Genomic DNA, 97257 nt, shown 5'->3' on the forward strand with positions numbered 1-97257 from the left:
ACCGCTCTGGCCCTGGTTGTAGCCACCCTGCTGGCCGTACGCGCCCTGCTGGTTGTACGCGTTCTGCTGGTCGCCCGTGGCCGACTTCTTGCGCATCAGCGAGATCGCCGCGAGAGCGAGACCGGCCAGCAGCAGGATCGGGCCGAGGATCAGACCGAGCAGACGCAGTGCGCCACCGCCGGCCTTGCCCTCCTTGGCGCCCGCGAAGGTCTGCACGCCGTCCTTGCCGCTGCACGTGACGGTGTACGTACCCGACTTCATCCCGTCGGTGCTGCGCGCGATCTCCCAGTACTTCGTGCCGTCGGCGCTGATCGAGAAGTCGTTGGACGGGCGGTCCAGCGTCGACTTCTGGCCACCCTGGTCGGCCTGGCAGGTCACCGCCGACCGTGCCGACTGGTCGGGGCTGAACACCGAGAAACCCGCGTCCTTGGCGTTGATCTGCTGACCGTTGTTGAAGCCCTGGAGCTTGACCGAACCGCCGGAGAGCAGGCCGACGATCAGCAGGATCAGGCCGAGGAGAACCAGCGCTCCGGCGATACCGAGCCTGGTCTTGCTGGAAGTACTGGACATGGGCGAAACCTAACGCATGGAAGAGGGCCGAGACGTCACACGGTCACCCTGTCACGGATCTGTCGTTTGATCCTGGCGAGCATGGCCACCATGCCCCGCATTCTGAGGGGCGAGACCGCCTCCGCGAGGCCGAATCGGAAGACCACGTCGTCGGGGACCGCCAGCACGGTCTCGGCGGACTGACCGTCGAGACCGGCGTGCAGGATCCCGGCGAAGCCGCGGGTCGTCGGCGCCTCCCGCGGCGCCTTGAAGAACAGCGAGACGGGAGCGTCCGGCCCGTCACCCACCTCGACGGTGAGGAAGAGCGGCGACTGGCACTCGTGGACCTGCTCCAGGTCGGCGTCGGCGTACCGGTCGGGGAGCTCGGGCAGCTCGTCGCTGAGCTCGAGCAGCAGCTGCAGCCGGTCCTTGGGGCCGACGGCCTCGAAGTCGTCGATCAGCTCCAGGAGGGGGGCGGGGAGGTCGGTCACGCGGTCGGAGCCCCCTGCTCGACGGGGACGCGCACCGAGTTGCCCCACTCGGTCCAGGAGCCGTCGTAGTTGCGGACGTGCTCGAACCCGAGCAGGTGGGTGAGGACGAACCAGGTGTGGGAGGACCTCTCGCCGATGCGGCAGTACGCGACGACCTCGTCGCCCGTGGACAGGCCCTGCTCCTGCTCGTAGATGGCGGCGAGCTCCGCGCGGGGCCGGAACCGGCCGTCCTCGCGGGCCGCGCGCGCCCACGGCACCGACTTCGCGCCGGGGATGTGCCCGCCGCGGACCGACCCCTCCTGCGGGTAGTCGGGCATGTGCAGCAGCTCACCGGAGTACTCGCCGGGGGACCGGACGTCGACCAGGGGCTTGCCGAGGTGGTCCAGGACGTCGTCCCGGAAGGCGCGGATACCGGAGTCCTCGCGCTGGACGACGGGGTAGTCGGCCGGGGTGACGGTGGGGACGTCCCGGGTGAGCTCGCGGCCCTCCGCCTCCCAAGCGGCCCGGCCGCCGTCCAGCAGCCGGACGTCGGGGTGGCCGAAGAGCTCGAGCACCCACAGCGCGTACGCGGCCCACCAGTTGCTCTTGTCGCCGTAGACGACGACGGTGGTGTCCCGGCCGATGCCGCGCTCGGACATCACCGTGGCGAACCGCTCGCCGTCGACGTAGTCCCGAGTCACCGGGTCGTTGAGGTCGGTGTGCCAGTCGAGCTTGAGCGCACCGGGGATGTGGCCGGTGTCGTACAGCAGGACGTCCTCGTCCGACTCCAGCACGACCAGGTCGCCCGTACCGTCCTCGAGCCGGTCGGCGAGCCACTGGGTGCTGACCAGACGCTCGGGGTGGGCGTACTCGGCGAAGGCAGGGTTCTCGTCGCGAGGAGCAGGCATGGCGCCACCGTACGCCGCCGCAGCAGGAGGGCCGTGGGGCGCCCGTGGTCCGAACCGGCACGGTTGCGGCGCGCGCGCCTGGCAGGATGACCGCCATGTTCGGACTAGGTAAGAAGAAGCCCGTCCAGACCGCGCCGGCCAAGGTCGACGACGGCCCACTCGCGACGACCGCGACCAACCTGGCCGAGCGTCTGCTCGACGTCGGGTTCGACGGGAGAGCGGGATTCAAGTCCGCGCGCGCTGTCGCCGACGCGGCTCGCGCCAAGCACCAGGGCAATGTGGAACAGGCGATCGACGAGGTCGTCGGGGACCACCGCCGACTGGTCGCGGGCGGTGGGTTCATCACCGGGCTCGGCGGCTTCGTCACCATGCCGGTCGCCCTTCCTGCCAACGTGTTCGAGTTCTACGTCCTCGCGACCCGCACGACCGCCGCGATCGCACACCTGCGTGGGCACGACATCGACCAGCACGAGATCCGCTCCGCCGTCCTGCTCACGCTGATCGGCGCGGAGGCGGACGACCTGCTGAAGAAGGCGGGCGTGGTGAGCACCGGACGGCTGGCGAACCTCGCCGCGCAGCGGCTGCCCGGCCCCGCGCTCATGGTCGTCAACAAGGCCGTCGGCTTCCGCCTCATCAGCCAGGTCGGTCGCAAGGCCTTCTCGAAGATGGGTAAGGGGATCCCGCTGGCGGGCGGGGTCGTCGGTGCCGGGCTGGACGTCTACCTGTTCAACAAGATCGCGGCGGGCGCACGACGGGAGTTCCCGCCGAAGGCCTGACCGGCCGGAATCGCCGGCGCTCCCGGATCGTTCCACCAGTCACCGCCGGTCACCCGACCGAGCGTGAAGGAGGGTCACATGCCCACACCTCGTCCCGTCCGATGGACCGGTCTACGTCAGCTGTCGGCCGCGGTGCGCACGGCCAGCGCACCCGGCGCACCGAGCCTGGCGACCCGGATGAGCGCGGTACCGCGCCTGGTGCGTGCCTCGCTGTCCGGGCAGTACGACGGGTGCACGCCCGCGCACCTCGCCGCGCTGGCGGCCGCGGCCGCGTACGTGGTGTCGCCGGTCGACCTGCTGCCGGAGGCCGTGCTGTCGGTCGTCGGTCTCGCGGACGACGCCGTCGTCCTGGCGTGGTTCGCAGCCGCGCTCGTCCGCGACACCGACGACTTCCTGGCCTGGGAGAAGGCCCGCGAGCGCACCGTGCGCGGCGAGACCGTGCGCTGAGCCCTCCACATCCCCACCGACAGCTCCGGGCTGTCCACCGCGAGCGGCACGGCGTGGCGCTGAGCACGCTGCCAGCCGGACGCTCGGGGCATGACGCACAAGCTGCGCGGCCTCGGAGAGCTGGTCGCCTATATCCCGTACCTGCTGGGCTTCGTCCCCCGGGCGTCCGTCGTGGTCATCGGCAGCGGCCCGGACGGGATCGGGCCGGTCTCCCGGGTCGACATCCCGCCTGATCCGAAGGACGACGAGGAGGTCGCGAGACAGGTCGTGACCCAGCTGCGCCGTGCGTCGCTGGAACGGTTCGACCTGATCGGGTACGCCGGTGGCCGACCTGCCCACCCGCTGCTGGACCGGATCTCGGTCCGGCTGTCCGAGACCACCGGCGCCGAGCCGGGCCACCACCTCCTCGTGGACGACGGGGGCTGGCGGGCGACGCGGTGCGTGTGCGGCGGATGCCGCCTCGGCGTGCGGTCCGCGGTGCCCTCACCGGACCGGGTTCCGGCGGTGGCGGAGCAGGTGCTGCGAGAGGTGCACCCGTACCTCGATCGTGCCGAGCTCGTCGCCAGCCTGCAGACGAGCAGACCGTTGGTCGTGCAGGCCGTACGCAGCATGAGCCGCGGTCGGCCGGACACCCTCGGCGAGGTGGATGTCGCTGCTGCGTGGGCGGCCGTGCTGGACGTCGGTGACGACGCCCCGGCGGTGCACGACCTGCCGGCCGCCGTTCTGCTCACGGCGATGGACGCGTTGCGCGATCCCGTCCGGCGTGACGACATCCTCGGCTGGCTGGTTCCCGGGACCCTCAGCTTTCCGGCGCAGGTGCCCCGGCTGGTCACCGCACTCGACGACCGCCTCGGTCTGCCGCGCTGGCGGACCTCCCTCGGGCCGCAGGACCACGAGCACGACACGCAGGTCATCAGGGTGACCCGGCGGCTGCAGCAGCTTGTCGCCTGCACACCGCGGGAGTGGGCCGACGGCACGGCCACGCTGCTCGGCTACTGGTGCTGGGTCCACGGCCAGGGGGCGCTGGCCACCACCGCGCTGGAGATCGCCGTGCAGGTCCGACCGGGCCGGGCGCGGATGGCTGCGCTGCTGCTCCAGGTGATCAGCCACGGGCTGCGCCCCGAGGACATGCGTCCCACACCCCGAGAGACCGCCTCATGAGATTGGGCGTGACCTGGCCCGCCTTGCTACCGTCAGCGCGGTCAAGAGTCTCAGCGTCAAGCCCCGGCTTGCTGAGCGGCAACCCTCCAACCGCGGTGGGGTGCCCCGGGTGAGGACAGGGTCGGACGAGGTGTCCGACAAGCGCGGGGTCAGCTCACCGGATGGCCCCTGACCCGGGAGATGCCGTTGACCGTCCTGAGCCAGCCGCACGGCGCCACGCTGCCGCGCCACCCGCGCCAGGTCGACCTGTCGCCCTCGTTCAACCCGCAGGCGTTCGGAGTACGCCTGCCCGGCATCGACCTGGACAGCGGGACATCGCTGCCAGCGGTGACCGTCGCTGTCCAGACCTGGGGGACGTCGGCGCCGGACGGGTCCAACGCCGTGCTCGTCGAGCACGCCCTGACCGGTGACGCCCACGTCACCGGTCCCGCCGGTCCCGGACAGCCGACCGCCGGGTGGTGGGACGGCGTCGTGGGCCCCGGGTGCGCCATCGACACCGATCGCTACTTCGTCGTCGCGACCAACGTGCTCGGCGGCTGCCGAGGGACCACCGGTCCCGGCTCGACGGCACCCGACGGCCGGCCCTGGGGCTCGCGCTTCCCGCAGGTGAGCATCCGGGACCAGGTCCGCGTCGAGGCGCAGGTCGCTGACCTCCTCGGCGTCGACCGGTGGCGCCTGGTGGTCGGCGGATCGATGGGCGGCATGCGCGCGGTCGAGTGGGCCGCCACCTTCCCCGACCGGGTGCGGGCCGCTGCGGTCGTGGCGAGCACCGCGGCCGCGTCGGCAGACCAGATCGCCTGGGGCCAGGCGCAGGTCCTCGCCGTCACGGGGGACCCGGACTACCGCGGCGGCGACTACTACGACCAGGGGGTGACGCCGTCGCACGGCCTCGGGCTCGCCCGCCGGATCGCGCACACCACCTACCGCAGCGCACCCGAGCTGGACAGCCGGTTCGGCACCGCCGGCCAGGACGGTGAGGACCCGTTGCGCGGTGGCCGCTTCTCGGTCGAGGGCTACCTCGACCACCATGCGGCCAAGCTGGTCGGTCGGTTCGACGCCGGCACGTACGTCGTGCTGACCAGGGCGATGGCCACGCACGACATCGGCCGCGGCCGCGGTGGTGCGGCGGCGGCCCTCGAGAGGTTCGACGGCGACCTGCACGTCGTCGCGGTCGACTCCGACCGGCTCTTCCCCGTCGAGCTGTCCGAGGCGCTGGTCCGCGCGCACGGCCGTGGGTCGGTCCAGGTCGTTGCCTCACCGCACGGACACGACGGCTTCCTCATCGAGACCGAGCGGGTGAGCGCGGTCCTGCGCGACGCCCTGTCCGACGAGACGCCCGCGACGGGCGTCGTCCGGTAGCGTCGGCATCCCGGCGACCGGGAAGGTCGCTGCAGGACGAGGAGGTCCCCGGTGACAGTGGTGGTCGGATACGTCGCGACGCGTGAGGGCCAGGCCGCGCTCGACCGAGGGGTCAAGGAGGCGGCCGCTCGCCGGACCCGGCTTCTCGTCGTGGACTCTCGCGGCGGCTCCTCGGACGAGCCCGTGCTCACCCAGGTCCTCGAGCAGGCGCGGGCCGACGGGGTCGAGGTCGAGCTGCGCTCACTGACCCACGACGCCGACCCCGCCGAGGACATCATCACGGCGGCCGAGGAGGTCGACGCCGAGCTCATCGTGATCGGGCTGCGCCGCCGGACCCCGGTCGGCAAGCTCATCCTCGGCTCGAACGCGCAGCGGATCCTGCTCGACGCCGGCTGTCCCGTCCTGGCCGTGAAAGCGCCCTGATCTGCAGGAATGCGGCGCGCCCGAGCCGAGTTGGTCATAACAGACCCGCGGTGGGTTTTATAATGGTGGTGGAATGCTCGCCGGAGCCGCCACTCCGGCGCCTCAGAGCGCCACTCCGCCCCGCCCCCCAGGTCGCCGTCGCTCGTCGACGGCCCTTGTCGTGATGCCTGCAGATCCCAGGCGGACATCACCGTACGTATCCCGGAAGGTAGCCCGTTGACACCAGTGTCGAAGACCTCAGCTGAGACCGCGGCCCCAGCTCTGCCGGCCGAGTTCGCACATCCTGCGCTGCAGGACCTGATGCGAGTGGGTCAGGCCAGTGGTTCTGTCGACAGCATCGCGCTCAAGCACGCACTCGAGACGGCCGAGATCGAGCCGAAGCGGATGAAGGTCGTGCTGCGCGCGCTGGAGCAGCACGGCGTGAGCGTGACCCTCGACCCCGACACGGCTCAGCGTGCCGTCGCGGCGACCGCGACCCGCAAGAAGGCCGCGCGGACGACCAAGAAGGCCGCCCCGAAGGCGACCGCCGCCGAGGCCAAGCCCGCCAAGAAGGCAGCCGCGAAGTCCGCCGCCGCACCCGCCAAGAAGACCGCGGCCAAGGCGACGACCACGCGCACCGCCGCGAAGAAGGCGGCGACCGGCGCCACCGCGTCGACGACCGGCCCCGCGACGGCCAAGCGCGCCGCGGCCAAGAAGGCGGCCGCCACCACGACCGAGACGGAGACCACCGTCGAGGGCGAGGAGGCCGAGGACGAGGCCACCGACACCGCCTCGGCGCCGGGCGCCACCGAGGCGGTCACCGAGTCCGGCGGCTTCGTGCTGCGCCAGGACGACGACGCCGACGCCCCCGCGCAGCAGGTCGTCACGGCCGGCGCCACCGCGGACCCGGTCAAGGACTACCTCAAGCAGATCGGCAAGGTCGCCCTGCTCAACGCCGAGCAGGAGGTCGAGCTCGCCAAGCGGATCGAGGCCGGCCTGTTCGCCGAGGAGAAGCTGAACTCCGGCGACAAGATCGAGATGAAGCTCAAGCGCGAGCTGTGGTGGATCGCGCAGGACGGCAAGAAGGCCAAGAACCACCTGCTCGAGGCCAACCTGCGGCTGGTCGTCTCGCTCGCCAAGCGCTACACCGGCCGCGGCATGCTCTTCCTGGACCTCATCCAGGAGGGCAACCTCGGTCTGATCCGCGCGGTCGAGAAGTTCGACTACACCAAGGGCTACAAGTTCTCGACGTACGCCACCTGGTGGATCCGTCAGGCGATCACCCGCGCCATGGCCGACCAGGCCCGCACCATCCGTATCCCGGTGCACATGGTCGAGGTCATCAACAAGCTGGCGCGCGTGCAGCGGCAGATGCTGCAGGACCTCGGTCGCGAACCCACGCCGGAGGAGCTGGCCAAGGAGCTCGACATGACGCCTGAGAAGGTCGTCGAGGTCCAGAAGTACGGCCGCGAGCCGATCTCGCTGCACACCCCGCTCGGCGAGGACGGCGACAGCGAGTTCGGTGACCTCATCGAGGACTCCGAGGCGGTCGTCCCGGCCGACGCGGTCAGCTTCACCCTCCTGCAGGAGCAGCTGCACTCGGTCCTGGACACGCTGTCCGAGCGCGAGGCGGGTGTCGTCTCGATGCGCTTCGGGCTCACCGACGGTCAGCCGAAGACGCTGGACGAGATCGGCAAGGTCTACGGCGTCACGCGCGAGCGGATCCGCCAGATCGAGTCCAAGACGATGAGCAAGCTGCGCCACCCGAGCCGCTCACAGGTCCTGCGCGACTACCTGGACTGAGCCGAGAACGACGAAGCCGGGCGACCCCATCGGGGGTCCGCCCGGCTTCGTCGTTCTCGGCTGCGAGCTCAGCCGCCCGACCGGCCCCGCCGGTCGAACCATCGACCCGGAGCGGACAGGACCGCGCGCAGGCCGGACCGCACGGCCAGTCGTCCCGTCCGCGGCGCGAGCAGCGCGGCCGTCCGCACCGACCACGACGCGTTCCCTCGGACGTCGCGCAGGATGCGGTCGGCGTCCTGCTCCAGCGTCTCGGGCGAGGTGGTCGGTGCGGCGTACCGCGATGCCTCGAGGGTGCGGACGGCCCGGTGCAGGGCGGCCCTGCCCTCGCCGCCGAGGGTGGCGTGCTGGCGGTAGTGCTGCTCGGCCTGGCGCGGCGTCCGCCCCGCGGGCGGTGCGACGCCCAGGTCCTCGAGCCGGGACTGAAGGGCGTGCCACTCGCCCTCGACGTGCTCGCGACCGTCCTGGGCGCGCCGCAGCGGCTGCTCCCGGCGCCAGCGCGCGGCCACCGGAACCACGAGGGCCCCCAGGGCGCCGACGACCAGGACCAGCAGCGTCCACCACGTCGTCGAGCTGCTGAGCCAGGACTGCTCGGACGCGCCGCCACCGGTCTGCCGGGTGTCCGCCGACGGGGCCGTGGGCGTCGGGGGCGCGGTCGAGGTGCGGGTGTCGGTCGCCTCCTGGGACTCGCGCCCGGCGCCGGGGCCGGACGTGCTGCTGCTGCCGCCGGCGTACTCGGGCACCGTGCCGGCCCGGACCCCCGGGGTCGGCTCGAACCGCGTCCAGCCCAGGCCGGGGAAGTACAGCTCGGGCCAGGCGTGCGCGTCCGACTGACGCACCTGGTAGCTCTGCCCGTCGGCCGTTCCCGGGAGGAACCCGACGGCGAGCCGCGCTGGGATGTCCTGGCTGCGCGCGAGCATCACCATCGCGGTGGCGAACTGCGTGCAGTACCCCTGACGGGTGACCAGGAAGTTGCTGATCGGGTCCAGCGGTGCCCCGTTGACGACCTGAGTGGGTTTCAGCGTCAGCGAGTAGGTGAAGCGCGATGGGTCGCGCAGCCAGTCCTGGATCTTGATCGCCTTGGTGAAGTCACTGTCGTTGCTGCGCACGATGCCGTCCGCGGTCTGCTGCACCCGGTCGGCCGACAGCGGATCCACGCGCAGGGTGTTGGACGGCACTGCGGGCGCGGAGGCATGGGAGCCGTTGGGCCGCGCGCTCGGCCCCAGCTTGCTGTAGGTGATCTGGTAGCTGTCGGGCCGGTCCGAGACGCGGGGCATCGCCGCGCTCGGCTCGTACGTCCAGCTGGTGTCACCCATGTCGGCCGAGCTGACCGGCCACGGCACGGCGACGATCGGTGAGTCGACACCGTTGGCCGACACCTTCGTCCGGAACAGCGTGATCGGCTGAGATCCGAGGCCGTCCGGGGAGGGCAGCCGCTCGTTGTTGGTCCCTCGCCGCTCACGCGGCGGGTCGTCGTGCACCCAGTTGCCGCCGGCGTACATCGACATGGACATGGCCCGCAGCGGTGGCGGGTCGGGGTCGCTGGTGGTGTACCGCAGCACGGGCTCCTGGCTGCGGCTGCGCAGGTTCTGCTCGAGGTCCAGCCGGTCGGAGAACCCGACCACCCCGACGTTGCCACCCCCGGAGCCGGACCGGGCCAGCCCGTCGGAGAGGTATCGCGGCGGCAGGTGGGGGAGGAAGGCCGGCACCAGGATCGCGAGCAGGACGGTGCCGGCGCCCACCCAACGCGCGGTCGAGGAGTAACCCGCGATGCCGAACCGGTCCTCGAGCCGTTCGGGCGTCCGGGAGTAGGCCTCGGTCGAGGACCACCGCCGCAGCAGCTGCATACCGCCCTGGGCCAGCATCAGCAGCCAGGCGGCCGCCAGGGCGACGAAGTAGACGGGGTTCAGCGGCTCGCCCGTGTTGGAGGTCGACATCAGGAAGAGCGCGAGGAGGGGCATGCCGGCGAGCGCGGGCATCCGCATCCCCACGGACATCAGGTCCACCAGGACGGCGACCAGCGGCACGATCAGGGTCAGCGCGAAGACGATCCCGGGCGTGGCGGGCGCGGGTGCGGCGTACCGGGAGAGGGTGTTGGTCGCGTCGACGAACAGGTCACCGATGGCGCCCGGCAGCTGCGACGGCGCCAGGTGGTCGTGCAGGTGCAGCAGCGCGGTGCCACCCAGGACACCCACCAGCTGGGCCGCGGCGGTCAGCGACCTGGGCGCCCCCACCGCCCGGCCGACCATGCCGATGACCGCGACGAGAGCGAGGAGGAGAAGGACCGGGCGGATCCAGGTGTCGCCGATGAGCAGCGTCCGCACGGGCCAGGAGGCCACCAGGACGGCGACCGCCGCGAGGAGGGTCTCCAGCGGCCGGGCCCGGCTCATGACGACGTCACCGTGAACGACCCGAGCCGGGTGAGGCTCTGCCAGGCCGCGCGCGCCGTCACTCCCGCCGGCACCGACACGACGCGCCAGCCGGCGGAGCCGAGCAGGTCACAGTGCCCGGCGGCCTGAGCGCTGGTGGTGCGACGGCCCTCTGCGATCCCGGCGGCGTCCAGCACCATGGCCAGCGACGACGTACCGGGCTGCCGGAGGCCGGCGAGGTCGGTGACGCTGCGGTCGTCCAGGTCGGTCACCACCGCGACCAGGCTGCCGCCACGTTCGGTGAGTCCGTGCGCCGTCGTCACCAGCCGGCTGTGCTCGACGTCGTCACCGGTCTCGGCGACGGCGAGCAGCTCCACCACCTCGGTCGCGGACAACGGCTGCTCGACCGTGCCGTCCAGCAAGGTCTCGCGGGATGCCAGGTGGAGGGTGTAGCCGGCCTCGCCGAGCTGGACCGCCACCGACGCCACGGCGCTGACCGCCCACTCGAAGGAGCTGTGCCCACCACTGCCGGCGTGACCCTGCTGGCGGGAGTCCAGCAGCAGCACGGCGGACCGGCGGGCGGGGCGGTCCTCCTGCCGGACCATGATCTCGCCGCGGTGCGCGGTCGCCGGCCAGTGGACCTTCCGCAGGTCGTCGCCGTCGTGGTAGGCGCGGATGCTGACGTCCTCCTCGCCGTGCAGCGCGACCATCTGCGGCGTCTCGCCCTCGTTGCCGAGCCCCGAGCCCGGCGGGCGGCCGTGGCCCAGGGCCTCGATCCGCGGGAGCACGACGACCTCGCCGACCGACCGGATCATCAGGTCGACGTGGGTCAGACCGAACGGGTCCTGCTGCTGCAGGGCGATCGGCCCGAGCTCGTGGCGACCGCGGACGTGGCTGCGGATGCGGTAGGTCAGCCGACGCCGGGCGCCCGGCTCCATCCGCGGCAGCAGGAAGCGCGGGCGGTCGCCGAGGACGTAGTCGATGCGCTCCTCGGCGAGGTAGAGCGGCGTCGCCCGGTCACCGATGTTGGCGAAGTCGACGACGACCTCGGCGCGCTCGTCCGGCTGCAGCCGTGCCGGCGTGACGGACCGCTCGATGCTGAGCCGAGGTGGACGCCGCCGTGCGACCAGGCGCGCGAGCAGAGGGAGCACGGCCAGCAGGACGCCGATCCGGGTGATGTCCGGGAAGCCGAGCAGGATGCCGCCGAGGACGAGAGTGACGCCGCAGGTGAGCAGCGCGCGCCCCCGCCCGGTCAGGGTGCGGGGTCGTGACTCGTTCATCGTCAGCGCGCAGCGGTGGGGACCGGAACCCGCCGGAGCAGGTCCTGCAGCACGTCGGCGGTCGAGCGGTGGGCCATCTGCGTCTCGGCGCTCGGGAGCACCCGGTGGGCGAGCACCGGAGCGACCAGGGCCATGACGTCCTCGGGGATCACGTGGTCGCGACCCTCCAGCGCGGCGTGCGCCCGCGAGGCCCGGAGCAGCTGCAGGGCCGCTCGCGGCGAGGCGCCGAGCCGCAGCGCGGAGGAGGACCGCGTCGTGCCCACCAGGTCCACGATGTACTGGCGCAGGCTCGGGCTCGCGTGCAGCGTGGTGACGTGCTCGGCCAGCCGCTGGACCGTCGGGGCGTCGGTGACCGGGCGCAGCGTCTCCAGGGGCGACCGGCCGCCGTGGGTGTCGAGCATGTCCAGCTCGGCCGTTCCGGTCGGGTACCCCATCGAGATGCGGGCCATGAACCGGTCGCGCTGGGCCTCCGGCAGCGGGAACGTCCCCTCCATCTCGATGGGGTTCTGGGTGGCCATCACCATGAACGGGCGGCGCAGCTCGTACGTCGTGCCGTCGACGGTGACCTGGCCCTCCTCCATGCACTCCAGCAGGGCGGACTGGGTCTTGGGGGAGGCCCGGTTGATCTCGTCGCCGACGACGATGTTCGCGAAGATCGCCCCCGGGCGGAACTCGAAGGTGCGACTGTCCTGGTTGAACACGCTGACACCGGTGATGTCGCTCGGCAGCAGGTCAGGGGTGAACTGGATACGCCGCATCGGGCAGTCGATCGAGCGCGCCAGCGCCTTGGCGAGCATCGTCTTCCCGACGCCCGGCACGTCCTCGATCAGCAGGTGCCCCTCGGCCAGCAGGACGGTGACCGCGGTGCGGACGACCTCGCTCTTGCCCTCGATGACCGAGGAGACCGCGCGATGGATGTCGCCGGCAACCGTCCTCAGCTCGTCCAGGCTCGTCCCCCCGTGCCGCGGTTGCGTGTCCGTCTCAAGCCCTGAATGCATGCCGTGATCCTGCCTGATGAGCACGAGGTAGGTAGGTCGATCAACCGGTGAGGGCGTGATCGTTACCTGACTGGTCCCACCATTGTCACCCAGGGCCGTGGCGGCGTCACCCTGCTGCGCGTACGCCCCGCTCGGGGACCGGTGACCTCCGCCCTCCACCGGCCGCTCCACTTCGCACCACCGGCATCGGTCCGCGCCCCCGGACAGGCGCTCCCGCGGGTGGACGGACCGGCGTCGGCCGTCACGGACCGGCCGGTGCCGCCGAACCCGCCCCACCTCCCACCACCACGCACCCCACCGGCGCTGACCTGCGGTGATGCCCAGGGCGCCGCTCGGTACGACCGCGCGTACGGGCGTGTGGCAGATGGCAAGTGGAGCAAAGTGGAGTACGGTGGAGCGCACGGGAAGAGCGGTGGTGCTGTCGCCGGTGGCGGAGGAGGTGGGAGCCGATGTTTCTCGGTACCCACACGCCGCGGCTGGACGACAAGGGCCGGCTCTTCCTGCCGGCGAAGTTCCGCAAGGAGCTCGCCGGTGGCCTGGTCGTCACGCGAGGACAGGAGCGCTGCCTGTACGTGTTCGCGATGGCCGAGTTCGAGCGCATCATCGCCACGATGAGCTCCACGCCCGTCACCAGCCGGGCCGTCCGTGACTTCCAGCGCGTGTTCCTGTCCGCCGCCTCCGACGAGATCCCGGACAAGCAGGGCCGGGTCACCATTCCGGCCGTGCTGCGCGAGTACGCCGGCCTGTCCCGTGACTGCACCGTCATCGGTGCCGGGGCGCGCGTCGAGCTGTGGGACACCGCGGCCTGGAACGAGTACCTGTCCGCCACCGAGGAGTCCTTCTCCGAGCAGTCGGAGGAGGTGATCCCCGGACTCCTGTGACGCCGCGCCGGCCCGGGCGCCGGCTGCGAGGTCTCCACCCGCTCACGTCCATCCGTCCCGACGTCCCTTCCCCGGCGCCGGAGCGAGTGGACGGGGACGCGGTGGGGGACCTGGCAGCCGGACCGGGCCACCACCCAGCAGACCAGAGAGGAGGACCGCCATGACCGACTTCCCAGGACGCGCCGCCGACCGGCACGTACCCGTCCTGCGCGACCGCATCGTCGCGCTGCTCGCCCCTGCCCTGCAGGCACCCGGCTCCGTGGCCGTGGACGCGACGCTCGGCATGGGCGGTCACACCGAGGCGCTGCTGCGCGAGTGCCCGCAGGCCACGGTGATCGGCATCGACCGGGACACCGAGGCGCTGCGGCTGGCGGGGGAGCGGCTGGCCGGGTTCGGTGAGCGGTTCGTCCCGGCCCGCGCGGTCTACGACGAGATCCTGCAGGTGCTGCAGGCCCAGGGCCGCCGGCAGGTCGACGCCGTGCTGTTCGACCTGGGCGTCTCCTCCCTCCAGCTGGACGAGGAGGAGCGCGGGTTCGCCTACCGGCACGACGCCCCCCTGGACATGCGGATGGACCAGACCGGTGGGCCGACGGCCGCCGACGTGCTCAACACCTACGACGCGCGCGAGCTCGAGCGCATCCTGCGTGAGTACGGCGAGGAGCGGTTCGCCCGGCGGATCGCGAACGCCGTCGTCCGCGAGCGCGAGCGGGAGCCGTTCGACCGGTCCGAGCGGCTGGTCGACCTGCTGCGGTCCGCCATCCCCGCGGCCTCGCAGCGCACCGGCGGGCATCCGGCCAAGCGGACGTTCCAGGCCCTGCGGATCGAGGTCAACCGCGAGCTCGAGGCGTGGCGGTCGGCGCTGCCGGACGCGATCCGCGCGCTGGCCGTGGGCGGTCGCGTCGCGGTCCTCTCCTACCACTCGCTCGAGGACCGCATCACCAAGCAGACCCTCGCCGCCGGCGCCCGCAGCACCGCGCCGCCCGGTCTGCCGGTCGAGCTGCCCGAGCACGCGCCGTACCTGCGACTGCTGACCCGTGGCGGCGAGGAGCCGACCGCCGAGGAGATCGAGACCAACCCCCGCGCCGCATCCGCCCGCCTGCGCGCCGCAGAACGCACCCGATCGACGGAGGCAACCTCATGAGCCAGATGACCGCTCCGGTGACCACCCAGCGGGCCGCGCGACTCCCGGCACGCCGACCGGCGGCCCGAGCGGCGGCGCCCGTCCGGGCTCGCCTGCGGGTGGTCACGGGCGAGGAGGTGCGGCACAGCCACACGGGCTTCGGGGTGGTGTGCGCGCTGCTGATGGCGGTCGGTCTGCTGGCCGTGCTCCTGCTCAACACCGCACGCGCGGAGCAGTCGTTCGCCCTGGGCAACCTGCAGCAGACCTCCGACCGGCTCTCCGACAACGAGGAGCAGCTGCGCACCGACCTGGCCAACGTCCAGGCCCCCCAGCAGCTGGCCCTGAAGGCCCAGGAGATGGGCATGGTGCCGGCCACGGAGGTGGCGTACGTGCGGACGTCGGACAAGAAGGTGCTCGGCGTGGCGACGCGGGCGCCCGGCGCAGGCGCGTTTACCGTGGGCACACTGCCGAACACGCCCGCCAGCACCGTCGCCGGACGGGCGGTGACAGCGGCCGAGCAGGACATCGTGATCGTCAAGCCGACTCCGCCCCAGCCTCCGACAACGGCACCGACCCAGCAGTCGGGACAGCCCACGGTCAAGCAGTCCCCGGCCGCGGGCGGTGCGGCGTCACCCACGGCGCCGACGACCCGCACCTCGCCTGCGCGTCCCGCCGTCAAGCAGCAGGACGCCGGTCGCTCGACCGGCGGCCGACCGGCGACGTCGACCCCGACCACAGGCACGCGAACGACCACGACGAGGTGAGCACGTGAGCCAGCAGCGCCGACCCGGTCCAGCGCAGACGCGTCCGGCGCGGCGGGGTCGGCCCGCGGCCACTCGGCACGAGCCCGACAGGCGCCGGCGACGGACCACACCGCGGCCCGCCTCCGCCGATGCCGGCTCGACCCCGCGGGCCCGCGCCCACCGCGCGGCTCCGCGTCGGCCGGTTCCGCGTACGAGACCGCCGGCACCGCCGCGTCGGCCGGTCTCGCTCGGGGTCGGCCACCCGCGCCGACGCGCCCGGATCATGGTCGTGGCGATGCTGTTCGTGTTCAGCATGTTCGGCGTCCAACTGGTCCGCATCCAGGGGCTGGAGGCCGCGAGCGTGTCCGAGGAGGCGTTCGGCAGCCGCATCAAGCGCGTTGCCGTACCCGCCCAGCGCGGCACGATCACCGACACGCACGGTGTGGTCCTCGCCGACAGCGTCGACCGCCGCAACATCTACGGCGACTCGACGGCCATCGCGCAGTACGCCACCAGGCCGGCCGGCAAGGGGAAGGTGAAGCTGGGCCTGCCCGGGGCGGCCAAGCGCATCGCCCCGCTGCTCGGGCTGAAGGAGAGTGACCTGCTGGCCCTCCTGCAGAGGCAGTATGCGAAGAAGTCCCAGTTCGCCTACCTGGCCAAGGACGTCTCCCCGACGCAGTGGCGCGCTGTGCAGGAGCTCGGTGTCCCCGGTGTCTTCAGCGAGCGGACCGTCCGCCGTGAGTACCCGCAGGGCACGAGCCTGGCTCCGCTGGTCGGCTGGGTCGGGTCCAACGGCGCCCCCGGCGGTGGCGTCGAGGCACTGGAGCAGAAGAGGCTGGTCGGCAAGCCGGGGACGCACGTGTACGAGCGTGACCCCAACGGCCAGGTCATCGCGACCGGCGACAACTCCGACATCCCGGCCGTCCCCGGCAAGGACCTGCGGCTGACCATCGACAACGATCTGCAGTGGTACGCCCAGAACGCTCTGATCCAACGGGTCACCGAGACCAAGGCGCTCTCGGGCGACGTGGTCGTGATGGAGGTGAAGACCGGGAAGATCCGGGCCGCCGCGTCGTACCCGAGCTTCGACCCCAACGACATGGCGAGCGCGCCGCCGTACCTGCAGCTGCGCCCGTTCGACGAGGTCTACGAGCCGGGCTCGACCAGCAAGGTGATCACGATGGCGGCGCTCATCGACCAGGGGTACGCGACGCCCACGACTCCGGTGACCGTGCCGCCGACCCTGGTCCGCGCCGGGCGGCCGTTCAAGGACTCCGAGTCCCACGGCACCGAGCACATGACCCTGGCCGGCGTCCTCGCCCACTCCTCGAACATGGGCACCATCCTCGCCGGCGAGAAGATGCCGGCGAGGACGCTGCACGACTACATGACCGCGTTCGGGCTGGGCCGGCGCACCGGCGTGGGCTTCCCCGGTGAGTCGCCCGGCATCCTGGCCGCGCCCGAGGCCTGGAAGGGCGACCAGCGGTACACCGTGATGTTCGGTCAGGGCCTCGCGGGGACCGCCGTGCAGCAGGCGGCGGTGTTCCAGACGATCGCCAACGGGGGCGTCCGTCAGCCCGTCTCGCTCGTCGAGGGCGTCGGCGACGGCCGGGGCGGGTTCGGCGCGCCGGAGGACGACCGGAAGCCGCAGCGGGTGGTGAGCGCCACCACCGCCTCGCAGCTGACCAGGATGATGCAGTCGGTCGTCAGCGAGGAGGGCACCGCCAACGCGGCCGCCGTGCCCGGCTACACGGTGGCCGGCAAGACCAGCACGGCGGAGCGGTACGACGCCACGCTGAAGAAGTACAGCGGGACCACGGCGTCCTTCATCGGCTTCGCCCCCGCGCAGAACCCCGAGCTGGTCGTCGCCGTGACCATCCAGCGACCGCAGGCGGGCATCTACGGCGGGCCGGTCTCCGGTCCGGTGTTCAGCAAGATCATGTCCTTCGCGCTCCAGCAGCGTAAGGTCCCGCCGTCGGGTAACGCGCCGCAGCCTTACCCGTTGACCACGACCCCACCCGCGACGGAGCAGAAGTGATCCCGCTGACCCTGACGGAGATCGCCGCCATCACCGGCGGAGCACAGCACGGAGAGGAGGTCCTGGTCGACGCGGCCGTCGTCACCGACTCCCGCGAGGCCGTTCCCGGGTCGCTGTACGTGGCCCGCGTCGGGGAGCACGCCGACGGCCATGCGTACGTCCCGCAGGCCCGCGCCGCGGGTGCGGTGGCCGTGCTCGGGACCCGGGTCGTCGACGACGGCCCCACCGTCCTCGTCCCGGACGTGCAGGCGGCGTTCGCAGCACTCGCGCGTGCCGTGGTCGACCGTGCCGCCGGGCTCACGGTGATCGGCATCACCGGCAGCTCGGGCAAGACCTCGACCAAGGACCTGCTCGCCGCCGTGCTCCGCCCGGTCGGCGAGACCGTCGCGCCGGTCGGTTCGTACAACTCCGAGGTCGGCGTGCCCCTGACGGTGTGCCGCGTCACGCCGAGCACCCGCTTCCTGGTCGCCGAGATGGGCGCCGACGGCGAGGGGCACATCGCCTACCTCACCCGGATCGCCCCGCCGCAGATCGGCATCGTCCTGAACGTCGGCCGCGCCCACCTGGGGGAGTTCGGCTCGGTCGAGGCGATCGCCCGGACCAAGTCGGAGATGGTGCAGGCGCTCTCACCGGAGGGGCTCGCGGTGCTCAACGCCGACGACCCGAACGTCCTGGCGATGCGCGAGAAGACCTCGGCCCGGGTCATCACCGTCGGCCGGGGCGCGGACGCCGACGTCCGGGCGACCGACGTGGAGCTCGACGACCTCGGCCGGGCCCGGTTCACGGCGCGGACGCCGCAGGGCAGCGCCACGGTCTCGCTGCGCCTGCTGGGGGAGCACCACGTCCACAACGCCCTCGCGGTCCTCGCGGCCGCCCTCGAGCTCGGCGTGCCGCTCGCGCAGGTCGCGGACTGCCTGTCCCGCGCCGAGGCCGCCAGCCGGTGGCGGATGGAGCTGCACGACCTGCCGGACGGCGTGACGCTGGTCAACGACGCCTACAACGCCAACCCCGAGTCGATGGCCGCGGCGCTGCGCGCTCTCGCCCGGATGGGTGCGGGCGGTCGCCGGACGCTGGCCGTCCTGGGTGCGATGCGCGAGCTCGGCGCGGACTCCGACGCCGAGCACGTGGCCGTCGGCCGGCTGGCGATGGAGACCGGCGCCGACCTGGTGATCGCCGTCGGTCCGGGCGCCGAAGGCATAGTCGAGGGCGCCCGCGAGGCGGGGGCCGACGTCACGAGCGCGGTCTGGGTGCAGGACCGGGACGCCGCGCGTGCGCTGCTGTTCCGCGAACGTCGTGAGGGAGATGTCATCCTGCTGAAGTCCAGCCGGGACTCGGGCCTAAGGTTCCTCGGAGACATGATCGTCGAGGAGACCACGGAGGGCGCACGGTGAGGGCTGTCCTGATTGCTGCCATCATCTCGTTGGGGGCAGCACTGCTGGGCACGCCAGCATTCATCCGGTTCCTGGTGCGCAAGAGCTACGGGCAGTTCATCCGGGACGACGGACCCACCAGCCACCGCACCAAGCGCGGTACGCCGACCATGGGCGGCGCCGTCATCATCGGCGCCTCGGTGCTCGCCTACGCCGGTGCCCACCTGCTGACGTGGACCCCGTTCACCGCCAGCGGGTTGTTGGTGATGCTGCTCATGACGGGTCTGGGCGCCGTCGGGTTCGCCGACGACTACATCAAGATCTCCAAGCAGCGGTCGCTGGGGCTGCGCTCGCACGAGAAACTCATCGGCCAGACGATCGTCGCGGTCGTCTTCGCGGTGCTCGCGCTGCAGTTCGAGCGCAAGAACGTCGCGCCGGCGAGCACCCACCTGTCCTTCGTGCGGGACACCTGGGTCGACCTCGCGTTCGGCGGCACGGCGGTCGGGCTGATCCTCTTCGTCATCTGGGCGAACCTGATGATCGCCGGCACGAGCAACGGCGTGAACCTCACCGATGGCCTCGACGGTCTCGCGACCGGTGCGAGCGTGATGGTGTTCGGCGCGTACGTCCTCATCTCGATCTGGCAGTACAACCAGAACTGCTTCTCCGTCCCGAGCAGCAAGTGCTACGAGGTTCGCGACCCGCACGACCTCGCGGTCGTGGCCGCCTGCGTGATGGGCGCCTGCTTCGGCTTCCTGTGGTGGAACGCCTCACCGGCCAAGATCTTCATGGGCGACACCGGGTCGCTCGCGCTGGGTGGTGCGCTGGCCGGCATGGCCATCACCACCCGGACCGAGCTGCTCGTCGTCGTGCTCGGCGGCCTGTTCGTCATCATCACCCTCTCGGTCATCATCCAGGTCGGCTCGTTCAAGCTGCGCGGCGGCAAGCGGGTGTTCCGGATGGCCCCGCTGCAGCACCACTTCGAGCTGATGGGCTGGGCGGAGGTCACGATCGTCATCCGCTTCTGGATCATCTGCGGTCTGTGCGTCGCTCTCGGCCTCGGCGTGTTCTACGCCGAGTGGGTGGTCGGGGCGTGAGCGGGGCCGACCAGCTCTGGCCGGTCGACCCCTCGTACGAGCCGCTGGGCGGGGCGCGCGACCTCACCCACCGGGACGCGGACTGGTCCGGCCTGGGCGTCCTCGTCGTCGGCCTCGGGGTGAGCGGGTTCGCCGCGGCCGACGCCCTGCTGGAGCGTGGCGCGCGGGTGACCGTCGTCAGCCCCGACACCAACCCGGCGATCGCCGAGCGGGCGCAGGTGCTGGAGGTCCTGGGTGCGCGCGTCGTCGCCGGCGAGCCGCTGGGGGACCGGGCACCCGAGGACACCGACCTGGTCGTCACCTCGCCGGGCGTCCCACCGACCAACCCGCTGCTCGTCGCGTGCGCGCAGGCGGGCATCCCGGTGTGGGGCGAGGTCGAGCTCGCCTGGCGGATGCGCCCGAAGGAGGGCGCGGCGCCGTGGCTCACGGTGACGGGTACCAACGGCAAGACCACCTGCGTGACCATGCTCGAGTCGATCCTGCTCGCGGCCGGGCTGCGGGCCACCGCCGCCGGCAACGTCGGGCTGCCGATCCTGGAGGCCGTGCTCCACCCCGAGCCGTACGAGGTGCTCGCGGTCGAGCTGTCGACCTTCCAGCTGCACTGGTCGCGCAGCATCTCCCCGTACGCCGCCGTCTGCCTCAACGTCGCCCCCGACCACGTCGACTGGCACGGCTCCTACGAGGAGTACCGCCGGATGAAGGGCCGCATCTACGAGCGCGCCCAGGTCGCCTGCCTGTTCAACGTGCAGGACCCGCAGACCGAGCAGCTCGTCCGGGACGCGGACGTCGTCGAGGGCTGCCGTGCCGTCGGGTTCACCCTCGGCATCCCGGCCCGCTCGATGCTCGGGCTGGTCGAGGACGTCCTCGCCGACCGCGCGTTCGTCCAGCAGCGGCAGACGTCGGCCGCCGAGCTGTGCTCCCTGGACGACCTGGCGACCGCCGACGGCGCGCCCGCCCCGCCGCACTACGTCGCCGATGCGCTGGCGGCCGCCGGCCTGGCCCGGGCGTACGACGTCGCACCCGCCGCGGTGCGCGAGGGTCTGCGCGCGTACGCGCCACAGCCGCACCGCGTCCAGCCGGTCGGCGTCGTCGGTGACGTGCGCTTCGTCGACGACTCCAAGGCGACGAACCCGCCCGCCGCCCGCGCCTCCCTCACCGCCTACGAGCACGTGGTCTGGGTCGCCGGTGGTCAGCTCAAGGGCGCCGACGTGGACGACCTCGTCCGCGAGGTCGCCGCGCGGCTGAGGGGCGCGGTGCTCATCGGGGTGGACCGCCAGCAGATCGCGGACGCGCTCGCTCGACACGCACCCGATGTCCCCGTCCGCCAGCTGTCCAGCACGGACACTGGGGTCATGGACGAGGTGCTGCGGGAGGCGAGTGCGCTCGCGCGCCCCGGGGACGTCGTGCTGCTCGCGCCCGCCGCGGCCTCCAAGGACATGTTCCCCGGGTACGACATGCGCGGCGACGCGTTCGCCGCCGCGGTGCGCCGCCTCGCCGAGTCCGCGGGAGAGCCGGGGTCGTGAGCGCGTCGAGCACCACCGGCGGCCGGGAGTCCTTGAGTCCCTGGTCGCTGGAGGGCCTGCGGCTGCGGCTGGACTCCCCGGTGGCTGCGTACTACATCCTGCTGGGCGCGAGCACCCTGCTCGTGACGTTCGGCCTGGTGATGGTGCTGTCCGCGTCCAGCGTCACCTCCTACCAGGAGAGCGGCTCCTCCTACACCGTCTTCAGGACCCAGGCGATGTACGCCGCCATCGGCCTCGTGGTCGCCGTCATCGCCAGCCGCGTCTCGGTGCCGTGGTGGAAGCGACTGGCCCTCCCGGCGTTCTTCGCCGCGCTGGTCCTGCAGCTGTTGGTGTTCAGCCCGCTCGGCAACTCCGTGAAGGGCAACCGGAACTGGCTGGCCGTCGGCGGCTTCTCGATGCAGCCGTCCGAGCTCGGCAAGGTCGCGCTCGTGCTGGTCGGCGCGCTGGTCCTCACCCGCAAGCGCAAGCTGCTGGCCCACATGGGGCACGCCCTGGTGCCCTTCGTCCCGATGGCCGCCGGCCTGATGGCCCTGGTGCTCCTGGGCCACGACCTCGGCACCGTGCTGGTCCTGCTGACGATCGCGGCCGGCATCCTGTTCGTCGCCGGTCTGCGGGTGCGCGTCTTCGTGGTCCCGGCCGTGATCGCCGCCATCGGCGTCCTGATCCTGGTCAAGACCAGCGACAACCGGATGGGCCGCGTCGACGCCTGGCTGGGCACCTGCGCCGACCAGGGCCGCCCGGAGTGCTACCAGAAGGTGCACGGGCTGTACGCGCTCGCCGACGGCGGCTGGTGGGGCCTCGGCATCGGTGAGAGCCGGGAGAAGTGGGACTGGCTGCCGGAGGCCCACAACGACTTCATCTTCGCGATCATCGGCGAGGAGCTCGGCCTACCGGGCACCCTGATCGTCGTGGGTCTGTACGCCGCGCTCGCCTTCGCCGCCTACCGCATCATCACGCGCAGCAGCGACTTCTTCGTCCGGTTGGCCACCGCCGGCATCATGGTGTGGATCGTCACCCAGGCCATGATCAACATCGGCTCGGTCACCGGTCTGCTCCCCATCATCGGCGTCCCGCTGCCGCTGGTGTCCGCAGGTGGGTCGGCGATGGTGACCACCATGCTGGCGCTCGGCATGCTGGTGTCGTTCGCCCGGCACGACCCGGCCTGCCGCGCCGCGCTCGAGGCGCGGCCCAGCCTGATCCGCCGTTCGCTCGCCGTCCTGCCCCTTCGCAAGGAGAATTCGTGACCGATCTGTCCTCCGTCGTGCTCGCTGGTGGAGGGACGGCCGGTCATGTGTCGCCGTTGCTCGCCACCGCCGACGCCCTCCGCGACCGCCATCCGGGCGTCCGGATCACCGTGCTCGGCAGCCGCGGTGGTCTGGAGGAGCGGCTCGTGCCGGAGCGCGGGTACGACCTGCGCGTCATCCCCAAGGTCGCCTTCCCGCGTCGCCCCGACCTGGACGCGCTGCGGTTCCCGGTCGCGCTGCCGCGTGCGGTCCGTCAGACCCGGCGCATCCTGGACGAGGTCGAGCCGCAGGCCGTGGTCGGCTTCGGCGGGTTCGTCTGCCCGCCCGCCTACCTCGCCGCCCGCAAGCGCATCCCGATCGTCGTCCACGAGGGCAACGCGATCGTCGGCATGGCCACGAAGCTCGGCATCCGGTACACCACCCACGTCGCCAAGACCTTCGAGATCACCCGCCTTCCGGGTGCGGAGCTGATCGGCATGCCGCTGCGACGCCAGATCACCCGGCTGGACCGGGCAGCGGCTCGGCCCGAGGCCCTGCGCACCCTCGGTCTGCAGGACGGACTCCCCACCGTGCTGGTGACGGGCGGCTCGCTCGGCGCGCAGCGGATCAACGAGGCGTTCCGCGCTCAGGTCGGCCTGCTGCGTGGATCCGGCGTGCAGGTGCTGCACGTGACGGGTCAGGGCAAGGGCTTCGATCCCGGACCGGGAGAGCCGGGGCAGGCGCCGTACGTCGTCCAGGAGTACGCCGACCGGATGGATCTGGCCTACGCGGCCGCCGACCTGGTCGTGACGCGCTCGGGCGGCAACATGGTGTGCGAGACCACGACCGTCGGGCTGCCGGCGGTGTTCGTCCCGCTGCCGATCGGCAACGGTGAGCAGCGGTTGAACGCCCAGGCCGTCGTCGACGACGGCGGTGCGGTCCTGGTCGACGACGACGACTTCACCCCGGAGTGGGTGGCCGAGCACGTGCCCGCGCTGGCGCAGGACGCCGCCCGGTTGCAGCAGCTCGCGGCCGTCGCCTCGCGGCACGGGCACCGGGACGCAGACGAACGCCTGGTCGATCTCATCGAGACCGCGGTCGCCGCCGGGACGGGCGGCGCCTGATGCCCGACGGCGTCAACGACCGGTTCGACTTCGCCGCGCCGCTCCCGGCCGTCTCCGACCTCGCGGCGGTCCACATGATCGCCGTCGGCGGCTCCGGCATGTCCGGTGTCGCGCGCCTGCTCCTGGCCAGGGGCGTGCCGCTGAGCGGGTCGGACAACAACGACGTGCCGGTGCTGGCGTCCCTGCGCAGCGCCGGCGCCCGGGTCGCCGTGGGCTACGCCGCCGCGAACCTCGACGCCGTCCCGGACGACGCGGTCGTCGTCGTGTCCTCGGCGATCCGCGAGGACAATCCCGAGCTCGCCGAGGTCCGGCGCCGCGGAATGGCGGTCCTGCACCGGTCCCAGGCGCTCGCCGTGCTGATGGGCGACCGCGAGGGTCTTGCCGTCGCGGGCGCGAACGGCAAGACGACCACGAGTGGCATGGCGGTCGCGGCGCTGCGGCACGCCGGTGCCGACCCCTCCTTCGCTATCGGCGCCGACATCGCGGGCGTGGGGGTCAACGCGGCGCCGGGCGGCGGTCCGGCCTTCGTGGTCGAGGCCGACGAGAGCGACGGCTCCTTCGTGGTCTACCGCCCCGAGGTCGCGATCGTCACGAACATCCGCGACGACCACCTGGACTTCTACGGGACGAGCGACCGGCTGCACGCGGCGTACGCCGAGTTCGCCGGGACGATCCGCCCGGGCGGCCTGCTCGTCGCCTGCGCCGACGACAAGGGGAGCGCCGCCCTGGCCGCGGCGCGCCGGGCGGCGGGGGAGCGGGTCCTCACCTACGGGCGCAGCGCGGCCGCCGACCTGCGGGTGGACCAGGAGTCGGGCAGCGGCTTCGACTGGGGAGCGGTGCTGACCTTCCCCGGCGGCGTGACCCTCCCGTTGACCTTGAAGGTTCCCGGTGCCCATAACGTGCTGAACGCCGCGGGCGTGGCACTCGCTCTCACCGCCGGGCTCGGCCTCAGCCCCGAGCGTGCGGTGGCCGGCCTCGCGTCGTTCCGGGGCACGGCCCGGCGGTTCGAGCCGCGTGGTGAGACGGCCGGCGTCCGCGTGGTGGACGACTACGCCCACAACCCGGGAAAGCTCGAGGCCGTCGTCCGCACCGGTCTGGCCCTGCGCGAAGGCGGCCGGCTCGTGGTGCTGTTCCAGCCTCATCTGTACTCGCGGACCCAGCACGCCGCCGACGGTCTCGCGCACGCACTGCGACTGGCCGACCATGCCGTCGTGATGGACGTGTACGGCGCGCGCGAGGCGCCCGTGCCGGGCGTGTCGGGTCGCCTCGTCTCCGACCAGGTGCCCGGTGCGACGTTCGCGGCCGATCACGACGACGCGGTCGACGCGGTCGTCGAGGCCGTCCGTCCGGGCGACCTCGTCCTGACCGTCGGCGCCGGCGACGTGACCGGCCTCGGACCGCGCATCCTGGAACGGCTCGCAGCCGGATCCGCGACGGGCCCGTGAGCGCCCGGCGGGTCGACCGCGCCGACGTCCGGTCCGTGCGACGCCGGCGCCTCCTGCTGGCGACGGTCGTCCTCCTCACGGTCGGTGCCGCCGGCTGGGCGGTGTGGTTCAGCTCGTACGTGAGCGTGCACCGGATCCGGGTCGACGGCGGCACCCCCGCGCTGGCCACCCAGGTGCAGCGCGCCGGCGCGGGTGCTCTCGGCCGTCCCCTCGTCAGGGTGGACACCGGCGCGGTCCGGCGGTCGGTGGCCGCCCTGGGCGAGGTCGAGCAGGTCGAGGTCTCGCGGTCCTTCCCCTCCACGCTCGTCGTCCACGTCACGCCGCGTACGCCCGTCCTCCTCGCCCGGACGCCGGACGGCGCGCTCCACCTCATCGACTCCCACGGGACGCCGTACGGGACGGTGGCTCGTCCGGACGGCTCGCGGCTGCCGATCGTCCCGGTCCCCGACGTCCGCAACCCGGCGAGCAAGCCCGGCCTGAACGCGCTGGTCGCCGTGATGGACGCGCTGGGTGCCGATCTGCGGCCGCAGGTCTCCGGTGTCGCGGCGGATCGCAGCGGGTGGGTCACCTTCACGCTCAGCGGTCTGCAGGTGCGGTGGGGCGACGCCGACGACGGCGCGCTGAAGGCCCGCGCCCTGCGCACGATGCTGCCGACGGCCGCGACCGAGAAGGCGCGAGTGCTGGACATCAGCAGCCCGGAGCGTCCCGTGCTGTCCTGACCGGGCGCCGTCGGCGTGTCGCGGCCGGCCCCGGTGCGCCGTCAGGTTCGAGGTGAGGTTGAGACTCGTGTCACCTCGGGAACCTCGCGTAGCATGCCGAAATCCGCTACCGGCCCGTGCGTGCGTGTCGCACCCACAGGAGCACAACGAGACGCGACATGATCGGCGCACGAGTCACGTGGACAGCTTGTGGCTCGACCAGAGGTCGAACCTCGTGACACCACCGCATTGCGAAAGGCCCTCACTCGTGGCAACTCCCCAGAACTACCTGGCCGTCATCAAGGTCGTCGGCATCGGCGGCGGAGGCGTCAACGCCATCAACCGGATGATCGAGGTGGGCCTGAAGGGTGTCGAGTTCATCGCGATCAACACCGACGCCCAGGCGCTGCTGATGAGCGACGCCGACGTCAAGCTCGACGTCGGCCGTGAGCTCACCCGAGGCCTCGGCGCCGGCGCGGACCCGGAGGTCGGCAAGAAGGCCGCCGAGGATCACGCCGAGGAGATCGAAGAGGTCCTCAAGGGCGCAGACATGGTGTTCGTCACCGCCGGAGAGGGGGGCGGCACCGGCACCGGCGGCGCTCCCGTGGTCGCGAAGATCGCCAAGGGCATCGGCGCGCTCACCATCGGTGTCGTCACGCGGCCCTTCACCTTCGAGGGTCGCCGCCGCGCCAACCAGGCCGAGCTCGGCATCGGCGCGCTGCGCGAGGAGGTCGACACCCTCATCGTCATCCCGAACGACCGGCTGCTGTCGATCAGCGACAAGAACGTCAGCATGATGGACGCCTTCCGCAGCGCCGACCAGGTGCTGCTCTCCGGTGTGCAGGGCATCACCGACCTGATCACGACGCCCGGCCTGATCAACCTCGACTTCGCCGACGTGAAGTCGGTGATGCAGGGCGCCGGCTCGGCGCTCATGGGCATCGGGTCCGCCCGCGGCGAGGACCGCGCGGTGCAGGCCGCCGAGCTCGCGATCTCCTCGCCCCTGCTCGAGGCCAGCATCGACGGCGCTCACGGCGTGCTGCTGTCGGTGCAGGGTGGCTCCGACCTCGGCCTGTTCGAGATCAACGAGGCGGCCCGGCTGGTCCAGGAGGCCGCCCACCCCGAGGCGAACATCATCTTCGGCGCCGTGATCGACGACGCCCTCGGCGACGAGGTGCGCGTGACCGTGATCGCCGCCGGCTTCGACGGCGGTTCGCCGCAGAAGCGCTCGGACGACCGCGCCCTGGGGCAGATCCAGGGCAGCACCGCACGCCAGGGGACCGCGGCGCCGGCTCCGGCTCAGTACCAGCAGCCCCAGCAGGTGCAGCCGCAGGTGCCGGCCCCCGCGCAGATGCCCACGCCGCCGGCGCAGCAGCCGCAGCCCGGTCAGGTGCACGCGCCGCAGCGCCCGGTCCAGGCGGTGCCGACCCAGGCGCCGACCGAGACGGAGGACGACGAGCGCCCCGCCCCGGCGGCGGTCCCGGGCCACGTGCAGCAGGGCCAGGTGGCCCGTCCTCCGCACGAGGTCACCTTCGACGACAAGGACGACCTGGACGTCCCGGACTTCTTGAAGTGACCTGAGTGTGATCGCGTGGCAGGACCGCGTCCACGAGGCTGACTCGCCGGTCGACCGGTTCTTCACCGATGCGGTCGGTGGCGTCAGCGGCGCTCCGTACACCGGGCTGAACCTCGGCGCCCACGTCGGCGACCGTCCCGAGGACGTCGAGCGCAACCGACGGCTCCTCGCCGAGGCGGTCGGCGTCCCCCGCGACCGGCTCGTCTTCATGAACCAGGTGCACGGCGCCGACGTCGAGGTCGTCGACGGCCCACGGGCCGGGGAGGCCGAGCCGCACGACGCAGTCATCACTGCGGCCACCGACCTCGCTCTGGTCGTCCTGGTCGCGGACTGCACGCCAGTGCTGCTCTCGGCGCCGGACGCCGGTCTGGTCGCCGCCGTCCACGCCGGACGTCCCGGGATGACGGCCGGTGTCGTCGCGGCGACCGTCGACCGGATGCGTCAGCTGGGCGCCCGGCAGGTGAGTGCTGCGGTCGGCCCGTCGGTGTGCGGCCGCTGCTACGAGGTGCCCGAGGCGATGCGCGAGGCAGCCGTCGCCGCGAGCCCCTCGGCGGGTGCGGTGAGCTGGACCGGTACCCCCGCCGTCGACGTGGCTGCCGGCGTGGTCGAGCAGCTGCGGACCGCGGGTGCCGAGGTGACCTGGGTGCCCGGCTGTACGCGGGAGTCCGAGACGCTCTACTCCTACCGTGCCGAGCCGAGGACCGGCCGGTTCGCCGGGGTCGTCGTGCAGCGCGAGAGCCACTGAGGGTCGGGGAGGCGTCGATGCCCGACAGCGCCGGCCCGAGCGACAGTCGTGCCCAGCAGCTGCGTGACTCGCTGGACGCCGTGGAGCAGCGTGTCGCCTCCGCCTGCGACGCCGCCGGCCGGCACCGCTCTGAGCTGACCCTGGTGGTGGTGACCAAGTACTTCCCGGCCGGCGACATCGAGCGGCTGGCGACCCTGGGCGTGCGCGACATCGGCGAGAACCGGCACCAGGAGGCGAGCGACAAGATCGCCGAGCTCGCGCCGGCGACGCGGCAGGACCTGCGGACCCATTTCATCGGCCAGCTGCAGAGCAACAAGGCGGGGGCCGTCGCGGCGTACGCCGACGTCGTGCAGTCGGTGGACCGCGCCAAGGTCGCCCGTGCCCTGGACCGCGGTGCCGAGCGCGAGGGTCGCCTCGTCGACGTGACGGTGCAGGTGGACCTCGCAGGCGACGATGCCGGTCGCGGCGGAGCGGCGCCGGCGGACGTCCTCGCCCTCGCCGCGACGATCGAGGGCTGCGCCTCGCTGCGGCTGCGGGGCCTCATGGCGGTCGCCCCGCTGGGTGCCGACCCGGCCGAGGCGTTCGAACGCCTCCACCGGACCCACGAGGACCTGATCGCGGATCACCCTGGGGCGACCTGGATCTCGGCCGGTATGAGCGGTGACCTCGAGCAGGCGGTCGCGGCGGGTGCGACACACCTGCGTGTCGGGAGCGCAATCCTCGGTTCTCGTCCGGCCCTTCGGTAGCGTCGAGAACGGACGACGACCACGTTCGAGCTCACGCAGGGTGTCCTCGGACAGCACGATCCAAGGAGCGGGACATGGCCGGCGCGCTGCGCAAGACGATGGAGTACCTCGGCCTGGCCGAGGTCGATCCCGCCCACCCCGACCTTCAGGGTCGGCGGGACGACTACTACTACGACGACGACCAGGCCGACTACTACGACGACGAGGCCGCGTACGATCGCGAGCCGGTGGTCGAGCGGTCCGCTGAGGTCACCCCGCTGCATCAGCGCGGCCCGGCGGCACGACCCGTCCGTGAGCTGCACGACTCGGAGGTGGCGTCCTTGAGCCGCATCACGACCATCCACCCGCGCACCTACAACGAGGCCAAGAACATCGGGGAGAGCTTCCGCGACGGCGTCCCGGTGATCATGAACCTCAGCGACATGGACGACAACGACGCCAAGCGGCTCGTCGACTTCGCCGCCGGGCTCGTCTTCGGGCTGCACGGCTCGATCGAGCGGGTCACCAGCAAGGTGTTTCTTCTCTCACCGTCCTCGGTCGAGGTCGCCACCACGGGGACGGAGTCGAACGCACCCCGCGCGGCGCTGTTCAACCAGTCCTGACGGCCGCCCGACCCCGCGCGTCCGGTAACGGCCCGCGTCCAGGAGACTTGCGTCCATGAACGCTGTGCGCGCCATCCTCGCGCTCCTGCTCTACCTGTTCTTCATCGTTCTCATCGCACGGCTGGTGCTGGACTGGGTGCAGGTGCTGGCGCGGGAGTGGCGGCCGCGGGGCCCGATCCTGGTCCTCGCCGAGGTCGTCTACTCCATCACCGACCCGCCGCTGCGCGCGCTGCGACGGATCATCCCTCCGCTGCGTCTGGGGCAGGTGCGCCTCGACCTGGCCTTCCTCGTCCTGGTGCTGGCTGTCTCTTTCCTTCTTCGTCTTCTAAGGTGATGGCGACAGAGATTCGTTAGGTCGGCAGGTCACGCGCTCGCGGACGTTCGCGTAACCGGCGACCACATCGTGGTTACCGAGGTGAGCACACATGGCGTTGACGCCTGAGGACGTAGTCAAGAAGGAGTTCACGAAGCCCAAGGGTTTCGGTCGTAGCGGCTACGACGAGATCCAGGTGGACGACTTCCTCGATGAGATCGTCGTGGAGCTTCGTCGGCTGAACGCCGAGAACGAAGACCTCACCACCAAGCTGGAGGAGTGCCGTCGCTCCAAGGGGCAGACGGGTCGGGAGCAGGCGGGTTCGTCCGCGTCCGGCGCGTCGGCGGTTCCGGGCATGACGCCGGTCTCCGCCGGCTCCCGAGACGCCGACAAGGTCGCTGGTGAGCTGAGCGCAGCTCAGGACCGGCTCGCGGCCGTGAAGGCCGAGGCGGCTCGCGCCGAGGAGGCGGCTCGCGCCGCCAAGGACGCGCAGGCGCAGTTCGAGGCGCAGGCCAAGCAGGCGCAGGACCGGCTGTCCGGCGTGCGCGCCGACATCGACAAGGCGGAGGCCGCCGAGCGCGAGGCTCGGCAGCGCGCGAACGCCGCGAACCAGCAGTCCGCCGCGTTCGCCGCGGCTCCCGCGCAGCAGGCCGCGGCGAGCAACGACTCCGACGCGGCCGGCGTCATCGCGCTTGCTCAGCGGCTGCACGACGAGCACGTGTCCGAGGGGCAGAGCACCCGGACGCGGCTGATCTCCGAGGGCGAGCAGCACCGCGAGAAGGTCGTCGGTGAGGCGACCTCCAAGCGCGAGGAGCTCCTCAAGCAGGGTCAGGCGAAGCACGACGAGCTGATCCGTACGGGCCAGGCGCGTCACGACGAGCTGATCAACGCCGGCCAGTCCAAGCACGACACGCTCGTCAAGGACGCGACGAACCGCTCCAGCACCCTCGTGGGCGAGGCGGAGACCAAGAAGTCGACGATCCTCGGCCAGCTCAACACCGAGCGCGATCGGCTGACGGCCGACATCGAGCAGCTGCGGACGTTCGAGCGGGACTACCGGACCAAGCTCAAGGGCTACATCGAGGGACAGCTCAAGCAGCTGGACCACGCTCCGATGGAGGGCAAGGGCGCAGGCGCCAAGGCCTGAGCCGAACGTTCGTGGTGCCCCCGCCCGCCGGGCGGGGGCACCACGCCGTCCGGGGGGCCAGGAAATTCTCAGCGAGCGCCTGTCACCGTTGTTCCTGTCCGAACCGTCATTTATCCTCTGCCGGTACATCCGCTCACGCCTGAGCACCGGGGGGCAGAGCGGCCGCGACGTCCCCGAGAGGAATCGATGGCTGTGAAGAAGGGCGAAGCGACCGAAGACACCAGTGGCCTCGGCGGCCGAGTCGGCAGAGCACTGAAGAAGGCCGTACGCCGCGGCACCGGGTCCTCGGGCGCGTCATCGAGCCCGACGACCGCAGCAGGGACGAAGAAGTCCGCCACGTCCAGGAGCGCCGCGAAGAGTACGACCAGCAGGACGACCACCGCCAAGAAGCCCGTCGCGACCAAGGCGGCGACCGGTACGAAGGCGGCCACCACGACGAAGGCGACCCCGGTGAAGGCGGCCGGCAGGCCGTCGGCTCCGAAGTCCTCGGCGAAGGCTCCCGCCGCGAAGGCGGCGACCCGCAAGACCTCCGCCAAGGCCGCTCCGAAGGCTGCCGGCAAGAGCGTCGCGAAGACGGCGGCCGAGAAGTCGGCGGCGAAGAAGACCGGCAAGGCGGCCCCGGCCAAGAAGACCAGCAAGGCGTCCACCGCCCAGAAGAAGAGTGAGGTCCGCGTGTCGACCAAGAGCACATCATCCGGCACGACGGCGTCGCGGGTCGCCGCGAAGCCGACCACGGCAGCGCCCTCCCACCTGAAGGTGCGCGAGGACGAGAGCCCCTGGACCGAGGCGGAGCTGGGGGAGGTCCGCACCCAGCTCGACGAGGACATCGCCCGGCTGACGTCCGAGCTCTCCGACATCGAGCTGGAGATCATCGGCCTGATGCAGGACAGCGGGGACGGCGCCGGCGACGACGAGGCCGACGCCGGCAGCAAGACCTTCGAGCGTGAGCACGAGTTCACGGTCGCGCAGAACTCCCGCGACATGCTGCTGCAGTCCCAGCGCGCGCTGCGGGCGATCGACGACGGCACGTACGGTGTGTGTGAGAACTGCGGCAACCCGATCGGCAAGCTGCGGTTGCAGGCCTTCCCGCGGGCCACCCTGTGCGTTCCGTGCAAGCAGCTGCAGGAGCGGCACTGACAGCGCCGGCGGCGGGCGAGGCGCGCTCGGCCGGCCCCGGCAGCACGATCGAGGAAGTGGTGAGCGTGCCCGAGCCGCGCCCGAGTGAGTCCGACCGTCCCGACACCGGGTCGACTGTCGATCCGGCAGGCGAGCGCCGTGGCCTGGCCGTGGGCAAGATCCTGCTCCTGGTGGTCGTGGCCGCGTCCGCGTACGCGCTGGACCAGCTGAGCAAGGCCTGGGCCGTCAGCTCGCTCGACGTGGGCGTGCCCCGCGAGCTGGTCGGTGATCTGCTGCAGCTGCGCCGCACCTCCAACCCAGGTGCGGCCTTCTCGATCGCGACGAACGCCACCTGGATCCTGACGGTCGTGGCCTGCTGCGTCATCGCCTGCACGATCTACGTGGCGCGCCGGCTGCGCAGCCGTGGCTGGGCGTGCGCGCTCGGTCTGCTGATCGGGGGTGCGCTCGGCAACCTCACCGACCGGTTCTTCCGGGCGCCGGGCGGGGGCAAGGGCCACGTGGTGGACTTCCTGGAGCTGCCGAACTGGCCGATCTTCAACGTCGCGGACATGTGCATCGTCTCGGCCGCCGTCCTGATCTGCGTGCTCGCCTTCGTCGGCATCGGCGTCGACGGCAGCCGCGCCGCTGACGAGGAGGACGAGGACGAGGAGCTCACGGCGGACGGCGACGATCGGGACGCCTCCTCACCGCAGGGATCGGCCGCGGAGGTCGGGACTGCCGACGAGCCGCGTGCCGACGCCCGGGCGACAGGTCCGGTGACGGAGTCCTCCGCCGCCGTCGCGGACAGCGAGGGTGACGCCGAGGCGGCGACGCCCGAGGACAAGGGCGTTGCGGAGACCGGAGCGTCGACGGCCGAGCCGCACGGTCGGACGAGCCCGGGGTCGACGCGTCGGTGAGTGAGATCAAGGCCCTGCCCGTCCCTGACGGTCTGCACGGTGAGCGCATCGACGCCGCGGTCGCACGGCTGCTGGGATTCTCCCGTACCCGTGCGGCCGAGCTGGCGGCCGAAGGGGCCATCAGTCTCGACCACCGACCCGCGGGGAAGTCCGACCGGGTGCACGCCGGCCAGTGGCTCGAGGTGCAGATGCCGGAGCGCACGGGTCCACGCCAACCCGAGGTGCGGCCCGCGCTCGTGCCCGGCCTGCGGATCGTGCACGACGACAGCGAGATCGTCGTCGTCGACAAGCCGCTCGGGGTCGCCGCCCATCCGAGCGTCGGCTGGGACGGACCCGACGTGGTGAGCGGCCTCGCAGCGGCCGGCTACCGCATCTCGACCTCCGGGGCCGCCGAGCGGCAGGGCATCGTGCAGCGCCTCGACGTGGGCACGAGCGGCCTGATGGTGGTCGCCAAGAGCGAGCGCGCGTACACCGTGCTCAAGCAGGCGTTCCGGGACCGCACGGTCGAGAAGACCTACCACGCGCTCGTCCAGGGCCTGCCCGACCCGGTGGTCGGGACCATCGAGGCGCCGATCGGCCGCCACCCGGGCCACGACTACAAGTTCGCGGTGATGAAGTCGGGTCGGCCCAGCGTGACGCACTACGAGGTCCTGGAGGCCTTCCGCTCGGCGTCGCTGCTGACGATCCACCTGGAGACCGGGCGGACGCACCAGATCCGGGTGCACTTCTCGGCGCTGCACCACCCGTGCGTCGGCGACCCGCTGTACGGCGGTGACCCGACGCTGGCCAGGAAGCTGGGGCTGGACCGGCAGTGGCTGCACGCCGTCGAGCTGTCCTTCGAGCACCCGGGCAGCGGCGAGTGGGTCACCTACACCAGCGAGTACCCCGCGGATCTGCAGCGCGCGCTGGACCGGATCCGCGAGCTCTGAGGCCGACGGGTGCGCCGTCCCGCCTGTCGCACCCGTCACAGGCCGCGAGTCCTCCCGACGCTGTCGGAGCCCGGTCGTAGACTCGCTCGCGATGAGCGAGCAGCCCCCCTCCCAGCACAGTGACAGCTTCGTGCACCTGCATGTGCACACCGAGTACTCCATGCTGGACGGAGCGGCGAAGAACAAGCCCCTGATCGCCGAGGCCGAGCGCCTCGGGATGCCGGCGATCGCGATGTCGGACCACGGCAACATGTTCGGGGCGTACGAGTTCTTCCACCTGGCCAAGGACACCGCGGTCCGACCGATCATCGGCATCGAGGCGTACGTCGCACCGAGCACCCGTCACTCCCGCAAGCAGGAGTTCTGGGCGCGCGGCGGCAAGCGGGAGATCGACGCCGACGGTGAGGGCGGCAAGGACGTCTCCGGCGGCGGCCGCTACACCCACATGACGATGTGGGCCAAGAACGCCGGCGGTCTGCGCAACCTCTTCCGGCTCTCCTCACGAGCCTCGTTCGAGGGCTACTACATGAAGCCGCGGATGGACCGGGAGATCATCGCCGAGCACGCCGAGGGCATCATCGCCACGACCGGCTGCCCGTCCGGTGAGGTGCAGACCCGGCTGCGGCTCGGCCAGTTCGACGAGGCCCTGGCGGCGGCGGCGGCGTACCAGGACATCTTCGGCAAGGAGAACTACTTCCTGGAGCTGATGGACCACGGGCTGGACATCGAGAGGAACGTCCGCCACGACCTCATCAAGATCGCCCGCGAGCTGCGCATCCCGCTGCTGGCGACCAATGACAGCCACTACGTCACCGAGGCCGACGCCGACACCCACGACAACCTGCTGTGCGTCGGCGTGGGCAAGAACAAGGACGACCCCCACCGCTTCAAGTTCAACGGGTCCGGCTACTACCTGAAGTCCTCGCAGGAGATGCGCGAGCTCTTCCGTGAGCTCCCGCAGGCGTGCGACAACACGCTGCGGGTGGCCGAGATGGTCGAGTCGTACGACGAGGTGTTCGCCCAGGTCGACCGGATGCCGCAGTTCCCGGACGTCCCCGAGGGGCAGTCGCAGGGGGAGTTCCTGCGCGAGCGGATCGCCGAGGGCATCACCGAGCGCTTCGGCGACCACGTGCCCGAGGGGGTCCACGAGCGGATCGAGACCGAGATGGCGGTCATCGAGCCGATGGGCTTCTCGTCCTACTTCCTCGTGGTCTCCGACATCTGCAAGTACGCCCGCGACAACGGCATCCCGGTCGGTCCCGGACGTGGCTCCGCGGCCGGGTCGCTGGTCGCCTACCTCACCCGCATCATCGAGCTGAACCCGCTGGAGCACGGCCTGCTGTTCGAGCGGTTCCTCAACCCCGAGCGCATCAGCCCGCCCGACGTCGACCTCGACTTCGACGACCGCAAGCGGGACCAGATGGTCCGCTACGTCACCGAGAAGTACGGCGCCGAGTACACCGCGCAGGTCAACACCTTCGGCACGATCAAGGCCAAGGCGGCGGTCAAGGACGCGAGCCGCATCCTCGGCAAGCCGTTCTCCGTCGGCGACCGGATCAGCAAGACCATGCCCGGCGACGTCATGGGCAAGGGCGTGCCGCTGAAGGAGCTGTTCAACGCCGAGCACCCGCGGTACGGCGAGGGCGCGGACATCCGGGCGCTCTACGACGCCGACCCCGAGGTCAAGCAGGTCATCGACACCGGCCTCGGGCTGGAGGGTCTGATCCGCGGCACCGGCGTGCACGCCGCGGCGGTCATCCTGTCGTCGACCCCGCTGCTGGACCTCATCCCGATGCACCGCCGGGACAAGGACGGCACGATCATCACCGGCTTCTCCTACCCGCAGTGCGAGGAGATGGGCCTGGTCAAGATGGACTTCCTGGGTCTGCGCAACCTGGGCATCATCGACCACGCCATCAAGCTGATCGAGAGCAACCGGGGTGAGCACGTCTCCACCGAGACGATCCCGCTGGACGACCCGGCGACGTACGAGCTGCTCGGGCGCGGCGACACGCTCGGGGTCTTCCAGCTCGACGGCGGCGCGATGCGCAACCTGCTGCGACTGATGAAGCCCACCGGCTTCGAGGACATCACCGCTGTGCTCGCGCTCTACCGGCCCGGCCCGATGGGCGCCAACGCGCACATCAACTACGCCGAGCGCAAGAACGGCCGGCAGGCGATCACGCCGATCCATCCCGAGCTCAAGGACGCCCTGGACCCGATCCTGGGCGAGACCTACCACCTGCTGGTCTACCAGGAGCAGATCATGGCGATCGCCCGCGAGCTCGCGGGCTACACCCTCGGAGGCGCAGACCTGCTGCGCCGGGCGATGGGCAAGAAGAAGGCGGAGATCCTGGAGAAGGAGTTCGCCAACTTCGAGGCCGGGATGACCAAGAACGGGTACTCCGCCGGTGCGATCAAGGCGCTGTGGGACGTCATGCTCCCGTTCGCCGGCTACGCGTTCAACAAGTCGCACGCGGCGGGGTACGGCCTCGTGTCGGCCTGGACGGCGTACCTCAAGGCCAACTACCCGGCCGAGTACACCGCGGCCCTGCTCACCTCGGTGCAGGACACCAAGGACAAGATGGGCATCTACCTCGCCGACGCCCGCAAGCTCGGCATCAAGGTGCTCCCGCCGGACGTCAACGAGTCGCTCGCCGACTTCGCCGCCGTGGGCACCGACATCCGGTTCGGTATGGCCGCCGTCCGCAACGTCGGTGGCAACGTCGTGGAGGGCGTCATCGCCGCGCGCGAGGAGAAGGGACGGTTCAGCTCCTTCGAGGACTTCCTGCGCAAGGTGCCCGCGGTCGTCTGCAACAAGCGGACCATCGAGTCGCTGGTCAAGGCGGGGGCGTTCGATGACCTCCAGCACCCGCGGCAGGGGTTGGTGCACATCCACGAGCCTTACGTCGACTCGATGGTCGAGGAGAAGAAGTTCGAGGCGGTCGGCCAGGACAGCCTGTTCGGTGGCTTCGGCGGCGACGAGCCCGGCATCCAGCTCGCAGCGCTGCCCCCGATCCCGGCGATCGAGTGGGACAAGCAGACCAAGCTGGCCTTCGAGCGAGAGATGCTCGGCCTGTACGTCTCCGACCACCCGCTGTTCGGCATCGAGCACGTGCTCGCCCAGCACGCCGACACCTCGATCGCTCGCCTGTCGGGGGACGAGGGTCCGCCGGACGGGACGACCGTGACGATCGCCGGCCTCATCACCGGGCTGCAGATCAAGCGGACCAAGAAGGGCGACCTGTGGGCGATCGCGAACGTCGAGGACCTCGACGGCTCGGTGGAGTGCCTGTTCTTCCCTTCGACGTACATGACGGTCTCGACCATGCTCAGCCAGGACGTCATCTGCGTGGTGAAGGGCCGGGTGAACCGGCGCGACGAGCAGGTCGCGATCAACGCGATGGAGCTCACGCTGCCGGAGCTGAAGGAGGGCCCGCGCGGCCCCGTGCTGCTGACGATGCCGCTAGCACGCGCCACGAACGGCGTCGCCGAGCGGCTGAAGGTGGTCCTCGGTGAGCATCCCGGTGTGACGGAGGTGCACCTCAAGCTCACCCAGCCCGGCCGGTCGGTCACGGTCAAGCTGGACGACGCGCACCGGGTGACGGCTACGCCGGCGCTGTTCGGCGACCTGAAGGCGCTGCTCGGGCCTGCCTGCCTCAGCTGAGCCGGAGCACCGCCGGCCGGAACCCCGACCGGCGGTGCTCCGTCGGACCCCAGACCGTGCGACGGGGACGACAGCTGCGGCCCGGCGGCACCCGGCTCGGTCGTTGCACGAGGGGCAGCCATGAGTGTCGTTGTCGCGGGAGCCAGCGCCGTCGGTCGGCAGACCGCTGAGGAAGCAGTCACACCGGCAGGAGCGACCGCCTTCCGCTGGGACGAGGAGATCGACGGCGAGGACGCGGGCGGGGCGTCGCGGCTGGCGCTCTCGCCGGTCCAGGACCGTGTCCGCGTCGACCTGCGCCGGCTGCAGGCACCGGTGCACATCGTTCCCCGGGTCAGTGTGCCGATGGTTGGACCCGGCAGCACCGATCTGTCGGAGATGCGGCCCGTGGTCTCGACGGCGCAGCTGATGCTGCGCGACGTGGACCCGACCCTGCTGGCGGACGGCTGCGCGGGTCCGCGGACCCGCGCGGCGATCCTGAGCTTCCAGCGCCTGCACGACCGCGCTCCGACGGGCGCGCTCGGCCCGGACGACTGGCGCCTGCTGTGCACGCGCAACACCCTGGCCATCGGGTGCACCGGACACGGCGTCCAGGCCTGCCAGTGGCTCCTGAACCACCTCCCGGACGTCGAGCCGCTGGAGATGGACGGCGTCTTCGGGACGGGCACGTACATGGTGGTGCGCGAGACGCAGCGGCGACTGCGCATGGTCGAGGACGGCGTCCTCGACGTCGGCATGTGGTTCCGCCTGCTGTCCCCGCACGGCTAGGCCCCCGGTCGGCAGCGGCCCGCTGTCGCCTGACGCGCCGGCACCGCATAGCGTCAGCCGGGTGAGCAGCACTTCCGACCTTCCGTCGTCGCCTCCCGTCGCCCGCCGCGTCGACCACGTCCGCGAGCACCACGGCGACCGGTTCGTAGATCCGTGGGAGTGGCTGCGGGACGGGGAGGACCCGGAGGTGATCGCTCACCTCGAGGCGGAGAACGCCTACACCCGGGCCCGGACGTCCCACCTGGCCGACCTCAGCGAGCAGATCTTCCAGGAGATGCGCTCACGGATCCGCGAGACCGACCTGTCGGTGCCGGTGCGGCTGGGCGACTGGTGGTACTACAGCCGCACCCAGGAGGGTGCCCAGTACGAGACCCACTGCCGGTCGCCGTACGACGCGGACGGCCCTCGTCCGACGCCGGAGCCGGGCCGTCCGGCGCAGGGCGAGCAGGTGCTGCTCGACTCAAACGTCGAGGCCGAGGGGCGCGAGTTCTACGAGCTCGGCGACCTGGAGGTCAGCGTGGACGGCACGCAGCTCGCGCTGCTGTACGACGTCCGCGGCGACGAGCGCTACGACCTGGAGATCCGGGACATCGAGCGCGGCAGCGTCGTCGACGACGGGGTGCGCGGTGCCGGCAACGGCCTGGTCTGGTCCCTCTCGGGTGAGTACGTCTTCTACACCCGGCGCGACGAGGCGTGGCGCGCGTTCCAGGTCTGGCGGCACCGGGTCGGCGGCGACGTCGCCGAGGACGAGCTGATCCTGCAGGAGGACGACGAGCTGTACTCGCTCGGGATCGAGGCCTCACGCGACGAGCGCTGGCTCGTCGTGCACGTCGAGTCACGCACGACGACCGAGGCACACCTGCTGGACCTGCAGGAACCGACCGGCCCGCTGCAGGTCGTGCAGCCGCGTACGACGGGTCTGGACTACGGGGTCGAGGTCGACGGCGACCGGGTCCTGGTGGTGCACAACGCCTCTCGCGTCGACTTCGACCTCGCCTGGGCACCCATCACCGACCCGGGCCGGGACTCGTGGTCCCCGCTGCTGTCGGGGACCGACGGCGAGCGGATCCTCGCCGCGCACGCCTTCGCGTCGTTCGTCGCCGTGTCGATGCGCAGGGAGGGTCTGCCGGTCGTCCGGGTCATTCCGAAGACCGCGCAGGGCTACGGCGAGCCGGTCGACGTGCCGACCCCCACCGCGCTGGCGAGGGTCTCGGTCGGGTCCAACCCGGCGTACGAGACCGCGGCTGTGCAGGTCGTGGTCGAGTCCTTCCTCTTCCCCCGCACCGTGCTCGACCTCGACCCGGCGACGGGGGAGACGCAGGTGCTCAAGCAGCGTGAGGTGCCGGGCTACGACGCCGACCGCTACGTCGAGGAGCGGCTCTGGGCGGAGGCGCCCGACGGCACGCAGGTGCCGGTCTCACTCGTCCGCCGCCGCGAGCTCGATCCCGACGGGACGAACGCCGGCTTCGTCTACGGGTACGGCTCCTACGAGGTGTCGATCGACCCGTACTTCTCGGCGGTGCGGCTGTCGATGCTGGACCGAGGCGTCGTGTACGCGGTCGCCCATGTGCGCGGCGGTGGCGAGATGGGCCGCCGCTGGTGGGACGAGGGCAAGCTGACCGACAAGAAGAACACGTTCACCGACTTCGTCGCCGCCTCGCGGGCCCTGGTCGAGCAGGGTTGGGTGGCGCCGGACCGGCTGGTCGCCGAGGGCGGTTCGGCCGGCGGGCTGCTCATCGGCGCGGTGGTCAACATGGCGCCCGAGCTGTACCGGGCGGTCCACGCCGCCGTGCCGTTCGTCGACGCGCTGACCACGATCCTCGACCCGTCGCTGCCGCTGACCGTGGGGGAGTGGGAGGAGTGGGGCAATCCGCTGGCGGACCCCGAGGTGTACGCGTACATGAAGTCCTACAGCCCGTACGAGAACATCGAGGCGACCCGCTACCCGGCGATCCTGGCGACGACCAGCCTCAACGACACCCGGGTGTTCTTCGTCGAGCCGGCCAAGTGGGTGCAGGCGCTGCGGGAGCGGATCACCAGCGACCAGGACGAGCGACCGGTCCTGCTCAAGACCGAGATGGTCGCCGGTCACGGTGGCCAGAGCGGTCGGTACGACGCCTGGCGTGACGCAGCGTTCGAGACAGCCTTCCTGCTCGACGCCGTCGGAGCCGTCGACCTGCGCGAGTGAGCCTCAGGTCCACGCGGGCACGTGACCGGTGACCAGATCGTCGGGCAGGTGCCCGAGGTCGCCGATCGTGACGACCTGGGTCTCGCCCGTCGCCCCGACCGCGACGTGGGTGACCGCGGTGCCCGGCAGGCCGTGCTCGACGGCTCCGGGGTAGCGGTGCTCCAGCTGGCGGTCGCCGACCAGGTCGCGCAGCAGGTCCACGGTCGCACCGCCGTGGCAGACCAGTACCGCCGGCCCGTGCCGGGCCTTGCGCGCGGCGCCCCGCAGCGCGCGGGCCATCCGAGCCGCGGTGGCGTGCGAGGAGTCGCCGATCCGTGGCCGGAAGGCCCGCTCCCGGCAGGTACGGCGCCAGTCGCGCAGGAAGTCCTCTTCGGGCATGGCCTCCGGACCCGGCCAGCTGCTGCGCTCGCAGAGCTCGTCGACGACGGTCGGCGTGAGACCGACGGCTGCTCCGATGGCCTCGGCGGTCTGCAGCGCGCGGGCCAGCGGTGAGGAGAGCAGCAGGGAGGGCCGTGCGTCGACCAGGCGCTCGGCGACGGCCGCCGCCTGGCGGCGACCGCGTTCGGACAGTCCCGGATCGCCCGGCGCGGCAGTCTTCTCCGCGTGCTGGACGATCAGGATGTCCGCGCTCATGGCCGGCTCAGCGGGCCACCGCGACGGCGCACCCGGCGTGCGCGAGGACGCTGTGCGCGACGTGCCCGAGGGTCAGGCCGGGGAAGCCCCCGCTCCCGCGTGGTCCGACGACCAGCACGTCACTGCTGTGGGACTCGTGCACGAGAGTCCGGGCCGGGTTGCCCTGACTGATCTCCGTGCGGACCTTCACCTGCGGATGGGCCTTCTGGTGGGACTCGATCCGCGACCCGATCACCTCGGCGCACCGACGGGCGTAGTCGCTCCAGCTGGCGTCGCCGGCCAGGCCGGGGTCACGGGCGTCGCGCGGCTGCCAGGCGTGCACGCACAGCAGCTCCGCCTCCAGCAGCTCCGCCTCCCGGAACGCCCAGGCAAGGGAGGCGTCGTCCTCACGGTCGACCCCGACGGTGACCCGCCCGAACGTGCCGGGCGCGTGCTCGGTGCGGACGACGACGACCGGGCAGTGGCCGTGCGAGGCGACGTGCAGCGCCGTCGCGCCGAGGCTGCCGAAGTGCGCCATGGAGTCGGTGTGCGAGCCCAGCACGACCATCTCCGCGCGCTCGGAGGCGCGGATCAGCGGCGCTGCCGGGAAGGACTCCGGGTGGGCGGTGCTCACCTGGATCGTCTTGTCGCGCAGCGCCACCCGGCTCCTCGCCCGGGACAGCAGCTGGTCACCCGCCGCACGAACGGTGTCGTACGTCGACCCCTCGCCCCAGGCGACCTCGGCGAGCTCGGGGCTGTACGCCGTGATCAGGTGTAGAGGGAGCCGCGTCCGGCGCGCGTGGTCCGCGGCCCAGTCGAGGGCGGCGAGGCCCGCGCTGGAGCTGTCGATGCCGACCACGATGCTGCCGGGCTGGACGGTGCCTTCCATGATGACCTTCTCTCGGGTCGCATGGCGGCGGGGACGTCGAACGTCGACCGTCGTCACAGGCCTGGTGACCTGGTCCTTCGATGGTAGGGGCGCAGTCTGGAAAGTCACTGACCTCCGGCGCCGGTGTCGCGGAGTCAGTCCGCGAGAGCCGCGCGGAGGGTGTCGCCGTACGAGGCCTGCTCACCGTCGGCGTACCGGTGTCGCGGCCAGAAGAAGCCGCGCAGCCCGTCGCCCTTGGTGCGCGGGACGACGTGGCAGTGCAGGTGCGCGACGCTCTGGGAGACGACGTTGTTGATCGCGACGAAGCTGCCCTGCGCATCCAGGGCGCCGGGCAGCCGGGCGGCCACGTGCTGCACCTCGGTGAAGTACGGCGGCAGCTGGTCAGCGGGCAGCTCGGGCAGCGTGACGACGTGCTCGCGGGGCACGACGAGGACGTGGCCCTTCTGCACCGGGCGGGCGTCGAGGAAGGCGACGGTCGCGTCGGTCTCCCGGACGACCTCTGCCTCCACCTCACCCGACACGATCCGGCAGAACACGCAGTCGCTCATCAGCCGCGACCTCTGCCGGCGGCCGGACGGCGCAGGCCGCTCCCGAGCAGGCGGCGGATCAGCTCACGCCCTTCGACCGGCACCGCGCCCGCGGCGACCGCGTCGTCGTACAACCGTTGTGGGACGTCGTAGTGGTCCTCGTCGAACAGCCGGTCCGGCAGGCCGATCCGGCCGGCCATCTGGTGCAGCTCGTCCAGCGACTCGTCGCTCACGAGGTGTGACCACACCGTGCCGTACCCGGGCCAGATCGGCGGATCGATGAGCACGGTCATGCGCCCACTCTGCCAGGTGGGTCGACCCGGCGAGCCTACGATCGGCGCCATGGACTTCGACCGGTACACGGTGGTTCTGCTGGTGACCCCCGACGATCCGCCACGGCTCTCCGAGTTCGAGGCGGACCGGCTGCAGGACGCGCACCTGAGCCACCTCGCCGACCTCCACGACCGCGGCGTGCTGCTGGCGGCCGGTCCGCTGGACGACCAGAGCGGCTCGCGCCACTTCCGCGGGTTGTCGATCCTGCGGTGCGAGCGCGAGGAGGCGCTGCGGCTCAAGGGCGAGGACCCCGCCGTTCGCGCAGGAGTGTTCGAGCTCGTCGCGATGCCGTGGATGCTCCCCGCCGGAGCCGTGCACTTCACGCCGACGACCTTCCCGCGGTCGACGCGCGACGTCTGAGGTCCTCGGTGAACACAACGCCACGCTGACCTGCGCGAACGTCTGTGCGGCTCACGCCGAGTCAGCGGCCGTTCCTTCCTCGGCCGGCAGCTCGGTGTCGCCGGCGAGGATGTTCAGCGTCAGCTGTGCCTGGGTCCGGTGCTCCTCGGGCAGGACTCGCCACGCTGGGTGGGCGGCGACGAGGTGGGCGACGAGAGTGGCAATCCGGCGGCGGTCGGAGCCCGTGAATCCTGCTCGCTCGGCGAACGGGTCCTCGATGCAGGCAAGGAGGGCTGCGGCGTCGAAGATGTGGCGATCGCGATCACGCGAGTCCGCGGTGTAGGCCGCGGCCTTGATGATCATGGCGCCGAACGGACGAGGCACCGAGATCGTCGCCGTGGTGCCAGGCGTGATGTCCATGTGAGCGTTGATGGTTCGGCGCAGCGCCTGGGTACCGCCTTCGATGCGGATCATCTCACGGCCACGGAGCTTCTCGACCACCCGACGCGCGGGATGGTCGGCGATGAGGACGTCCACCTGATCGTCCGCCCTGCCGGCGATGAGGTCGACGGTGGTGGCGCCGCGCACGAAACGATGCGCGGTGTTGTTGCGTGGGTCGATGCTCGGCTGCAGTCGGTAGCCGAGCGTCTCCAGCGCAGCGGCGACCTGATTCGGCACTCCGCGCAGCGTCTCGATGTGCAGGACGATGTCGACGTCGTTGGTCGGGCGCACGACGCCCAGCCCGTGATGCATGGTGTGGAGCTGGGTCATCAGGCCGCCGACGAGGGTCCAGCTTCCGGTCGGCAGCGCATCGTCCAGCTCTGCGACGCTCGGCCAGGGCGCCGGCCAGCCACCGGGAGCCGGATCGACCTGGATCTCGGGGCGATCCGCCCTCATCGGTACGCGTCCAGCACATCTGCCAGCACTCGCCGGCCGGCACCGCGCATACGCGGGTCTGTGCTTGTCGCCGCATCCAGCGCTGCGACGACCGGTGAGCCGACCAGCTCGCGGACTCGGTCGACGTCGAACTCGGTCACGCGCAGTGTGACCGCGCCGTTCATGCTTGCGCGCAGCCCGAGGGTGCGGACCACGGCATCCACCTCGCCGGCGTCGATGTAGCCGTCGATGCCGTCGCCGATGGTGTGGGCGATGCCGAGGGATCGCGTGCTCGAGGTCGCGACAATGCTCCGCAGCCGGGGGATCGCAGCGCGGTGGGCGTCGAAGGTGTGAAGCCGAGCACGGTCGCGCATCCGGGTGAGCAGGTCCTGGACCTCGGTGAGCTCGCGCAGGGTCCGCCGCAGGCGGGAGGACTGGGTGGCTCCCAGCCAGTCCGCGTCCTGCCCGGCGAGCATCGCGACCGCGGCCCAGGCGGTGTGCTCCGCCCAGGTTCGCGTGCGTCCCTGACGCTGCGACTGAAGGTAGCGGTCGACGGTGGAGCGGTCGATCAGCCCACGAGCGACGCGGCCGAGCGCGCCGGAGTCGGCCAGGCGTCGGGCATGACGCGTCGACACTCCGAGGGTCTTCGCCGCTTCCTCGATGGTGAGGAATTCTCCGCCGTGCACAACAGATAATGTCCTTCATCGGACTTAATCTGTAAAGAGCGAATCACAGTGGCCCCGAGGATTCCTCCGCGGGGCCACTGTGCATTGCGCCGATCAGATGTCGTTCCCGATGACGCCATCTTCCGGGGCTCGGCTGCGGCCGGCGGCTGCTCCTTCGTCGCGACGCCGCCGACCTCCGCCTCACTCCTCAGATGTCGTAGTACATCTCGAACTCGTGCGGGTGCGGCCGGAAGCGGATCGGGTCGACCTCGTTGGTCCGCTTGTAGTCGATCCACGTCGAGATGAGGTCCTCGGTGAACACGTCGCCCTCGGTGAGGTAGTCGTGGTCGGCCTCGAGCGCGTCCAGCACGGCCGGCAGCGATGCCGGGACCTGGGCGATGTTCTCGTGCTCCTCGGGCGGCAGCTCGTACAGGTCCTTGTCCACCGGCTCCGGCGGCTCGATGCGGTTCTTGATGCCGTCCAGGCCCGCCATCAGCTGGGCCGAGAAGCACAGGAACGGGTTGCTCGACGGGTCCGGCACGCGGAACTCCACCCGCTTGGCCTTCGGCGAGGAGCCCGTGATCGGGATGCGCACGCACGCTGAACGGTTGCGGGCGGAGTACACCAGGTTGACCGGGGCCTCGTAGCCCGGCACCAGACGGTGGTAGGAGTTCATCGTCGGGTTGGTGAACGCCAGCAGCGACGGGGCGTGCTTGAGCAGACCGCCGATGTACCAGCGGGCGATGTCGGACAGGCCGCCGTAGCCCTTCTCGTCGTAGAAGAGCGGCTCCCCGTCCTTCCACAGCGACTGGTGGGTGTGCATGCCCGAGCCGTTGTCGCCGAAGAGCGGCTTCGGCATGAACGTCGCCGACTTGCCGGCTGCGAACGCGGCGTTCTTGACGACGTACTTGAACTTCATGATGTCGTCGCCGGAGAGCTGGAGGGTGTTGAACTTGTAGTTGATCTCCTGCTGGCCCGCGGTGCCCACCTCGTGGTGCGCGCGCTCGACCTCGAGGCCGACCTGCGCCAGCTTGAGCACGATGTCGTCACGCAGGTCGGCGAAGTGGTCCACCGGCGGGACGGGGAAGTAGCCGCCCTTGTAGCGGGTCTTGTAGCCCTGGTTGCCTCCCTCCTCCTCGCGCCCGGAGTTCCACGCGGCCTCGACCGAGTCGATGAAGTAGTAGCCGGCGTTCTGCTTGGTCTCGAAGCGGACGTCGTCGAAGATGTAGAACTCGGCCTCGGCACCGAAGAACGCGGTGTCGGCGATGCCGGTCGACTTCAGGTACGCCTCGGCCTTCGCGGCGATGTTGCGCGGGTCGCGGCTGTACGGCTCGCCGGTGAACGGGTCCACGATGGAGAAGTTCATGACGAGCGTCTTGTTCTTGCGGAACGGGTCGACGTACGCGGTCGACGGGTCCGGGATGAGCTTCATGTCCGACTCGTGGATCGCCTGGAAGCCGCGGATCGAGGAGCCGTCGAACATCTGGCCGTTCTCGAAGGCGTCCGCGTCGAACGTCTCCGCCGGCACGTTGAAGTGCTGCATCACGCCCGGCAGGTCACAGAACCGGATGTCGATGAACTGCACGCCTTCGTCCTTGATGAACTTCAGGACCTCATCAGCGCTGGTGAACATGAAACCTCCTGGTTGGGTGCGCGCGCCATCGATGCCGACACGCATCACGTCGCCCCTGACCTTATCCACCGGCAGTTTCCCGGCCATGACTCGTGTGTTTCGCTCGTGTTACGCACCGCGAGACGCGGCTTGACGGGCCACCCGTACCCTTTCACCGTGGTCGATCGCAGGGACATGGGCTCGTGGTTGCAGGGCGACGACGCCCACGAGACGACGTACGCGGGGGAGCGGCTCGGCCTCCCCGCGCAGGGGCCAGGGTCCCTCGCCGGCCTCGGGCCCCGGGTGGTCGCGCTGCTGATCGACTGGGCGGTCTGCTCGCTCATCGCCGCCGCGTTCCTCGGCTACCGGCTCGGCGGGCAGGGTGCCACCGGGTTCGCCCCGCTGCTGGTGTTCGCGGTCGAGAACGTGCTGCTGGTCGGGACCGTCGGCTTCACCCTCGGCCACCGTGTGCTCGGGATGCGGGTCACGCGTCCGGACGGGGGAGTGGCCGGCCCGGTCGCCGGGGCGATCCGCACGCTGCTGCTGTGCCTGGTGATCCCCGCGGTCATCTGGGACCGGGACCAGCGTGGTCTGCACGACCGCGCCGCCGGGACGGTCCTCGTCCGCACCCGCTGACTGCGCCGACCGCGCGGGCCGATGACCCGCCCGGTCATCAGCCAGGGCGTCGGTGGCGCCGGATCCCGGCCAGGTCGCCGTCCAGGACGCTCGCGGCGCGAGCCGCGCCATGGGCCGGCCACCCGTCCCACATACCGGGGCCTGCCTCCATCGCCCGACGCACGATGCCGGGCCAGTCGTGCTGCGCCGGCCACGCCTCCAGCGCCGTCGGTACGCCGGCCGCGGTGAGTGCGGCCACCGTCGCGTGCTGCTCGTCGAAGGGCCGCTGCTGGGCGACGAGAACCGCCGGAGTCCTGGTCGCCGCCAGCTCGGACACGATGCCCTGCCCGGCGTGCGTGACGACCACCTCGGCCCGGCTCCACTCGCGATGCAGGTCGTCCGAGCGCGGGTGACCACCCCCGAACGTGCGCCACCGCAGGTGCGGCGTGGCGTCGACGAGCTGCTGCACCTGCTCCCGGTCGACGTCGAGACCGCCGTCGCCCCAGACCATCACAGCGTCGCCGCGGTGCGGTCGGCGTACGTCGACCGGAGTGGTCGCTCGCCCTGACACCGCCCCGAGCGCAAGCCACCGGTCGGCAGCCACGTGGTCGGGGTGAGCCCCGGCGGGCCAGGGAGCCAGCACGTGGTCGGCGACGGAGTAGGCGAGCCGGTGAGGGAGGTCGCGACGATCTCCGGGCATCGCCATGACGACGACCGGGAAGCCGCACAGCCGCACCAGCAGGGCAACCTCCACGGAGACGTCCACCAGGACGAACGCCGGGCGCAGCTCGTGCAGCAGACTGGTCAGCATCAGGGCGCGGTCCTGGCTGCCGCGGTGCCGGCGCGGCGCCCAGTGCAGCACGCCACCGGCAGCCACGTCAGCACCCGGTCCTGGGGTGGGGTCGTCGTCGGCCGGGAGCGTGACCCAGCGTCCCGGCCAGCCCTGGGGTGCCGTCCCGGTGCCGCAGCCGACCACGGGACGCTGCATGAGCCGGGCGATGGCAGTGCCGCGTCGACGGTGACCGGACCCGTGATGGTGCAGGTAGAACAGGGCCGCCTGCGAGCGCTCAGGGGTGCTCGGCGGCGCGGTCGGTTTGCGGTCCCGGGGGTGGGGGTAATCACGAATCTGATCAGGCACAGGCGGTCCTGTCTGCTGGAAGCAGTGCTGGAGCCGAGTACCCCAAATCGCGAACCTTATTCCTCTCACACGGGCACAGGGTGCGCTCTACGTCCCGGCGCTGCCGTGACCTGTCCGACAAGAGAGGACGCGGATGCGAGTAGCCCTGGTGGGACACCGCGGGCATGCCCTGTGCGAACCCTTCGCAGGCGGTCTGGAGTCCATGACGTTCCACCTCGTCCAGGGCTTGCGCGCGCGGGGCATCGAGGTCACCGTGCTGGCCGGCTCGGGCATCGACCCCACGCTCGGCGCGGCGGAGGTCCCGTTGCAGGACCTCGCGATCAGTGCCGCGGCCCAGGCCGACTCGTCGATGCCGTCCGAGGTCTTCCTGGCCGACCACTACTTCTACCTGCAGTCCATGCTCTGGCTGGCCCGGGAGACCGGGGTCTCGGTCGTGCACAACAACAGCCTTCACTACCTACCGATCGCGCTGTCCGAGAGCCTGCGGTGCGCCACGCTCACCACGCTGCACACGCCGCCGACGCCGTGGATCGAGACGGCGATCGGTCTGGCCACCGATCCGCGTCAGGCGTTCGCCGCGGTCAGCCGGCACACCTCGCAGGCGTGGGAGCACGCCTGCAGCAGCAGTGTCGTCTACAACGGCGTCGACACGCAGCAGTGGCGGATGGGGCCGGGCGGACCCGATCTGGTGTGGTCCGGGCGGGTCGTCCCCGAGAAGGCACCCCACCTCGCGATCGACATCGCCGCCGCGGCCGGCCGACGCATCCGGCTGGCCGGCCCGCTGTCCGACCTCGCCTACTACGAGCGCGAGATCGTGCCCCGGCTGGGCGACTCCGCGGTCTACGTCGGCCATCTCAGCCAGGCGCGGCTGACCGACCTCGTGGGGGCCAGCGCGGTGGCGCTGGTGACGCCGCAGTGGGACGAACCGTACGGCCTCGTCGCGGCCGAGGCGCTCAGCTGCGGCACGCCCGTGCTCGCCTTCGACCGCGGAGGGCTGACCGAGGTGATCGACCCCACCTGCGGCGTGCTCGCTCCTGCGCAGGACATCGCGGCCGCCGTCGACGCACTTCCGTTCGCGGAGGCGCTCGACCGGCGCGCCGCCCGGCATCGCGCCGAGCGGCACTGCTCCCTGGAGGTCATGGTGAGCAGCTACGTCGACCTCTACGAAGAGCTGGCTGTCGCGTGAGCCGCGCGGCGCTCGTCACGATCGCGCACGGGCGACACGACCACCTGACCCAGCTGATGCGCGGTAGCCGGCGGTCGACGCGGCCGCCCGACGTGCTCGTGGTCGTCGCGATGGGCGACCCGCAGGTGCGCGATGTCGTACGCCGAGAAGCCGGCGCGCTGCGGACGCACGTCGTGGACCTACCGGCCGACCTGCCCGACCTGCCGTTGGCCGCCGCCCGCAACGCAGGCGTCGCGGCCGCTCGTGAGCTGGGGGCGACGATCCTGGTCCTGCTCGACGTCGACTGCATCCCCGGTCCGAGCCTGCTGCAGCGTTACACCGACGTCGTCGCGCAGGCCGGCGGGCCGGTCGTGCTCGCCGGCGAGGTCGACTATCTCCCGCCGCGCGGTGACGGGGAGTACGACCACGCCCGGCTCGCGCAGCTGGGCCGCCCGCATCCGAGCCGCCCCGCGCTGCGATCCGATGAGCTGCGGACCGAGCCGGACCTGCGGATGTTCTGGAGCCTGTCGTTCGCGCTCAGCGCGCAGACCTGGGACAGCGTCGGGGGGTTCGACGAACGGTACGAGGGCTACGGCGGCGAGGACACCGACTTCGGGCAACGACTCGGCCGGGCGTCGGTGCCGCTGGTACGCCTCGGCGGCGCCCGGGCGTATCACCAGCACCATCCAGTGTCCAAGCCCCCGGTCGAGCACGCAGCGGCGATCGTGCGCAACGCCAACCTGTTCCACCAGATCTGGGGCTGGTTCCCGATGACGGGCTGGCTGGACGACCTCGCCGGCCTCGGCCTGGTGCGTCAGGTCGGCGACGGACACGCGGCCCGGTGGGAGTGCGTCGACGGCTAGCGAGACCGTTCCTGCTCGACCAGCACGCCGGGGCTGATCGTGCGCCACGAGTCTCGCGGGAGGCTACGCCACGGGACGGGCTCGCGCGAGCGGACTGCCGCGTTCGCCGCGCGCCCGGTCACCCACGCCACGGGGGCGGCGCCGTCAGCCGCCGGAACGCCGAGCGCAGGATCGGCCCGGCCAGCGAGCCCGTGGCCGGTGGCCGAACGCACCGAGCCCGTGGCCCGGAACCAGACCAGCGACCGAGCCCGGACGTCGTCGGTGATCGAGCCGCGTCGTACGCGTGGGTCGTCGACGAACGCCCCCGGCACGTCGGCGTCGCCGACGAACACCGCCACGTCACCGGCCGTCAGCCAGTCTTCGACCGACAGCAGCGCCTGTCCGGCGGTGCAGCCGGCGAGGTCGAGCTGCACCGCCGTACGGGGGATGCGGTGCACGACCGGACTGCCGGACCCCCGAATCACCGGGTGGGGGATGCGAGAGGCGAGCGCCGCCGTCTCGGCGTTCTTGACGTGCGCCCAATCCTCCCGACGTCCGGGCAGGTCGGGGCCGTGGTGCCACACCTGCGCCTCCGGGCGGTGCAGGAGGTCCAGGCCCGCGGTCCACCACCGGTGACCGAGGTCCCAGTCCTCGCCGCCGTAGCCGACCAGGTCGGCGTCGAACCCGCCGAGCTCCCAGAAGAGGTCGGTGGGTGCGGACAGGGCCGCGGAGATGACGAACCGGAACGACGCGTCGTCCGCCCGGCGCAGATCGTCCGTCTCGTCGTAGCCGTGCCGCAGCCAGGCCGGGCCGGCCAGGAACACAGGTGAGCCCTCGAACGCCGACAGCAGCTCGGCGCGGGACCAGCCGTCCATGTCCAGATGCTGGCGGTGCCCGACCACCAGAGCCGACCCCTCGTCCATGGCGCGAAGGAAACCTGGCGTCGGGACGCAGTCGGCGTCCACGAAGACCAGCCGACGACCGCGGGCGCAGCGGGCTCCGAGGTTGCGCGCGGCCGCGGCGCGGAAGCCCAGGTCGTCCTGCCGCACGACCCGGACGTCCAGGTCCGTCGCCAGGACGGGTGGCGTGTCCGAGCCGTCGTCGGCCACCACGACCTCGAACGACGGCGCGCCGGTCTGCTGCTCCAGGCCGAGGAGGCACCGGGCGAGCTCCTCCGGCTGCTGGTATTAGGGGATCACGACGCTGAGCCGGGGGTCGGTGCTCACGACGTCACCAGGGCAGCAAGGTCGCGGCCCGCCTGCTCCCAGGACAGGCCGACCTCCTGCCCGGGGGAGACCCAGGTGGTGGACGGCCGGTCCAGGGCGTCGGCGAGCTGGCGGGTCAGGTCGCTGATCAGCGTGATGGCCCCGGGGTGGCGCCCACCGAGCTCCCGGGCGTACGGCGTGGGTGCCACGAGTGGTCGCCGACCGGCCTCGAGCCAGGTGTTGATCGACCCGGACGCGGACATGTGGCGGTGCGGGGCGACGGGGACACCGACCTCGCGCATCGCGGCGGCGAGCTCGTCGGCGTACAACCATCCGCTGGCCCGCCAGGTCACGCCGTGCTGGTCGGCGAGCTCGGCGAGGTGGTCGACCACGTCCGCATGGCCCGGTGCGGCACCGCCCAGGTTGATCACCGCCGGCGGTTGGGGCAGCTGCGCGGCGGCGACGAGGACGTCCTCGACGCCCTTGCCCGGGTAGAGGAACCCCAGTGTGGCGATCGTCCGGTCGACCCGGGCCGGTGGCGTGGTGTCGGGGTGGTCGACCGGTAGCGGGAGTACGGCGACGCGATGCCGGCCGGCGTCACCGCGATCGCGCAGACAGGCCAGCAGCAGCCCGCGCTCGAACTCGCTGGACACCACGATCAGGTCGGCCAGCTCGGTCACCTGGGCGAACAGCTGCTGACGCTGCGGGTAGTGCTCTCCGTCGGACGGCTGCGGCAGGTCGTGCATCACGACGGCGAGTCGCTCGGCGCGACCGGTGGCGCGTCGTACGACCTCGAGGGCCGACTCCGTGGCGGTGCGCCAGAGCCGTTCGGTGAAGTGGATGATGACGAACCCGTCGGGAGGGGTGTCCGGCCAGCCGGCCGTCGTGCTGCCGGGGACGTGAGCGGCGAGGCGGCGAGCGTGAATGGTGACCCCGTGCCTCTCGGCGTCGGGGATCAGATGGGTCAGCCTCACGTGAGCGACCTGTAGATGTCGGCGTGCCGGCGCGCGATGGACAGACGCTGGTCCCGGCGTGCCTCGGGGTCGGCGCGCACCCGGCCGGCAAGGGCGAGGTCCAGCAGCGGGGTGATGTCGGCGCCGCTGTCGACGTCCGCCCACCCGAACGTCCGCACGGCGGGGGACTGCTCGGTGAGGTAGCCGCAGTCCGAGGCCAGGACGCCCACACCCAGGTCGTGGCACTCCTCCACCCAGCCCGAGTGGGTCGCCCACCGGTAGGGCAGCACGAGGACGTCGAGGTCGGCCAGCAGGCGCCAGAGGTCGTGCTGCGGCAGCGGCGGTCGGCCGTTCACCTGGGCACCTTGCCGGCGCAGCTGCGTGAGCGCGGCGAGCAGCCTGGCGTCCTTCGCCGTCGCGAGGGCGTCAGCCCGTGCGAGGACCCGCACGTCGTACGGTGCCGTCGCCGTCGTGATCGCCTCCAGGGCACCGACTGCGTCGATGTTGGCGCGGAGCGCGCCGACGTGGACGCCCACCACCGGCCGGGCTCGCGGCGGTGCGATCCGCTGCCCAGCCAGCCACGCCGAGGACACCAGGTGGGGGTGGGCGATGACCTCGGGTCTGCGTCGCCAGCGGCGCTCGACCTCGCGCGCGGCGCCGTCGGTGAGCGTCACCACGGCGTCGGCGGCCGCCAGCAGCAGTGCGACGAGGGCGTGGTGGTGGTCCTGGCCGCGCAGGTTGGGGTTGTCGATGTCGTGCACCGTGTACACCAGCCGCAGCCCGAGCGCTGCGACCGTCTCCAGCCACTGCGCCATCTCGTCCTGGGTGAGATGCTCGAAGCCGAAGTGCACGTGCACCACGTCGAGCTCGTCGCGGCGCGCGCGCAGCCAGGACGGCGACCATGCGTCCGCCGGCCGCCACGGGCTCGGCGTCCGGGACGCGTCGTCGTCCGTGGCTGGGTCGGGCGGGGCAAGGTGACGGACGTAACGGTGCTCACCCGGCACGTGCAGAACGCGCGGCCGCCGTGCCGAGGCGCCAGGGGCCGAGTGCGTGGCGAGGGCCGTCACAGCGGCACCGAGGTCTGGACGAAGGACGCGATCGACGCGTGGTCGACCGACGTCAGGAGGTGTGATCGCACAGTCCGAGCAGTACCCCCCGTACGCCAGACGGACACTTCTTCGTCGTCGATGGCCGTCGCAGGCGGGCCACTCGGTCCCCGGCCTGCCTCATGACGCCAGCAGCAGGACCGCGCCCACGATCATGACCGCCGCCGTCACCCCGTGGATGCCGAAGGCCGCGCTGCGGCGACCGTGGTTGGCGAGCACCAGCGTCGCGTCGCCGGCGGGGATCAGTGCCTCGATCAGCAGCACCCAGCCGAGCGCGTCGGGCGCGGCGAAGACCATCGCGATCGGGACCAGGCCGGACGCGACGTCACGGACGCCCTTGACCTGCCACCACCCCCGAGCCTCCGGAGCGGGCAGGACGGGGAGGCCGAAGCCCGCCGCGTTCTTCTCGTTGCGCATCCAGTAGGCGATGCCGATGCCGATGATGGCGAGGCTGACGGCCCAGACGATGACGAGTCCGACGACGTGCATGTGCTCTCCTCGGTCCGTGATCTAGCGGTGCTAGAAAATCTAGCACCGCTAGGACATCGACGCTAGCGGCGCTAGAGTGACGCCATGAGTGCCGGAGAGAGACGCGTCGCCGACCGCCAGCAGCGGGAGGACCTCATCGTCGAGCGGGCTCGGACGATCGCCGAGAGCGAGGGGTGGGCCGCGGTCACCACCCGGCGGCTCGCCGACGAGATCGGCCGCACCCAGCCGGTGCTCTACAGCCACTTCCAGGACGGCAAGGCGGGCATCATGCGCGCCGTGGCCCTGCAGGGGTGCACCGAGCTCGCCGTCGCGATCCGCCGGGCCACGGCGGGGGAGGCCGGCACGGTCGCTCCGACGGTGCAGGCGTACCTGGACTTCGCCCGTCGCCACCCGGCGGTCTACGACGCGATCTTCTCGATGCCGCTGGACGTGGAGTTCGGCGGACGCGAGTCCCCCGAACCGATGCGGGACGCCTTCGCCGCGCTCGCCGACGGTCTCGACGCCCATGGCGACGACCCGGAGACGTGGACCGAGGTGGCGTGGTCCGCCCTCCACGGGCTCGCGGTGCTCAGTCGCGACCACCGGCTGCGGCCGCGGGCTCGTACGGCCAGGATCAGCGCGCTGGTCGAGCTGCTCACCTCGTCCTGACGGGCCGACCGGCGCGATATCGCGACAAGTGGCCCCTGATCCGACCGGATCAGGGGCCACTCGTCACGATGATGCGGCAGGTGGCCGCTTGCAGCGCCGCTTGTCAGCGGCCGCGCATGGCCTTGCGGTCCATCCGCGCCTTGCGCGGGTCGATGCCCTGCGGCACCGGCGGCTTGGCCGTCCCGAGCGCGCGCAGCCGCTTGGTCACCGCGCTCACCTCGTCCTTGGTGAGGCGGTCCGGCAGCTTGCGCATCGACTTGGTCAGCTCGTTCACCGCCACGGTGCCGTCGCCCTGACCGACCCGCATGGTGTGCACCGGGACCTCCGGGCCGGCGACCCGGGCGACGCGCTTGCGCTCGGACTCCAGGAGCTTGGTGGCCGAACCCTTGGGACCCTCACCGACCAGGACGACGCCCGGCTTGCCGACCGCCCGGAACACCATGGCGGCGCTCGACATGTCCTTGACATTGCGGGCACGGCCGGCCTCGGCGGCCACCGGCTCCTGCTCGACCAGCCAGCCCCGACGCAGCGAGTTCAGCGCCGCGCCGGTCGCGCCGGGCGTCCCCGCGATCGACTTGTACGCGGCCCGCTCGGCCCGGCGGCCCATGATGAACATGGCCGCGACGAGCCCGAACAGCAGACCGATGATGCCGAGGTAGACCGGGTGACCGATCGCGAAGCCGATCAGCAGGAAGACGCCGAACACGACGAGGAAGGCCAGCGCCATCCACCACGCGATGGCGGGGTCCTGCTGCTTGGTGCTGGCGTACACCTGCTTGAGCTGTGATGCGCGACCCGGGTTGCTCGGGTCCTTGGGCTTGCGGGCGAAGCGCGACTTCTTGGGGGTCGCGTCCTTCGCGGAGTCGGAGGAGGCCATGAGGTTCAGGATACGTCGCTCAGGCGGCGCTCCACGAGCGACGCCGCCTCCTGCCGGGCGGGGTCGGCGGCGGCCGCGGCGAGGTGGCTCAGCTGCTCCGGCAGCGGACGGCCGTACGCCTTCATCGCCTGGGTGTAGAGGCGACCGGCGCGGTAGGAGGAGCGCACCAGCGGGCCTGCCATGACGCCCTTGAACCCGATCTCCTCCGCGCGCTCGGACCAGTGCACGAACTCCTCCGGCTTGACCCACCGGTCGATCGGGTGGTGCAGCTTGGACGGGCGCAGGTACTGGGTGATCGTGAGGATGTCGCAGCCCGCCCCGTGCAGGTCGCGGATCGCCTCGTCGATCTCGTGGTCCTCCTCGCCCATGCCCAGGATCAGGTTGGACTTGGTGACGAGCTCCTGCTCGTGCGCCATCGTCAGGACCTTGAGCGACTTCTCGTACGTGAACGCCGGCCGGATGCGCCGGAAGATGCGCGGGACGGTCTCCAGGTTGTGCGCGAAGACCTCGGGCCGGGCGTCGAACACCTGCCCGACCAGCTCGGGCACGGCACCGAAGTCGGGCGGCAGGATCTCGACACCGGTCGAGGGGTTCAGGGCGTGGATCTGCCGGATGGTCTCCGCGTAGAGGCCGGCGGCACCGTCGGGCAGGTCGTCCCGGGCGACACCGGTGACCGTGGCGTACCGCAGCCCCATCTCGCGCACCGACTCGGCGACGCGACGCGGCTCGTCCAGGTCCAGCGCGGCGGGACGGCCGGAGGCGATGTCGCAGAAGTCGCAGCGCCGGGTGCACACGTCGCCGCCGATGAGGAAGGTCGCCTCACGGTCCTCCCAGCACTCGAAGATGTTGGGACAGCCCGCCTCCTGGCAGACCGTGTGCAGGCCGCCGGACTTCACCCGCGACTGCATCGCGGCGTACTCCGGACCCATCTTGGCGGTGGTACGGATCCAGCTGGGCTTGCGCTCGATCGGGATCTCGGCGTTACGCGCCTCGACGCGCAGCAGACGACGTCCTTCGGGTGCGACGGTCACGACTTCCGGCTCCCTTGCCACGAAGATCTGCCCACGGCGAGCGGTCGTGGGCACGGTGCACACCAGAGTACGCCGGGGGTCGGCGGGCCCTGACAGGAGCCAGGGCCCGCCGACGTGTGTCAGCCCACGTCCCGACGCTGGTAGGACCACGCCGAGATCGCCACCACGGCGAGGCACACCACGACCAGGTAGGCAGCACCGCTCCCGAGCGAGACGTGGTGCTCGACCGAGGTGCAGCTGAGGATGCCCTGCTGCTGCGGGTCCGGAGTGCACCGATCGGTCAGGTAGGCGGTGCCGTGGTCGACCACCGCCCGCAGGTTCGTCGAAATCAGCCAGCGACGCGCCGGGCCGAGGAAGCCCGCAACGATCAGCTCGGCAACCACCCCGTAAGCCACGGCGATCCCCAGGCAGGCCGCGGTGTTCCGTACGACGAAACCGACGGCCGCGCCCAGTGCTCCCGCAAAAGCCCCGACAGCGAGCAGCCTGACCCACGTCCAGACGACGGCGGCCTGCTCGGCCGTGGACGCCTCGGCCGTGAGCCCCAGGCCGCGCGCCACCCACCAGACGCCGACGCCGCAGATGAGCGCCATTACGGCGGCCACGGCGACACCGCCGACGACCGGGGCCTGCACCTTGCTCAGGAACACCCGCAGCCGCCGGGGCTCGAAGGTCAACCAGGTCGACATCGTTCCCGAGGAGAACTCGGCCGCGACGAACGTCGCGCCGAGCAGGAAGGCGAGGAACATCACCGCGCCCGTCGTCCCGGAGACGGACTCGCGCACCACCTGGCGCAGCGAGGAACCACCCAGGAAGTTCTCGAGGGTGGGCTCGGGCATCGCGCAGGCGCTCGGGTCGGCCTTGGCCTCCGGCGGTGCGTTCTTGAGGCAGTCCTTCGTCCACTCGTCGTGGTGGGCGACCCAGTCGGCGTGCGACTGGTCGAAGCCCTGGGCGGCCTGGGCTCTGTTCGCCGGAGTGAGATACCGAGTGGACTGGTGGCTGCCGTAGACGACCAGGCACGCGAGGACGGCGCACAGCCCCAGCACGACCCAGGTGGCGCGGCGGGCGACCATACGCCGCAGCTCGACGCGGACGAGCCGGTTCATCGCACAGCGCCCGTCGCCTCGAGGCCCTTCTCGGCGGTGAGCTCGAGGAAGACCGACTCCAGGTCCTGACCGGTGCGCGTCAGCTCGCTGACCCAGATGTCGTGACCCCCCAGTAGTCGCGTCACCTCCGATGCGTCCTGCACGCCGTCGACCAGCAGATGCGCGCCGTCGGCGCGCGCCGAGAGGCCCTGCGCCTCCAGGACCGCGGCGGCCAGAGCGGGGTCGGGAACGGTCGCGCGTACGCCCGCGGCCTGCGCGCCGATCAGGTCCGCCACTCGTCCCTCGGCGAGCAGGCGACCCTGCCCGACGATCGACACGGTGTCGGCGACCTGCTCCACCTCGGCGAGGATGTGGCTGCTCACCAGGACGGTCCGTCCCTCGCGACCGAGATCCCGCATGGTCTGCCGGATCTCGCGGATGCCGGCGGGGTCCAGGCCGTTGGTGGGCTCGTCGAAGATCAGCAGGTCCGGCGACTTCAGCAGGGTCGCGGCGACAGCGAGCCGCTGCTTCATACCGAGCGAGTACGACGCGAACCGGTCGTCACCGCGATCGTGCAGCGCGGTCAGCTCGAGCACCTCACCGACACGCGTGCGCGGTGCACCGATCGCCTCCGCGAGCAGCGAGAGGTTCTTGCGGCCGGAGAACGCGGGGAAGAATTTGGGTGATTCGACGATCGCGCCGATCCGGCGCATCACGTGGGGGAGTCGTTCAGGCACCGGCTCGCCGTAGAGGTGCATCGTCCCCGAGTCCGGGCGTACGAGGCCGAGCAGCATCCGGATCGAGGTCGTCTTACCCGAGCCGTTCGGACCGAGGAAGCCGTGCACGCCGCCGGCCGGGACCGACAGGTCGAGGCCGGCCACGGCGACGCGGGTGCCACGTGGTGTGCGGTAGGTCTTACGAAGCGCGCGAGTGCGCACGGCCAGGCCGTCGTCCATCGATTCCCCCTGAGATGCGACCCCCTGTCGGTCGCGGTGCGCAGATCGTAGGGCGCCCTGGCCCGTGCGCGGTGGGGAAACGGGTCGAGAACCTCAGCCGAGGATGTCGGGGAGGCGCTTCTCGACGTACGGGACGACCTCGGCGACAGGGACGTCACGGCCGAGCTCGGCGGACAGCGAGGTGACGCCCGCGTCGGGGATGCCGCACGGGACGATCGTCGTCGCCCACGACAGGTCGCAGTCGCAGTTGAGGGCGAACCCGTGCATCGTCACGTCCTGGCTGACCCGGATGCCGATCGCGCCGATCTTGCGCTCCGGTCGCTGTGCGTCGGCCGCCAGCCAGACGCCGCTGCGGCCCTCCACCCGGACCGTCTCGACGCCGAGGTCGGCGCACACGTCGATCATCATCTGCTCGAGACGGCGCACGTGGCCGACCACGTCGACCGGGTTGGGCAGCCGCACGATCGGGTAGCCGGTCAACTGCCCCGGGCCGTGCCAGGTGATCTTGCCACCGCGGTCGACGTCGATGACCGGGGTCCCGTCGAACGGGCGCTCGTGCGGCTCGGTGCGCTTGCCCGCGGTGTAGACCGCGCGGTGCTCCAGCAGCAGCGTGGTGTCCTCCTGCTCGCCGGCCACGACGCGCGCGTGGACCTCACGCTGGGTCGCCCAGGCCTCCTCGTAGTCGACGAAGTCTGGGTCCAGGCCGAGGTGCTCGATCCGCATGGACGTCACGGTACGCCCGTCGTCACCAGGCGGACGGACCTGGTCCGACCTACTCGGCAGTCACCACGAGCGCCCTACGCTGAGGACGTTGCGGCCCGGAGAGGAGCCCCAGATGGACGTGTCGGCGACGATGCTGGACCGGGCCCACGGCGCGCTCGCCGGACTCGCGGTGGGGGATGCGCTCGGGATGCCCACCCAGGCGTTCACCCGGGCGGAGATCGTCAAGCGGTTCGGCGTCCTGCAGGACCTGCGCTCGGGGCCGCCGGACCAGCCGATCGCCCCGTCCGCGCCGGCGGGGCAGGTCACCGACGACACCGAGCAGGCGCTGCTGCTCGCCGACCAGCTGGTCACCAGCGGCGGCCATGTCGACCCGGTGCGCTGGGCGCAGGCGCTGGACCGCTGGGAGCAGCGGATGAAGGGCTCGGGCTCCCTGGACCTGCTCGGCCCCTCGACCCGGCGCGCGATCGAGCGGATCCGTGCGGGTGAGGACCCCAGGCTCGCCGGACTCGACGGCACCACGAACGGCGGCGCGATGCGCATCGCTCCGGTCGCGCTGGCGGTGCCGTGGTCGGACGGCCCGGAGGCGTTGGTCGACCGGGTCGTGGAGGCGTGCCTGCCCACCCACCACACGGGCACCGCGATCGCCGGGGCCGCGGCGGTCGCCGCCGCGGTGTCGTGCGCCCTCGACGGATGCTCGTACGACGACGTCGTGGCCGCGGCGATCACCTGCGCGCGGCTCGGTGAGACGCGCGGGCGACAGCACCCGGGTCCGTCCGTCGCAGCACGCCTGCAGTGGGTGCTGGTCGACGCGCCACGGTACGAGCCGGACCGGCTGGAGGAGTGGATCACCGCCGTGGTCGGCACGACCGTCGCGACGGCCGAGTCGGTGCCGGCCGCGTTCGCGCTCCTGGACGTCGCGATCGCCTCTCCCCGGGACGGGCTGTGCCGGGCCGCGCGCCTCGGCGGCGACACCGACACGATCGCGGCCATGCTCGGAGCCATGACCGGCGCGACGGTCGGCCGCAGCGGGCTTCCCGACGACTGGTGCACCACGGTCGAGAGCGTCAACGGGCTGAGCCTCGACGCGGTCGCGGCCGGTCTCCTGCAGCTGAGGGAGGGGAACTCGTGAGCAGAGTGGTCCACACCGGCCAGGCGCTGGTCGACGTGGTCGTCGACGTGCCGGGGCTGCCCCGCCGTGGCGGCAACGCGATGGCGACGTCGTACGAGCGGTACGCCGGTGGCTCGGTCAACGTCCTGGTCGCCGCGGCCCGTACGGGGGCGGAGGCCGTGCACGCGGGCTCGGTCGGGCGCGGGCCGAACGGCGACCTCGTCCGCCAGACGCTCGACGCCGAGAAGGTCCGGCTCGCCACGGATCCCGTGGAGGGCGAGGACACCGGGATCTGCTTCGTGATGATCGAGCCGAGCGCCGAACGGACCTTCGTCACGACCCAGGGTGCCGAGCGGCGGATCACCCCCGCTTCCCTCGACCGGTGTGCGCCGCAGGACGGCGACCTGGTGTGCGTCACGGGGTACACCCTGCTGGGCGAGACCTGCGCTCCGCTGCTGGACTGGCTGGAGTCGCTGACCGCGGACGTGGTCGTCGTCCTCGACCCGAGCGCACCCTTCGCCCAGCTCCCCGATGACGTCCGCGATCGCATGCTCGCCGTCACCGACGTGTGGACCAGCAACGCGCAGGAGGCGCAGGAGCTCACGGGCGCCGACAGCATCGAAGCCTCGGTCGAGTCCGTGGCCGACCGGCTCGGCAAGAGCGCGGTGGTCATCGTCCGGGACGGACCGAAGGGGTGCCACCTGCGCGAGGCCGGGCGGATCACGTACCTCTCGGGCTACCCGCAGCACCCGGTCGACACCAACGGCGCCGGCGACGCCCACACCGGCGTCCTGACCGCGGAACGTGCGCTGGGCGCCGACTGGACCACGGCCGCCACGAGGGCGAACGCCGCCGGAGCGATCAAGGTGACCCGCAAGGGTCCGGCGACGGCGCCGACCCGGGCCGAGGTCGATGCGTTCCTCGCCCGGCAGCCCGCACGTTGACACGATCAACGTTGACCCTCGCGGGGGCGCGGGCGGAACGTGCGTCCCATGACGACATCCACCCAGCCCGAACCGCTCGTCGCGCCACCGGGACTCGCCGGTGTGATCGTCGCCGACACCGAGATCGGCGACGTCCGCGGCACCGAGAGCTTCTTCCACTACCGGCAGTACGACGCCACGCAGCTGGCTCGTGACGTGTCGTTCGAGGAGGTGTGGCACCTCCTGGTCCGCGGCCACCTCCCCGACGCCGCCGAGCTCGACGACTGGCGGTCGACCATCGCCCGCAACGCGGTGCTGCCGAGCGACCTGGCCGCCAACCTCGTCGAGGTCATGCGGCGGAGCGCGAGCGACGACCCGCTCGTCTCCCTGCGCACCGCCGTGTCGGCGCTCGGCGCGCTGCGCGGGGACCGACCCCTGTGGGACCTGGAGGACCAGGAGAAGGAGCTCGCGGCGATCCGTACGGCGGCGGTCGTGCCGTGGCTCGTCACCGCCGCGCGCCAGGTCCGGCTGGGCGAGCAGGTCCGCGACCCGCGCCCCGAGCTCGGCGTCGTCGGCAGCTACCTGTGGATGCTGACCGGCGAGGAGCCCCGGCCCGAGCACCTGCGGGCGCTGGGCCGCTACCTGTGCCTGACCATCGACCACGGGTTCAACGCCTCGACGTTCACCGCGCGGGTCGTGGCCTCCACCGGCGCCGACCTGTCGGCCTGCGTGGTCGCCGGCATCGGCGCTCTGTCCGGGCCGCTCCACGGCGGAGCACCCTCGCGGGCGCTGGACGCCCTGGACGAGATCGGCACGGTGGAGAACGCCCAGCCGTGGGCTCGCGCCCAGCTGGCCGCCGGTCAGCGGGTGATGGGCTTCGGGCACGCGGTCTACCGCGGGCTCGACCCGCGCTCGGAGCTGCTGCGCGAGACCGCCACCGAGCTCGGGGGAGCCACCGCCGAGCTGGCCGTCGAGGTCGAGCGTGAGGTCGTCCGGGTCCTGGACGAGGCCAAGCCGGACCGGCCGCTGCGAGCGAACGTCGAGTACTACGCCGGCGTCGTCATGCAGTCCTGCGGTGTCCCGCGCGACATGTTCACGCCGACCTTCGCCGTCAGCCGTACGGTCGGCTGGACCGCCCACATCCTGGAGCAGAGCCGCGGCCGCAAGATCATCCGGCCGAGCTCGCGGTACGTCGGGCCGCCGCCGTCCCAGCCGGTCCCGACCGTCGAGGAGCGTCAGTCCGGCGCCTCACCGGTGTAGATCGCGCGCGGCCGGAACCGCAGGCGGTGCTCCCGCTCCTCCAGCGCGTGCGCGGTCATCCCGGCGAGCCGGGCGAGGACGAAGAGCGCCTCGGCCGAGCCGGACCGCAGGTCGAGTGCGTGGGCGAGGGTCGCCATGGCGAGGTCGACGTTCGGGGCGAGCCCGTGGACCCGGCGGACCTGCAGGCACAGGTCGTCGACGGCCTCGACCAGCCGCGGGTGCTGCTCCCGGAGCAGGTCGAGGAGGCACTCCGCCCGCGGGTCCGCGTCGGTGTAGACGGAGTGGCCGAAGCCCGGAGGTGGGTCGTCCTGCCACCGGCTCACCACCGGTCCGGCGCCCTGCTCGAGGACGTCCGCGAGCAGGGCCGCGGACGCCTCGCCGGCCCGGCCGTGCAGCGGGCCCCCCATGGCCGCCGCGCCGGTGAGCAGGGTGACGACCGGGTCGGCGTGCGTGCTCGCGGTGGCGCGGGCGGCGATCGTGGAGGTCGCCAGCTCGTGGTCGGCGAGCAGCACGAGGGCCGCGTCGACCATCCGCTCGACCTCGGTGGTGACCTCGCCGCTGCGGGTCAGCGCGCCGGCTGCTGCTGCGGCCACGGAGCCCGGCCACTCCCGTGGAGCCGCGCCCAGCGATCCGGCAGCGGTGACGATCGCGGTACGAGCCAGGTCGCGTACGGCGTCCGGGTCTGGCTCCGCGCGCGCGGCTCCGGCCACCTCGGGCTCGGCGGCGAGGAGCGCGAGCGCGACGCGGAGGCGGCTTGCCGGCGCCGAGTCCGGTGGACACACCCGGTCCTGCCGGTCCCAGACGGACCTGCCCGTGTCGGTGGGTGACCACGGGCCGAGATGCTCGGTGCCCCAGAGCATCTCGGTGACCTGCTCGTACGTGGACGTGACGGCCAGGTCGCACGCGTCGCGGCCGCGGTACAGCAGACGTCCCGCCGGGTCGAGGTAGGTCACCGCCGTGTCGATCTGCAGCTCGAAGGTGCCGACGCGGTGCCTGCGGTGCCGGTCGGACAGAGCCGTCACCTCGCGCCGGTCGAACAGCGAGACCCGATGGCCCCTCGCGTCGGTGCCGTGGACGCGGGTGAGGACGCCGCGGCTGACGTACGCGTACAGCGTCTGGCGCCGGACACCGAGCAGATCGGCCGCCGCGGCCGCGGTCATCAGGTCGGCGGCCTCCATGGTCGGCAACCTATCCCGGTGCCTGTGGACAACGTTTCGCAGCGTCGTTGGATGGCACTGTGTCCCTCATGCCGCTCGACCCGCCCACGTCGAATCCGCCTGTCCCGCCGGTGATCCCGGGCTTCCGTACGGGGCCGTTCCTCGGTGCCGGTGGCGCCGGCGAGGTGTGGACCGTCATCCGGGACAGCGACGGGGCGCGCCTCGCCGCGAAGATGCTGCACGACGGCGAGGACGCGGGTACGGAGCTGTCGTTGCTCGGACGGATCGAGCACGACCACGTGCTGCGGCTGCGGGACACCGTGCTGGTGGAGTCGGGCGGCGTTCGCCGGCTCGCGCTGATCACCGAGCTGGCCGAGGGCGGGTCGCTGGCCGACGCCATCGCGGGGCGCGGTCATCTCACCGTCGGCGAGCTCGTCACCGTGCTCTGCCCGGTCGCCCGCGCGGTCCACGACCTGCACTCCCTCGGCCTCGTGCACGGCGACCTCTCGCCGTCGAACATCCTGCTGACCGACGACGGACGGCCGTTGATCGCCGACCTCGGCGTGGCGCGGCTCGCCGGCATGAGCGACCCGCGGGTCTGGGGGACCGAGGGGTTCGTCGCGCCGGAGGTCCTCGACGGTGGCGTGCCTGAGCCGCCCGCCGACGTGTACGCCCTGGGCGCTGTCGCCTGGACGGCGCTGGTCGGGCGGCCGCCGGAGCCCGCCGCTCTGCGTCCGGGCCTGGACGAGGTGGCCCCGCAGGCCCCGCAGGCGCTGCGCGACCTCGTGCTGACCGCGCTCGCGCACACGCCGGAGTCACGGCCGGAGCCCGGCGAGCTCGCCCTGCGGCTCTGGGACATCGCGGCGCCGGAGCCGGCACCCGTCGCGGGTTCCACCGGCCGACGTGCGGCGCCGGCCGCGGATCCCGCCGCTGGTCTCACCCAGCGGATCAGGGAGCGGGCCGAGCCGGTCGCCGCGGTGGACGTCGTGGCGTGGTGGAGGCAGCCCCTCGTCGCGCGTACTGCAGTGGTCGCCGGTGTCATCGGTGCGGCGTGTGCCGGGTACGCGGCGATCGGCCCGTCGGCGACGGGCGCCGGGCCGAAGCCGCAGACCGTGTCGACGGCTCGACCGGGACCGAGTGCGACCAGTGGGACGCCGGCGACCGCCGCGCCGCGCTCGACGGCCCGGACACCGGTCTCCAGCACCGCGACGCCTCGACCGACGGCGACGCGCCTCACGAGCAGCGCTTCAACGGTGAGCAGGGTGCCGTCCCCGGCCCGTGCTGCGTCGACAGCGACAGCACGAGCCGCTGCTCCCGTGCCTCGTCCGAGCTCCCCGACATCCGGACATCCGAACGGCGTCCGTCACACCGCCGACCCGGCCTCGGCCGAGGCCGCCGGCAGCGATCCGGCGGGCGTGGTTCAGGCTCTGGCGGACGCCCGGGCGCGCGCCTGGATCTCCGGTCGGGAGAGCGACCTCGGCGGCGCGTTCGTGACGGGCTCTGCCGCCTGGACCCAGGACCGCGGCGACCTCCAGCGGGCCGCCGCACGCTCGGCACGGTACGAGGGACTGACCTTCACGGTGCGGCGCGCCGCCGTCGAGGTGGCCGGCGACCACGTCCTCGTCGACGTGATGGTCGACCGCTCGGCGTACACCCTGGTGGAGGGGAGCAGGCGGACCACGGTGCCGGCGAGTGCGGGGGAGCAGGCGGTGGTGACCCTGGGGTGGACGACGCACGGCTGGCGGATCGACACCTGGACGCCGCGCTGACCGGTCCTCAGTCGCGCAGTTCGCCGCGCAGCGCCTCGTCGAGCCCGGGATGCTCCCAGGTGAATCCCTGCTGCTCAAGCACCGACGGCCGCAGCCGCTGGCTGCCGAGAATGTCCTGCACCATCTCGCCGAGGACGACGCGCAACGCGAACGCGGGTGCAGGAAGGACGGCCGGTCGATGGACCGCGCGGCCCAGCGCGTGGGCGAAGTCCTTCTGGCGCACCGGCTCCGGCGCGGAGAGGTTGACCGGGCCGGTCACCTCGGGGTGGTCGATCAGATGGACGATGGCTCGGACCTCGTCGGTCAGGCTGATCCAGGACCACCACTGGCGCCCGTTGCCGAGTGGTCCGTTCAGGCCCAGCCGCGCCAGGGTCGCGATGCGTTGCAGCACCCCGCCGCGACGGGAGAGCACGAGTGAGGTACGGACGAACGCGGTCGGGCAGCCGGCCTCCACCGCCGGTGCGGCGGCCGCCTCCCAGTCCCGGACGAGGTCGGCGAGGAAGCCGTCGCCCTTGGCGCTGGTCTCGTCGAGGTCGTCGTCACCGCGGTTGCCGTAGTAGCCCATCGCCGACCCGCTGACGAGCCGGATCGGGTGGCCCTGCGCGGTCATGGCGTCCACCACGGTGCTCGTGCTGTCCAGCCGCGACCGGACGAGCGTGCGCTTGTAGGAGTCGGTCCATCGGTGGTCGCCCACCCCGGCACCGGCGAGGTTGACCACGGCGGTCACGCCCTCCAGGGCGGCCGGGTCGAGCTGGTGCCTGCTCGGGTCCCAGGTCACCTCGTGCGGCTCCCGCGCGGGCCGGCGCACGAGGTGCACCACCTCGTCCCCGCGGTCGCGCAGCGACGACGACAGCGCGCCGCCGATCAGTCCGGACGAGCCGGTGATGGCGACGCGCTGTGTCATGTTCGTCTCCCTCAGACCTCGAAGGCGCCCTCTTCGAGGCGCTCCTTGATCGCGGTCAGGAAGCGAGCGGCGTCGGCTCCGTCCACGATCCGGTGGTCGTAGGACAGCGCCAGGTAGACCATGGACCGGATCGCGATCGTCTCCCCGCCGTCGGCGTCGGTGACGACGACGGGCCGCTTGACGACCGCGCCCGTCCCGAGGATGCCGACCTGCGGCTGGTTGATGATCGGGGTGTCGAACAGCGCACCGCGGCTGCCGGTGTTGGTGAGCGTGAACGTGCCGCCACCGAGCTCGTCCGGCTTGACCTTGTTGTCGCGGGTGCGCTCGGCGAGGTCGGCGATCTTGCGCGCGAGACCGGCGATGTTCAGGTCACCGGCGTTCTGGACGACCGGGACGAACAGCCCCTTCTCCGTGTCGACCGCGATGCCGAGGTTCTCGCTCGCGTGGTAGACGATCGAGTCGCCCTCGACGCTGGCGTTGACCTGCGGGTACGCCTTGAGCGCTTCGACGGCGGCCAGGGCGAAGAACGGCAGGAAGCTCAGCTTCACGCCCTCGCGCTGCTCGAAGTCGGCCTTCGCGCGAGCGCGCAGACGGGCGATCTTGGTGACGTCGACCTCGAGGACCGTCGTCAGCTGGGCGGAGACCTGCAGCGACTCGACCATCCGGGTGGCGATGAGCTTGCGCATCCGGCTCATCTTCTCGGTGGTCCCACGCTTCGGTGAGACGGCGGCGAGCGTCTTGCTCGCACCGCCACCGCCACCGCTCGGAGCGGCGGCGGCGGGAGCCGGCTCGGCCTGCGCCGGCGCAGCAGCAGCCTCGGCGGCGGCGAGCACGTCCTGCTTGCGGATGCGGCCACCGACCCCGGTACCGGTCACGCCGGCGAGGTCGACGTTCTTCTCCGACGCCAGCTTGCGGACCAGCGGCGTGACGTACGCGGCAGCGTCTCTGCCCTCGTCGCCACCGGCTGCCGTGCCCGAACCGGACGGCGCGGTGGAGGTGCTCGAGGCGGGGGCGGCCTGCTGGGTAGGCGGCTGCGCGGACACCGGCTGCTGCGGCGCACCCTGGGCGGCCGGCTGCTCGGCGCGGTTCTCCTCCGCGGGCTGCGGGGTGGGCTCGTCCTCGGCCGGCTGCTCGGTGGAGGGCGCCTTCTGCGCGTCGGATGCCGAGGACTGCTCCGGCTCGGCCGCCTTCGGCTCGGGCTCGGACTGCTTCTGCTCGGGCTCGGCGGGCGTCTCCTCCTGCGGAGCCGGCTTCTCCTCCTGCGGGGCTGCGGCGCCACCACCGGCGGCCTGACCGCCGACGATCGCCAGGTCGGCGCCGACCGGGACGGTCTCGTCCTCCTGGACCAGGATCTTGGTCAGCGTGCCTGCGGCCGGTGAGGGGATCTCGGTGTCGACCTTGTCGGTGGACACCTCCAGCAGCGGCTCGTCGACGGCCACCTCGTCACCCTCGGCCTTGAGCCAGCGGGTGATCGTGCCCTCGGTGACGGACTCGCCGAGCGCCGGCATGGTCACGGTCTCGCCACCGCTCACCTCGCCACCGCCCTGCGCCTGGCCGCCCTCGGCCGGCTGGCCGCTCCCGCCTTCCGAGGAGGACTCGCCACCGGAGGTCGGCGCGGGGGTCGACGCAGGCTGCTCCGCCTCGGCAGGCTGTTCCGCCTCGGCAGGCTGCGCCTGCTCGGCGCTGTCGTCAGCCTTCTGCTCCGGCTCCGACGCCTGCCCATCACCGGAGGGAGCGGCACCGTCCCCGACGACCGCGAGGTCGGCGCCGACCGGAACGGTCTCGTCCTCCTGGACGAGCACCTCCTGCAGCGTGCCCGCGACGGGGGAGGGGATCTCGGTGTCGACCTTGTCGGTCGAGACCTCCAGCAACGGCTCGTCGACCGCCACCTCGTCGCCGACGTTCTTCAGCCACCGGGTCACGGTGCCCTCGGTGACGGACTCTCCGAGGGCGGGCATGGTCACACGTTCAGACATGGGTGACAGTCTCCTGGATCTGGTGGCGGATGTGCAGTGTTGTCGGCGCGGGTGTCATGGAGATCATCCGTCAGCTGTGCAGGTGGAGCGGCTTGCCGGCGAGGGCGAGATGGGCCTCGCCGAGCGCCTCGTTCTGCGTCGGGTGGGCGTGGATGAGCTGCGCGACGTCGTCGGGCAGGGCCTCCCAGCCGACGATGAGCTGTGCCTCGCCGACCTGCTCGCCCATCCGGGCACCGACCATGTGGACGCCCACGACGGGACCGTCCTTGGCGCGCACGAGCTTCACGAAGCCCTGGGTACCCAGGATCTGGCTCTTGCCGTTGCCGCCGAGGTTGTACTCGACCGTCTCGACCTCGCCGTGCGCCTCCTTGGCCTGGGCCTCGGTGAGGCCGACCGAGGCGATCTCGGGGTCGCAGTAGGTGACTCGCGGGATGCCGGACTCGACGATGGGTGCCGGCGACAACCCGGCGATCTCCTCGGCGACGAAGATGCCCTGGGCGAACCCGCGGTGCGCCAGCTGGAGACCGGGGACGATGTCGCCGACGGCGAAGACACCCGGGACGTTGGTGCGCAGGCGCTCGTCGGTGAGGACGAACCCGCGCTCCATCGCGACGCCGACCTCGTCGTACCCGAGGCCGTCGGTGACCGGGCCGCGACCGACCGCGACCAGCAGGAGGTCGGTCTCGATGCTGTCGCCGGACTCCAGCGAGACGGTGACGACGTCGCCCTTCTGCGTGGCGCCGGTGAACTTCACGCCGGTCTTGAACGCGATCTTGCGCTTGCGGAAAGAGCGCTCCAGCTGCTTGGAGACGGCCTCGTCCTCGGCCGCCACGAGCCGGGGGAGCGCCTCCACGATGGTGACCTCGGCGCCGAACGACCTGAAGACGGAGGCGAACTCGACGCCGATCACGCCGCCGCCGAGGACCACGACACGGCTGGGGACGTGGTCGAGGGTCAGGGCCTGCTCGCTGGTGACGATGCGGCCGCCGATCTCCAGGCCGGGCAGCGTACGGGCGTACGAGCCGGTCGCCAGCACGACGTGCTTGCCGGTGAGGACACGGTCCCCGACGGTCACCGAGCTCGGACCGGTGAGCCGGCCGGCGCCTTCGACGTACTCGACCTTGCGCGCCTTCACCAGACCCTGCAGGCCCTTGTGCAGACGGCTGACGACGCCGTCCTTGTAGCGGTGCACGCCGCTCATGTCGACCGACTCGAAGGTGGTCTTGACCCCGAACGACTCACCGTGCCGGGCGGAGTCGGCGACCTCGGCGGCGTGCAGCAGCGCCTTGGTCGGGATACAGCCCTGGTGCAGGCAGGTCCCGCCGAGCTTGTCCTTCTCGACGAGTGCGACCGACAGGCCGAGCTCGGCCGCGCGCAGCGCGCAGGCGTATCCGCCGCTGCCGCCTCCGAGGATGACGATGTCGTGGGTCGGTGCGGCCTCTGCCGTCATGGTGCCAACGCTCCCTTGCGTCTGTGCGGTCGTCCGGCGCGACCCGACGTCCTGGCGGGCCGACGCTGAGCCCATCTTGGCACCCGGCTCTCGAGCGCCATCACCGAGGTGGTGCGCCGATCGGGCAATTGCCTGGCGGGCCGAGCCGAGCGCGTGCGAGAGTGACGGCACGCCCAGGAGCCCAACGATCAGGAGGACACCATGGCTGACGGATCAGACCAGAACGCCGGACCGGACGAGGACACCAAGCGCAAGTTCCGCGAGGCGCTGGACAAGAAGAAGTCCCACGGCGGCAGCGACGTGTCCGACCACTCCGCGCGCAGCAAGGTGCACGGATCCCACGGTCCGGAGACCAGCGGCGCGCAGCAGATGTTCCGCCGCAAGTCCGGGGGCTGAGGCCACCAGCACGACGAGAGGGGCCGGTTCGCAGACGCGAACCGGCCCCTCTCGTCGTGTCTTCCTCAGGCGTGGTCCTGGGCCAGGCCGACGAGGGTCCGCACGCCGAACCCGGTGGCGCCCTTGGGCGTGTAGCCGTGCGCGGACGACTCGTTGAACGCCGGACCGGCGATGTCGATGTGCACCCACGGCAGCGGCTTGCCGTTCTTGCCGTCGCCGACGAACTCGCGCAGGAACAGCGCCGCCGTGATGGCGCCGCCCTCCTTCTGGCCGGTGTGCTTGACGTCCGCGACGTCGGAGTCCATGTGCTTGCGCAGCTCCTCACGCAGCGGCATCGCCCAGGCGTCCTCGCCGACGCGCCCCGCAGTCGCGATGACCTGGTCACGGGTCGTGTCGTCGTTGCCGAGAACCGCCGCGACCTGACCGCCGAACGCCATCACGGCCGCGCCGGTCAGGGTGGCGATGTCGATGACCAGGTCGGGCTGCTGCTCGGAGGCGTACGAGAGGCCGTCCGCCATGACGAGGCGGCCCTCGGCGTCGGTGTTGATGATCTCCACGCTCTTGCCGTTGCGCATCGTGACGACGTCTCCGGGGCGCTGGGCGTCCGAGCCGGTCATGTTCTCGGCCAGGCAGAGGTAGACGGTCATCGCGACGGGCAGGCCGAGCCGGGCGACGGCGTCGACCGCCGCGGCCGCGGCCGCGGCGCCGGCCATGTCGCACTTCATGGTCACCATGCCGGTGGCGGGCTTGATGCACAGGCCACCGGAGTCGAAGGTGATGCCCTTGCCGACGACCGCGATGTGCCGGGTCGCCTTCGCGGGCTTGTACGTCAGCGTGACCAGGCGCGGCAGGCGGGACGAGCCACGCCCGACCCCGATCAGACCACCGCAGCCGGCCTTGGCCAGCGCCTTCTCGTCCATGACGTCGACCTTGACCTTGGTGCCCTGCAGGCGCTGGCGGGTCGCGTCGGCGAAGGACTCGGGGTAGAGGTCGTTCGGCGGGGTGTTCACCAGGTCGCGGGCCCACGCCTGGCTGTCGGCGACGACCTCGGCCCGGTGCACCGCGTCCTTGACGGCCGTCTCGCCGGCCTGTCCGCTCAGGACGGTCAGCCGCTCGACCGGCGCCTTCGCGCCACCCTTCTTGCGGTACGCGGTGAAGGCGTAGGCGCCGAACAGCGCGCCCTCGGCGGCCGCACCGGCCAGCTCGGCGTCCGAGCCGGGGGCGGCGACGGCCGCGTGCCCGGTGTCCGCCAGGCCGCGGACGGCCGAGCCGACCGCACGGCGGACCGACTCGTGGTCGGTGGCGGTGGGCTCATGGTCCAGGCCCGTACCGGCGACGACCACGATGGGAGCAGTCACGCCGGGCACCCCGGTGAGCTTGATGGCCTCGTCCGCGCCGCCCTTGGCGCCGATCGCGGTCAGGGTGGCGCCGATGTGGTCCACGGACTCGGAGGAGAGCCCGTCGGTGCTGGCCAGGCGTACGCCGTCGTCGAGCGTGACGGACAGGAGCACCAGCACGTCTGCCTTCACCTCGCCGGTCTTCTGGTCCGTCAGCGTCAACGTCGTCACAGTGATTGCCTCCCGGCTCTCGTTCGGAGGACCGGCTGCGTTGTCGGTCCCAGGCGAGGATAACGAGGTGCCCGGCGATACCGTTCGCGCATGACAGGTGACCCCTTGAAGACCTCCCCGCTGCACGACCGCCACACGGCGCTGCGGGCCAAGATGGCCGACTTCGGCGGCTGGGAGATGCCCATCGAGTACCCGGGTGGCGGCGTCCTGCGCGAGCACACCGCCGTACGCGAGCGCGTCGGCATCTTCGACGTGAGCCACCTCGGCAAGGCACTGGTCAAGGGCGCGGGCGCCGCGGACTTCGTCAACTCCTGCTTCACCAACGACCTGCGCAAGGTCGAGCCCCCGAAGGCGCAGTACACGATGTGCTGCGACGAGGAGACCGGCGGCGTCGTCGACGACCTGATCCAGTACTTCAAGGCCGAGGACGAGGTCTTCCTGGTCCCCAACGCCGCCAACACCGCCGAGGTCGTCCGGCGCATGAACGCCGTGGTGCCGCAGGGCATCTCGGTCACCGATCAGCACTCGGACTTCGGGATCATCGCCGTCCAGGGCCCGCGATCGGTCGAGGTGGTCGAGGCGCTCGGCCTGCCGACCGACCTGGAGTACATGTCCTTCACCGAGGCCGACTGGCAGGGCCGCCCGGTCATCGTGCTGCGGTCCGGCTACACCGGCGAGAAGGGCTTCGAGCTGGTGCCGCGCTGGGAGGACACGCCGGCGCTGTGGGACGCGCTCGTCGAGGCGATGCAGCCGTACGACGGTCTCCCGTGCGGTCTCGGCGCCCGCGACACGCTGCGGACCGAGATGGGGTACGCCCTCCACGGTCACGAGCTGACGATGGACATCACCCCGAACATGGCCCGCGCCGGCTGGGCCGTCGGCTGGAAGAAGGAGAGCTTCTGGGGCAAGAAGGTCCTCGAGGCGCAGCGCGCCGAGAAGACCTGCCGCCTGTCCTGGGGCCTGCTCGCGACCGGCCGCGGCATCCCGCGCGCCGAGTGCGAGGTGAAGAACGCCGACGGCACGGTCATCGGCGTCGTCACCTCCGGCACCATGTCGCCCACCCTGAAGCAGGGCATCGCCCTCGTGCTCCTGGACCGGGGCGCCGAGGAGGGTGACGAGGTCGTCGTCGACGTACGCGGACGCGACGTGCCCGCGAAGGTCGTCAAGCCCCCGTTCGTCCAGGTCGAGACCGCCTGAGCGACCGGGGCTGAACGACCCTCTCCGGTGCAGACGTCCCCGCACGTGCAGGGACGTCTGCACCGGAGAGAGTCGGCTGACCGAGAAAGCGGCGTCGAGCCCGGGTCAGATCAGGGCGGTGGCGACCAGCAGCCCCCCGGCGAGGGCGATCTCGACGACCGCGCCGAGCACGTCGCCCGTGATGCCTCCCAGACGTCGGCGGCACCGGAGCAGGACGGGCACGGCGGCCAGCGGGCCGACGGCGACCACGACCGGACCGGCCCACCACCCGGCTCCGGTCAGCCCGGTGGCGAGCGCGGCGGCGCATCCGACGACGACCGTCGCGGCCGCTGCCCTGACCGGCGGGACGGTGCCGGCCACCAGCGCGCCGAGGCCACCGGGTCGCGCTGCCGGGAGGCCGCGGACGCAGGCCCACGTCAGGGCCAGCCTGCTGCCCACCAGCGCGACGGCCGCCAGCGTCGGACCGCCGCGAGCGTCCAGCACGGACGCCGCGCACGCGATCTGCAGCGCCAGCACGAGCAGCAGCGCCGACGCACCCGCGGGTCCCACGTCGCCGGTGCGCATGACCTCCAGCGCCCGGTCGCGGTCGTAGGAGGCGGCGAGGCCGTCGACCGTGTCGGCCAGCCCGTCCAGGTGGAGCGCCCGGGTACCGACGGCCAGCGTGCCGACGGCCAGCACGGACAGGACGAGAGCTCCGAGGCCGAGCGCCCGACCGGTCGCCACGACGGCAGCAGTGGGAACCAGCAGGACGAGCGCGGCGAACGGTGCGAGCAGCATCGCGCCGGAGGCGGTGGAGCGGGTCACGGCGCGGGGCGCGGGAACCCGCACGGCGGTCAGGGTGCCGACCGCGAGGCGAACGGCGTCAGGCAAGCGCACCCGGCACGACGGGAAGGCCGCTGAGGTCGACCACGCGGCCGGCGACGACGAGATGGACGCGGTCGCTCACCGAGCTCAGCGTGGCGTTGACCCGGCCGAGCGCATCACCGAAGAGGCGTCCGGATGAGGTCTGCGGGACCACGCTCATGCCGACCTCGTTGGTCACGGCGACGATGTCGTACGGCGCGTTGATCCACAGGGCGACCAGCTCGGTGCAGCGCTCCTGCACGAGGGTGAGGGCCTTGTCGCGGTCCTCCCACGCCTCGGCCTCGTCGATGAGCGCGGTGACCCAGTTGCCGATGCAGTCCACCAGGGTGGGCGTCCGCGCGGCGAGGATCGCGTGGGTGACGTCGCTGCTCTCGACGGTGGTCCAGGTCTCGGGGCGGCGGTCCTGGTGGTGCTTCACCCGCGCCGCCCAGTCACTGTCGTCGGAGTCCGCGCGCGGCCCGGTCGCGATGTAGGTGACGGCGGGCTCGTCGATCAGCAGGCTCTCGGCATGACGGCTCTTGCCGCTGCGTGTCCCACCGAGGATGAGTGTGGTCGTCATCGTGCCTCCTACCATCCCCGAGAGCGCTGCGGTCACTGTAACCCTCGGCCGGCGTCCTGCCGCGGACCGCGCGGTACGTCGCCCGGAGCCGGGACCGTGCCGAAAGAAGCCCGCCGCACCGCCCGCCGGAGCGCGAGCAGCACCGGACGCGCGGCGACGAGCACCAGGACGGCGGTGAGCACGCCGCGCGGGAGGTCCCAGCCGAGGGAGGTCAGCCCGTAGAAGACGCCGTAGTGCGCGAGCTGGGTGCCGAGCGGGTCGCCCGCGTCGAAGCCCGCGCCCGCCGGAGCGGAGCTGCCGAGGAACGGCCAGAACCACAGGTTCATCACCGCGCCGTAGAGCAGGCCGGTGAGGAGTCCGTACGCCGCGAGCAGCCAGCGCTCGGCACGCTCGCCGACCCGGGGGAGGAGCGCCGCCCCGAGGCCGACCCAGCCCGTGGCGAGCATCTGGAACGGGGTCCAGGGTCCGACGCCGCCGGTCAGGAAGGCGCCGGTGACGATCGCGAGGGCACCGAGCAGGAACCCCGCGGTGCGGCCGAGGACGCGGCCGCCGAGGACGACGAGGAAGAACATCGGCTCCAGCCCGGCGGTCCCTGCCGACAGCACCCGCAGGGCGCCGCCCATCGCCGCGAGCACGCCGAGCGTCGCGACGACCTTCGCGTCGAGCCCGCCCCGGGACAGCTCGGCCAGGAGCACGCACCCGAGCAGCCCGACCAGCACCGGGAACAGCCAGGGCGTGCTGTGGTCGCCGGTGAGCGCGGACCGGGAGTCGACGAGGAAGGGCCAGGTGAACGACAGCACGCCGACGAGGGTGACCAGGGTCATGGCGATGGTCGACGTCCGGCGCCAGCGGACGATCTCGGGCGTCGGCGTCACGGTCGGGCCTCGGCGGTCTCCGGCTCAGAGAGCGGCACCTCGTCCACAGTGAGGTAGTGCGCCGGGTGCATCACCTTCGCGACCTGAGGTGCGAATGCCGGTGAGTCGCAAAGGATCTCACGCGCAGGTCCGTCCCCGATGATCTCGCCGTCGGCGAGCAGCAGCACGTCGTCGGCCGCCTCCGCCGCCATCTCCACGTCGTGGGTCGCCATCAGGACGGCGTGGCCGTGCTCAGCGAGCTCGCGCAGGACGCCACCGAGCCGCTCCTTCGCGGTGTAGTCCAGGCCGCGGGTCGGCTCGTCGAGCAGCACCAGGGCCGGCTCGCCGGTCAGCACGACCGCGAGCGCGAGCAGGACCCGGCCACCCTCGGACAGGTCGCGCGGATGGGCGTCCGGGTCGAGGTGCGGCGCGATGCGAAGCAGCAGTGACGCGCAGGTACCGGCCGGTCGACCGAAGTCGACGTCGGCGGCGGCGCACTCGCGGGCGACGCTGTCGTGGTAGAGCAGGGAGGCGGCGTCCTGGGGGACCAGGCCCACCGCGTGCACCAGCCGGCGCGGCGGGGTGCGCGAGGGGTCGAGGTCGTCCACGCGGACGGCGCCCGAGGTCGGCGTGAGCAGCCCGGCGAGGCAGCCGAGCAGCGTCGACTTGCCGGCGCCGTTGCGGCCCATCAGCACACTGACGCGCCCGGTGCGGATGGTCAGGTCGACCTCACCGAGGACCGTCGTACCCCGGCGGCGCAGGTGCAGCCGCCGGGTCGTCGCGGCGGCGCTGCCCTCCGCGAGCGGCCGGTCGGCGACCCGCGGTGCCGGCACCGCGGGTAGGCGGTCGCGTGCCGCCCGTCGCCGCGCGTCGCGGATCGACAGGGGAAGCGGGTCCCAGCCCAGCCGCCGGCCGAGTCGCACGACCGGTGGCGCGATCGTCGAGCGGGTCATGGCCTCCTGCGGGGTGAGCATCGGCGAGACCACGCCGTTCTCGACCAGCAGCACGCTGTCGGCGTGGTGCACCACCCGCTCGAGCCGGTGCTCGGCGAGCACGACGGTCACGCCGAGGTCGTGGACCAGCCGGTGGACGGCGGCGAGCACGTCCTCCGCCGAGACCGGGTCGAGCGAGGAGGTGGGCTCGTCCAGGACGAGGACCCGAGGTCCGGCGGCCAGCACGGACGCGACGGCGACCCGCTGCTGCTGACCACCGCTGAGCTCGCGCAGCGGTCGTGCGCGCAGGTCGGCGACGCCCAGGACGTCCAGGCTCTCCTCGACGCGGCGACGCATCGCCGACGGGCTCAGCCCGAGCGTCTCCAGGCCGTACGCGATCTCCTCCTCGACGGTCTCGGTGACGAAGCCCGCGACGGGGTCCTGCCCGACCATGCCGACGACCTGCGACAGGTCGCGCGGTCGGTGCTCGCGGGTGTCGCGCCCGTCGACGAGGACCTGACCCTCCAGGCGTCCGCCCGTGAAGTGGGGGACCAGGCCGTTGAGGGTGCGCAGCAGGGTGGACTTGCCGCTGCCGGTCGGACCGACCACGAGCACCAGGTCGCCCTCGGGGACGCGGATGCGACCGGTCTGCAGGTGAGGCCGGGTGGCGCTGTCGGGGTCGTACGTCACGCGCACGTCGATGAGCTCGATCATGCCTGCGCCACCTCCCTGGCGCGGTCCTCGAGCGCGGCCCGCCGGGGCGGTCGAGGGGACAGGACACCGGCGAGCAGCGGGGCGAGCAGGGCAGCGGCGAGGGGGAGCGACACGACCGGCCAGGTGGCCGGGACCTGCGGAGGGACGATCCCGGCAGCGTCCCGGGCGGCGGCCGTGCTCAGCGCCACCGCGGCGACCGCGGACGACGCGATCACCAGCGTCTCGGGGGCGCGCCACGGGTCTCGTCGGTAGGGCGTCCGGCGGTCACGGCGGGACCCGGTGAGCAGCGCCGCCACGGCGCAGGCACTGCCCACGGCCAGCACGGGCAGGCCCAGGGCGGCCGGCGTGCTGGAGTCCAGGAGGCCGTAGACCCCGACCAGTACGCCCCCGAGGCCGACCATCGTCAGCGCGACCGACCGCCGGTGCTCCTTCTGAGCGAGGGTCACCCGGCCGTAGCCGCGCGACTCCATGGAGGCGGCCAGCGCGAGCGACCGGTCCAGCGAGCTCTCCAGGACCGGGACGACCAGCCGGGCCACCTCCCGGACGCCGCGGCCGTCGTGGCCGCGCAGCCGGCGTGCCGTACGGACCCGGCGGGCGTCGTCGGCCAGCTGCGGGACGTAGGTGAGCGCGACCACGACCGCGGTCCCGACGTCGTACAGGGTCGCGGGGACGTACCGCAGCAGCCGCCGCGGATCGGCCAGGACGTTGCACGCACCCACGCAGACCAGGATCGTGGCCAGCTGCAGCCCGTGGTAGACCGCATCGAGCAGGGCCTCGAGCTGGACCGGACCGCCGAGGCGGACGCCGGCCATCCAGTCGGGGAGCGGCACCTCGGGGAGGTCGACGAGTACGGTGCGGCCGCCGATCGCGCTACCGAGCAGGATCGTCATGACCACCCGGATGGCGACCGCGGTCAGCGCGATGGCGAGGAAGACGCCCATCGTGCTGCTCGCCCCGGTCTCGCGACGCTGCACCACGACCCAGCCGACGACGGCCAGCAGGAGCAGCAGGTAGACCGGGTTGGTGGTGCGGGACGCGGCCGCCGCGAGCAGCAGACCCCACGCCCACCACGCCACCGGGTGCAGCAGGCGGGGTCGGGAGAGGCGGTCTGCCGGGCTCACGAGCGGAGCAGGTCAGGCGGTGCCCGTACGCCGGCGGCGCGCGACGGTCACGAGGGCGCCGATCAGCAGCAGCACCGCGATGCCGGCGACCACGAACACGGTGGTGCGGGTGCCGGAGTCGTCGGACTTCTCCTGCGCCGCCACCGGGATGGCGACAGTGTCGTCAGTGGCCTTCGCCGCCGCGCTGACGTTCTGGACGGGTCCGCCGCAGCCCGAGGCCGGCCAGCCGTCGACCCCGCAGACGAGGCTCTTGTCGGTACGGACCGAGGACACCGCGGCCAGCACGTCCGCGCCGGTGGCCGCAGCCGGGACCTGGGTGCAACGGGCCGCGGGCTTCGGCGGGGTGCCGGACTCGGCGTCGGCGGCGCGGCCGTAGTCGAGGACGACCGCGACCCGCTTGGTGCCGGGCTTGGCCGGGATCCCCGCGCAGGCCTTCTCGAACGTCACGGTCCCTCGCGGCGCCCGGCTGTCGGTCTCACCCGCGACCGCCCAGCGCCAGCCCTCGACCGAGCCGTCGGCGGGCTTGGTGTCGGCGGGCCCCTTCTGCGCGAAGGACCACGACGTGCCCTTGAGCTGGAAGTAGCCCCAGAAGCGGTAGGTCGCGGCCGATGCCGAGGGTGCTGCGGCCAGACCGCTGAGGGTCAGGGCGGCGACGAGGGAGACCAGCAGCATCACGCGGCCGGATCGGGCGGTCTTCATGGCGGTGCCTCCTGCCGGATCGAGGACGGCAGGAGACCAGGGTCTCGGGGCCGGCTCGTCCGCACTACGCGACGGATCTTCGATGAGCCGAGCCTGGCGGGAGGTGCTCCGGCTCGCGTCCGAGGACGCACACGGTTGCGCGACAGCGCCGGAGTCACACCGGCTTCCCCTGTCCGACAGGTGTTCGGTGCAGGAACAGTCCCACCCGGGCGCGAGGTTGTCAAAGACACGGCTCGGGCGTGAAGAAGACGTGAATTTGACGGATGACGCGATATTCGTCGGGTCGATCCTGTCCGCCCATCGGCAAGTCGTGGAGTTCTTGCGGTCGGTGTGCCAAGGTTTCGGCAGCAGCGGATGACCCCGCCACGACCGAGCGCCACACCCGGCCGATCCGGCACCGACCGTCGGCGTCCTGCCCGACGCCATCCCGCCCGCTCCACGAGGTGATCTCCCGATGACCGCACTGGCCCCTTCGCCCGGCCCCGACACCAGCGGACCCGTCTTCCACGCCCACGAGGGCGGCAAGCTGGAGTCCGTCCCGACCAAGCCGCTGAACAACCGCGACGACCTGTCCCTCCTCTACACCCCGGGTGTCGCCGACGTGTGCCGGGCGATCGCGCAGGACCCCTCTCTCGCGCACCGGTACACCACGCGCAAGAACACGGTGGCCGTCGTCACCGACGGCAGCGCCGTGCTCGGGCTCGGCAACATCGGCCCGGTGGCCGCGCTGCCGGTCATGGAGGGCAAGGCCGTCCTGTTCAAGCAGTTCGGCGGCGTCGACAGCGTGCCGGTGTGCCTGGAGACCGGCGACGTCGACGAGCTGGTCGAGGCCATCGCCCGGATCGCGCCGACGTACGGCGGGATCAACCTGGAGGACATCTCGGCGCCGCGCTGCTTCGAGATCGAGCGCCGGCTGCAGCAACGACTCGACATCCCGGTCTTCCACGACGACCAGCACGGCACCGCGATCGTGGTGCTGGCGGCCCTGATGAACGCCGCGAAGGTCGTCGACCGCGCGCTCGAGGGGCTGCGCGTCGTGATCTCCGGTGCCGGTGCGGCCGGGGTCGCCATCGCCGCCCTGCTGCGCCGCAGCGGTGTTCACGACGTCGTCGTGTGCGACTCCCGCGGCATCATCGAGCCCGGCCAGGAGCAGCTAGCCGACCACAAGCGCCGGCTCGCGGCGACCACCAACCCGCGCGGGCTGCGCGGTGGCATCGGGGACGCCCTGCGGGGTGCCGACGTCTTCGTCGGCGTCTCGGGCGGGACGGTCGCCGAGGAGCTCATCGCCACGATGGCGCCGGAGTCGATCGTCCTCGCGCTGGCCAACCCCGACCCCGAGGTCCACCCGGACGTCGCGGCCCGGCACGCCGCCGTCGTCGCGACCGGGCGCTCGGACTTCCCGAACCAGATCAACAACGTGCTCGCCTTCCCAGGTCTGTTCCGGGGCGCGCTGGACTCCGGTGCCGCGGCGATCACCGAGACCATGAAGATGGCGGCGGCGACGGCGATCGCGAGGCTCGTCGAGCACCCCACCGCGCAGGAGATCGTGCCGTCGGTGTTCGACCCCCGGGTCGCACCGGCCGTCGCGCGCGCGGTCGCGGACCGCGCCTGACCGACCCGACGGGTGCCCGCCGCGAGGTGCGGGCGCCCGTCCGGGCCGGGCTCAGACTTTGCGACCTCCGCCGAGCAGGCCGCCGAGGATGTCGCCGATCCCGCCGCTCCCGCCGGACCCGGCCGATCCGCCGCCGCCGAGCAGGCCGCCGAGGACGTCGGCGAGCCCACCACCGCCCCGCGACGACTGCTGGCCCTGGGTGTCCGACGTCTGCTGCGTGGGAGCGGGCTGGGACTGGGTCTGGCCGCCGCTGAGTCCGCCCCCGGTGCCGCCCTTGAGGATCTTGTTGGACAGGTAGGACAGCACGATCGGCGCGAGGATCGGCAGCAGCTTCTTCATCAGCGCGTCGCCGCCGCCGCTCCCGCCCAGGCCGCCGAGCCGACTCACGACCGCGTCCTGGTGGTCGCCGAAGACGTGACCGACGATGGCCTGGCCCTCGTCGGGGTCCACCTGGGTCGGCGACGGCACGCCGCCCTGGTGCTGGCCGAGCGCCTCGTCGAGCGAGGCCGCTCCGCCCGGGTCCTGGGCGTTGGCCTGCATACCGCTGAGCAGCGCCGGGACCGCCTGCGCAGCGGCGTCACGGGTCGTCGCCTCGTCGGCGCCCACCTGCGCGGCCAGCTGGTCGATTGGGATCTGCGTGAGAATGTCGTCGACTGCACTCATCGGGAACCCTCCTGCCGGGCCGGCCCAGTGCCGGCCGTGCGACCACCCTAGGGAGGCGGGCGCCGTACGTCACCGGTCGCGAGCGACGTCAGGCGAGCCGGGCGTCGTGCACCAGCAGGGCGATCTGCACCCGGTTGGCCGCGTCCAGCTTGGTCAGCAGCCGCGAGACGTGGGCCTTCACGGTCGGGACGCTCATGTACAGCTCGCGGCTGATCTCCGCGTTCGACCATCCCTTGCCGACGGCGAGGGCGACCTCGTGCTCGCGCTCGGTGAGCACCGCCAGGCGGGCCCGCGCGCGGTGCACCCGGTCGTCGTCGCCGGTCGAGCCGATGCGGGCCATCAGGGAGGCGGTCACCTGCGGGGACAGGATCGGGTCGCCCGCCGCGACGGTCCGTACCGCGGCGACGAGCCTCTCCGGCGGCGTGTCCTTGAGCAGGAAGCCGCTGGCGCCGACCTGCACTGCGCGCACGATCATGTCGTCGGTGTCGAACGTGGTCAGGACGATCACGCGGACGCGGTCGCCGTAGGTCGACACGAGTCGGTCCGTGGCGGCGATCCCGTCCAGCCGCGGCATCCGGATGTCCATGAGCACGACGTCCGGTGACAGCCGCTCGGTGAGGGCGATGGCCTCCTCGCCGTGGCCGGCCTCGCCGACGACGTCGACATCGCTCGCCCCGCCGAGGATCATCTTCAGGCCGGCGCGCACCAGGCCGTCGTCGTCCACCAGAAGGACCCGGATCGTCTCGGGCGCGTCGGTCGTCACGTCGCCCACGGTAGCCACGCCGACAGGACGAAGTGCTGGCGCCGGTCGACGCCGTACCGCAGCTCACCGCCGGAGAGCACGGCGCGCTCGGTGAGGCCGATCAGACCGAGGCCGGACGACGGCAGCGGCTCGACCTCCTGGTGGGGCGGCTCCGGGTTGCGGACCTCCAGGAGCAGCCGGCCACCGGGCTCGCCGGCGATCTCGACGATCACCGGTGCGCCGGGGGCGTGCTTGGCGGCATTGGTGAGACCCTCCTGGATGATCCGGTAGGCGTGCCGCGAGATCGGCTCGGGGAGTCCGGACGGGTCCGTGTGGACCCGCAGGTCGATGTGGGCACCGCCGCGACGCGCCGACTCCACCAGCGCCTCGACGTCGCACAGCACCGGCTGCGGTGCCTCCGGCTCGCCCGGCGCCTCGTTCCCGCGCAGGACTCCGAGGACCTCACGCAGCTCGGTGAGTGCGTGATGGGCGTTCTCCTGGATGACGCCCGCGGCGGTACGTACCTCGGTCGCGCTGAGGTCCTGGCGGTAGGCCAGGGCCCCGGAGTGCACGGCCACCAACGAGATCCGGTGCGCGAGCACGTCGTGCATCTCGCGCGCGATCCGGGCTCGCTCGCCGACCTTGGCCCGCGCGACCAGGAGTGCCTGCTCCCGCTCGGCGGTCTCGGCACGCGCGCGCAGGCTGGCGAGGAGCTCACGGCGCGCCCCGATCGCCAGTCCGGTGGCGACGCAGACCGCGGTGGCCAGCAGGGTGAGGACGACGTTGGTGATCCGGTCGGAGAGGGCGTCCTGGCTGGGGAACAGCAGCGCGAAGATCAGGCTGGACAGGATCCACAGGACCGTCATCGGGACGATCTGCCGCCACCGGCGGTGCGTGCACAGCGAGATGAGGGCCAGGCCGGCCGCGCCCGCCGGCGAGACCGCGACCGCGGAGACCGCCACGAGAGTCCCGGTGATCGCCACCGGCCACCGCCGACGCCACAGCAGCAGACCGAGGCTCAGGACACCCAGCGCGAGATCGACGAACGGCCACACGTCGCCGTGCTGGTAGTGCTGGGTGCGGTCCTCGGCCTGCGCGGCCGCGAGCAGGAGCAGGCCGGACACCGCGGCGGCGAGGATGCGCCAGGTCTCACCCCACAGGTGGCGGGCTCGGCTGGTCGTCGGTGCGGACACGTTGCCGAGGCTACGGCCGATCGCGCCGGCCGCGACCGCTGTCCGGCCGACGATGGACCTCCGGCCGCGAGACGTCGACCAAAGTCGTACGCGCATCAGCCCCGTGGCCGATGCGGGCAGCCCGGCCGCGCCGGGAGGCTGGAGCCATGATCACAGCTGAGAACCTGACGAAGCGGTACGGGGGATACACCGCCGTCGACGACGTCACCTTCGAGGTGCGTCCCGGCACGGTGACCGGATTCCTCGGCCCCAACGGAGCAGGCAAGTCGACCTGCATGCGGATGATGTGCGGCCTCACGCCGCCGACGGCCGGCGCCACGACCGTGCTCGGCAAGCCCTACGCCGCGCTGCCTAACCCCGGGCGGCACGTCGGCGTCCTGCTGGATGCCTCGGCGCAGCACACGGGCCGCACGGGCCGGGAGGTGCTGACCCTCGGTGCCATGGTCATGGGCCTGGACCGCAGCCGCGTCGACGAGATGCTCGACCTGGTCGGCCTCACGGAGTCCGAGTCGGGCCGCCGGATCGGCAACTACTCGCTCGGCATGCGCCAGCGCCTGGGCATCGCCCACGCCCTGCTCGGTGACCCGCAGGTGCTCATCCTGGACGAGCCGGCCAACGGCCTGGACCCGGCGGGCATCCGCTGGATGCGCGGCCTGCTGCGCGGGTACGCCGACGAGGGCGGCACGGTGCTGCTGTCGTCCCACCTGCTGCACGAGATCGAGGTGGTCGCCGACGAGCTGGTCGTCATCGGGCGCGGGCGCATCGTCGCCCAGGGCAGCAAGGCCGAGCTGATGGCGTCCTCCGGCACCACCGTCCGGACGACCGACGACGCCGCGTTCGCGGGTCGGCTGCAGGAGGCCGGGCTCCAGGTGACCGCCGCGCCGTCGGGCCTGCTGGTCCAGGCCGAGCCGCTGCAGATCGGCACGCTCGCCGCGACCCACGGGGTCGTGCTGGTGGAGCTGAAGGAAGCCGGGTCGGCCGGGCTGGAGGAGATGTTCCTCCAGCTCACGGCGGACGACGCACGCGAGGAGGTCGCAGCATGAGCACCGTCGAGCAGACAGCGCCCGGTCGGACCGGAGTCCGGCTCCCGTCGCGGTTGAACCTGCCCGAGCCCACCAGGGTCCCGTTCACCCGGCTGACCGCCGTGGAGCTGCGCAAGCAGCTGAACACCCGCGCCGGCCGGTGGCTGCTGGCCGCGATCGGCGTCGTCACCGCCGCGATCGTCGCCATCATGCTCTTCTCGGGCCAGGCGGACGACGGCAAGAACTTCGGGGACTTCGTCGCCGCGACGGTCATCCCGCAGAGCATCCTGCTCCCGATCCTCGGCGTACTGGCCGTGACGTCCGAGTGGTCCCAGCGCACCGGTCTGGTGACGTTCACGCTGGAGCCGCACCGGGCCCGGGTCGGCTGGGCCAAGCTCGTCTCGGCCGTTCTCCTCGGACTGGCGACGGTCGTCGCGGCGCTCGTGCTGGCGGCGCTCGCGACCTTCCTGTGCCAGGCGATCCGCGGGAGTGACCCGACCTGGGTGGAGTGGAAGCCGCTGCTCGGCGTCCTCATCGGCCAGCTCTTCGTGGTCCTGCAGGGCGTGGCGTTCGGCATGATCCTGCAGAACACCCCGGCGGCCGTGGTCAGCTACCTGGTCATCCCGACGCTGTGGACCGTGGTCGGCAGCGCGGTCAGCTGGCTGCACACCGCCTCGAAGTGGCTCGACATCAACCAGGCGCTCCAGCCGGTGTACGACGGCACCGTCCACGGCGACCAGTGGGCGAAGGTCGCGGTGGCGGGCGCGGTCTGGGTGCTCCTGCCGCTGCTCGCCGGCATGTGGCGCCTGCGTCGCAGCGAGGTCAAGTAGTCGTCAGGAGCACGGCACGACGCAAGCCGGTGGAGCCGCTCGGGGGCTCCACCGGCTTGCGTCATGTGCTGCTGCCTAGGCTGAGGGCATGACCGGATCGTGGCGCTGGACGTACGAGGACGAGACCGGAGCACCGGTCACCGGGGACTCCCTGGTGGCGACGGGGTTCCCGACGCAGAGCGACGCCGAGTCGTGGCTGGGGGAGCAGTGGCGTGATCTCGCCGAGCACGGCGTGAGCGCGGTGACCCTGCACGAGGGCGACACGCCGGTGTACGGCCCGATGAGCCTGTCCGACGGGTCCTGAGCCGGCTACTTCCAGGACTTGTCGCCGCGGGCGACCTGCGGCTTGGGCATCCGCGACATGCGCATCTGGAACGACCGCATGATCGTGTAGGACGCCGAGCCGCGCGGCGGCTCCTCGCCGAACTTCGCCACGATCGCCTTCTTCGTCCGCCGCCACAGCAGGTAGGCGTCCGCGATCCCGACCAGCACGATGGCCCAGACCGCGAGGATGGCGACCATCTGGATCGCCGGCACAGCGGACCCGGCGAACATCAGCACCAGCACGATGAGCATCAGCGGCAGCAGGATCTCGCCGATGTTCCAGCGCGCGTCGACGGTGTTGCGGATGAACCGCTTCACCGGTCCGCGGTCGCGGGCCGGCAGCGCCGACTCCTCGCCTCGGTTCATCGCGTCCCGGCGCTGCATCCGCTGCGCACGGGCGGAGTCGCGGGAGGCCTGCTTGGCGGCCTTGCGGTCGGTGGGGACCAGCGGCTTGCGCCGGGCGGCCTCCTGGTCGCGCCGCTTCGGGGTGGGCTTGTTCTTGGCCCCCGGGCGCTCGGTCACGTCGGGCTCGGGGTCGACCGGGGCCTCGTTCTTGTCCTTCTGGCGGCGAAACACGCAGACACCTTAATCCGCGCGAGCCGTTCCGCCGACATCGGTGACATCCTCCGGCCCGGTCCTGGCTACGGTGTGCCGGGTGAGCCCTGTAGACCTTCCCGCCGACCGACTCGACGCGCTGCGCTCCTCCGTCGCAGACCTGATGCCCGGGATCCGCCGTGACCTCGAGGACCTGACCCGGATCCCGAGCGTCTCGCTGAACTCTTTCGACCAGAAGCACGTCGACGAGAGCGCCGAGGCCGTCGCGGCGCTGCTGCGCGCCGAGGGGCTGGAGGTGGAGATCGTCCGCGAGGGCGGTGCTCCCGCGGTGATCGGCCACCGGCCGGCACCCGACGGCGCCCCGACCGTGCTCCTGTACGCGCACCACGACGTCCAGCCGCCCGGTGACGACAAGGACTGGGACACCAAGCCCTTCGAGCCGACCGAGCGCGACGGGCGGCTGTACGGCCGCGGTGCCGCCGACGACAAGGCCGGTGTCATGGCGCACGTCGCCGCCCTGCGCGCGCACGGCCAGGAGCCGCCGGTCGGCGTGACGATCTTCGTCGAGGGCGAGGAGGAGGTCGGCTCCGACTCGCTCGCCACGATCCTGGAGCGGCACGGCGAGCGGCTGCGCGCGGACGCGATCGTGCTGGCGGACTCCACCAACTGGGACGTCGGCACGCCCGCCCTGACCACCACGCTGCGCGGCATGATCCGGGTCGCCGTCACCGTCCGGACCCTGGACCACTCGGTGCACTCCGGCATGTTCGGCGGACCCGTGCCGGACGCGATCACCGCGCTCGTCCGGCTCCTGGCGAGCCTGCACGACGACGCCGGCGACGTCGCGGTCGAGGGCCTGGCCGGGGGCGAGGCCGCGGAGCTGGACTACCCCGAGTCACGGCTGCGGGCCGAGAGCGGCCTGCTCGAAGGGGTGGAGCTGATCGGCTCCGGCTCGATCCTGGCGCGGTTGTGGACCAGGCCGTCGATCACCACGATCGGGATCGACGCCCCGGCGGTCGACACCTCGTCCAACACGCTCGTCCCGAGTGCGCGGGCCAAGGTCTCCGTGCGCCTCGCGCCCGACCAGGACCCGCGACAGGCGTACGAGGCGGTCCGCACGCACCTGGAGAAGAACACCCCCTGGGGCGCCCGGGTGGAGCTGACCCTCGACGACGAGGGGTCCGGCTTCAGCGCGGACGCCGACGGGCCGGTGTACGACGAGGCCCGCGCCGCGTTCTCCGACGCCTGGGGCGAGAAGCCGGTCGACATCGGCGTCGGCGGCTCGATCCCGTTCGTCGCCGCGTTCGCCGAGAAGTTCCCCGACGCGGCGATCCTGGTCACCGGCGTCGAGGACCCCGACACCCGCGCCCACGGCGCCAACGAGAGCCTGCACCTCGGGGAGTTCGAGAAGGTGTGCGTGGCCGAGGCGGTGCTGCTCGAGCGGCTCGGCCGGATGACCTCCTGAGGCTGCCGCCGGACCCCGCCCGCGGCGTACGGTCGTCCCATGGCGCAAGGCACGTACGTCGAGAAGTCCTACGAGCGCGACACCACCTACATCACCGACCGGATCACGGCCGACGGGTCGGACGGCTGGCCGGTGGAGCCCGGTCGCTACCGGCTGGTCGTGTCCCGAGCGTGCCCCTGGGCCAACCGCGCGATCATCGTCCGGCGGCTCCTCGGGCTGGAGCCGGTCCTGTCGATGGGCGTCTGCGGGCCGACCCACGACGCGGACAGCTGGACGTTCGACCTCGACCCCGGCGGCGTCGACCCGGTGCTGGGGATCCCGCGGATCAAGGACGCCTACCTCAAGCGCTACCCCGACTACCCGCGCGGGATCACGGTCCCGGCCATCGTGGACGTGCCAAGGGGCGAGGTCGTGACGAACGACTTCGCCCAGATCACGCTGGACCTGTCGACGGAGTGGACCGCCTTCCACCGGGGTGGCGCGCCGGACCTCTACCCCGAGCCGCTGCGGGCCGAGATGGACGAGGTGATGCGCCGCGTCTACACCGAGGTCAACAACGGCGTCTACCGGTGCGGGTTCGCCGGCGAGCAGGAGGCGTACGACAAGGCGTACGACCGCCTGTTCACCGCGATCGACTGGCTGTCCGACCGGTTGGAGAGCCGGCGCTTCCTGATGGGCGACTCCATCACCGAGGCCGACGTGCGGCTGTTCACCACGCTCGCCCGCTTCGACCCCGTCTACCACGGCCACTTCAAGTGCAACCGCACCACGCTGACCGAGATGCCGGTGCTGTGGGCGTACGCACGGGACCTGTTCCAGACGCCCGGGTTCGGCGACACCATCGACTTCGTCGACATCAAGGCGCACTACTACGAGGTGCACCGCGACGTGAACCCCACCGGCGTGGTGCCCAAGGGCCCGGAGCTGTCGGGGTGGCTCACCGAGCACGGCCGAGAAGCGTTGGGCGGCAAGCCGTTCGGCGAGGGGACGCCACCTGGCCCGGTGGCCGACGGCGAGCAGGTGCCGGCCGGGCACGGCGCCGTATGAGCGCGCCGCGCGACTGGCAGACCCAGGCGGACGAGTGGGCGGCCGAGGCCACCGCGGCGGGGCGTCCGAACAGCTGGTTCGAGCGTCTGTACCGGGCCGGCCGCGACGGCACGGTCACGATGCCCTGGGACCGTGACTCCGCCCACCCCGTCCTGATGGACTGGCTCGCTGCCTCGGGTCCCGGCGCCGGCCGGGCTGCGGTCGTGGGCTGCGGTCTCGGCGCCGACGCCGAGCACCTCGCGCAGCGTGGGTTCGACGTCGTCGCCTTCGACCTGTCACCGGCTGCGGTCGCCGAGGCCCGGCGACGGCACCCGGGCAGCCCGGTGGAGTACGTCGCCGCCGATCTGCTCGACCCGCCGGACGACTGGCGCGAGGGGTTCGACCTGGTCGTCGAGATCTACACCGTGCAGGCCGTCCCGGTGTCCATGCGTACGGCCATGACCTCGGCGGTGTCCCGGCTCGTCGCGCCGGGCGGCACCCTGCTGGCCGTCCAGGTGGTACGGACACCGCAGGACACGGGCGACGGGCCGCCCTGGCCGATGTCGGAGGAGGAGATGCGTGCCTTCGCCGCGGCGCCCGGCCTGGTCCTCACCGCACTGGACCAGTGCGAGCGCCCTGACCGGCCGGGCACACCGCTGTGGCGCGCCGAGGTCCGCCGCGCCCCGTCCTCGTAGCGGCGGTCCCGACTGTGCCGGGCCCGTTGGCCACCCGGATCAGCCGTCGTGGCTCAGGCAGGCGCCGGTGGGCACCTCGCGGCGCAGCGTGGGCGCCTGGTCCAGCAGCCGGTCGGTGGCACGGTCGGTGAGCGCGAAGCCGATCGAGCCGTCGTTGTCGGCGCGCGCGAAGATCGTGCCGGCCACGCCGCCGTCGCGGGTGAGCAGCGGACCGCCCGAGTTGCCCGGAACGACCGTCGTGCTCAGCGTGTAGATGTCGCGGTTGACCGTCTTGCTGTCGTAGATGTTGCGCCCGCTGCTGACGGCGTCCGCATGCACCACGGCGGGGGAGAGGTGGTAGTCGCCGCCGTTCGGGAACCCTGCGGCGACGCCGGTCGCGCCCGTCCCGAGCTCGGGCACTCGCGGCAGGGGCTGCGCCGTCAGGCCCGGCACCGCCAGGATCGCCAGGTCGAGGTCCGGGTCGTACGCGACGACGGTCGCGTCCAGGCGGGACCCGTCACCGCCGGGACGGACCGTGATGCGCTGACCGCCGGCGACGACGTGGGCGTTGGTGACCACCCGGTCGTCGCTCACGACCCAGCCGCTGCCGAAGGCGATGCCGCCGCACCGGTCGGAGGTGCTGCGCACCTTGACGACGCTCTCCTGCGCCTGGGCGATCGCGGGGCTGCCGAGGACGCTCGCGTCGGGCGGTGCGGCGGGAGCGGCCGGCAGGGTGTGGAACACCTTCGGAAACGGCGAGCTCTCGAGCTGGTCGTTCAGCCGTCCCAGCGCAGTGCGCGCCTCGTCGGGCACCGACCGGTCCAGCAGGTGCCAACCGTGGGAGCGGTCGATCTGGTCGCCGGCCGCTGCGGACAGCAGCGGTCGAGCGGTGGAGATCAGCGCCCACCCGGCGATCAGGGCGGCGAGCACCATCGCGGTCGCGCCGAGCCCGGCGTCCAGCAGTCGGGCCGGACGCCAGCTCACGGTGCCGACGACCCGCTGGCCGAGGGCACCGAGGGCGCCTGCGCCGACGGTCGCCAGGATCAGGGCACCGACGGTGACGACCAGCGCAGCGGTCAGGTCGGACGTGGGCCGCTGGTCCAGCAGGTCCAGCAGGGCGGGGACCGCCCAGAGGCCGAGCAGCAGGCCCAGCAGCCACCCACCGGCCGACAGAGCGCTCGTCACGAGCCCGCGTCGCCAGCCGGCGACGGCGGCGAGCGTGGCTGCGAGGAGCAGGACGAGATCGATCACGGCGACAAGCATGCGCACACATGCTGGGAACGAACGCCGGCCGCGCTGGGAGATCTCGGGGACCGGATGCCAGGCCGGGAGGGACGCGTGCAACGATCCGGCGCCATGGGTGAGATCTGGGACCGCATCACGACGGTGCAGCCGCTGCCGGCCCGCGGGGTGATCGAGCTCATGGGCGTCATCGCGATCGGCCTCATCCTCTGGCCGCCGGCGTGGCGGGTCACCCGGCAGGTCGTCACGATCGCCCACGAGGGCGCCCACGCGTTCGTCGCCCTGCTGTGCGGCCGGTCCCTGCACGGCGTACGGCTGCACCGCGACACCTCGGGGCTGACGGTCACCCGGGGTCTCGCGCGCGGACGAGGGCTGGTCGCCACGCTCGCCGCCGGCTACATCGGCCCTGCCCTCCTGGGGCTGCTCGGCGCGGTCGTCCTCGGGCGCGGGTACTCGGTGGCGCTGCTGTGGCTGCTGCTGATCGTGCTCGCGCTGCTGCTCCTGCAGATCCGCAACTGGTTCGGGCTCGGCGTGATGCTCGTCGCCGGTGCGGTGCTCTTCGGCGTGACCTGGTGGATGCCGGGCCAGGGGCAGACGGCGTTCGCGTACCTGCTCATGTGGTTCCTGCTGCTCGCCTCGCCCTGGGCCGTCGTCGACCTCCAGCGGTCACGGCGGCGCGGCCGCGGGTACGAGTCGGACGCCGATCAGCTCGGCCGTCTCACCGTGCTGCCCGGGCTGGGGTGGGTGACGGTGTTCTTCGCCGTGACCGTCGGCTGCCTGGTCGTTGGTGCGCTGATGATGCTGGGGCGTCTGACATGAGGGCGCAGGCCTGCGCATGGTGACGGTGCTGGTGGCGCCGGCCGGCATCGGACACCTGCCTCCGGTGCGGGTGGCCGAGCTGGTGTCGCAGACGTGGACGGCGCGGTCGCCCGGTGTCCGAGTCGTCGGACGGCCGATGTCCGACGGTGGCAACGGCTTCCTCGACGCGCTGCGAGCCGGCGCGGGTGGGGTGCTCACGCCGGTGGTGGTGGACGACCCGTCCGGGCCCTCCCGGCCGGCCACCGTGCTGCTCCAGGACGGCGCGAACGGGCCGACGGCGTACGTCGAGCCCGCGGCCCTGAACCTCGGGGCCGAGGACAGCACGTACGCGGTCGGTCGCCTGCTGATCGCCGCACGCGAGACCGGTGCCGAGCGCATCGTCGTGGGCGTCGGCTACATGGGCACCCTGGACGGCGGCGCCGGGATGCTGCGCGCCCTCGCCGGGGACGAACGGTCCGGTGACTGGTGGCGGGCGCCGGACCGGACGGCCGCCCTGGTCGAGGAGTGGGGCGGGGTACGGATCGTCGGTGCGGTGGAGGACGACGCGCCGCTGCTCGGCATGCACGGTCCGACGTACGCGGCGATCGAGCGCAGCGGGCTGGACCGCGCGGAGGCGGACCGGCACGAGCGCCGCATGGGCGAGCTGGTCGACCAGGTGGAGAAGGCGGTCCCGCCTCGGCGCGACCTGGTGTCCGGTCTGCCCGTGCGTGTCCACCGCCGGGCCGGCGCGGGCGCGGGCGGCGGCCTCGGGTACGCGCTGGCCGTCCTCGGGGCGCAGCTGCGGTCCGGCGCCGACGTCACCGCGGAGGCCGTCGGCCTGGACCACGCTGTCGCGGACGCAGACCTCGTCGTCACGGGGGAGACGACCTACGACTGGCGCAGCCTGGAGCACAGCGTCCTCTCCCGCGTCTCCTCGTCGGCCGAGGTCGCGGCGCGCCCCGTGGTCGTGCTCTGCCGGGAGCAGCACGTGGGGCGCCGCGAGTCCATGTCGCTGGGCGTCGCGGGCACGTACAGCCTGATCCCCACCGGACGGCTCGCGCGGGACGTGCCCGAGGGCGGGGACCTGGAGGACGCCCTGCGCGCCTTGGTGCGTCGTGTCGCGGGCACCTGGACGCCCACCGGGTCCGACGACGTACATTGAGTGCATCGGGAACATGTCCCGGACCCGCCGGGTTACCTCCTTGCGACGGGAGACTCCCGGCCACGATGCACTACGAAGGGCAGGCACGATGAGCGTCGAGACCACGACCGCGCACACCACGGAGAAGACCCATGGCGTCGAGCTGACCGAGGTCGCCGCCACCAAGGTCAAGAGCCTGCTCGAGCAGGAGGGTCGCGACGACCTCCGCCTGCGTGTCGGTGTGCAGCCCGGCGGCTGCTCCGGTCTGATCTACCAGCTCTACTTCGACGAGCGCACGCTCGACGGCGACCTGGTGCGTGACTTCGGCGGCGTCGAGGTCGTCGTCGACCGGATGAGCTCCCCCTACCTCGAGGGTGCGACCATCGACTTCGCGGACACCATCGAGAAGCAGGGCTTCACGATCGACAACCCGAACGCCGGCAGCAGCTGCGCCTGCGGCGACAGCTTCAGCTGATCCACCTCCGGCACCATCGCCGGGAGAAGCCGGCTCACCGATCCTCAGTGGGCCGGCTTCGTGCTGCTCGTAGCACCCGCCAGGAGCGGGAGGCCACCAGGAAGACGACCAGCAGCAGCGCGAGGTAGGGCAGTGGCTGACCGCTCAGGCCCACCGCGAGGCCACCGTTCGCACGATCGACGCTGACCTCACTGAACGGCAGCAGGGTGAGGCCGCCCGACGCGCTCCCGCCTCCGCTCCGGGCGTTCACGCCGTCGATGAACGCCACCGTGCTGAGGAGACCGACGAGCAGCAGCGCGATCGCCGTCATCCCGGCGGCTGCGGACCCCACCGCCCACGCCGGGCGCCTCCGGTCCCGCAGGGCGGCAGCCTCGTCGGAGGCCAGCCTGCGTGCGGGGCCGAGACCTCGCAGGGCGGCCGCGGTCCCCTCCCGGGCCGCGGCGTCGTCCAGGTTCGCACGCAGGGCGCGGGTGAGCTCGCGGCGCTGTCCACGCCGGGTGCCGTACAGGTCCAGCCAGAGCTCGTACGCGAGCAGGTAACGCCGTCGGCGGAGTCGGTCGATCATCGGAGCACCTCGTGGTCGGGATCGGTGGAGCGGAGCGTGGCAGCCACCGCGGCGGTGAGCTGCTCCCAGGCGGTCAGGCGGGCGCGCAGCCCCTCCTGACCGCGAGGCGTGACGGCGTAGTACTTGCGGGCCGGGCCGCTGGAGGAACGCAGCAGCCGCGAACGCAGGTCCCCTGCCGCCTCCAGGCGGGTCAGCGCGGGGTAGACGGTGCCCTCGGACAGGTCCTCGAACCCCGCCTCGCGCAGCCGGACGACCAGCGCGTAGCCGTAGTCCTCCCGTTCGGCGAGGAGCCGGAGCAGGAGCAGCGACAGGACGCCCTTGAGCATCTGGGGGTCGGCGGGAGGCACAAGCGTCACCATATGGCCCAGTACTAGGTGATGTCGAGTACCAAGTCCGTGCGGCGGTCCACCGTGTGCGGCGGTGTCGGCCGGTAGGGTCGCCGTCGTGAACATCGCCATCACCGGATCCATCGCGACCGACCATCTGATGACCTTTCAGGGTCGCTTCGCCGACTCCCTGGTCGTCGAGCAGCTCGACAAGATCTCGTTGTCCTTTCTCGCGGACGACCTGCAGATCCGGCGCGGGGGAGTGGCCGCCAACATCGCGTTCGGCATGGCCAACCTCGGGCTGCGGCCCGTGCTCGTCGGCGCGGTGGGCGAGGACTTCGTCGACTACCGGTCCTGGCTGGAGCGGCACGGCGTCGACTGCGACTCCGTGCACGTCTCGGGCACCAAGCACACGGCGCGCTTCGTCTGCACGACCGACGAGGACATGGCCCAGATCGCGACCTTCTACGCCGGTGCCATGAGCGAGGCCCGCGACATCGAGCTGGCGCCGGTGGCGGCCCGCGTGGGTGGCCTGGACCTGGTGCTGATCGGCGCGAACGACCCCGAGGGCATGCGCCGCCACACCCAGGAGTGCCGTACCCGTGGCATCCCGTTCATCGCCGACCCGTCCCAGCAGCTGGCGTTCAGCGACGGCCCGTTCATCCAGCGGCTCATCGACGGCGCCCAGTACCTGTTCACCAACGAGTACGAGGCCCACCTGACCGAGCAGAAGACCGGCTGGTCGGGTGAGGAGATCCTGGACCGCGTCGGCACCCGGGTCATCACCCAGGGCAAGGACGGCGCGGTCATCCTGCGCAAGGGCGAGCCGGAGATCCACGTGCCGGTCGCGGGCGAGGTCAAGCGCGCCGACCCCACCGGGGTGGGCGACGCGTTCCGTGCCGGCTTCCTCGCCGGGCTGTCCTGGGACCTGGACCTGCGGCGCTGCGCCGAGGTCGGCTCGATGCTCGCCACGTACGTCATCGAGACGATCGGGACCCAGGAGTACGTACTGCACCAGAGCGAGTTCCTGCAGCGCATCGGCGAGGCGTACGGCCCCGAGGCGGGGGCCGCGATCGAGCCGCACCTGGCCTGCCTCCGGCGCTGACCCACCGCCGATGCCCGTCGAGCCGCCGCCCACCACCTGGGACCTCGGGTCGGCGCGGATGGACGTGCCCGACGACCTGATCGCGGTCGGGGCCGACCTCGAGCCCGGGACGGTGCTGTCCGCGTACCGTCTCGGGCTCTTCCCGATGGGTCTCGGCGCTCACGGGCGTCCTCCGATCGGCTGGTGGAGCCCGGTCCGCCGGGGCGTGCTGCTGCGCGACGACCTGCACGTCAGCCGGTCGATGCGCCGGTCGGTCCGACGGTTCGAGGTCACGGTCGACACCCGGTTCGAGGACGTGGTCGCCGCGTGCGCAGACCCCTCCCGCAGCGGCCGGTGGATCACCCGAGACATCCGGGCGGCCTACGGCCGGCTGCACGAGCTGGGCTGGGCCCACTCCGTGGAGGTCTGGGCGGGGGAGGACCTGGTCGGCGGCCTGTACGGAGTCGCCGTCGGCGGCCTGTTCGCGGGCGAGTCGATGTTCCACCGCAGCACGGACGCCTCGAAGGTCGCCGTCCACGCGTTGCACCACATCGTGTACGCCGACGGCGCCCCCGAACGGATCATCGACGTGCAGTGGCGCACACCCCACCTGGCCACGCTGGGCGTGCGTGAGATGAGCCGTGAGACGTACCGCAAGGCCCTCGGCGCGGCGTTGCGGATCCCGCCGCCCGAGGGGTTCGGCACCTAGCCCGGGCCGGCATTCAGAACGTCTACTACCTCCGGTAGGGTTCCCTTGTGTCCCCCATGGAATCGCGGAAGGTAGGCCACGTGAGCCGCCCCCAAGAACCATCCGCCCCGTCGCGCCTGCGGCGGTTGGCAGTGGCTGGTGTTGCTGGACTGCTGATGACGTCCCTGACGGGATGCAGTGATCTGGTCGAGAGGGGGTTCCTGCCCAAGGGCGTGACCTCCACCTCGGAGGAGTTCACCACGTTCTGGAACACCACCTGGCTGTGGGCGCTCGGCGTGGGTGTCCTGGTGTGGGGCCTGACGCTGTGGTGCGTCGTCCGGTACCGCCGGCGCAAGACCGACACCGGCCTGCCGGCACAGATGCAGTACAACGTGCCGATCGAGATCCTCTACACCGTCGTGCCCGTCCTGATGGTCGCCGTGCTGTTCGGCAAGACCGTGGAGCTGGACAACACGGTCCTGGACACCTCCAAGAAGCCGGACGTGACGATCAACGTCGTCGGCAAGCAGTGGAGCTGGGACTTCAACTACGTCGAGGCCGGCGTGTACGACTCCGGCGTGCAGGCGCATCTGAACGGCAAGAAGGGCGTCCCGGCGACCCTGCCGACGCTGTACCTGCCGGTCGACAAGCGGACCGAGTTCGTCCTGACCGCGCGCGACGTCATCCACTCGTTCTGGGTCCCGCAGTTCCTGCAGAAGATGGACATGATGCCGGGGCGAGTCAACAAGTTCCAGGTGACGCCGACCGAGACGGGCACCTTCACCGGCAAGTGCGCCGAGCTGTGCGGCGCGTACCACAGCGAGATGCTGTTCCAGGTCAAGGTCGTCCCGCAGGCCGAGTACGACCAGCACGTCGCGGCGCTCAAGGCGCGCGGCCAGTCGGGCTTCCTGAGCAACAGCCTCAACCGCTCCGAGCTGGTCCCCGGTGAGCAGCAGTTCCTGCCGCCGGCTCTCGACCAGTCCAGCATCGTCGAGGAGGGCAAGAAGTAATGGCGACCACCGTGACGCCGCAGGCCGGGTCGGTCCAGGACCTCCCGGCGCGCCCGCAGCGAGTTCGTACTCCCGGGCAGACCGTGATCAAGTGGGTCACCACCACTGATCACAAGGTCATCGGCAACCTCTACTTCATCACCTCCTTCGCGTTCTTCCTGCTCGGCGGCGTGCTCGCGCTGCTGATCCGGGCCGAGCTGTTCGACCCCGGTCTGCAGATCGTGGACAACAAGGAGCAGTTCAACCAGCTGTTCACGATGCACGGCACGATCATGCTGCTGCTCTTCGCGACACCGCTGTTCGCCGGCTTCGCCAACGCGTTGATGCCGCTGCAGATCGGTGCGCCGGACGTGGCGTTCCCGCGGCTGAACATGTTCGCGTACTGGCTCTACCTCTTCGGTGCCCTGATCGCCTGCGCCGGCTTCCTCACCCCGCAGGGTGCGGCCGCGTTCGGCTGGTTCGCCTACTCGCCGCTGTCGGACACGACCTACAGTCCCGGCCTGGGTGGCAACCTGTGGGTCTTCGGCCTGGCGATGACCGGTTTCGGGACGATCCTGGGCTCGGTCAACTTCATCACCACGATCATCTGCATGCGCGCCCCCGGCATGACGATGTTCCGGATGCCGCTGTTCACCTGGACGATCCTGATCACCGCGCTCCTGGCGCTGATCGTGTTCCCGGTGCTGGCGGCCGCGCTGTTCGGCCTGGGCGCCGACCGCGTGATGAACGCGCACGTCTTCGACGCCGCCACCGGCGGAGCGATGCTGTGGCAGCACATGTTCTGGTTCTTCGGCCACCCCGAGGTCTACATCATCGCGCTGCCGTTCTTCGGCATCATCTCCGAGGTCATCCCGGTCTTCTCCCGCAAGCCGCTGTTCGGCTACAAGTCGATGGTGTTCGCCGTCATCGCGATCGCCGCACTGTCGGTGAGCGTCTGGGCGCACCACATGTACGCCACGGGCCAGGTGCTGCTGCCGTTCTTCGCGGTTATGACGATGCTGATCGCGGTGCCGACCGGTCTGAAGTTCTTCAACTGGGTCGGCACCATGTGGCAGGGCTCGCTGACGTTCGAGACCCCGATGCTGTGGGCGATCGGCTTCCTGGTCACCTTCCTGTTCGGTGGTCTGACCGGCGTGATCCTGGCCAGCCCGGCGCTGGACTTCCACCTCACCGACTCCTACTTCGTGGTGGCGCAC

General features: G+C 72.0%; 94 protein-coding genes, 1 pseudogene and 2 riboswitches. Of the genes and pseudogenes, 54 read left to right on the forward strand and 41 right to left on the reverse strand.

Annotated features, from left to right (window positions below):
- From P4R38_RS08220 to P4R38_RS08230, 3 genes are all read right to left on the reverse strand, one after another.
- On the reverse strand, positions 1-570 hold a 570-nt coding region (locus P4R38_RS08220), incomplete at its 3' end, for a hypothetical protein (RefSeq protein WP_277191838.1).
- Between the two features lie 35 nt (positions 571-605).
- Complete coding sequence (locus P4R38_RS08225; RefSeq protein ID WP_275239054.1) at positions 606-1040, reverse strand: SufE family protein; 435 nt, start codon at positions 1038-1040, stop codon at positions 606-608.
- Positions 1037-1927 (reverse strand): sulfurtransferase, encoded by an 891-nt coding sequence (locus P4R38_RS08230; protein WP_277191839.1) that lies wholly within the window; start codon positions 1925-1927, stop codon positions 1037-1039. Before P4R38_RS08230 ends, P4R38_RS08225 begins: the two co-directional genes overlap by 4 nt.
- Before the next feature lie 95 nt (positions 1928-2022).
- Between P4R38_RS08230 and P4R38_RS08235 the strand changes: the two genes are divergently transcribed.
- The 6 genes from P4R38_RS08235 to P4R38_RS08260 all read left to right on the forward strand — a co-directional run bounded on the left by P4R38_RS08235 (position 2023) and on the right by P4R38_RS08260 (position 7875).
- Entirely contained in the window at positions 2023-2703 is a 681-nt protein-coding gene (locus P4R38_RS08235; protein ID WP_275239052.1) for an EcsC family protein, read from the forward strand.
- 78 nt (positions 2704-2781) lie between these two features.
- The gene (locus P4R38_RS08240; protein WP_277191840.1) at positions 2782-3150 is read left to right on the forward strand and encodes a YkvA family protein; all 369 of its coding nucleotides are present in this window, start codon (positions 2782-2784) and stop codon (positions 3148-3150) included.
- A 90-nt stretch (positions 3151-3240) separates the two neighbouring features.
- The gene (locus tag P4R38_RS08245; RefSeq protein ID WP_277191841.1) at positions 3241-4311 is read left to right on the forward strand and encodes a DUF4192 domain-containing protein; all 1071 of its coding nucleotides are present in this window, start codon (positions 3241-3243) and stop codon (positions 4309-4311) included.
- 39 nt (positions 4312-4350) lie between these two features.
- Positions 4351-4461: riboswitch (SAM riboswitch) on the forward strand.
- 30 nt (positions 4462-4491) lie between these two features.
- Complete coding sequence (metX, locus tag P4R38_RS08250; protein WP_409201251.1) at positions 4492-5670, forward strand: homoserine O-acetyltransferase MetX; 1179 nt, start codon at positions 4492-4494, stop codon at positions 5668-5670.
- Positions 5671-5721: 51 nt separating this feature from the next.
- Positions 5722-6093: a universal stress protein gene (locus tag P4R38_RS08255; RefSeq protein ID WP_275239049.1), complete on the forward strand. Its 372-nt coding sequence runs from the start codon at positions 5722-5724 to the stop codon at positions 6091-6093.
- A 300-nt stretch (positions 6094-6393) separates the two neighbouring features.
- Positions 6394-7875 (forward strand): RNA polymerase sigma factor, encoded by a 1482-nt coding sequence (locus tag P4R38_RS08260; protein WP_277191842.1) that lies wholly within the window; start codon positions 6394-6396, stop codon positions 7873-7875.
- Between the two features lie 68 nt (positions 7876-7943).
- Here P4R38_RS08260 and P4R38_RS08265 read toward each other — a convergent pair whose 3' ends face one another.
- From P4R38_RS08265 to P4R38_RS08275, 3 genes are read right to left on the reverse strand one after another with little or no spacing between them, the layout of a single operon-like run.
- Positions 7944-10262, reverse strand: a complete 2319-nt coding sequence (locus P4R38_RS08265; protein ID WP_277191843.1) for a transglutaminase TgpA family protein — start codon at positions 10260-10262, stop codon at positions 7944-7946.
- Entirely contained in the window at positions 10259-11521 is a 1263-nt protein-coding gene (locus P4R38_RS08270; RefSeq protein WP_277191844.1) for a DUF58 domain-containing protein, read from the reverse strand. The genes P4R38_RS08265 and P4R38_RS08270 overlap by 4 nt, the downstream gene beginning before the upstream one ends.
- A 2-nt stretch (positions 11522-11523) precedes the next feature.
- Entirely contained in the window at positions 11524-12519 is a 996-nt protein-coding gene (locus P4R38_RS08275; protein ID WP_277191845.1) for an AAA family ATPase, read from the reverse strand.
- A gap of 449 nt (positions 12520-12968) precedes the next feature.
- On the opposite strand from P4R38_RS08275, the gene mraZ reads away from it, so the two are divergent.
- The 23 genes from mraZ (at position 12969) to P4R38_RS08390 (ending at position 40492) form a co-directional block, all read left to right on the forward strand.
- The gene (gene mraZ, locus P4R38_RS08280; RefSeq protein ID WP_275239044.1) at positions 12969-13400 is read left to right on the forward strand and encodes a division/cell wall cluster transcriptional repressor MraZ; all 432 of its coding nucleotides are present in this window, start codon (positions 12969-12971) and stop codon (positions 13398-13400) included.
- A gap of 160 nt (positions 13401-13560) precedes the next feature.
- The gene (gene rsmH / locus P4R38_RS08285; RefSeq protein ID WP_275239043.1) at positions 13561-14541 is read left to right on the forward strand and encodes a 16S rRNA (cytosine(1402)-N(4))-methyltransferase RsmH; all 981 of its coding nucleotides are present in this window, start codon (positions 13561-13563) and stop codon (positions 14539-14541) included.
- The gene (locus tag P4R38_RS08290; protein ID WP_275239042.1) at positions 14538-15284 is read left to right on the forward strand and encodes a hypothetical protein; all 747 of its coding nucleotides are present in this window, start codon (positions 14538-14540) and stop codon (positions 15282-15284) included. The genes rsmH and P4R38_RS08290 overlap by 4 nt, the downstream gene beginning before the upstream one ends.
- 274 nt (positions 15285-15558) lie before the next feature.
- Complete coding sequence (locus P4R38_RS08295) at positions 15559-17301, forward strand: peptidoglycan D,D-transpeptidase FtsI family protein (RefSeq protein WP_275239041.1); 1743 nt, start codon at positions 15559-15561, stop codon at positions 17299-17301.
- On the forward strand, positions 17298-18692 hold the full coding sequence (locus P4R38_RS08300) for a UDP-N-acetylmuramoyl-tripeptide--D-alanyl-D-alanine ligase (protein WP_275239040.1): 1395 nt from the start codon (positions 17298-17300) through the stop codon (positions 18690-18692). Before P4R38_RS08295 ends, P4R38_RS08300 begins: the two co-directional genes overlap by 4 nt.
- Positions 18689-19768, forward strand: a complete 1080-nt coding sequence (mraY, locus tag P4R38_RS08305) for a phospho-N-acetylmuramoyl-pentapeptide-transferase (protein WP_275239039.1) — start codon at positions 18689-18691, stop codon at positions 19766-19768. The genes P4R38_RS08300 and mraY overlap by 4 nt, the downstream gene beginning before the upstream one ends.
- A complete protein-coding gene (gene murD, locus P4R38_RS08310) occupies positions 19765-21291 on the forward strand; it encodes a UDP-N-acetylmuramoyl-L-alanine--D-glutamate ligase (protein ID WP_275239038.1) in 1527 nt (508 codons plus the stop codon). The genes mraY and murD overlap by 4 nt, the downstream gene beginning before the upstream one ends.
- Entirely contained in the window at positions 21288-22535 is a 1248-nt protein-coding gene (ftsW, locus tag P4R38_RS08315) for a putative lipid II flippase FtsW (RefSeq protein ID WP_275239037.1), read from the forward strand. The genes murD and ftsW overlap by 4 nt, the downstream gene beginning before the upstream one ends.
- Positions 22532-23638: an undecaprenyldiphospho-muramoylpentapeptide beta-N-acetylglucosaminyltransferase gene (gene murG / locus P4R38_RS08320; protein ID WP_275239036.1), complete on the forward strand. Its 1107-nt coding sequence runs from the start codon at positions 22532-22534 to the stop codon at positions 23636-23638. The genes ftsW and murG overlap by 4 nt, the downstream gene beginning before the upstream one ends.
- The gene (gene murC / locus P4R38_RS08325) at positions 23638-25083 is read left to right on the forward strand and encodes a UDP-N-acetylmuramate--L-alanine ligase (RefSeq protein ID WP_275239035.1); all 1446 of its coding nucleotides are present in this window, start codon (positions 23638-23640) and stop codon (positions 25081-25083) included. Before murG ends, murC begins: the two co-directional genes overlap by 1 nt.
- Positions 25080-25802, forward strand: a complete 723-nt coding sequence (locus P4R38_RS08330) for a cell division protein FtsQ/DivIB (RefSeq protein WP_275239034.1) — start codon at positions 25080-25082, stop codon at positions 25800-25802. Before murC ends, P4R38_RS08330 begins: the two co-directional genes overlap by 4 nt.
- A 247-nt stretch (positions 25803-26049) precedes the next feature.
- Positions 26050-27357 carry a cell division protein FtsZ gene (gene ftsZ / locus P4R38_RS08335; RefSeq protein ID WP_275239033.1) on the forward strand — a complete coding sequence of 436 codons (1308 nt, stop codon included), beginning with the start codon at positions 26050-26052 and terminating at the stop codon, positions 27355-27357.
- A gap of 7 nt (positions 27358-27364) precedes the next feature.
- Positions 27365-28102, forward strand: a complete 738-nt coding sequence (pgeF, locus tag P4R38_RS08340; protein WP_275239032.1) for a peptidoglycan editing factor PgeF — start codon at positions 27365-27367, stop codon at positions 28100-28102.
- A 17-nt stretch (positions 28103-28119) separates the two neighbouring features.
- Positions 28120-28848: a YggS family pyridoxal phosphate-dependent enzyme gene (locus tag P4R38_RS08345; protein ID WP_275239031.1), complete on the forward strand. Its 729-nt coding sequence runs from the start codon at positions 28120-28122 to the stop codon at positions 28846-28848.
- Between the two features lie 74 nt (positions 28849-28922).
- On the forward strand, positions 28923-29450 hold the full coding sequence (locus P4R38_RS08350) for a cell division protein SepF (protein WP_275239030.1): 528 nt from the start codon (positions 28923-28925) through the stop codon (positions 29448-29450).
- Positions 29451-29505: 55 nt separating this feature from the next.
- Positions 29506-29784: a YggT family protein gene (locus P4R38_RS08355; protein WP_275239029.1), complete on the forward strand. Its 279-nt coding sequence runs from the start codon at positions 29506-29508 to the stop codon at positions 29782-29784.
- Positions 29785-29875: 91 nt separating this feature from the next.
- Positions 29876-30910, forward strand: coding sequence for a DivIVA domain-containing protein (locus P4R38_RS08360; RefSeq protein WP_277191846.1), 1035 nt, complete (start codon positions 29876-29878; stop codon positions 30908-30910).
- A gap of 186 nt (positions 30911-31096) precedes the next feature.
- Positions 31097-32047 (forward strand): TraR/DksA family transcriptional regulator, encoded by a 951-nt coding sequence (locus tag P4R38_RS08365; protein ID WP_275239027.1) that lies wholly within the window; start codon positions 31097-31099, stop codon positions 32045-32047.
- Positions 32020-32943 (forward strand): signal peptidase II, encoded by a 924-nt coding sequence (lspA, locus tag P4R38_RS08370; protein ID WP_275239026.1) that lies wholly within the window; start codon positions 32020-32022, stop codon positions 32941-32943. The genes P4R38_RS08365 and lspA overlap by 28 nt, the downstream gene beginning before the upstream one ends.
- Positions 32940-33872: an RluA family pseudouridine synthase gene (locus tag P4R38_RS08375; protein WP_277191847.1), complete on the forward strand. Its 933-nt coding sequence runs from the start codon at positions 32940-32942 to the stop codon at positions 33870-33872. Before lspA ends, P4R38_RS08375 begins: the two co-directional genes overlap by 4 nt.
- Before the next feature lie 91 nt (positions 33873-33963).
- Positions 33964-37539: a DNA polymerase III subunit alpha gene (gene dnaE, locus P4R38_RS08380; RefSeq protein ID WP_275239024.1), complete on the forward strand. Its 3576-nt coding sequence runs from the start codon at positions 33964-33966 to the stop codon at positions 37537-37539.
- A gap of 120 nt (positions 37540-37659) precedes the next feature.
- Positions 37660-38304 (forward strand): peptidoglycan-binding domain-containing protein, encoded by a 645-nt coding sequence (locus P4R38_RS08385; protein ID WP_275239023.1) that lies wholly within the window; start codon positions 37660-37662, stop codon positions 38302-38304.
- A 61-nt stretch (positions 38305-38365) separates the two neighbouring features.
- Positions 38366-40492 (forward strand): S9 family peptidase, encoded by a 2127-nt coding sequence (locus tag P4R38_RS08390; RefSeq protein WP_275239022.1) that lies wholly within the window; start codon positions 38366-38368, stop codon positions 40490-40492.
- 3 nt (positions 40493-40495) lie between these two features.
- Here the strand turns inward: P4R38_RS08390 and P4R38_RS08395 are convergent, their stop codons facing one another.
- From P4R38_RS08395 to P4R38_RS08410, 4 genes are all read right to left on the reverse strand, one after another.
- Entirely contained in the window at positions 40496-41125 is a 630-nt protein-coding gene (locus P4R38_RS08395; RefSeq protein ID WP_275239021.1) for a histidine phosphatase family protein, read from the reverse strand.
- 7 nt (positions 41126-41132) lie between these two features.
- Complete coding sequence (locus P4R38_RS08400) at positions 41133-41993, reverse strand: universal stress protein (RefSeq protein WP_275239020.1); 861 nt, start codon at positions 41991-41993, stop codon at positions 41133-41135.
- 134 nt (positions 41994-42127) lie between these two features.
- Positions 42128-42541 (reverse strand): HIT family protein, encoded by a 414-nt coding sequence (locus tag P4R38_RS08405; RefSeq protein ID WP_275239019.1) that lies wholly within the window; start codon positions 42539-42541, stop codon positions 42128-42130.
- A complete protein-coding gene (locus tag P4R38_RS08410) occupies positions 42541-42813 on the reverse strand; it encodes a DUF4031 domain-containing protein (RefSeq protein WP_275239018.1) in 273 nt (90 codons plus the stop codon). Before P4R38_RS08410 ends, P4R38_RS08405 begins: the two co-directional genes overlap by 1 nt.
- Positions 42814-42862: 49 nt before the next feature.
- Here P4R38_RS08410 and P4R38_RS08415 point away from each other — a divergent pair, with 49 nt between their 5' ends.
- On the forward strand, positions 42863-43213 hold the full coding sequence (locus tag P4R38_RS08415; protein WP_275239017.1) for a YciI family protein: 351 nt from the start codon (positions 42863-42865) through the stop codon (positions 43211-43213).
- 51 nt (positions 43214-43264) lie between these two features.
- Here P4R38_RS08415 and P4R38_RS08420 read toward each other — a convergent pair whose 3' ends face one another.
- The 3 genes from P4R38_RS08420 to glnA all read right to left on the reverse strand — a co-directional run bounded on the left by P4R38_RS08420 (position 43265) and on the right by glnA (position 46366).
- Positions 43265-44089: a hypothetical protein gene (locus P4R38_RS08420; RefSeq protein WP_275239016.1), complete on the reverse strand. Its 825-nt coding sequence runs from the start codon at positions 44087-44089 to the stop codon at positions 43265-43267.
- Positions 44086-44754 (reverse strand): helix-turn-helix domain-containing protein, encoded by a 669-nt coding sequence (locus tag P4R38_RS08425; protein WP_275239015.1) that lies wholly within the window; start codon positions 44752-44754, stop codon positions 44086-44088. Before P4R38_RS08425 ends, P4R38_RS08420 begins: the two co-directional genes overlap by 4 nt.
- Before the next feature lie 187 nt (positions 44755-44941).
- Positions 44942-46366, reverse strand: coding sequence for a type I glutamate--ammonia ligase (gene glnA, locus P4R38_RS08430; protein ID WP_275239014.1), 1425 nt, complete (start codon positions 46364-46366; stop codon positions 44942-44944).
- 156 nt (positions 46367-46522) lie between these two features.
- Between glnA and P4R38_RS08435 the strand changes: the two genes are divergently transcribed.
- A complete protein-coding gene (locus P4R38_RS08435) occupies positions 46523-46981 on the forward strand; it encodes an RDD family protein (RefSeq protein ID WP_275239013.1) in 459 nt (152 codons plus the stop codon).
- Between the two features lie 37 nt (positions 46982-47018).
- Here the strand turns inward: P4R38_RS08435 and P4R38_RS08440 are convergent, their stop codons facing one another.
- Positions 47019-48098 (reverse strand): glycosyltransferase, encoded by a 1080-nt coding sequence (locus tag P4R38_RS08440; protein ID WP_275239012.1) that lies wholly within the window; start codon positions 48096-48098, stop codon positions 47019-47021.
- A 133-nt stretch (positions 48099-48231) separates the two neighbouring features.
- Between P4R38_RS08440 and P4R38_RS08445 the strand changes: the two genes are divergently transcribed.
- Both P4R38_RS08445 and P4R38_RS08450 read left to right on the forward strand, forming a co-directional pair.
- Positions 48232-49284: a glycosyltransferase gene (locus P4R38_RS08445; protein ID WP_275239011.1), complete on the forward strand. Its 1053-nt coding sequence runs from the start codon at positions 48232-48234 to the stop codon at positions 49282-49284.
- On the forward strand, positions 49281-50126 hold the full coding sequence (locus P4R38_RS08450) for a glycosyltransferase family 2 protein (RefSeq protein ID WP_275239010.1): 846 nt from the start codon (positions 49281-49283) through the stop codon (positions 50124-50126). Before P4R38_RS08445 ends, P4R38_RS08450 begins: the two co-directional genes overlap by 4 nt.
- Here P4R38_RS08450 and P4R38_RS08455 read toward each other — a convergent pair.
- The 4 genes and pseudogenes from P4R38_RS08455 to P4R38_RS08470 form a co-directional block, all read right to left on the reverse strand.
- Positions 50123-51280 (reverse strand): annotated as a pseudogene (locus P4R38_RS08455) (glycosyltransferase); the annotation flags it as partial. The gene P4R38_RS08450 and the pseudogene P4R38_RS08455 sit on opposite strands and share 4 nt — an antisense overlap.
- A 47-nt stretch (positions 51281-51327) precedes the next feature.
- Entirely contained in the window at positions 51328-52284 is a 957-nt protein-coding gene (locus P4R38_RS08460; protein WP_277191848.1) for a glycosyltransferase family protein, read from the reverse strand.
- On the reverse strand, positions 52281-53267 hold the full coding sequence (locus tag P4R38_RS08465; protein ID WP_346770748.1) for a glycosyltransferase: 987 nt from the start codon (positions 53265-53267) through the stop codon (positions 52281-52283). Before P4R38_RS08465 ends, P4R38_RS08460 begins: the two co-directional genes overlap by 4 nt.
- A gap of 222 nt (positions 53268-53489) precedes the next feature.
- Complete coding sequence (locus P4R38_RS08470; protein WP_275239006.1) at positions 53490-53858, reverse strand: DUF4267 domain-containing protein; 369 nt, start codon at positions 53856-53858, stop codon at positions 53490-53492.
- 84 nt (positions 53859-53942) lie between these two features.
- On the opposite strand from P4R38_RS08470, the gene P4R38_RS08475 reads away from it, so the two are divergent.
- Positions 53943-54506: a TetR/AcrR family transcriptional regulator gene (locus tag P4R38_RS08475; protein ID WP_275239005.1), complete on the forward strand. Its 564-nt coding sequence runs from the start codon at positions 53943-53945 to the stop codon at positions 54504-54506.
- Between the two features lie 103 nt (positions 54507-54609).
- Here P4R38_RS08475 and P4R38_RS08480 read toward each other — a convergent pair whose 3' ends face one another.
- The 5 genes from P4R38_RS08480 to lipB form a co-directional block, all read right to left on the reverse strand.
- Positions 54610-55383 carry a DUF4191 domain-containing protein gene (locus P4R38_RS08480; RefSeq protein ID WP_275239004.1) on the reverse strand — a complete coding sequence of 258 codons (774 nt, stop codon included), beginning with the start codon at positions 55381-55383 and terminating at the stop codon, positions 54610-54612.
- 5 nt (positions 55384-55388) lie between these two features.
- Positions 55389-56414, reverse strand: a complete 1026-nt coding sequence (gene lipA / locus P4R38_RS08485) for a lipoyl synthase (RefSeq protein WP_275239003.1) — start codon at positions 56412-56414, stop codon at positions 55389-55391.
- Between the two features lie 119 nt (positions 56415-56533).
- The gene (locus P4R38_RS08490) at positions 56534-57517 is read right to left on the reverse strand and encodes an ABC transporter permease subunit (RefSeq protein WP_275239002.1); all 984 of its coding nucleotides are present in this window, start codon (positions 57515-57517) and stop codon (positions 56534-56536) included.
- Positions 57514-58452 carry an ABC transporter ATP-binding protein gene (locus P4R38_RS08495; RefSeq protein ID WP_275239001.1) on the reverse strand — a complete coding sequence of 313 codons (939 nt, stop codon included), beginning with the start codon at positions 58450-58452 and terminating at the stop codon, positions 57514-57516. The genes P4R38_RS08490 and P4R38_RS08495 overlap by 4 nt, the downstream gene beginning before the upstream one ends.
- Before the next feature lie 93 nt (positions 58453-58545).
- Entirely contained in the window at positions 58546-59175 is a 630-nt protein-coding gene (gene lipB, locus P4R38_RS08500; protein WP_275239000.1) for a lipoyl(octanoyl) transferase LipB, read from the reverse strand.
- Positions 59176-59287: 112 nt separating this feature from the next.
- On the opposite strand from lipB, the gene P4R38_RS08505 reads away from it, so the two are divergent.
- Genes P4R38_RS08505 through P4R38_RS08515 form a run of 3 tightly spaced genes read left to right on the forward strand, consistent with a single transcriptional unit; the run spans position 59288 to position 62466 of the window.
- Positions 59288-60304: an ADP-ribosylglycohydrolase family protein gene (locus tag P4R38_RS08505; protein WP_275238999.1), complete on the forward strand. Its 1017-nt coding sequence runs from the start codon at positions 59288-59290 to the stop codon at positions 60302-60304.
- Positions 60301-61227: a PfkB family carbohydrate kinase gene (locus P4R38_RS08510; protein WP_275238998.1), complete on the forward strand. Its 927-nt coding sequence runs from the start codon at positions 60301-60303 to the stop codon at positions 61225-61227. Before P4R38_RS08505 ends, P4R38_RS08510 begins: the two co-directional genes overlap by 4 nt.
- A gap of 48 nt (positions 61228-61275) precedes the next feature.
- Positions 61276-62466 carry a citrate synthase gene (locus P4R38_RS08515; RefSeq protein WP_275238997.1) on the forward strand — a complete coding sequence of 397 codons (1191 nt, stop codon included), beginning with the start codon at positions 61276-61278 and terminating at the stop codon, positions 62464-62466.
- Here P4R38_RS08515 and P4R38_RS08520 read toward each other — a convergent pair.
- A complete protein-coding gene (locus tag P4R38_RS08520; protein ID WP_275238996.1) occupies positions 62442-63644 on the reverse strand; it encodes a citrate/2-methylcitrate synthase in 1203 nt (400 codons plus the stop codon). The genes P4R38_RS08515 and P4R38_RS08520 overlap by 25 nt on opposite strands.
- A gap of 68 nt (positions 63645-63712) precedes the next feature.
- Between P4R38_RS08520 and P4R38_RS08525 the strand changes: the two genes are divergently transcribed.
- A complete protein-coding gene (locus tag P4R38_RS08525) occupies positions 63713-65392 on the forward strand; it encodes a serine/threonine-protein kinase (protein WP_275238995.1) in 1680 nt (559 codons plus the stop codon).
- Between the two features lie 7 nt (positions 65393-65399).
- Here P4R38_RS08525 and P4R38_RS08530 read toward each other — a convergent pair whose 3' ends face one another.
- The 3 genes from P4R38_RS08530 to lpdA all read right to left on the reverse strand — a co-directional run bounded on the left by P4R38_RS08530 (position 65400) and on the right by lpdA (position 69722).
- On the reverse strand, positions 65400-66296 hold the full coding sequence (locus P4R38_RS08530; protein ID WP_275238994.1) for a TIGR01777 family oxidoreductase: 897 nt from the start codon (positions 66294-66296) through the stop codon (positions 65400-65402).
- An 11-nt stretch (positions 66297-66307) separates the two neighbouring features.
- Positions 66308-68272 (reverse strand): 2-oxoglutarate dehydrogenase, E2 component, dihydrolipoamide succinyltransferase, encoded by a 1965-nt coding sequence (sucB, locus tag P4R38_RS08535; protein ID WP_275238993.1) that lies wholly within the window; start codon positions 68270-68272, stop codon positions 66308-66310.
- Positions 68273-68342: 70 nt separating this feature from the next.
- Positions 68343-69722: a dihydrolipoyl dehydrogenase gene (gene lpdA, locus P4R38_RS08540; RefSeq protein WP_275238992.1), complete on the reverse strand. Its 1380-nt coding sequence runs from the start codon at positions 69720-69722 to the stop codon at positions 68343-68345.
- A 201-nt stretch (positions 69723-69923) separates the two neighbouring features.
- On the opposite strand from lpdA, the gene P4R38_RS08545 reads away from it, so the two are divergent.
- Entirely contained in the window at positions 69924-70118 is a 195-nt protein-coding gene (locus P4R38_RS08545) for a DUF5302 domain-containing protein (protein ID WP_275238991.1), read from the forward strand.
- Between the two features lie 65 nt (positions 70119-70183).
- Here the strand turns inward: P4R38_RS08545 and P4R38_RS08550 are convergent, their stop codons facing one another.
- Entirely contained in the window at positions 70184-71686 is a 1503-nt protein-coding gene (locus tag P4R38_RS08550) for a leucyl aminopeptidase (protein WP_275238990.1), read from the reverse strand.
- Between the two features lie 90 nt (positions 71687-71776).
- Between P4R38_RS08550 and gcvT the strand changes: the two genes are divergently transcribed.
- Complete coding sequence (gene gcvT / locus P4R38_RS08555) at positions 71777-72883, forward strand: glycine cleavage system aminomethyltransferase GcvT (RefSeq protein WP_275238989.1); 1107 nt, start codon at positions 71777-71779, stop codon at positions 72881-72883.
- A 105-nt stretch (positions 72884-72988) separates the two neighbouring features.
- On the opposite strand, the gene P4R38_RS08560 is transcribed toward gcvT, so the two are convergent.
- Genes P4R38_RS08560 through P4R38_RS08585 form a run of 6 tightly spaced genes read right to left on the reverse strand, consistent with a single transcriptional unit; the run spans position 72989 to position 78626 of the window.
- Entirely contained in the window at positions 72989-73759 is a 771-nt protein-coding gene (locus tag P4R38_RS08560; protein ID WP_277191849.1) for an adenosylcobinamide-GDP ribazoletransferase, read from the reverse strand.
- On the reverse strand, positions 73746-74306 hold the full coding sequence (locus P4R38_RS08565; protein ID WP_275238987.1) for a bifunctional adenosylcobinamide kinase/adenosylcobinamide-phosphate guanylyltransferase: 561 nt from the start codon (positions 74304-74306) through the stop codon (positions 73746-73748). The genes P4R38_RS08560 and P4R38_RS08565 overlap by 14 nt, the downstream gene beginning before the upstream one ends.
- Before the next feature lie 32 nt (positions 74307-74338).
- On the reverse strand, positions 74339-75181 hold the full coding sequence (locus tag P4R38_RS08570) for an ECF transporter S component (RefSeq protein WP_277191850.1): 843 nt from the start codon (positions 75179-75181) through the stop codon (positions 74339-74341).
- Positions 75178-76806, reverse strand: a complete 1629-nt coding sequence (locus P4R38_RS08575) for an ABC transporter ATP-binding protein (RefSeq protein WP_277191851.1) — start codon at positions 76804-76806, stop codon at positions 75178-75180. The genes P4R38_RS08570 and P4R38_RS08575 overlap by 4 nt, the downstream gene beginning before the upstream one ends.
- On the reverse strand, positions 76803-77927 hold the full coding sequence (locus tag P4R38_RS08580) for a CbiQ family ECF transporter T component (protein ID WP_277191852.1): 1125 nt from the start codon (positions 77925-77927) through the stop codon (positions 76803-76805). Before P4R38_RS08580 ends, P4R38_RS08575 begins: the two co-directional genes overlap by 4 nt.
- Positions 77928-77939: 12 nt before the next feature.
- Entirely contained in the window at positions 77940-78626 is a 687-nt protein-coding gene (locus P4R38_RS08585) for an SCO2322 family protein (protein WP_275238983.1), read from the reverse strand.
- 82 nt (positions 78627-78708) lie between these two features.
- Positions 78709-78847: riboswitch (cobalamin riboswitch) on the reverse strand.
- Positions 78848-79080: 233 nt separating this feature from the next.
- On the opposite strand from P4R38_RS08585, the gene P4R38_RS08590 reads away from it, so the two are divergent.
- Positions 79081-80238, forward strand: a complete 1158-nt coding sequence (locus P4R38_RS08590; protein WP_275238982.1) for an NAD(P)-dependent malic enzyme — start codon at positions 79081-79083, stop codon at positions 80236-80238.
- A 51-nt stretch (positions 80239-80289) separates the two neighbouring features.
- Here the strand turns inward: P4R38_RS08590 and P4R38_RS08595 are convergent, their stop codons facing one another.
- The 3 genes from P4R38_RS08595 to P4R38_RS08605 all read right to left on the reverse strand — a co-directional run bounded on the left by P4R38_RS08595 (position 80290) and on the right by P4R38_RS08605 (position 82836).
- Positions 80290-80901 carry a DUF937 domain-containing protein gene (locus tag P4R38_RS08595; RefSeq protein WP_275238981.1) on the reverse strand — a complete coding sequence of 204 codons (612 nt, stop codon included), beginning with the start codon at positions 80899-80901 and terminating at the stop codon, positions 80290-80292.
- Between the two features lie 88 nt (positions 80902-80989).
- The gene (locus P4R38_RS08600; RefSeq protein ID WP_275238980.1) at positions 80990-81664 is read right to left on the reverse strand and encodes a response regulator; all 675 of its coding nucleotides are present in this window, start codon (positions 81662-81664) and stop codon (positions 80990-80992) included.
- Complete coding sequence (locus P4R38_RS08605; protein ID WP_275238979.1) at positions 81661-82836, reverse strand: sensor histidine kinase; 1176 nt, start codon at positions 82834-82836, stop codon at positions 81661-81663. The genes P4R38_RS08600 and P4R38_RS08605 overlap by 4 nt, the downstream gene beginning before the upstream one ends.
- 146 nt (positions 82837-82982) lie before the next feature.
- Here P4R38_RS08605 and P4R38_RS08610 point away from each other — a divergent pair, with 146 nt between their 5' ends.
- The 3 genes from P4R38_RS08610 to P4R38_RS08620 all read left to right on the forward strand — a co-directional run bounded on the left by P4R38_RS08610 (position 82983) and on the right by P4R38_RS08620 (position 84992).
- Positions 82983-83879 (forward strand): ABC transporter ATP-binding protein, encoded by an 897-nt coding sequence (locus P4R38_RS08610; protein ID WP_275238978.1) that lies wholly within the window; start codon positions 82983-82985, stop codon positions 83877-83879.
- Complete coding sequence (locus tag P4R38_RS08615; protein ID WP_275238977.1) at positions 83876-84688, forward strand: ABC transporter permease; 813 nt, start codon at positions 83876-83878, stop codon at positions 84686-84688. The genes P4R38_RS08610 and P4R38_RS08615 overlap by 4 nt, the downstream gene beginning before the upstream one ends.
- An 88-nt stretch (positions 84689-84776) precedes the next feature.
- Positions 84777-84992: a hypothetical protein gene (locus P4R38_RS08620; RefSeq protein ID WP_275238976.1), complete on the forward strand. Its 216-nt coding sequence runs from the start codon at positions 84777-84779 to the stop codon at positions 84990-84992.
- Between the two features lie 5 nt (positions 84993-84997).
- Here the strand turns inward: P4R38_RS08620 and P4R38_RS08625 are convergent, their stop codons facing one another.
- Positions 84998-85588 (reverse strand): DUF3043 domain-containing protein, encoded by a 591-nt coding sequence (locus P4R38_RS08625; protein ID WP_275238975.1) that lies wholly within the window; start codon positions 85586-85588, stop codon positions 84998-85000.
- A 79-nt stretch (positions 85589-85667) separates the two neighbouring features.
- On the opposite strand from P4R38_RS08625, the gene P4R38_RS08630 reads away from it, so the two are divergent.
- From P4R38_RS08630 to P4R38_RS08640, 3 genes are read left to right on the forward strand one after another with little or no spacing between them, the layout of a single operon-like run.
- On the forward strand, positions 85668-87032 hold the full coding sequence (locus tag P4R38_RS08630; RefSeq protein ID WP_275238974.1) for a dipeptidase: 1365 nt from the start codon (positions 85668-85670) through the stop codon (positions 87030-87032).
- Between the two features lie 39 nt (positions 87033-87071).
- Positions 87072-88079, forward strand: coding sequence for a glutathione S-transferase family protein (locus tag P4R38_RS08635; protein ID WP_275238973.1), 1008 nt, complete (start codon positions 87072-87074; stop codon positions 88077-88079).
- Entirely contained in the window at positions 88076-88753 is a 678-nt protein-coding gene (locus P4R38_RS08640; RefSeq protein ID WP_275238972.1) for a class I SAM-dependent methyltransferase, read from the forward strand. The genes P4R38_RS08635 and P4R38_RS08640 overlap by 4 nt, the downstream gene beginning before the upstream one ends.
- 39 nt (positions 88754-88792) lie before the next feature.
- Here P4R38_RS08640 and P4R38_RS08645 read toward each other — a convergent pair whose 3' ends face one another.
- Entirely contained in the window at positions 88793-89995 is a 1203-nt protein-coding gene (locus P4R38_RS08645; protein WP_277191853.1) for a MarP family serine protease, read from the reverse strand.
- A 93-nt stretch (positions 89996-90088) separates the two neighbouring features.
- Between P4R38_RS08645 and P4R38_RS08650 the strand changes: the two genes are divergently transcribed.
- The 3 genes from P4R38_RS08650 (at position 90089) to erpA (ending at position 92388) form a co-directional block, all read left to right on the forward strand.
- Complete coding sequence (locus P4R38_RS08650; protein ID WP_275238970.1) at positions 90089-90793, forward strand: M50 family metallopeptidase; 705 nt, start codon at positions 90089-90091, stop codon at positions 90791-90793.
- 16 nt (positions 90794-90809) lie between these two features.
- Positions 90810-91934, forward strand: a complete 1125-nt coding sequence (locus P4R38_RS08655) for a glycerate kinase (protein WP_275238969.1) — start codon at positions 90810-90812, stop codon at positions 91932-91934.
- Positions 91935-92022: 88 nt separating this feature from the next.
- Positions 92023-92388 (forward strand): iron-sulfur cluster insertion protein ErpA, encoded by a 366-nt coding sequence (erpA, locus tag P4R38_RS08660; protein ID WP_275238968.1) that lies wholly within the window; start codon positions 92023-92025, stop codon positions 92386-92388.
- A 34-nt stretch (positions 92389-92422) separates the two neighbouring features.
- Here the strand turns inward: erpA and P4R38_RS08665 are convergent, their stop codons facing one another.
- Both P4R38_RS08665 and P4R38_RS08670 read right to left on the reverse strand, forming a co-directional pair.
- The gene (locus tag P4R38_RS08665; RefSeq protein ID WP_275238967.1) at positions 92423-92953 is read right to left on the reverse strand and encodes a hypothetical protein; all 531 of its coding nucleotides are present in this window, start codon (positions 92951-92953) and stop codon (positions 92423-92425) included.
- Complete coding sequence (locus tag P4R38_RS08670; RefSeq protein ID WP_275238966.1) at positions 92950-93300, reverse strand: PadR family transcriptional regulator; 351 nt, start codon at positions 93298-93300, stop codon at positions 92950-92952. The genes P4R38_RS08665 and P4R38_RS08670 overlap by 4 nt, the downstream gene beginning before the upstream one ends.
- Positions 93301-93397: 97 nt before the next feature.
- Here P4R38_RS08670 and P4R38_RS08675 point away from each other — a divergent pair, with 97 nt between their 5' ends.
- The 4 genes from P4R38_RS08675 to P4R38_RS08690 all read left to right on the forward strand — a co-directional run.
- Positions 93398-94384, forward strand: a complete 987-nt coding sequence (locus tag P4R38_RS08675; RefSeq protein WP_275238965.1) for a carbohydrate kinase family protein — start codon at positions 93398-93400, stop codon at positions 94382-94384.
- Between the two features lie 10 nt (positions 94385-94394).
- Entirely contained in the window at positions 94395-95072 is a 678-nt protein-coding gene (gene aat / locus P4R38_RS08680; RefSeq protein ID WP_275238964.1) for a leucyl/phenylalanyl-tRNA--protein transferase, read from the forward strand.
- Positions 95073-95128: 56 nt separating this feature from the next.
- Positions 95129-96061, forward strand: coding sequence for an aa3-type cytochrome oxidase subunit II (gene ctaC, locus P4R38_RS08685; RefSeq protein WP_457609442.1), 933 nt, complete (start codon positions 95129-95131; stop codon positions 96059-96061).
- A partial coding sequence (locus tag P4R38_RS08690; RefSeq protein WP_277191854.1) for a cytochrome c oxidase subunit I occupies positions 96061-97257 on the forward strand: 1197 nt, incomplete at its 3' end. The genes ctaC and P4R38_RS08690, both read left to right, overlap by 1 nt.

Source organism: Luteipulveratus flavus, assembly GCF_029439465.1.
Taxonomy (GTDB): domain Bacteria; phylum Actinomycetota; class Actinomycetes; order Actinomycetales; family Dermatophilaceae; genus Luteipulveratus; species Luteipulveratus flavus.

Bases quoted from the DNA above. Each gene is read 5' to 3' on its own strand.
- P4R38_RS08295 (WP_275239041.1), top strand. From the start codon at position 15,559: ATGCTGTTCGTGTTCAGCATGTTCGGCGTCCAACTGGTCCGCATCCAG.
- rsmH (WP_275239043.1), top strand. From the start codon at position 13,561: ATGACCGACTTCCCAGGACGCGCCGCCGACCGGCACGTACCCGTCCTG.
- mraZ (WP_275239044.1), top strand. From the start codon at position 12,969: ATGTTTCTCGGTACCCACACGCCGCGGCTGGACGACAAGGGCCGGCTC.
- P4R38_RS08270 (WP_277191844.1), bottom strand. From the start codon at position 11,521: ATGAACGAGTCACGACCCCGCACCCTGACCGGGCGGGGGCGCGCGCTG.
- P4R38_RS08545 (WP_275238991.1), top strand. From the start codon at position 69,924: ATGGCTGACGGATCAGACCAGAACGCCGGACCGGACGAGGACACCAAG.
- P4R38_RS08640 (WP_275238972.1), top strand. From the start codon at position 88,076: ATGAGCGCGCCGCGCGACTGGCAGACCCAGGCGGACGAGTGGGCGGCC.
- ctaC (WP_457609442.1), top strand. From the start codon at position 95,129: ATGGAATCGCGGAAGGTAGGCCACGTGAGCCGCCCCCAAGAACCATCC.
- P4R38_RS08230 (WP_277191839.1), bottom strand. From the start codon at position 1,927: ATGCCTGCTCCTCGCGACGAGAACCCTGCCTTCGCCGAGTACGCCCAC.
- P4R38_RS08365 (WP_275239027.1), top strand. From the start codon at position 31,097: ATGGCTGTGAAGAAGGGCGAAGCGACCGAAGACACCAGTGGCCTCGGC.
- erpA (WP_275238968.1), top strand. From the start codon at position 92,023: ATGAGCGTCGAGACCACGACCGCGCACACCACGGAGAAGACCCATGGC.
- P4R38_RS08655 (WP_275238969.1), top strand. From the start codon at position 90,810: ATGGTGACGGTGCTGGTGGCGCCGGCCGGCATCGGACACCTGCCTCCG.
- P4R38_RS08520 (WP_275238996.1), bottom strand. From the start codon at position 63,644: ATGGAGGCCGCCGACCTGATGACCGCGGCCGCGGCGGCCGATCTGCTC.
- P4R38_RS08650 (WP_275238970.1), top strand. From the start codon at position 90,089: ATGGGTGAGATCTGGGACCGCATCACGACGGTGCAGCCGCTGCCGGCC.
- P4R38_RS08420 (WP_275239016.1), bottom strand. From the start codon at position 44,089: ATGAGGGCGGATCGCCCCGAGATCCAGGTCGATCCGGCTCCCGGTGGC.
- P4R38_RS08350 (WP_275239030.1), top strand. From the start codon at position 28,923: ATGGCCGGCGCGCTGCGCAAGACGATGGAGTACCTCGGCCTGGCCGAG.
- P4R38_RS08590 (WP_275238982.1), top strand. From the start codon at position 79,081: ATGACCGCACTGGCCCCTTCGCCCGGCCCCGACACCAGCGGACCCGTC.
- aat (WP_275238964.1), top strand. From the start codon at position 94,395: ATGCCCGTCGAGCCGCCGCCCACCACCTGGGACCTCGGGTCGGCGCGG.
- lpdA (WP_275238992.1), bottom strand. From the start codon at position 69,722: ATGACGGCAGAGGCCGCACCGACCCACGACATCGTCATCCTCGGAGGC.
- sucB (WP_275238993.1), bottom strand. From the start codon at position 68,272: ATGTCTGAACGTGTGACCATGCCCGCCCTCGGAGAGTCCGTCACCGAG.
- P4R38_RS08620 (WP_275238976.1), top strand. From the start codon at position 84,777: ATGACCGGATCGTGGCGCTGGACGTACGAGGACGAGACCGGAGCACCG.
- P4R38_RS08665 (WP_275238967.1), bottom strand. From the start codon at position 92,953: ATGATCGACCGACTCCGCCGACGGCGTTACCTGCTCGCGTACGAGCTC.
- P4R38_RS08595 (WP_275238981.1), bottom strand. From the start codon at position 80,901: ATGAGTGCAGTCGACGACATTCTCACGCAGATCCCAATCGACCAGCTG.
- P4R38_RS08240 (WP_277191840.1), top strand. From the start codon at position 2,782: ATGCCCACACCTCGTCCCGTCCGATGGACCGGTCTACGTCAGCTGTCG.
- P4R38_RS08470 (WP_275239006.1), bottom strand. From the start codon at position 53,858: ATGCACGTCGTCGGACTCGTCATCGTCTGGGCCGTCAGCCTCGCCATC.
- P4R38_RS08235 (WP_275239052.1), top strand. From the start codon at position 2,023: ATGTTCGGACTAGGTAAGAAGAAGCCCGTCCAGACCGCGCCGGCCAAG.
- P4R38_RS08585 (WP_275238983.1), bottom strand. From the start codon at position 78,626: ATGAAGACCGCCCGATCCGGCCGCGTGATGCTGCTGGTCTCCCTCGTC.
- P4R38_RS08575 (WP_277191851.1), bottom strand. From the start codon at position 76,806: ATGATCGAGCTCATCGACGTGCGCGTGACGTACGACCCCGACAGCGCC.
- dnaE (WP_275239024.1), top strand. From the start codon at position 33,964: ATGAGCGAGCAGCCCCCCTCCCAGCACAGTGACAGCTTCGTGCACCTG.
- P4R38_RS08610 (WP_275238978.1), top strand. From the start codon at position 82,983: ATGATCACAGCTGAGAACCTGACGAAGCGGTACGGGGGATACACCGCC.
- P4R38_RS08645 (WP_277191853.1), bottom strand. From the start codon at position 89,995: ATGCTTGTCGCCGTGATCGATCTCGTCCTGCTCCTCGCAGCCACGCTC.
- P4R38_RS08505 (WP_275238999.1), top strand. From the start codon at position 59,288: ATGGACGTGTCGGCGACGATGCTGGACCGGGCCCACGGCGCGCTCGCC.
- P4R38_RS08265 (WP_277191843.1), bottom strand. From the start codon at position 10,262: ATGAGCCGGGCCCGGCCGCTGGAGACCCTCCTCGCGGCGGTCGCCGTC.
- P4R38_RS08385 (WP_275239023.1), top strand. From the start codon at position 37,660: ATGAGTGTCGTTGTCGCGGGAGCCAGCGCCGTCGGTCGGCAGACCGCT.
- P4R38_RS08495 (WP_275239001.1), bottom strand. From the start codon at position 58,452: ATGGACGACGGCCTGGCCGTGCGCACTCGCGCGCTTCGTAAGACCTAC.
- P4R38_RS08355 (WP_275239029.1), top strand. From the start codon at position 29,506: ATGAACGCTGTGCGCGCCATCCTCGCGCTCCTGCTCTACCTGTTCTTC.
- P4R38_RS08345 (WP_275239031.1), top strand. From the start codon at position 28,120: ATGCCCGACAGCGCCGGCCCGAGCGACAGTCGTGCCCAGCAGCTGCGT.
- P4R38_RS08290 (WP_275239042.1), top strand. From the start codon at position 14,538: ATGAGCCAGATGACCGCTCCGGTGACCACCCAGCGGGCCGCGCGACTC.
- P4R38_RS08565 (WP_275238987.1), bottom strand. From the start codon at position 74,306: ATGACGACCACACTCATCCTCGGTGGGACACGCAGCGGCAAGAGCCGT.
- P4R38_RS08445 (WP_275239011.1), top strand. From the start codon at position 48,232: ATGCGAGTAGCCCTGGTGGGACACCGCGGGCATGCCCTGTGCGAACCC.
- P4R38_RS08360 (WP_277191846.1), top strand. From the start codon at position 29,876: ATGGCGTTGACGCCTGAGGACGTAGTCAAGAAGGAGTTCACGAAGCCC.
- metX (WP_409201251.1), top strand. From the start codon at position 4,492: ATGCCGTTGACCGTCCTGAGCCAGCCGCACGGCGCCACGCTGCCGCGC.
- lipB (WP_275239000.1), bottom strand. From the start codon at position 59,175: ATGCGGATCGAGCACCTCGGCCTGGACCCAGACTTCGTCGACTACGAG.
- gcvT (WP_275238989.1), top strand. From the start codon at position 71,777: ATGACAGGTGACCCCTTGAAGACCTCCCCGCTGCACGACCGCCACACG.
- P4R38_RS08490 (WP_275239002.1), bottom strand. From the start codon at position 57,517: ATGAACCGGCTCGTCCGCGTCGAGCTGCGGCGTATGGTCGCCCGCCGC.
- P4R38_RS08405 (WP_275239019.1), bottom strand. From the start codon at position 42,541: ATGAGCGACTGCGTGTTCTGCCGGATCGTGTCGGGTGAGGTGGAGGCA.
- P4R38_RS08245 (WP_277191841.1), top strand. From the start codon at position 3,241: ATGACGCACAAGCTGCGCGGCCTCGGAGAGCTGGTCGCCTATATCCCG.
- P4R38_RS08260 (WP_277191842.1), top strand. From the start codon at position 6,394: ATGCGAGTGGGTCAGGCCAGTGGTTCTGTCGACAGCATCGCGCTCAAG.
- murC (WP_275239035.1), top strand. From the start codon at position 23,638: ATGCCCGACGGCGTCAACGACCGGTTCGACTTCGCCGCGCCGCTCCCG.
- P4R38_RS08515 (WP_275238997.1), top strand. From the start codon at position 61,276: ATGACGACATCCACCCAGCCCGAACCGCTCGTCGCGCCACCGGGACTC.
- P4R38_RS08615 (WP_275238977.1), top strand. From the start codon at position 83,876: ATGAGCACCGTCGAGCAGACAGCGCCCGGTCGGACCGGAGTCCGGCTC.
- P4R38_RS08410 (WP_275239018.1), bottom strand. From the start codon at position 42,813: ATGACCGTGCTCATCGATCCGCCGATCTGGCCCGGGTACGGCACGGTG.
- P4R38_RS08525 (WP_275238995.1), top strand. From the start codon at position 63,713: ATGCCGCTCGACCCGCCCACGTCGAATCCGCCTGTCCCGCCGGTGATC.
- P4R38_RS08275 (WP_277191845.1), bottom strand. From the start codon at position 12,519: ATGCATTCAGGGCTTGAGACGGACACGCAACCGCGGCACGGGGGGACG.
- P4R38_RS08400 (WP_275239020.1), bottom strand. From the start codon at position 41,993: ATGGAAGGCACCGTCCAGCCCGGCAGCATCGTGGTCGGCATCGACAGC.
- P4R38_RS08395 (WP_275239021.1), bottom strand. From the start codon at position 41,125: ATGAGCGCGGACATCCTGATCGTCCAGCACGCGGAGAAGACTGCCGCG.
- P4R38_RS08475 (WP_275239005.1), top strand. From the start codon at position 53,943: ATGAGTGCCGGAGAGAGACGCGTCGCCGACCGCCAGCAGCGGGAGGAC.
- P4R38_RS08635 (WP_275238973.1), top strand. From the start codon at position 87,072: ATGGCGCAAGGCACGTACGTCGAGAAGTCCTACGAGCGCGACACCACC.
- P4R38_RS08480 (WP_275239004.1), bottom strand. From the start codon at position 55,383: ATGGCCTCCTCCGACTCCGCGAAGGACGCGACCCCCAAGAAGTCGCGC.
- glnA (WP_275239014.1), bottom strand. From the start codon at position 46,366: ATGTTCACCAGCGCTGATGAGGTCCTGAAGTTCATCAAGGACGAAGGC.
- P4R38_RS08415 (WP_275239017.1), top strand. From the start codon at position 42,863: ATGGACTTCGACCGGTACACGGTGGTTCTGCTGGTGACCCCCGACGAT.
- P4R38_RS08530 (WP_275238994.1), bottom strand. From the start codon at position 66,296: ATGACACAGCGCGTCGCCATCACCGGCTCGTCCGGACTGATCGGCGGC.